Consider the following 112,343-nt stretch of genomic DNA (forward strand, 5'->3'; position numbering starts at 1 on the left):
GCCTGCCCAATAGAGGCTAAGTAGAGCAAAGCCATAACCCATAGCGGCGCCTGCAAGAACATCGCTAATGTAGTGGAGGCCGAGACCAACACGGGAAACGGCAATCAGCAGGGCCAGTGGCACCACCAAAGGAAGTAGCCACGGCGTATGAGCCGCCACCAGTACGCTAAACATTACGGCGTGCATGGTGTGGCCACTGGGGAAACTGTAACGATCACGCGCAGGCTCACCGCAATGCACGCCACCCAGGTAGGTAATAAAGGGCCGCTCGCGGCACAGGCGCGTTTTGATTAAGCGATAAGCCGCCATCGCCAGCAGTGCGATGCTGGTGTATTGCACCATACGCCAGATTCCATCCGGCTGTAGCCAAGGCTGAGCGGCTATCAGCAGTACCCAGATAGGCCAGTCACCTATTCGGCTGGCGGCTTGCAAGAGAATTCGCCACGGGCGAAACAGGTTGAGTCGTGTCACTCGCTGGCAGAGGCGCCACTCCAGTAAATCAAGACGATCGAATACGACAAGCGGGCGCGGACGCATGGTAATTCTCCTGGGCTTGCTGAAGGTACTGCATAAACTGGTCTGCAATGCCCGACCAGCTTTGCTCAAGTGCGCGAAGGCGCGCAACACGCCCTAGCCGTGCATAGTCGGCGGGGTGCTGGCAAAGCTCGACGGCCGCTTGCTGAAATGCGTCGCCATCATCAAGCGCTATCGTCATTCCGTTTTGATCATTTTCGATCAGTTCAGCGCTTGCTGCATATCGATAGGCCACAACAGCCAGACCACTGGCCATGGCTTCCGTAATCACATTGCCCCAGGTTTCTGACAGCGAAGGGAAGACAAAAATATCGGCGCTGGCATAGTGGCGGGCTAATTCATGTTTATCGACGAACCCGGTGAAGTGTGCATCAGGCAGCGCCTTTTCAAGCTGCGCACGCGCTGGGCCATCGCCCACAATGACCTGGGCCATATCCGGGCGCACTTCACGCATGGCTTGCAGTGTTTCCTGGAGTAGCGTGAGGTTTTTCTCAGCGGCTAAACGACCGACATAAATGGCCACGGGCTGATGGTCACTCACTCCCCATTGACGGCGTAACGCGCTATCCCGAAAAGCGGGTGAAAAGCGCTCTCCGTCGATTCCGCGCGACAGCACTTGAACGCCGTGGATACCCTGGCGGCGTAGCGTCTCGGCTTGTAAACGGGTGGGGACCAGCGTGGTGGTACAGCCATTATGAAAGTAGCGCAAATAGCGCCGCGTGGCGGAGGATAACCACGACACGCCGTAATCGTGGCAGTAGTGGTCAAAGTTGGTATGCCAGCCCGCCACCAGAGGAATATTGAGTTGCCTCGCCGCATGTCGTGCCGCCCAGCCAAGCGGGCCTTGGGTAGCAAGATAGATCGTATCAGGACGGTACTTACGCCAGAAACGGCGCAGCTTAGCGGGCGTTACCAAGCCTACCTGTACTTCCGCATAGCCAGGTAAAGCGACAGATTTAACCTGCATTTCCTGGGCAATATGCGTAGCGCTTCCGGGTACTTTGGGGCGTGGGCGAATCACATCGACCGTTACGCCCTGCTGGTGCAGTTCGTGGTTAATGCGGCTTAGCGTGTGCGCAACGCCATTGATATCGGGTGACCACGTTTCACTCACAATACATAGCCGCATAAACGATACGCCCCTTAATCATATTTTAACTTAGTGTGGTCGGTAACGATGACATTGCCAAGTCAGGAAAGTGAAAAACTAGTGACATAAATATCAATCGCCGTTTATTTAATTATTGATAGGCCTGCTTTTAACGACGTTATTATTAAGAGATTACAACCTGATAAAAGCGACTGAAAGAGGAATTTTATAATAAAAGATTCGTTGGTTATTTTTTTACCGCTGGGTGAGCTGCAGTGTTATTAGGACAATAGGATTTCATGGACAACTAAAAAGAGCCATGGCGCATGCCACTACGTTTTGTGATTTTGCTTGAGCATATTAGTAGTGCGTTGCTAAGAAGTGATATGTTTAATTAGGCTCTAATGACGTTTTAATAAAGAAGATTTGCCATGCCCGGATGGGTATTCAGGAATGAGCACTGGTTTACATAGCGATGAAGCTGGGCGAAATTGGCGGCGCCTGGAACAAGGAACGGAAACATGATGATCAGCGACTGGATAAATGCGGGGCTCTTGATAGCTTTTCTGACGGTCGCGCTGGCCTCCGGTTTTATCATGCGGAAAAGAAAGAGCTGGTCCCACAGCATCTCCGTTCACGTTGTTCTGTTCGCCGCGAATGCGGGTTTCCTGCTGACTCTGAACAAGACCATCAATCAGATACTGGTCGACAGAAAGGTCTCCGCCATAAAGCCGGATATCATTGACGACCTGACCTTGGTCGCTATTGGTCTGACCGCCATGCAGCAAACCTTCCTGCTGATTAACCGCCTGACGGCCGATCAGGTAACGAAGGGAAGCGATAAAACCTCGGCCACGAGCATCGCCCGCATCCTTAAACTTGCAATGGTGCTGGTGTTACTGCTTTTGTTCGGTGAACATCTGGGCCTGAGCTTTTCGGGCCTCTTGGCCTTTGGCGGCTTCGGCGGTATCGCCATCGGTATTGCCGGACGGGATGTTCTAAGCAATGTTTTCTCCGGCGTGATGCTCTATTTTGACCGCCCCTTCAAGTTTGGCGACTGGATTCGGTCTCCGGACCGTAATATTGAGGGTACCGTCGAGGAAATCGGTTGGAGAATGACGAAGATCATCACCTTCGATAACCGCCCGCTCTTTGTTCCTAACTCCGTTTTCTCAACGATCAGCGTCGAAAATCCGGGGCAGATGCGTAACAGGCGCATCAGTACTACGGTCGGCCTCAGGTACGAGGATGCCGACAAGGTTGCCGCCGTCGTCAACGATATTCGCGCGATGCTTCAGAAGCACGACGGCATTGATTTCACGCAGACTCTCCTCGTCTACTTCAACGAATTTGCGGATTCCTCACTAAATATTATGGTCTATGGTTTTACCAAGACCACGAAATGGGCGGAATGGCTGGCGATCCAACAAGATATCTACCTTAATATCATCACCATCGTGCATAGTCATGACGCCGATTTTGCCTTCCCCTCTCGGACTGTCTATCTTGAGAAGGATTAAACTCACGCCGTTAATAACCATACACAGATTTAAGCAATATGTTTAAGGCCCTTCGGTAGGCTTGCCGGTGAAATCCGTCACCGGTTTGTCTATGGGCTGGTCCAGCCGCTCGGAAAAAGCCCGCAGGCCTGCCAGAATCGGTTTAAGGGCATACCACAGCTCGTCATCTTTGAGCATGTGATACACCCCGGTGATGCCGGGGGCGCTGTCTTTTTCTTCTTTCTCTTTGTCTTGGCTTCGTGCTTGCTCCTTGTGCTTGGCCTTGTCCTCATGGCGATGGTTACCAACCTGCTCAATTCCCTCTTTAAGCGCAAACATCACTTGGTAAAACCGATCTGGCGGTAGCGTTGAAAGCGTCATTACGATGACCGATAAGTTTTGAATAGTGTTAAGCGAGCCGGGTTTATTTAACCCGTCTACCGCAATACGCATTAGCTCATGATTAGAGGCAACCATGTCATTGGCAAACCGCAGCAGACCGTGCTCATGGAGCGTTTGCACCAGCCTATCAAGTTCCTCCTGAGCATCCGGGCCGATAGTAGGCGGCGGCACGTCGTAGGAAATTCGTTCGGCCATCACATTTTCCTCGGATTGGTTTGCTGGGCAGGCGGAAGCTGGTAGTCATCCTTTGCCCATTTGACCTCGACCGCAACGCCCTTATTGGGCGTACGGTGGCCGTAGCGGTAGTTGTTACTGGGGAGCGGGAGGGCGGTGTGTTTGTCGAGCACTTCAAGCTTTACGGCAACTTCCTTATAGGCAGGTGTTTGCACATCGGGGTCATTATGTTCGCCGGTCAGCGAGTTAACCCCCAGTTTGCCGAAGTGAATGGGCATAAAAAGAGTTTTTCCTGCGGCACGCTCGGTGACAACAGCTGGAAACTCAATGCTATCCCGACGTGAAGCTATCTTGACCCATGTGCCGTCTTCGATCCCGCGCTCGGCGGCAAGCTCGGGGCTAACTTCAACAAACCCATGGGCTACCTGGTCACAAATACCCGGCGAGCGGCCAGTCTGATTGGTTCCCTGAAACTGTTCCAACAGACGACCGTTGTTCAACATCAGGTCGTACTCTTTATCCGAGGCCTCTGAAGGCTCTTTCCACTCCAGCGGAAACAGGCTAGCTTTGCCATCCTCCGTCGGAAATCCATCGGTATACAGCAGTGGCGTATCGGTGCCGTCCTCGGCAACCGGCCAGAGCAACGACTTCCAGCCTTCCAGGCGCTCGTAGCTGACCCCCGCGAACATGGGGGATATAGATGCGCACTCTGCCATGATCTCGGAGGGGTGGTTATAGCCCCAGTCGTGGCCCATTTGCGCGGCAAGGTCCGTTAAAATACGCCAGTCCGGGCGGCTATCGCCCAGTGGGTCAAGCACTTGGTAGAAGCGCTGAATACGCCGCTCGGTATTAACAAAGGAGCCGTCTTTCTCGACGCTGGGGCAGGCGGGCAGCACGACATCGGCAAACTCAGCGGTACGGCTTAAAAACATGTCCTGCACCACCATAAAGTCGAGGCTTTCAAATGCGGAATGGACGTTATGGGTATTGGAGTCGGAGAAGGCCGTTTCCTCGCCAATAATGTACATGGCTTTAAGCTTGTCCTCGGCGGCGGCTTGCACCATCAGGAAGTTGCCATAACCGATTTCACTGGAGAGCTGTTCAGGCTTAACGCCCCAACCTTTGGCCCACCGCTTACGGGCATCTTCGTCGGTGACCTTTTCATAGCCTGGGTACATGTTGCGCAAGCAGCCAAAGTCGCTGGCGCCTTGCACGTTATTATGACCGCGCATGGGATAACCGCCGGTACCCGGCTTGCCGTAGTTACCAGTGACCAGCAGCAAGTTGGAAAGCGCGGTGCTGGTATCCGAACCGTGGCTGTGTTGAGTAATTCCCATGGCCCATAGCAGGCAGACACGTTTTGCCCGGCCGATTAATTCAGCGGCCTCAATCAATTGCTGTTTGGGAATGCCGGTTTTCTGTTCCGCAAAATCAAGCGTAAACGGCGCCAGCGATTCACGATACTCATCGACGTTATTGACCCAGCGCCCGAGGAATTCATGGTCGGCCAGGTCGTTATCGAACATATAGCGTGATAGCGCCGACGCCCAGATTAAATCGGTGCTGACATTGGGGCGCATGAAAAGATTCGCCCGCTCGGCCATTTCATGTTGGCGCGGGTCGAACACCACCAGCTTTTGGCCGTGCAGCTTCTGTGAGGACTTGATGCGCGAGGCAATCACTGGGTGGTTTTCGGCGGTATTGCTGCCTACCAGCACCACTACTTCAGCCTGCTCTATGTCCTTGATGGTACCGGCGTCGCCACCGTAACCCACGGTGCGGAAAAGCCCTTTAGTCGCCGGGTTTTGGCAGTAGCGGGATGAGTTATCCACGCTGTTGGTGCCAATAATCAGCCGGGCAATTTTCTGCGTTAGGTAGGCCTCTTCGTTGCTGGCTTTACTGGAGCCAATAAAGCCCACGCTCTGTGGGCCGTGGGTGTCGCGCACGCTTATCAGTTGGCTCGCCACCAGATCCAGCGCTTCGTCCCAACTGGCTTCACGGAACTGACCCTTTTCCCGAATCAGCGGTGTCGTGAGGCGTTTTTCACTGTTTACAAAGTCCCAGGCAAATTTGCCCTTGATGCAGGTGGAGATACCGTTAGCCGGGGCATCTGGCGTGGGCTGAACCTTAAGAATGTTGCGATCACGGGTCCACATCTCAAACGCGCAGCCTACACCGCAGTAGGTGCATACCGTTTTTGTACGTTTGATGCCCGGCTCGCGCAAAGCGGCATCCAGTTCTGAAACACCGGTGATGGGTATGGCGCTGGTGGTGTTTTCGACTTCCTTGACTATTTCAATCATCGGCCGTTTAAGCGACCAGGGCAGTGCGGTCAGCGGGCCTGTCTGGCCGTACATGCTGTTTTCCTGCAGCGCATTACACGGACAAACCGTTACACAGTGGCCGCAATGTACGCAGCTTGAGTCGTTGATCTTTTCGCCACCATCCCAGAGTACGCGCGGGTCTTCGCTGGAAAAGTCGATGCTCAGCGTCTCATTAACTTCGACGTTTTGGCACGCTTCCACGCATTGGCCGCACAGAATGCACTGGTCCGGGTCGTAGGTATAGAAAGGGCTAGAAGTATCTTTTTCATGAGGCTTGGACGTGAATTCGTAGCGCTGGATGGGGATCTGCATTTCTACCAGCGCATTGTGCACCGTGCAGTCGCCATTGTTGTTCTCGCACACGGTGCAGTAAAGCTCGTGCTTGGCTAATAGACGATCCATTCCTTCATGGCGAGCGGCTTCGGCCTCTCTGTCTTGGCTGGAAACGTTAAGACCCTCTTCGGTACGCAGCGTACAGCCTCGTTTTATCTCGCCGTTAACATTAACCCAGCACGTATCGCAGGTTTCGATAGGCCCCAAGGAAGGGTGATAGCAGACGCTGGGTAAGTTAATGCCTTGGGCTTTTAGAAAGTCGATTAGCGGTTCATCGGCGTTGCCGGTTAATGTTTTATCATCAAACGTAATCGTGCACGGTCGGTTCATGTGGGCATTCCTCCATGGATCCCTTGTTTTTATCCTGGTATCAGTCCTCTTTAATGCGCAGATGTATTGGTCAAAAGGTAGTCAAGGGGGGAGGGTTGTAAAAGCGGGCGGCTCGGGATTGAACTTAAGTTAAAGCGTGAAAGGGGAATTTGAATGAGTATTCCGGAGACGCCGCGGCCTTCTGTATTAGCGCATTTATAGTGACAGCCAACGGCGATTTTAGATAAGTAAGCGCTTATATTTGATTGTTCGCTAAATCACTCGTTTCCGGATTTGTGAGGACAATTGTTCAAAGGCAATTACGACCACCAGAATGAATAGAATAATAGTCAGTGCGCGATCAAAATTGAAAAGCCGCATGGCAGCAGCTAACTCAACACCGATGCCGCCAGCCCCGACCAGGCCTAACGTAACTGCTGAGCGCAGGGCCTTTTCGACGCTATATAGGCTAGTCGCGGTCATGGAGGCCAACGTCTCCGGCAAAATTGCGCCGCCGATCACTGAAAGCTTACCCGCACCGGTAGCGCTAAGCGCTTCAGAAGGCCCCGGGTGGACTTCTTCGATACGCTCCGAGAAAAAGCGCGCTGCAAAACCAATGGTGTCCATGATGATCGCCAACACGCCGGCCATGGGGCCCAAGCCAACGGCCACCACGAAAATGAGCGCCCAAATCAGGTCCGGAATGGTGCGCATCGTCGAAACAATAAGCCGCGTTAGGGTGCGAACCCAGGAGGCGGGGGTGGTATTACGTGCCGACAGCAAGGCAAACGGTAGGCTAAGTATTACCCCAATCGTCACGCCCACAATGGCAATGTTTAGCGTTTCAAACATCGACCATGCCAATACATCCAGATTGCTGAGATCGGGGGGGAAGGCGCGACCCAAAAAATGGCTCAGATTGACGACCCCGCGCAGCAAGCGCTCAAGCGTGACATTGGTCGCCATAGCCCCTTGAATAAACAGGGCTAAAAACGCCAGGGCAATACCCCAGGTAAACAGTGACGGTCGCTTAAATCGGGGCGGCAACGCCGTCGCAAGCGGACGATTAGTAGGCATGGGCTGCTCTCGGCAGTTAGTGGGTAACGGGCGTTAAACGAGTAGGGGTCGAAAGCAGTGGTTGATCGACACGGGTCTCGCCTTGATACAGTTGCTGCATATCGTCTAATTCGACCTGTTGGCGTGGCGAGTCCAGAACAATTCTTCCTGCTTTCATCCCTACAATACGGTCGCCGTATTGCTGGGCGAGCTCTAGCTGATGCAACGTGCAGAGCACCGTCATGCCTCGCTCTGTCACGACATCCAGTAATAAATCCATGATTTCACGGCCGGCTTTAGGGTCGAGGCTGGCAACAGGCTCATCTGCAATAATAATTTCGGCATCCTGCATAAGTGTTCTGGCGATGGCCACGCGCTGCTGTTGGCCGCCTGAAAGTGCCCGACACTCAGCCTGTGCTTTATGCGCCAACCCTACTCGCTCAAGCGCCGCCATCGCCCGTTCGCGCAGCTCATCACTGGCGAAACAGGCAAGGCTGGTGAGAAGTCCTAAACGCTGCTGGCCAAGTGCACCGTATAAAACGTTTTGAAAAACACTCACGTTTTGCACCAGATTGAACTGCTGGAACACAACGCCTATTTTCTGGCGCAGCCTGCGCATTTGGGCTGTCGACAGGCGCGTTAGCGGCTCACCCAGGATGTGGATACTGCCTTGGTCGTGAGGTGCCAAACCATTGAGACAGCGCATCAGTGTCGATTTTCCGCATCCATTGGCGCCCAGCAAAATAACGCATTCGCCTTGGCGAACACTGAGATTTAAGCCGCGTAGTACGTGAAGCTTTGCGTAGTATTTATGCAAGTCAGTAATCGTGATCGCATTCATACAAAAACCTCCTGCGTTACTGCCAGGAGGGGGAGGTTATAGGCCATCATGTTGAAACCTTTAAACGGCACGTCCCTGTGCATGTTGGGTACCTAACCGTTAAAGGGGAATGCCCGCGGCTTCGTACGCTTGACGGACTACGTCGTAATCTTCATTGGTGCGGTCAAAGCCCAGTGATGAGTCTCGGTTTAAGAATTTGCCTTCGTTGCGCTCTGTGGCAATCAGTGCACTCCACAGCGTATCGGCATTGGCATTTAGCGTATCACGCAGTGCTGTTTTACAGGCATCATCTAAAGAGCCCCGCATAACCACCGGGTCGCCAGGCAGTACGTCGCTAGTGGCGATAACACGGTATTCGCCGTTAGGATCCATGGCTTGAATCTCATCAATGTCGCGATTGCCGCCGCCCATGGCATCGACATCGCCATTGACCAAGGCGGCAATACGCGCGTCGCCAGCCATGATGATTTCCAGGTCCCGGTTAATATCCAGCCCGGCATCCACCAGCATTTGGCTTGGGAAAATATGTCCACTGGTAGAGCCAACATCCTTCAGCGCTACGCGGTGACCCACTAAATCATCAAGAGACTCGATATCGCTATCGGCGGGCACATAGAAGCTGCTGCCATAGTGCGGGCGCTCAATGGCGAACAGGATTTCAATATCGCTTTCGCGATCGAACAGCACGAACTCCGAAGGACCGGCAAATACCAGATCCACATCGTCATACTGCAGCGCCGTACCCGCCGCCGTACGGTTGCTTAGGCTAAACATTTTAAGCTCAAGGCCGGTCGTTTCCTCAAATGCCTCAGCGAAGGGGCCAAACGCTTCTGCCAGTGGCCCCATGCCTTCAATCCCCGTGTCGGCCATACGCAGCGGATTAGGACAGATGTCGCTTAAATCTTCATTGGCGTAGGTGGTGGCGGTCGTTGCCAGCGTTGCGGCGGTGGAGAGTGCAAGCGCGAGGAGTGACTTGTGCATTGTGAGCTTCCCAAGAGAGGAGATATCAGAGGCAACGCAGCTGTAGCTTGCCTAGCATGGAGTGATGGCTCCATAGAGTGGCAGCTGTTGATGACACTTTGGTGTAGCGAAGATGACGGTCTTGTCTCTATCTCATGACATGGTGGTTTGAACAGTGAGGGCTATTTAGTCTGCCTGTTGCCGTGAGTGAAATGAGGTAAAAGGCTATTTTTGTATCACTTAAGCTAAAGTAAATGAGTGCGCTGAAATGACATGCATAAGGACCGTCACCAATTTGTCAGGCTTTTAGGGCACGCTATCGTTTTGCTATAACGCTTATATAAAAGGAACCATACTGATGCGTCTTATTCCTCACAGTATTGCGCTAGGGATAGCGGCGGGGCTGCTTACTACCTCGGCGTATGCTGCGCCCTATACGCTGACCATTTTTCATACCAATGACCTGCACGGACGTACCGACCACTACCCTCAGCTCATCACCACGCTGGACGAGGCGCGCGAGCGGTTCGGCGATGGCTTGCTGCTGGACGCTGGGGATATCTTTTCGGGTACGCTCTATTTCACCGAATACCAAGGGCAGGATGCCATTGAGTTCATGAATTTGATGGGCTATGACGCTTTCGTACCGGGCAACCATGAGTTCGACCTGGGTGATCCGGAAGAGGGTCATCAGGCCCTTGACGCTTTCTTTGCTGCCGCAGACTTTCCTATTGTGGGCGCGAATCTGGATTTCTCTACCTCGCCGGAGTTTGCCGAGCTACTCGGTGATTCGATCGGTGCCGAGCCCGAAAATAAGCCTAAGCCTGGTCACCTGTACGACGGCATTGTGGTAGAGCAAGGTGGCGAGCGAATCGGCATCTTCGGGCTAAGCACGCAAGGCAGTGAGACCGTCTCCAGCCCTGGGAAGGTAACCATTAGCGATTATAGGGCGGCCGCTGAAGCGATGGTGGAAGCGTTTGAAGCCCAAGGGGTCAACAAGATCGTCGCGCTTACTCACCTGGGTTACGACAGCGACCCGAGCCTGGGTAATGACCTGCTGCTCGCCCAGCATGTGGAAGGAGTGGACGTGATCATCGGCGGGCACAGCCATACTCACTTGCAAGCCCCTGTTATGCTAACCGAAAACGACCGGGGCGAGCCGATAGCGCCCACCGTGATTGGTCAGGCAGGCGAGTACGGTCAGTACCTGGGCGTCATGCAGGTAACGTTCGATGATAATGGCAACGTACTGGAGGCCAACGGGGAGCTGCTTGCCACCGCCGAGCGCGAGCCAGACGCCGAAGCTGCTGCCCTCTTGGCGCCGTATACCGCGAAAATTGAAGAAGTACGCGATACGCAGGTGGGCGCTCGGGTGGTTTCAGCCCTGCCTAATCCCCGCCACGGCAAGGGTGATGAACAAAGCGTGCGTGCCGATGAAACGGCGCTGGGCAATCTGATTGCCGATGGTCAGCTTGCTGCTGCCCGCCGGGTGAACCTGGAAACCGTGCTGGCCATTCAAAATAGCGGTGGTATTCGTGAGCCCATTGCCCTGGGTGATGTGAGTGTGGGTGAGCTGGTTGCCGTGCAGCCGTTTGGCAATCGCCTGGCGCTGGTGAGCGTGACGGGCGCGGAGCTTTTGGAAACGTTCGAGATCGGACTGACAAATGCCCCGGATGAAAGCGGTGGTTTTCTGCAAGTGTCCGAAGGTACCGAGTTGGTATATGACAGCCGCCAGCCCGTCGGTGAGCGCGTTGTAAGCTTGAAGGTGACGCAGAATGGCACGCTGCAGCCGGTAGACCCTGAAAGTACCTACACCATCGCCACCAACCATTTTACCGCAGCTGGTGGCGACAGCCATACCGCGTTAGAAGCCGCCTATGATGATGAGCGCAGCACCATTGTCGGCAATACCGACTGGGAGATGTTGCGTGACTATATGGTTTCGTTAGGTGACGTGGATTATCAGGTTGAAGGGCGCATCACTGACCAGGCTCGCCAACATTAAATATGGATGACGGGCCGTCCGGACGTTACGTAGAGGCGGCCCTTATTCAGAGTCATGAAAGCCACGCAGAAGCCTGGTCACTCATCTATAAGCGTGGCAAAACTACCGAATATCGCCCGCTTGCCATCAAACGGCATTGGATTGATATCCGGCTGTAAGCGCGGGTCCTTCATGACCTTGGGCATCGCCTCATCATGCACGGCGCGGGATGGCCATTCGATCCACGAAAAGATAATGGTTTCATTATCCTTGCGCTGAACAGCCATGGAGTAAGAGGTGATTTCCCCTTCGGGGACATCCTCGCCCCAGCACTCGACTACCCGCAGCGCGCCATGCTCTTTGAAAACTTCGGCAGCAACACGGGCGTGCTCGATGAATATTTCTTTATTAGCCGTGGGCACGGCCGCGACGAAACCATCAATATAGCGTTGAGTGGTGGTGCTCATGATGCTTCTCCAGTCTGGGCTTTGGGCGGGAGTTCTCGAATGGGGCGTACTTCAATGCTGCCGAGTCTCGCGGGTGGAATGCGGCTGGCTAGCTGTAGTGCCTCGTTTAAATCACGCGCTTCGAGCAGGTAAAAACCGGCCAGCTGTTCTTTGGTTTCCGCAAACGGGCCGTCGGTAATCACTGTCTCGCCATTGCGTACACGCACCGTGGTAGCAGTGTCTATTGGCTGCAGCGCTTCACCGGCTAGGTAATTTCCTTGAGCACTCAATCGCTCTACCCCCGCGATGCACTCCTGATTAAGGTCATGCCACGCCTGGTCGCTCATGGCACTAATAAGTTGTTCCTGGTAGTACACTAAGGCCGCATATTTCATGGCGTTTCTCCTTCAGTAGAAAGGCAACTATCCGCCGACACATTGATCATCCACTGCACGCCAAAGCGGTCAGTGGCCATGCCAAACCCTGCAGACCAGAATGTTGGTTCAAAAGGCATGATCACCTCTCCGCCTTCGGCAAGCCGTGTAAAGGTTAGGGAGGCTTGCTCGATCTCCTGATACTCCAGCTGAATCTGCACGCCTTGTGGTGGCATGTACTGTTCAGGCGCCATGTCGGCGCCCATCAAGCGACGACCGCGTAGGTTCAGCGAGGCGTGGATGATGCGGTCATGCAGTGAAGGGGGGACATGTTCCGCTGCTGGGGTTTCTGCGTAAGTCAGCAAGCACTCTATGTGGCCGCCGAGCACGTCGGCATAGAACTGCATGGCTTCCCGGCAGGTGCCAGGAAAGGCGACATACACATTCATGGCATCCGGTACGCGAGCATGGTCGTGATGCTTATCCAGGCCTGCGCCGGGCTCAAACTCCTCAAGTGTAAAGTAGCGCCTTAGCTCAAGGAGTACGTTGCCGTCGGCATCCAGCGTTGGCCACTGTTGTGCCCACTCCAAAGCGACGTCAAGTGAAGGTGTCTCCAGCACGCTATAACCAGCGATACGCTCACTGGCAGGAGCCAGAGGGCCGGGGAGGATAGTGGGAGTGCCGTTATTGAACTGGATCAGGCAGCCATCGCTTGTTGGATGTAAGCCGTTGCCGCTTACGAGTACACCGGCTTGCATCATGCGCTCGTTGTAATCAGCCATGGCGGCAAGCATTTCCTGGGATGGCATAACGCCATTTTCGGTGGCCGCATCGGCACGCCGTATCAGCATGAATTTCATTGAGAGTCTCTTTTATTGTGGTGGATACTCTCTAGACGTCTGGCGTGTTCGCAAATCGACAGGCCTGCAGATTATTTTTTTATAACGATGTTTTTATAGCGATGCTTAAAGTTCGGTCAATCTGTCGAGCAAAAAGCGTTTTTCTGGATACTGAGAGGTTAATGTCAGGGCCTTTTGGTAGGCATCGCGCGCGGCGTCATTGTTGCCCTGTCGACGTAGCAAATCCGCCTGTGCCGCATACAATAAATAGTAGCGAGAGAGTTGAGGATGATGAGATAGCTCATCAAGCAGGCTCAATCCGGTTGCTGGGGAATCATGCATGGCAACGGCCACCGCGCGATTCAAGGTCAGGACAGGCGATGGGTAATGGCGGCATAAAGCGTCATACAGCCGGACAACCCGTGCCCAGTCGGTTTGCCCAGGGTCATGGGCTTGGGCGTGTACGGCGGCAATTGAGGCTTGGAGGGTATAAAAACCAACAGGGGTAAGGGCGAGTGCCTGTTCGAGCCACTCAATACCTGTGTGAATTTCCTTCTGGTGCCATAAGCGCCTGTTTTGCGCTTCCAGTGTGACCAGGCCGCCTTGTTGATCCTGGCGGGCATCCCGGCGGGCGTTAGTAAGCAGCATGAGTGCCAGTAGCCCAAACACTTCACCCTGGGGTAGCAACGCTGCCAGTTCCTCGCCAAGACGTAGCGCCTCGCGGGTCAGGCTGATATCGACCACCGCCGTGCCGCTACTGCTTGAATAACCTTCATTGAAAACCAGGTAAATAATCTGGAGTACGTCCGGCAAACGCTCGGGCAATGCCTCCGGCGCAGGTACCGCATAGGGAATATGCGCATCGCGAATCTTGCGTTTTGCCCGTACGATGCGCTGTGCCACGGTTGAAGGTTTCATCAGTAGGGCACGGGCGACTTGTTCGGTGGTTAGCCCGCACATCTCTCGTAGTGTTAGCGCAAGGCGTGCTTCTATGCTTAAGCTTGGGTGGCAGCAGGTAAACAGCAGCCGCAGTGAGTCATCTGCGATAGCGACATCGTCGAATTCCCAGGTTTCTTCCATCGGTAATAGCAAATGTGCCCGGCGTCGTGCTGTACTGCGTCGACGAATTTGATCGATTCCGCAGTAATAGCCGGTGCGGATCAGCCACGCCTGAGGGTTATCGGGGGAGCCTTTGGCAGGCCACTGTTGAACCGCGGCTACAAAGGCATCTTGCATGGCTTCCTCAGCAAGCTCGAAATCGCCCAGCAGACGAATCAGGGTCGCCTGAACACGTCTGGCATGAGTACGATAAAGGGTGTCGAGTAAGGAGGGGGGAGCACGCATGGTAGAAGACCCATTCGCATCTATAAACGGGGGCGCTAAGCCCGAGAGGAATCAATGCTGCTTTTCAAACCTAGCCCATAGAACCCCTTTTTCGTACTGTTTTTATTTAGGGCCTTCGTAAAAGGTCGAATCAAACTTCTGCGCGCAGGCTAGTTTGTCTGTTTCTTGGGGGCTGCGCTTTGGAAGTAATGGGAAGGCCAGGTTAGGAGATTAGGGGCAGATTACGCCTCGTTGAGCAAGGCAAGAAGCTGTTGATGACTTTGGGAAGGGGCGATCAGTAGGCTCTGCCTTAAACAGGATGCCTCCGCCTGTCCCTGTATGTCGGTCACCCTCAAGCCAACTTCCTGTGCTATCAGAATGCCAGCGGCCACATCCCACCATTCAAGTTTAGCGCCTTGCGACCAGAAGGCATCAAAGCGGCCTAACGCGACGTAAGCAATTTCCAAAGCGGCAGAGCCCGGGCTTCGGATACCCGATACGTGCGGCATGATGGCAGCCTGTTGGCGTATGCTGAGGTCGCAATCGCCTTTCCCATGATAGGGCAGGCAGGTTGCAACCAGCATTTCTGTCAGTGGGCAGGCGCTTGGGCATATTAAACGGTGGTCATTTAAATAGGCACCCTGACCTTTTTCAGCCCAGATAAGCTCATCCAGCAACGGGTGGTAAACCGCTCCCATGATCAGTTCGTTGTTCTGTTCTACTGCAATGGAGACGGAGAAAAACGGCACGCCGTGGAGAAAATTGTTGGTGCCATCCAGCGGATCAATAATGACGGTCACATTGCTATTGTTAGCGGGCGAGGCGCCACTCTCTTCCCCCAAAAAGCCAACCGCAGGGAAATGCTGGCGTATGTGGTCAATAATTAACCGCTCTGCGGCTTGATCATGGTGCGTTACAAAATCCGAAGCGCCTTTGCGCTCGAAGACAATTCTATCAATGCCTGAGTAGCCTTCGGCCAACAGGGCGCCCGCTTCCCTCGCTGCCTGCTTGACGGTAGCTACTAATAAACGCGTGTTCTCATGCATCTGGATGGCCTTTGGAGAAGGTAGGTTAATGGGCCCGGATTACATAGCCATGCTTGCTCCTGAACGTAAAGAAGAAGGCGTTTGCCTACTCTGGCCGTGATGTGTGGCCTTGGTCACCTTCAATCCCCCGTGCGCAGGCCGGTCGCGCTATTAAACGGGTGCAGCGCTTTGCGGGTGACATAGAAACGTAGTGTTTCGCCTTCGTTGACCGGCGGCTGGCCGCTCACCCGAATCACAGTGGGCTGGTCGCTGTCGGCGAGCCGCACGTAAAGATGGCTCTCGGCGCCGGCGGCTTCAAAAAGCTCCAGCGTGGAGTCGACCACCAGGTGGGGTGCATCGGGTGGCGATAGGCGCATATCGTCCGGGCGAATGCCGACTGTGTCGGTATCGGCGGGAAGATCGTTTAGCAGGTCATGAGTGCCGCGCGTTTGCAGGTACTCAAGCGGTACCATATTCATCGCAGGCGAGCCGATAAAACCTGCTACAAACATCGACGCAGGGCGCGCATAGATTTCCATGGGCGTGCCTACCTGCTCGATTTTGCCAGCGCTAAGCACCACCAAACGGTCGCCCAGCGTCATCGCTTCTAACTGGTCGTGGGTTACGTAGAGGCTGGTGGTCTTCAAGCGGCGCTGAAGCTGCTTGATCTCCACACGCATCTGCACGCGCAGCTTGGCATCCAGGTTAGAGAGCGGCTCGTCGAACAGGAAAGCCGCGGGCTCGCGCACCAATGCCCGGCCCATGGCGACGCGCTGGCGCTGACCGCCGGAGAGCTTGCGCGGCTTGCGCGCAAGAAATTCCTCGATTTCGAGCATTTTGGCCGCTTTGCGCACCCGTTCTTCGATTTCAGGTTTTTTAAAACCGCGGTTTTTCAGCCCGTACGCGAGGTTGCTGTACACCGTCATGTGCGGGTAAAGCGCGTAGTTTTGAAATACCATGGCGATATCGCGCTCGGCGGGTTCAAGCTTATTGACCACCCGATCACCAATCTTAAGCGTACCGTCGGTAATCGTTTCAAGCCCGGCTACCATGCGTAACAGCGTGGATTTACCGCAGCCCGAAGGGCCCACCAGCACCACAAACTCACCGTCTTCAATCGCAAGATCGACGCCTTTCACTGCCTGAACATCGCCAGCGTAGGTCTTTCTAAGCCCTTCCAAGGTAATACTGGCCATCTTATTTCTCCGTCTCGGTCAGGCCTTTCACAAACAGTTTTTGCATAAACAGCACCACTAATACCGGCGGCAGCATGGCAAGCGTGACGGTCGCCATAATGAGGTTCCAGGCGGGTACGCGGTCGGACGAGGCCATCAGGCGCTTGATGCCCAGCACGATGGTGTAGAAGTCTTCGTCGGTGGTGACCAGCAGTGGCCACAGGTACTGCACCCAGCCGTAAATAAACATGATCACGAAGAGAGCGGCGATATTGGTGATCGATACCGGCAGCAGTATGTCCTTGAAGAACTTCATCGGCCCGGCGCCATCCACTCGGCTGGCCTCCATCAGCTCTTCCGGCACGGTCATGAAGAACTGGCGGAACAGGAAGGTCGCGGTAGCAGAGGCAATCAGTGGCAGGGTTAAGCCCGCATAGGAGTTCAGCATGCCGAGATCTGCCACAACGGCGTAGGTGGGGATGATGCGCACTTCGACCGGCAGCATCAGCGTGATAAAAATGATCCAGAACGCCAGCATGCGAAACGGAAAGCGGAAATAGACAATCGCAAAAGCGGAAAGAATCGAAATGGCGATCTTGCCGATCGCGATTGTCAGCGCCATGATCAGCGAGTTACCCAGCATCAGCCAGACCGGCGGCGTGCCGCCTACCTGCCAACCGGAACTGAGCATCTGCCGGTAGGATGCAAACATGTTGTCGCCGGGAAGCAGCGGCAACACCCCACGCACGAAGGCGCTGGATTCGTGGGTCGAGGCGATAAAGGCCACGTATACCGGGAACGCCACGACCAATACGCCTGCAATGAGCACCAGGTGGGTCAGAATATTTAGAAAGGGTCTGTTTTCAACCATGTTTACTTCCTTAACGCACTAGTAGTTGACCCGGCGTTCCACGTATCGGAACTGGATAAACGTCAAGATAATCACGATGCCCATCAGCATGACCGACTGGGCGGATGAGGAGCCTATATTCAGCCCCGCTACGCCATCGGTGTAGACCTTGTAGACCAGCGTCATGGTGGCCTGGCCTGGCCCGCCCGCGGTAGTGGCATCAATCACCCCGAAGGTATCGAACATCACGTAGTTGATGTTGATGATCAGCAGGAAGAAGGTGGTGGGCGATAGCAGCGGAAGCACGATGGTCCAGAAGCGCTTGAAGGGGCCCGCGCCATCTATGGCCGCTGCCTCCATGAGCGACTGCGGTACAGATTGAAGCCCAGCCAGGAAAAACAGGAAGTTATAGGAGATCTGTTTCCAAGCGGCGGCAATGGTGATCAGAATCATTGCTTGAGAGCCCGAAACGCGGTGATTCCAGCTGATACCGAACCAGTCGAGCAGATGCGGCAGGAGGCCGATGGTGGGGTTGAACAGAAACCACCACAACACACCTGCTACCACTGGGGCGACGGCGTAAGGCCATACCAGAAGCGTGGTGTAGAACTTGGCGCTCTTCAGCACACGGTTGACACAAACGGCCAGCAAGAGCGCAAGGCTCATGGAAAGCACCGTCACCGAGATGGAAAAAATCGCGGTGCGCCCCAGCGCATTTAGGTAGCTGGGGTCGGCCAGAACGCGTACATAGTTCTCCAGACCGACAAACGTTGTTTTAAAGCCGAACGCATCGGTGCGCTCGAAACTCGATTTAACCGCCTGGCTTGCCGGCCAGATAAAAAACACCAGCGTAATCGCCAACTGCGGCGCTAACAGTAAGAAAGGGAGCCACCGGTTTTGATAGGTGGAACGTTTGGTCTGCATGACACATCCTGTCGTACGGGCGTTGGTGCGGCTGGCCGCTGTGCTCAGCTGCTAGGAAGTAAGCCATCCCATAGGCCCCGGTGACTTGGGCGTACGGGATGGCTCCTATAGCAAACCCCGGCTATAAAAGCCGGGGTTTGTTGACAAGTAATGCGAAGCGCTTAGTTATTGGCTGCCTCAAAGTCGCGAAGAATTTGATTGCCGCGGCTTGCCGCATCATCCAGCGCTTGCTGACCGCTCTTGTCGCCGGCTAGTACGGCCTGAAACTCTTCGTCCAGAACCATGCGCACTTGGGGGTAGTTGCCAAAGCGCAGGCCTTTGGAGTTCTCTGTCGGCTCGTTTAAGTTGATCTGCTCGATGGCGATATCCGCACCTGGGTTTTCGTCGTAGTAACCCTGCTCCTGGCTCAGCTCATAAGCGGCGGTGGTAATCGGCAGGTAGCCGGTGCCCTGGTGCCACTCGGCCTGAATCTCAGGCAAGGAGAGGTACTCAAGGAATTCAGCAACGCCGGTGTACTCGTCGTCTTCGTGGCCAGAAAGCACCCAAAGAGTCGCGCCGCCGATGATCGAGTTTTGCGGTGCGCCGTCTACATCGTCGTAGTAGGGCAGCATGCCAAAACCTACGTCGAAGTCGGAGTTAGCCAACACATCGGCGCGTGACGCTGACGAGTTCATGTACATCGCGCAGTCGCTGGAATAGAACGAGGGTGCCGCGTCTGGGCCGTTTGCTGGGCCTGCGTAGCTGTAGACGCCGCTATCCGACCACTCTTTCAACTGATCCCAAAAGCGCGCCTGTACGTCGCCGTTAAAGGCAAACTCGGTGTCCAGACCGCCGAAGCCGTTTTCCTGGGTGCCGATGGACTGATTGTGCAGCGCTGAGAAGTTCTCAAGGCCGACCCAGTTAGCCGCATAGGCCATGGTGAAACCGCAAGAGGCCGCGCCTTCATCGACGATTTGCTGACCCATCTCGCCCATCTCAGCCCACGTAGTAGGCGGTGATTCAGGGTCGAGGCCAGCCGCTTCAAAAATGGCTTTGTTGTAGTAAAGAATCGGTGTGGACGAGTTGAACGGCATGGAGAGCATGTTGCCGTTGGTGTCGGTGTAGTAACCGGTTACCACGGGCAGATAATTAGCTGGGTCAAAGGTGTTGCCGTGCTCTTCCATCAGCTCAAACACCGGATAGATAGCGCCTTGGGCGGCCATCATGGTGCCGGTGCCTACTTCGTAAATTTGTACGATGTGGGGCTGCTCGCCTGCGCGGAAAGCGGCAATGGTGTTAACCATGGTTTGTTCGTATTCACCCCGGTAGGAGGGCGTAACACGGTACTCATCCTGGGTGGCATTGAAGTCTTCGGCAAGCGCGCTCAAGCGCTCGCCCAGCTCGCCGCCCATGGAGTGCCACCAGGTGATCTCGGTAGCGGCGTGGGCGGAAACACTCAGCGTAGCCGCGGTGATGCCGGTAGATAACGCGCGTAACATAAAACGAGACATGTGAGCTCCTTTTGGGCCTGGCGCGAGCCAGGTGGCACAATGCGTTTTTTAAGATTTGTGGGTGCACTGAACAATAATGAGTGTAGATGACATTTTGATGAATGCTAACTGGACCAGGGTCTTATAAAAGCTTTGGGTTTTATCCAAGGGCATTGGTAGTAGGCGCTCTGCGAGGGCGATGATAGGGTTGAGACAATGTGCATAACTAATGAGAGTCGTATGAGTGACGCAATAGCGCTATTAACCAAACTGGTCTCTTTCGATACTACCTCCCGTGGCTCTAACCTGGCGCTGATCGAATGTGTCGAAGCTTATCTTGAAGAGTACGGCGTCTCCTCCGAACGGGTGATGAGCCCCTGCGGCACCAAGGCGAACTTGATTGCCCGTATAGGCCCTGATGCGCCGGGTGGGGTGATGCTCTCCGGCCATACCGATGTGGTGCCGGTGGAAGGCCAGCCCTGGTCGACAGATCCTTTCGCCCTGCATGACGGCCAGGACGGTAAGCTTTATGGCCGTGGCACCTGTGATATGAAAGGCTTCATTGCCTGCGCTCTTGCCATGGTGCCCACGTGGGTGAAAACGCCTTTGCAGCAGCCGATCTATTTTGGTTTTTCCTATGACGAGGAGGTTGGCTGTGTCGGTGCGCCTGCGCTGATCAAACGGTTCTACGAGCACTACTCAACCACAGCGCACGTCATTGTCGGTGAGCCGACCAGCATGCAGCCCGTCGTGGCCCAGAAGGGCGCCACCAATCTGCGCACCACCGTCGTAGGGCGCGAAGCGCACAGCAGTCAGGTGAACCAGGGCACTTCGGCCATTCATGTGGCAGCGCGACTGGTCACCTTCATCGAAGACACCATGGCGGCGTTGGTGGAGGAGGGCAACGTGGATGAGGCGTTCAACGTGCCCCACACCAGCCTCCTCGTGGGCAAGATCAAGGGCGGTACGGCGATCAATATCATGGCGCGTGAGTGCCAGTTCGAGTGGGAAATACGCCACCTGCCCACCGAGACGTTTGAGGAGGTGTTCGCTCGTTTTGAAGCGTATGCCGACGCGTTAAGTGCCGAGCTAAGGGCGCGTGGCAAGGACGTACAGATTACGACCGAACCGCTGAATGTAACGGTGCCAGGCCTTGCCGACCGAGATAATCACGCCGTACTGCGCTTGGCCAAGGACCACCTGCCAGGTGAGTGCTGCAACCACGCAGTGGCCTACGCCACCGAGGCGGGGCAATTTCAAGGCCAAGGGTTACAAACGATTATTCTGGGTCCGGGCAGTATCGCTCAAGCGCATCAGCCGGATGAATATATTGAGAAAAGCGAACTTGAGGCGTGCCTGGCGTTTATGGGGCGTTTGGGAGACGCGCTACACCAACCCTATCACGCTGATTAGACAAGCACTTGGAAACGTCGTGGGGAAAGGTATCTGAGAACGTGTTTGAAAACGATGTGAATGGACGCATTTCAACCCACCCGCTCAACGGGTGGGAGCCTCCTCCACGTTAATGATGCTGGTGGTTCTGCTCGAAAAGCTCGGCTTTGGCATTGCGCATTACATCTTCACACGCCTGCTGGTGCGCCAGTTGGGTCAATAGCTGCTGGGTGACTTCAAACCCTTTGCCAAGGCAGGTATCCACTTCCTCCTGGCTGACCTGAGGAGAAACATGACAATTAACCTTCAGCGTCCGACCAACACCGTCCAAACGGTCGGCTATCGCCCGCAGTCGCCAGGCGGCTCGCTCTTTCCAGTTGGCTGATTCTTCTGCGCCTTCGTTTACGCTAAACGTGCACTGCCATTCGGGTTTATAAACCTTCATGAGAACCTCCGCTGCATTTGGAAAGAATATTGGGGTCGTGTTTCGTACTCCGTAAGTCAAAAAAATCTTGCTCAGTCACTATACGCTTAACATGGGGCCAAAATCGAACTAAAACATAGGCCATGTGTAGGACGGTTATAAGGATTATCGGTTAGGCTTAAGTGACCGTGATATATGAGTCTTTCTATGATGTCTCTAATTGAAAAAAGTTGCCCTTGCGGTACAGGATTGTCGACTGACGCGTGCTGTGGCCGTTACCACGATGGCGCGCCAGCCCCTACCCCGGAAGCGTTAATGCGCTCTCGCTACAGTGCCTTTGCGCTGAATCTATGCGACTACGTGCTTGCCACTTGGCACGTGAGCACTCGCCCTGAAGCGCTATCACCGGACCTTAACACCGAGTGGAAAGCTCTCACCATTGTTAAAGCAGCATCCGAAGAGACGCCCCCTGATGCTGATAAAGGTTGTGTTCATTTTCGCGCTTATTTCAAAGAGCGTGGCCGCTGGCACATGCTTGAAGAAAACTCGCGTTTCGTGTTTGAGCAGAGCCGGTGGTGGTACGTGGATGGTACGCCTGAGGTCGTGCGTCTCAAGCCGCGGCGTAACGATCCCTGCTTTTGTGGTAGCGGCCGAAAATTAAAGCTATGTTGCAAAGAGTAGCTATGCGTTAACTAATAAAAACGAGGGGTTGATGTCATGGCATATAGTGGCAGGGGACTCGCTCGTTATTGCATCATGTTAGGGTTTGTCAGTGGGTTGTTATTGTGCGGAACGACGTTCGCGTTTGCTGAAAATCGGTACCCGGATAGAGAAATTACCGTTGTCATTCCCTTTGGTTTAGGAGGGGCGACCGATGTGTTGTTTCGGGATATTTTTGACACGGCACAAATTTATCTAGACCAGCCTGTGCTTGTGGTTAATATGCCCGGTCGTGAAGCCATGCGGGGCGCTCAGTATGTCAAAAATGCCTCGCCCGACGGTTATACGTTGCTCGGCAGTCATCAAACGATTGATCTTTCGTACCTGGCGGGGCTCGCTTCGTTTTCCCATGCAGACTTTGCGCCGGTGTCACTGCTGGTTCGCACGATTAATATTCCCGCCACGTATGCAGGGCATGCGGCCCAACAAGCCAGCGATATTGGCGCGTTAGTGCAGACTTCCTCAACCCCGCTCAAGTTTGGCGTTATCGCTAACTCCACCGACCACTTGTTCTGGCTGCAGTTTTTTGAACAAAGCGGTATCTCGCTCTCGGATGTACAGTTGGTTCATTTTCCTGATACGGCCTCCGAGGTAGAAGCTTTGGTGGCTAGAGAAATTGATTTCGCCATGCTTAATCTGCCCTCGGCGGGCACTCTTTTTGTCTCGGGTGCCTTGGTGCCACTGGCCGTAGCGGGGAGTGAGCGACTCTCTGGGTTGCCGGACGTTCTTACGCTTCGTGAGCAGGGAATTGATCTGGTCCATACGAGCGACCGAGGAGTGTTTGCGCCTGCAGGAACACCATCGGGAGAGCTTGCCGTTTTGAACGATGCGTTAGCTTACGCGCTTGCCAGCGAGCCATTACGTCATCGGATTACACATGAGTATGGCTCATTAATTGATTATCGGTCGCTGAGCACTTATCGCGACTATTTGGATGAGCAATTTAATGAGCTGGTATCACTCACAGAACGGGTACACTTGGGACGGTGAAAGATATCAATGCCAAGGCCTGATGGGGCGTAGAACCATGCGGATAAATACGCGCCAATTGGCGTTGGAAACCCTGCTACTTATGATATCGGCAACCCTCGTTTGCATGGGAGTCGTCGGGGTGGTGGTCGGTCTCAGTGTGCCGACACGGCCATTTTTTGCAACGCTAGTGCCGGATGGAGCACTGGTCACTCTGCTGGTCGGCATTGCGCTGCTGGCGTCGCTTCAGGGGTGGAGAAAAACAAGAATTATCAGTATCTTATCTCTGTTTTTGGTTGTCACCTACACCTTGGTACATAATAGCCTGGAAGGCGGTCGAGGCGACTCATGGCTCAGCAATGGGCCGCGTATCACCAGCTTGTCGGCAGGCTTTTTTTTAATGATTGGGGTGTGCTTTTGGTTGGGGCTTTCTACCGCATGGCGGCGCTGGTTATGGATAGCCGGTGGGCTAAGCCTGTGGGGGCTTGCCCTTTTTGTGGTTGGAAAACTATGGCTTACGCTAAGCGGTGCATCTCCTCTGTTCTCATCGTCGCCCATGAGTGCATTGGTCATTACCTGCTTTTTAGGTACCGCCATGCTGGCAGCAGGCTTGCGGGGTAAACCGCAACGTCTAAATCCAGGCCGGGTGACCGTCGTCGCCTCGCTATGGGGCGTTACGATCAGTTGTTTTATCTGGTTATTGTTAAACGCTTATCAACAAACGTCGCTGCAACAGCAAGCCGCCTATCTATTAGATAACGTTCAACTCAATATCGAGCGAGCAACACAAGACCGCTTGCGATTAATGCAACGAATGGCAGAGCGGCTGAGCGCCATGGGCACAGACTGGGATGTGAACCTGCTGGATAATGACGCACAACACTACCTTCGGGACATCCCCAGTATTAGCGCCATTGCGATAGTTGATCAGCAGCAGTTGACCTGGGAGTGGGGAGTGGGGCGGACGGCTGAAATGGAACGATGGCTACATCAGCAGTTGGAGGAAGAGCAAACACGTGCCTGGATGCAAATTCCGCTCGGTCGTCCAAGGATGTTGATGACGGATACCAGCCGACCCCACGAAGCAATATTTGTTATCCCGGTTCCCGCTAACAATCATTACCTATTCGCCAGTTTTAACCTGGCCACCATGTTGGAAAACGAGTTGCGCCTTGAGGTGGGCCCTTTCCAGGTGAGCGTGAATCGTGATGACATGCCGCTGATGAAGTTACACCCCGCTGGTTTTGCTGCCGACCGTATGGAAACGCCAGAGCTTGCGCTGGCGTCACGCTATATAGGCTTGCCCGGCGGCATTAACCTGGTGCTTTATGCCTACCCAGGTAACCAGTACAACTGGTATCAATTGAACCTGCTGTCGTTTGCGGTTGCGTTAGGCAGCTTGCTGCTTAGTGGTTTGTTGGCTTTTAGTCTTGGCGTTGTGAGCGTCAGTGTTTCTCGTGCCCGCGAACTTGTTCAGACGCGTCAGTCACTGGAAGACCAGCAGGCGATTCAGCACATGATTGCCCAAGAGCAGCCCCTAAAGGAAACGCTGGAAAGTCTGTGTCTTATGTTGGAGCGCGAGTTACCTTCGGCAATCTGTTCTGTCATGTTGGCTAACGATACAGGTACTCACCTGGAGTTCATCGCGGGAGACCGACTGCCCGCCGCTTACCGCAGCGCGATACAACGCATTTTGATCAGCGCGAATAATGGCGCTTGTGGTAGTGCCGCCTACCAGGGGGCAACGGTGATATGCGCTAATATTGCCGAGGACGAGCGCTGGCGGGGCTATCATGGCGTTTCCAAACATGCCGGGCTTGCCTCCTGTTGGTCGAGCCCTGTCTACGGTGGCGAGGGCCAACTAGTAGGCACTATTGCGGTTTACTACCCAAAGCCCAGCACCCCAGACAGTGCCGATACGGCGCGAATTGAAAAAGCGGCGGGCTTGATGGCGCTGGCTGTTGAGCGTTTTCAGGTGCGGAGCTCGTTGGAGGAGAGCGAGCAGCGCTATCGCTCACTGTTTACCCATCATCCTGATGCGGTATTTACCCTGGATGAGGCGGGCTGCTTTGTAACGGCCAATGCCACCTGCGCGTCACTGACCGGTTACTCCGTTGAGGAAATGCTCGGCAAGCCGTTCACCTTCTTTATTGCTGAACAGGATGTGACGCGCGTAGAGGCCTATATCGAAACGGCCCTGCAAGGGGGGATTGACCGATATGAACTCAATCTGAAAGACCGAGCGGGTCGTTTGCATCAACTGGATATTATTCACCTGCCGATGGTGGTGCATAACACCGTACAAGGGGTGCATGCCATTGCTCAGGAGGTGACAGCTGCCCGTCAACAGGAGTCTCGCCTGCGTATCCTGGAGCGCAGTGTGGAAGCCAGCGTTAACGGCATTGTGATCGCCGATGCTGGACAGCCTGATTTGCCCATTGTTTATGCCAATAAAGCGTTTACGTTAATAACGGGGTATCGCCAGGAGGAAATCATCGGTAAAAACTGTCGCCTGCTGCAGGGGCCTGGCAGCGACCCGGCGGTTATCCAACGCATTCGTGCTTGTATTAATGAGCAGAAAGACGTCAACGTCACTATCTGCAATTACCGCAAAGATGGCACGCTATTCTGGAATGATCTGTATATAGCGCCGGTACGCGACCAGGACGATCAGGTAACGCACTTTGTCGGCGTGCAGCAAGATATTTCCGAGCATAAAGCATACGAGGCGCGTTTGGCTCACAATGCTTCACATGATGACCTGACCCGCCTGCCTAACCGTACATTCTTTGAGGAAATGCTGTTAAAGCAGTTTTCCAGGCTGGGTAAGGATAAAAAGCGCCTGGCCGTGCTGTTTGTGGATCTGGATGATTTCAAGCCCATTAACGACAATTTGGGGCATGCAGTGGGTGATCAGGTGTTGGTCGAAGTCGCCCGTAGGCTTATCAATGCGGTCAGGCCTGAGGATACGGTTGCCCGCATGGGCGGGGATGAGTTCGTTATTCTGCAAACGGCGATCAACGACGAGTCTGACGTTGTTGATTTGGTGGAGCGGTTGCTGCCTATGTTGGCGCGCCCTTACCGTATTGAATCCCAAGAGCTTTACCTGACCGCGAGTATCGGTATTGCGATGAGCCAGCCAGATACACTTCAGCCACAAACGCTGATTCAACAAGCCGATATGGCGATGTACAAGGCCAAGCAGCAAGGGCGTAATGCCTACGAGTGGTTTGCCCACGCGTTTACCGATACGGTTAGCGAGCGCATGGTGCTGCGTAATGATCTCCAGGAAGCCATTGAGCGCGAAGAGTTCGCGCTGCATTACCAGCCGTTAATGAATCGGGAAGGAAAGCTTGTTGGTGTGGAAGCGCTATTGCGTTGGGAGCATCCGGAAAAAGGCTTTATCTCTCCCGCACGGTTTATTCCGCTGGCAGAAACCACCGGGCAAATTATTCCGATCAGCGAGTGGGTACTCCAACGTGCTTGCCAGGATATGCAGTCACTGGCGCAACAAGGGCTGGGTAAAATACGTGTGGCGGTTAACCTTTCACCGCTCCAGTTCCAGCGCTCCAATTTTCTCGCCACGCTGCGCCAAACTCTGCTAACCACCGGCCTGCCGTCGGAACAGCTGAGTCTGGAACTGACCGAAGGTATTTTGACGGATAACGCCGAAGGCGCGATCGATACGCTGCATGCCCTGCGCAGTATGCACATTGGCGTGTCGATTGATGATTTTGGTACGGGCTATTCAAGCCTTAGTTATCTTAAGGACCTGCCTATTAGCACGGTGAAAATTGACCGCAGCTTTATTAATGAACTCACCAATAGCTACGATGATGCGGCGATTGTGCAGGGGATTATCTCCATGGCCCATCACTTGGGGCTCAAGGTCGTGGCTGAAGGAGTGGAGACTGAAGAGCAGTATCAGCGCCTGCTGGGCTATCAGTGTGATATTTTCCAGGGCTATTTACTGGCCAAGCCGATGCCAGTGGAAGCCCTGCAAGCCTTTATTGCCCATTTATCCCCCTAAGGAGCTGGGATGTCGTTACCCTCAACCCCTTGGTATGTTTACTTATTAGAGTGTCGACGCGGTACTTATGTGGGCATCACCAACAATATCGCCAAACGCTATCGCGCCCACTGTGCGGGCAAAGGGGCGCGTTATACCCGTGCTAACCCACCGGTTGCTCTACTGGGCGCCCAGCCGTTTGAAGATAGGGCCGCCGCCAGCCGGGCAGAGTATCAGTTGAAACAGCAAACCTCTGTTCAAAAACGTCATTGGGCAACGCGCTGGCCGCTTTCGATAGAAGTGGATTAAGCTAACGTAAAGCTAAAGCGCTCGTTTTGATACGAGCCTGCCCGCCTTTCCCGGTTATTCAGGAGCCAACATGCTGACGTTTTTCTCTGAGGATAGCCGTTTGCGCCAGGCGCGAACGGAGCTTCATGACGGGGCGCTTGTCAGCCCCTTTGAGTGCCCCGAGCGTGTTGACCTGGTGCTCGAACAACTGCGCCAGGCCGGTTTCGAAGTACGCGCTCCTGATGCCTATGGCCTAGAGCCGGCATGTGCGGTTCACGACGCCAGTTACGTCAGCTTCCTTAAAACCTGCTGGCAGGCATGGCAAGCAGCCGGGCATAGCGGTGAGGCGATCCCCAATATCTGGCCAGCGCGCACCCTGCGTCAGGATAAAATTCCGCACTCGGTGAGTGGTCAGCTTGGCTACTATGCGCTTGCGGCGGAAACCTCTATTTGTGAAGGCACCTTTGAAGCGGCCATGGCGAGTAAGGACGCTGCGTTGGGTGCTGTGGAACATACCTTGGCCACGGGAGAGCCCAGCTTTGGGTTGTGCCGCCCGCCGGGGCACCACGCTGCATTTGATCAGTTTGGTGGTTACTGCTTCTTTAACAATGCCGCGATAGCTGCCCAGCACGCGCTGGATGCAGGCCGACGCCGCGTGGTGGTGCTGGATGTCGACTTCCACCATGGTAACGGCACCCAACAGATTTTCTATGCGCGTAACGACGTTCTATTTGCTTCGCTACATGGCGACCCTGATGTGACCTTTCCCTACTATCTAGGCTACGCCGATGAAACCGGTACGGGCGAAGGGCAGGGCTTCAACCTCAACTACCCAATGGCGCCTGGCACCAGCGTAGCCACCTGGATGCAAGCGCTGGAGCAGGCGCTTATCGCCATCAAAACCCATGAGTGCGAGCTGTTGATCGTATCGCTCGGCGTGGATATCTTCGAAGGCGACCCTATTAGCGCGTTCACTTTCAAGCGCGATGACTTTATTGCCTTGGGCAAGCGTTTGGCAGAAGCCGGTCTACCCACCACCTTTTTAATGGAGGGAGGCTATGCGGTTGAAGAAATAGGTGTCAACGTCGTCAATGTGCTACAAGGGTTTGAGCAGATAAACTCGCGAGATAGATGACAGCTGGCCTTTATTAGGGCAGGCTAACGCCCCCACTAACGGGCAGGGAGCGCAGGCGTGGCAGTTTACGGCGGTATTCAGGGGCATGAATTGGAGCGTTGGCTTAATGCGTTAACCAACGCGGCCTATGACCGGCGCTGCCCGCTTTCCAAGGTGCATGGCGGCAATGCCCGTGCGCGCACCGCCCGGCAGGACCTGCTTTACTTAGCCCACGGCTTTCGCGGTGGCGAGCAGAGCCGTGACGTAGTGGCCGACGGCCTGGGTCGTTGGTGTCAGCACTATCTCACCGAAGCCGAATGGTACGTACTGGTAGGTGATAGTGCGAAGCCCCGCACCACCCGCCAATTCAGCATGTCTTCCAGCGCTTCCCATGATGAAGTGGATGACGCACTTGAGGTGTTAAGGCAGCACCGCGTGGGCTGAAATAGCCCATGACGCGGGGCAAATCGCGCTGATACAATGGATGCATGAACAGTGCTTCTGCCACTTCCGTTACTGCTTCGCTCGACGACCCCTTCTACTACCTGACGAACTTTCGCTTCGTGCTGGGGTGGGTGGGTGAGCGCCACGCTGACCTTCTAGATACCGACGAACTCACCTTTATAAGCCGCTTTGATACGCTGCCGCGCTCTTCCCAGGCGTTACTTACACGTATGGTAATGCGCAAGGGCGAGCTGTTCCGGCTTTACAAACTCAACTACCCGGAAATAGGCGACACAGCGGATGCCCTCGCACCTTTGGCCTCGCTTGGTTGGGTGGATGCTGCCCCGGTGCTGAGTGTGGATGAGCTGTTTCATCAACTGCGCTTGGCCGAGCTGCGCTCAGCCTTGGCAACGCCTATACGCGATGCGGGGCTGCCCGCGTCTGCTGGAAAAGCGGTACTCCAGGCCACGCTAACGCCCCAGCTCACCGAGATAAAACCGTTAACCGAGTGGTGGCCAAAAGCGTCGGACAGCATCGTGCGCCTTAACGTAATGGACGTGTGCGACCGGTTACGGCTGATGTTCTTTGGCAACCTTCGCCAGGACTGGGCCGAGTTCGTGCTAACGGAGCTGGGGCTTCAGCGGTTTGAAAAGGTACCGTTCACCGCCGCCTCGCGTGCCTTCCAGAAACGGGAAGAAGTGAATGCTTACTTCGACTTGCATAGGCTTAGGCAGCACCTTGATGAGGGCGAACTACTTGAACATCTACAGCGTGAGCTACCGCCCAAACCCGCTAACGCCTGGTTAGCGACTCGACACGCCCGCTTGCTGTTGCAGATGGGCCGCGAAGCGGAGCGCAGTGGCCAAACCGAGCAGGCCATTTTACTTTATGCACAAGCGGGTAGCAGCGAAGCCCGCGTTCGCCAGCTGCGCGTATTGGAGCGGTTGGGTAGGTATGAGGAGGCATTTGAGCTGGCGATGAATGCCCAGCGACTTACGCCTAATGAAACCGAAGCTCAGGCACTCGCTCGGTTGCTGCCTCGGCTGCGTAAAAAGTTGAAAATGGAGGCGCAGCCGCCGGTGCATGAGCCCGCCTACACGCGCTGGGAGTTAATGCTTCCCGGCCCTCAGCCGGTAGAGCGCGCTGTTGGACTACACGTCGGCACGCCTGAAGCGCCGGTGTACTATGCAGAAAACACGCTAATCACCGGCCTGTTTGGTCTGCTCTGCTGGCCTGCGATCTTTGCGCCGCTGCCTGGGGCGTTTTTTCATCCTTTTCATAGTGGGCCTGCGGACCTTTATCGAGAAGATTTCGTCGCCCGGCGGCGTGGGCTGTTTGATGAGTGCCTGGCACAGCTAGAGGATGGCAGCTACCGGCAGACGATTCACACCACCTGGCAGCAAAAACACGGCCTGGCATCCCCCTTTGTGCACTGGCCATTGCTGGACGAAACGCTTTTAGCGTTGGCGCTTGAGTGCCTGCCCGCCGCCCACTTGAAAGCCTGTTTTGAACGGCTTTTACAAGACATTAAAGCTAACCGGGCAGGGCTGCCTGATCTGGTCCAGTTTTTACCCAACGCACCACCGAATGAACCACGCTATCGGTTTATTGAGGTAAAAGGCCCCGGTGACCGACTTCAGGATAACCAGCGCCGCTGGCTGGCGTTTTTTCATCAGCATCACATTCCAGTCGCGGTGTGCTACGTGCAGTGGCTGGCTGACTCGCCTGCTGCGTTATGACTAGGGGCGCGATGAGTAGCGTCGCAGAGTACCGGATTGCCGTCCGTGCACTGTGTGATTTCACCGCCCGCGAGGGCGATCTGGATCACCGCTTTACCCCTTCGCCCAGTGCTCAGGAAGGCATGGCCGGGCATCGCCTGGTGGCCTGCCGCCGAGGCGATGACTATATTGCCGAAATGCCGCTTACCGGTAGCTACAAAAGCCTGGCCGTCACCGGACGCGCCGATGGGTACTATCCTGACGAAAACCGTTTGGAGGAGGTCAAGACCTACCGCGGTAGCCTTGAGCGCATGGCCGACAACCAGCGCGCGCTGCACTGGGCACAGGTAAAGATCTACGGCGCTCTGTTATGTAAAGCGCGCGAGTTGGAGGAGGTCACGCTCACGCTGGTGTATCTGGATATCGCCACTGAAAAAGAGACTTTGCTTAGCCAGAAAGCGCGAGCATCTGAGCTTGAGACGTTTTTTATCACCCAGTGCGAGCGCTTTATTGCCTGGGCCGAACAGGAAGCGGCGCATCGCAAGGCGCGTGATTTAGCGTTAACAACACTCAGCTTTCCCCATGCCACGTTTCGCCCCGGCCAGCGTGAGCTTGCCGAAGATGTTTACAAGGCTGCCAGCACCGGGCGCTGTCTGCTGGCCCAGGCGCCTACCGGGATCGGCAAAACGCTGGCCACGCTGTTTCCCATGCTCACCGCCATGCCTCGTCAGCAGCTTGATCGGATTGCTTTTCTGACCATGAAAACACCCGGGCGCCGCTTGGCGTTGGACGCCCTGGCTCAGCTTCGCTCTTCTGTACAATCCGCCGAACATTCTGATAACAGTACGCCGCGCGTGCTGGAACTCATTGCCCGTGAAAAAGCCTGCGAATACCCGGGAACCGCCTGCCATGGTGATGCCTGCCCGTTAGCGGCGGGCTTCTATGACCGCCTGCCCGCTGCACGCCAGGCCGCCGTGTCTGAAAGCGGGTGGGACCGAGAAACGCTGCGCAAGTTAGCGCTTACTCACAGCGTCTGCCCTTATTACCTGGGCCAGGAACTAGCGCGCTGGGCCGATGTGATTGTGGGCGACGTTAACCACTGGTTTGATCGCCATGCGTTGCTCCATGGCCTGGCACAAGCCAATGGTTGGCGAGTGGGATTATTGGTGGATGAAGCGCACAACCTGGTCGAGAGGGCACGTAGCATGTATAGCGCCGAGCTTGACCAGCAGCGTTTTAATCGCGTTAAGCGTAGCGCCCCGAAAGCCCTGAGCCGCTCATTGGCAGGCCTGGGTCGGCAGTGGCAGGCCGTGGTGAAAGACGTCGCCGAAAGTAAGCCGGATGATGCTGAGCGGGAAGGCTATCACCTGCTTGAGTCGCTACCCGATAAGCTGGTGGGCGCCCTTCAGAACGCTGCCGCCTCGATCACCAACCACCTGGGCGAGCACCCCGAAGATATCTCTTATGAGCTGCAGGAGCTGCTGTTTGAGGCGCTGGCATTTTGCCGCCTGGCAGAGAATTTCGGCGATCACTCGCTGTGTGATCTCACATTAAAAGGCCGAGGGAAGGCGCTGATGGGGCTGCGTAATCTGATACCGGCAGACTTTTTAGCGCCACGCTTCAACGCTGCGCATAGTGCCGTACTGTTCTCAGCCACCCTAACGCCTGCCCATTATTACCGTGATTTGCTGGGCCTGCCAGCGCACACGGTGTGGCGCGAAGTGTGCTCGCCCTTTGTGGCCCGCCAGCTTGAAGTGCGCATTCGCCGGGATATCTCGACCCGCTTTCGCGACCGGGAGGCGTCGCTTGCGCCGATGGTGGCCGAAATGGCCCAGCAGTACGAGCAGGCGCCGAGCCACTATCTGGCATTTTTTAGTAGTTTCACCTACCTCAATGCCGCGCTTAAGCTGTTTTGTGAACAGCACCCTGACATCCCTGCATTTGCCCAAACGCCGGGCATGCGTGAAGCCGAGTGCGAAGCGTTCTTGCAGCGTTTTACGCCGGGTGGGCAGGGCATCGGCTTTGCGGTGCTGGGCGGCGCCTTTGCTGAAGGCATCGACCTGCCCGGCGACCGACTGATTGGTGCGTTTATCGCAACGCTTGGGCTGCCGCCGTTTAATGCTTTCAACGAAGCCCTTAAAGCGCGCCTCACGGCAAGATTTGGCCAGGGCGATGACTACACCTACCGCATTCCGGGGATGATCAAGGTAGTACAAGCCGCCGGACGGGTGATCCGCAGCCCCTCTGATGAAGGGGTTGTGGTATTAATGGATGATCGTTTTGCCCACACCCGCGTGCAGGCGCTGTTACCCAGCTGGTGGGCGGTAGGCGGATCATCATTTTGATAACCAACGTGATAACCAGGGACGCAAGTGAATGGCGGATTTGTTGTGGTATCAGTATGCGTTGATCGGGCTGATTTTTGCCTGGAGCGGTTTTGTTAGAACCAGCCTGGGGTTTGGCGGCGCTGTATTGGCGTTGCCGTTTCTACTCTTGGTGGTTAACGATCCACTACTTTTCCTGCCAATTATCGCCATTCATCTGCTGATCTTCTCCAGCTGGATCGCTTGGCAGGGTAACCGCCAAATAAAGCGAGAGAGTGGCAACGCGTCGGCACAGAGCAATATTGATTGGGCCTATTTACGCAAGGCCCTGAAAATCATGATCATTCCCAAGCTGGTTGGCGTGGTGGGCCTGTTAACGCTGCCTGCCACTATCATGACCAGCATCATTTTCGGCATCGTGCTGGTCTACGCTATTGGCTATGTGCTCAATAAGCCGTTTCAAAGCAACAACAGGTACGTCGACTATGTGCTGCTGGCCTTGGGCGGCTATGTCAGCGGTACGTCGCTGATTGGTGCGCCACTGATTGTGGCGGTGTTTGCCTCACATGTCGCCAAGGAGCAGCTGCGCGATACCATGTTCGTGCTGTGGTTCATTCTGGTCGTGATCAAGATGATCTCGTTTGTGTTTGCCGGTGTGGACCTACAGCTGATCCATCAACTATGGCTATTGCCCTGCGCGTATGCCGGGCACCTGGTGGGTGAGCGAGCGCACCGCTATATCATCAAAGCCGATACGGGCGTGTTTTTCCGGGTGCTGGGCGCGGTGCTGATCTTTGTCAGCATCATTGGGTTGGTATTTTCGCCTTCTTGATGATCGGCTTGGCATGAAAACGTTGCTACCGCTTAAAGCGTGCTGTCGGCGCGTAGCAACGTCCTGCTCAGGATCACCAGTATCACCGCCAACACGCAGCAGAGCACGGCCATGCCGGTATAAACATTGCGTAGTGACTCAAGCCAGGTAACCGCAGGAGCGACCGCAATGGGCGAAATAAACTGACCAAGAAAGAAGGTGGCGGTAAAGCCACCAAACACGCGGCCACGCACTCGCTGTGGCGTAATACGCATTAGCCAGGCCGTGGTGTTGGGCATAAAAGCGCCTAGGCCAAGCCCGGAAATGGCCGCGCCGACAATCGCCATGGCATAACTCTGTGTAAGGCCCACCACCATAAAGCCCAGCGCGGCCAGTACAAAGCCCGCTATATAGATCGTCATGACCGACAAAAAGGGTTTGTAGTAGCCATAGCAGAACGACACGATGCTGGCGGTAAAGGCGGCGGTCGAGAGCGCAATGCCGATGGCTAAACCGCTGACCTCACCCTGCTCTGAAAGTAAAAAAGGCAGTTGCGCCGGAAACATGTAAAACATCATCATGCTCAGCATGCCCGCCAGATAGGCAATCCCGGTGCGCATATAGTCGACCTTGACTGGCGCGTTGACGCTGCCTGCCTGCGCATTGCTTTGAAGCTTAGGCGCCTTGAGCATCGCCCAGGCATAAGGCAGTAGAAACACCCCGGTTAGGTAAAGCAGAAAAGGCCCCCGCCAACTCCAGTCGGAGAGTAGCCCACCCAGATTAATAAACACCACCCCACCGAGCGCCATGCAGCTACTTTGCAGACCCAAAAAACGCACTCGCTCGGGGCCATCAAAATAGTCGCCAACTAGCGTAGTACTAATACTTAAAATACCGGCCACGGCGATGCCCATCAGCGCCCGTGATGCTAACAACAGGTCCACGCTATCAATCAAGAAGCCCGCTCCACCCGCCAAGCCATAAATGGACAGCATCATCAGGAGTAGAGGCTTGCGCCCAAACCGGTCGGCCAGATAGCCCATTAGCGGGCTGAACAGCGTAATCATCAGCGCAGGAAGCGTCAGGATCAGTTGAATCAACACCTGTGGCTGATCCGAAAAATGGCGGCTAATACCCGGCAAAGCAGGCGCAATAATCGCGCCCGACATCACCGTCATGGTGCTGGCAAACAGCAGTACGGCTTTGGTATGGGTTAAATGGTTGATGGTGAGCTTCCCTGGATAAACATCGAGATGGCAAAGGTACTGATGATAGCACTGTCGTTAGCAAGCTACTATTTTACGTCAGGAAGTAAGGGAGGGGGCGGCCCGCGTTGGCGAGTGTTAGTCGAGTTGCATAAAAGAGAGGTTGGGGAGACTGCGAATTTCAAGCGAACTTGCGTGTGCACAGAGGCTGATGGTCCAGCCTTGCTGCTGCCATTGCCAGGCATGAACATTGCCCCTAGGGGCTAGCCGCTCAAGACGGGTGCTCAATACATGGCTTGAAGGAGTGCCGGACAGGCTATCCAGCTTGAACAGCGCTTCGTGGAGTGTCCATGCGCGGTAAAAGGCGTCTAGAGGTACAGCGGACTGATGTATCTTGCGGCGTACGTCGGCCTCAGGCAGGCACGCCACCAGCTCGGGTAGGCGTTTTTTATGTCGCAGGCGAACATGCTCTATATCAATGCCCACAGGGACCGTGGCGATACCGGCAATCACGCGGTTGTCGCGGTGGGCGAGGCACGCTTTCCACGGAGGCGGAAGTGCTGGGTGCCACGGCGCACCGCCGCCTCTAGGCGACCACTCGCTAACAGGGCAGTGGTAGCCGCGAGCGTCGGCAAGCTGGGAGAGAAGCTCTCTGCCCAGCGCCGATAAACAAGCCCCGCTGCTGTGAGCGGGGGCTTGGGCCAACACAATGTCTAAATACGCGGTCATTAGTCGGCTAGCGTGACAACGTCACCTCGCAGCGCGACACCGGCCATAAGCGCCCCTGCATGGCACTCATACTCACTGGTCGAGGACATCGGCTGACGGTCATAAAAACTCTCAATGTTAACCACCGCATTACCGCCTTCCGCTTTGACGCGGTCTTGCAAGCTAAGAAGCGCCGAGAGCATGACCCACTCGCAGGCTTCTACATCAGACTTGTTGAAAGCATTGGTCTTTTTATTTGTGACGGCAGGACCATGCTCAGCGGTAATCTCGCCGTGCGGGGTGTCGCCAAAGATAAATTGAATATTGGAATCAAGCCGTGCTCTCGCATCGGGCGTGTTCATTGCGTCCTCAATAGAGAGCATGTGTGTCGTGTCGCGCGCATGGCTCGTCGTGCTTACTAGTAGAGCGCCTAGTAGCACCCCCATTAACATCATTCCTCGGCTCATTTAGCGTTCCTTCTTGCTGGGTTTAAGTACCTGAGAGCAGGTAGTGTGAGTGGCACTGAGTCGTAAGCGATATCAGGGCCAGCGGCGGAAGATCAACGAGGTGTTGATGCCTCCAAAAGCGAAGTTATTGCTCATGACATAGTCACAGTCAATGTTCCGTCCTGGGCCGTTCAAGTAGTCGAGTTCTGCACAGGCATCATCAAGGCGGTCAAGATTGGCGGTGCCGTGGAACCAGCCTTCCTGCATCATCTTGATGGCGACCCAGGCTTCCAGCGCACCGCAGGCGCCCAGCGTGTGGCCGGTGAAGCTTTTAAAAGCGCTAATGGGCAGGTTTGAGCCGAACACCGCGTGTGTCGCATGACTCTCGGCAATATCGCCCCGCTCGGTGGCCGTGCCGTGGGCGCTGACATAACCAATCTGCTCGGGCTGCAAATTTGCATCCTCCAGTGCCTGGCGAATCGCCTGCTCCATCATGCTGGCATCCGGTTGGGTAACGTGGCGGCCATCGCTGTTGGTACCAAAGCCCAAAAGCTCTGCGTGAATGGTGGCTCCCCGTGCCTGGGCGTGCTCCAGTTCCTCAAGGATCAGCGTGCCTGCCCCTTCTCCGATCACCAGACCGTCGCGCTCGGCGTCAAAGGGGCGCGGCGAGGTGTGCGGCGCGTCATTGTGCGTACTGGTCGCAAACAGCGTATCGAAGACGGCCGCCTCGGAAGCCGAAAGCTCCTCGCAACCACCGGCAATCATGGCGGTTTGGCGTCCAAAGCGAATGGCTTCATAAGCATAGCCAATGCCTTGGCTACCTGACGTGCAGGCACTTGAGGTGGTATAGATCCGCCCGCGTACCCCGAGAAAAACGCCGATATTGACCGGTGCGGTGTGGGCCATCATACGAATATAGGAGTTGGCGTTCAGGCCATCGGTCGACTTATTGATCAACATGTTGCCAAAGTCGGCAATGGCGTCGGGCTCCCCAGCGGAGGCGCCGTACGCGATCCCCATCTGGCCACTGCCTAAGAGCGGCGTATCCAGCAGGCCTGCATCTTCCAGCGCCAGCTCACTGGCACGCGTGGCCATCTGCGCGCCGCGGCCCATGCTGCGCAGCGCCCGGCGATGATAATGCGCAGGCAAGGTAACGTCGCGTACGGGCGCCCCAAGGCGCGTATTGAGGCCGTCATAACTTTCCCAGTCATCCATGTGGATAACGCCGTTTTGCAAACGCTCAAGGCGAGCCTTGATGCTTGGCCAGTCGTTGCCGATCGGCGAGAAACCGGCCATGCCGGTCACTACCACACGGCGCCCCAGCCCGTCCTGGCGTTGTACATTACTTGCCATCAGCACATCCCTCCGTTGACGGCGAATACTTGCCGAGTGATATAGCCGGCATCGGCTGAACATAAAAAGCCCACCGTGGCTGCGACTTCTTCGCTGGTACCGGTGCGTTGCATGGGAATCAACTTGAGCGCTTCCTCGGTAACCAGGTCATCGGTCATGTCGGTGTCGATCAAGCCTGGGGCAACGCAGTTGACCGTAATGCGGCGTTTCGCCAGTTCCACGGCCAAGGCTTTCATGGCACCGATCAGCCCGGCCTTGGCAGCGCTATAGTTGACCTGACCACGGTTGCCCATCATGCCTGAAACCGAGGACATCACGACGATGCGGCCGGGCGCCCGGCGGCGAATCATCGGCATGACGAGGGGCTTCACAACGTTATAGAAACCGTCGAGATTGGTGTGGATCACGCTGTCCCAATCCTCATCAGAGAGCGCGGGGAAGGCGGCGTCGGCGGTAATGCCCGCATTGCAAACAACACCGTAGTAGGCGCCATGCGCTTCGATATCGGCGTCCAGCGCCTGCTGCGCCGCGGCCCTGTCGGCAACATCAAAGCACAGCACGCGGGCGTTGCGGCCCATATCACGAATCTGGTTTGCGACGGCTTTTGCCTCTGCCTGACGCTGACGGCAATGTACGACGATATCGAAGCCATCCCGCGCCAGGCGTAAGGCGATGGCTTGGCCGATACCGCGGCTTGAACCGGTAACCAGGATGGTATTCGTCATTGAGTTTTTCCTTGTTGCATCATTTCCAGCGCCTGTTGCGTATCGGGCTGGAACACGTTGAGTGTGGCGTTAGCGATCAGCTGTTGCTGAGCATCTAGCAAGCGCCCCTGAAACGCGCCCAGGCCATTATCTGCCCGAAAATCGAGTTCCACTTCGATGCGTATCGGCTGGTCGAAGTGAAAAAACGGCTGTTGGCACTGATAACGGCGCGTGCCGAGTAGAAAGCCAATTTTCGGCGTATCGCCTGACGTCACGGACTGCACACCCGCCCACGCGGCAACGGCCTGGGCAAGCCACTCTAACCCGACCCAGCCGGGAATGCCGTCTGGTGTGGCAAACAGGTCGTCGGGCTGGGGTACGACGCGGGCATGTAGGTGTTCGTCACCCACGGCCAGTAGCGTATCCAGAAGGCACATGCCCAGGCGGTGCGGCACGTACGGCGCGATATCGCAGGGCAGGTCAAGCCGTGCGGGGATAAGTGAATCATTCATTGAAACGTTCCAGCAACAAGGCGATGTTATTACCCCCAAACGCGAAGGCATTGCTGATCGCGCGACGGCCGTGATGAGTCGTCGCCTTGGCGTAATTCAGTAACGGAAGTTCTGGGTCGACGTCACTATCGTGAACCTGGGGCGGCAGGCGTCCCTCATTGAGCGTCAGCCAGCAGAACGCCGCTTCGAGCGCGCCGCAGGCGCCTAGCGTATGCCCGGTCAGGGCCTTCGTTGAACTGCACGGTAGCGTATTGCCGAAAAGCGTTGCGACTGCCTTGGCTTCCATGCTGTCGTTCTGGCGCGTGGCGGTGCCGTGCAGGTTGAGATAATCAATGGCCGTGGCGGGCAGCTGCGCCATGGCAAGCGCGGCTTGCATCGCTTGAATGGCCCCCTGGCCATCTGGCCGAGGGGCGGAAATATGGTAAGCGTCGCTGCTTTCACCATAACCACTGAGCTGAATGCCGCCGGTTTCTGCCGTTACCAGAAACAGTGCGGCGGCTTCTCCAAGGTTGATACCGTCGCGCTCGGCTGAGAAGGGCTGAGAAGGACGGTCGCTAAGCGCCTCAAGCGAGGCAAACCCGTTGACGGTTAACCCACAAAGACTGTCAGCCCCACCGGCGATGACCGCATCGCACATACCGCTCGCCAGCAGGCGTTTGGCGCTTGCCAGGGCGCGCGCACTCGACGTACAGGCGGTAGAGAGCGTGTAGGTTGGTCCGTCCAGGCCGAGCCACTCGGCAACAAAGCGGGCTGGTGAGCCAATTTCATGGCGCTGGTAATGAAAGTCGTCGGGCCAGTGGCCTTCGTGCTGACGCTCAGCCAGCGCCGTTTCGGTTTCGCCGATGCCGGAGGTACTGGTGCCGAGCACCACGCCGATACGCGGCTGGGGGTGCCGCTTGCGAAAAGCCTCAAGCGTCGGTGCCAACTGCTCCAGGGCAGCGGCCAGCAGCTGGTTATTGCGCGAACGGTGTGCTGGCGGTAGCGCCTGGGCATCGGGCAGGGAGGTCGTGACTCGGCCTAACGGTAAAGGCCGGCCGGGGGTAAACACGTCGTCATACTCAAGCCCACGACGGCCAGTAAACAGGGCGTCGGCTATGGTGGCCAGGTCGTCACCGATCGAACAGACCAGGGCCGGTGGCAGGAGGCGACAAGGAGGCATCTGAGACGCTATCAAGGGGTTAAGCATGGGGCGGTTGTCTGGTCGGTGTCACTAAGGGGCATGATATACAGGCGGTAGCCTGCCTCAACGTCGTCAATTAACGTGCATGCCGAGTTACCGCTGATCCGCGCCACGATACGCTGTCGATAGCGCATCGTGCGGCCCGTCTCATCCTCCTGGATTGACCAGGCGTTGGCCCCAAAGGCTTGTTCAATAGCCGGTGCGGGCCACAGGTTCCAGCTCAAACGGCTGGCCAGCCACTCAGCGGTAAAGGGCGGCTCAAAGGCGGCATCCTGTAGAAAGCGGCTGCCGCTATCGTCGTGTATCAGAGTCAGCAGGCGCTGGCCTTGAGGGCTTAGTATGACCAGGCGCAACGTCTTGTCGTCGTGGCGCAGAACGCCAATCATCTCATGGCGCTGGTCATTATGTTCAAACGTCAGGCGCTGCCGCTGCGTTTCCATCGCCGGTAGTGTCGCGAGGCTGGGTACGGTCGCCACCGGCCGCCCGGCACAGCCGAACAGCAGAAGCAGGGCGCTGAGCAGTCCTGCCTGACATGCGAAGCGAAACAACGTGGTGGTCATTTTTCCTTCCCTGCGGTATCGCAGCGCATATCGGTACAGGCCTCTGCCAGACTGTCTAACCGCCGACGGCTGGCGGCAACGAACGGGTTTTCTTCATCCCAGGCGTAGCCGGCGAGCACTGAGCTGATCATGGTGCGTATGCGCGGTGTCTGTTGGTCATTGAAGATGATGCGCGGTAGGCGGCCATCGTACCAGGCCTCCACGAATTCACGGAAGGTGGCAACGCCGCGTCGTAGGGGCTGTTCAAACTGGCTATTCCAATCGACGTGCTCACCGGCGAGCTGGCGCTCGACCAGCGGGGCGGCACGCAGGGCCGAATCCAGGGCAATGGTGACCCCTGAAGAGAAGACCGGATCAAGAAATTCGCCCGCGTTACCCAGTAGGGCAAAACCGGGGCCGTGCAGTTGCTCGACATCTGCTGAATAACCCTCTAAGCGGCTAACCGCGCGAACGGCGTTCGCATTGACCAGTAGTTCGGCGAGCATCGGTTCGGCACGTATGAAGTGCCAGAGGCGCTCCTCATCATTGATACCTGCAGCTTCCAGTGTTGCCCGGTCACCTACTACGCCAACCGATGCCCGCCCATTCGTGAAGGGAATCAGCCAGTACCAGATGCCGGGATGCTCAGGGTGTAAACCGATCAGGATCTTCTCGCGGTCGTAACGCGAACAATCAATGTGATCGTCAATATGGGTAAACAGCGCGCAGCGTGATTCAAGCGTCGAGGGGCGGGCAAGGCCGGTGAGGCGCGCCAAGACGCGACCATAACCACTGGCGTCGAGCACAAAGCGTGCGTGTAACGAGCGCTGCTCACCGTTGGCATCGACCAGCGTAAGGCTGGGGCGTTCGGGATCGGCGACAAAGGCTTCAACGCGGGTGTCAAACTCAACCTGGGCGCCCAGCTGGCGCGCGCCTTCGATCAGGCGCTGGTCGAAGTCAGCGCGTTCGATCTGCCACGTGGTGCCTGGGCCTGGCGTGAACTTGTCGCGAAAATCGATGGCCGCATAGCGATCCCGCCAAGTGAAGGCCGCCCCGTTCTTGGTTTGAAATCCGCCTGCCTTGGCGGCATCCAGCAGGCCACAGGCTTCAAGATGGACCATGCACTGTGGCAGTAAACTTTCGCCGATGGAAAAGCGCGGAAAGCGGCTGCGCTCAATCACCCGCACGTCCAGACCCCGCTGGGCAAGCCAGGCCGCTGCAGCCGCTCCGGAAGGCCCGGCGCCGATGATGGCGACATCGGTGGTATCTTGGATATTCATGTGTTGCGTTGTTTCTATAGCCATCAGGGAGTGTCCTGTCGAGAAGATAAAGGCCTGGTGCCCGCCCTGGCAAACGGCACAAGTGCCCAAGCTGATGCAAGGCCAATGAGGCAAGTGAGCCCCAGGTAGTGAAGCGCCGGGGTGGCACTGAACGCCAGTAGGCCAAAGGCCAACAGGCTTGAGGCACACGACAGGCTAATGGCCAGCCAGGCAGCTGGGCTGTTGGGGTGTTCGGTGCTGAAGATACCCGCGTCGAGACCGATACCCAGTACCAGCAGCAATCCCAGCAGGTGGAAAAGCGTCAATCCGATATTAAAGGCGCTCAACAGCGCGATGGTTGACAGCAGTGCGCCCAGCGGGGGCAATAATACGCGCCAGGCCCGCCTGCGATAGCGAACGCCAAATATCACCGCAAGCCCCGCTACGGCGATGGCCAGGCACAGGGCGATCTGGTCGCGGAGCTGCGACAGGTGGCTGGATAACGTTGCCACGCGGTCCTGGTAGAGCACGTATTGCGGTGCAGCCAGGTGAGTAAATGCTTGCTGAGCAGTACTGTCGGCATCGCCTAGCGTTATTAGCGCCGCCATGTCTGTACGCTCGGCATCGGCGGTTGCGCCTAGCCAGAGCATGGCATCGGCTTGACCCGCCGGGGTGTTGAGCCACGCCGTGATCGTCAGCAGCGGCACGCTTTCAAGCGAGCGCTGCGCGGCTTCCTGCAACGTTGAGGGAAGGCCTGCTTGGGCGATCAGCTCGGGCAGGGCGTTACGGTAGGCCTGACGTACGCGCTCAAGGTTGGCGTCTTGTGTCGCTGGAGAGGGCACTGCTTGGGCCAAGTGGCGGTAGTGGGTCAAGTGCCCTTGCGCCTCTAAATCGGCAAGGTCCGCGTCCAGGGCTTCAAGGCGCTCCAATAGTTCGTCTTCCTGCTCGGCGGTGACAAGCAGGTAGCGGCTGGCGGTCGGGCTATCCAGCAGTATCTGTACGCGTTGCTGCTCGCTAATCAGCTCGGCCGGTGAAGGATTGAGCTGGCGAAGATCATCGTCAGCGGACAGCCGCGTGGCGATCATGACGACTGCGAGAACCCCAAGTAGAGCGAGTAGCCCCCAATACCTGGGCGCGTGAGGCGGTAAACGTAGACGGTTCAACTGAGTGGCAATACGCGTGGTGGCGGCATGAGGGCGTGGGGTGAACCACGGCAGCCAAAGCCGCACCGTTAGCCAGGCGCCAATTAGCCCCAGTGCCACGAACGTGGCCATCTGGCGCAGCCCCGGCAGCGGCGTGGCAAGCTGGACAAGATAGGCGACCAGGCTGGATATCAGGCCGAGTAATAGCCCCGGCCAAAGCCTGGCCAGCGGCTGTTCGGGCGCCAACTGGCGAGCACATTGAAAGTGCAGGGCGTAATCTATCGCAATGCCGATCAAGCTAGCGCCAAAGGCCAGCGTCAGCAGGTTGAGCGTACCAAAAAGTAGCCAGGTCAAGGGCAGTGCAAACAGAATGCCGCACGCCACCGGCAGCAACAGGCTGGCCAGTATCGAACCGCGCTGAAAGGTGATCCAGAGCAGCAAGGCGATACCCAGCAGCGAGCCAATGCCGATGGTCAAGGTTTCGCGCTTGGCCTGCTCGGCACCGGCGGCGGCGTGAAACACCAGCCCGCTTCGCAACAGCTCGGCTTCTGGATGAGCATCGCTAAACTCCGCCAGCGCTGTGACAAGGCGTTGCTGCATGGCCATATCATAGGGGCTGGCCGTGAGTTGACCGCTTACGATGAACCAGTTACCGCTCTCATCCCTGACGGCAGGCAGGCCGTCGATCAGGCGAATGGGGCCCGCCAGGCGTTGGTCCTGCCAGGCATCCAGCAGGCCAAAGGGGTCCTGGCGTGGGTCAGCGCTACTTCCCGGCGTGAACAGCTGGCGCAGGCCTCGTTGCACCCAAGCGTCGTTATCGGCAGCGGCCAACGAGGGCGATAGCAGCCGATAACGGTACGCTGATAAGTCGCTGTCGGGGGTGTGCAGAAGGTCATCGTCGAAGGCTGTGACGCTAGCCGATTGTTTAAGACGGGTCTTGAGATCCGCAACCAGCTGAGTCGGCGATTCGTCCCGCAACAGCAGCACGAAGCGGTCCTCGAAGGCCTGCGTTAGGCGCTGTTCGGCGTGTTCGAGCAGCGCTCCTTGCCGGGTGTCCGGCAACAGCGTGGTAATGCGCGTATCCAGTGCTGCGCCCCTGCTCAGCAGGCTCGCCAAGAGCAAGGCGCAGCCCAGCAGCAGCCCCGCCCAGCCGATAGCTGCCAGACGCTCCAGGCGGCCGGGACGCGTTGCTGCACTCACGATGTATGCTTATCGTCTTCAAGACGCTCGCAAGCCGCACCGCTCAAGGTAAGCTCAAGGCGGTCATCATTGGTGAACATGATCTCGACACGCTCTACCTGCTGGTTGCCGTGAACCAGTAACTGGTCAAGCCGTTGGGCGATGTTCGCTTCACTGGGCGTCAGCTTGGCCTGCCACTCTTCCTGGGTGCCGCTGAGTTCGATGGCGAAGTATCCCTCTAACGCCTGCCAGTCACCTGAAAGCAGGCCACCAAGCACCGGTGCGACCGCCTGAAAACCCATCGGTAGCTCATCGTTGTCCGCGCTCATCACCACGCGGTCATTAATGGGGGAGGTCGTTTGCCAGACAAGCCCTGCGTCTTGATGTTCAAAGGTTCCACGGCTTTCCAACTGACTGTCGAGATCGGCTAGCCAGCGTGTCTGCTCGAATCGCCCGCACTGCGGCGCATTGTCGGCCAAGCGTGCGGCGAGGTCGTCAGCGTCGGGAGCCGCCCAGGCGGCAGCGCTGGCGCTGATGGCTAGAAGGGTAAAGACAAAAAAAGCCGCTTGGTGAATAGCGCGCATCATTGATTGGCCTCCTGCCAGGCGAGCAGACGTTCCCGCAGAACGGGGGGCGATTCCAGGCGCATTTCGCGGTCTTCAATTCCGACGGCCACTTGTACGCTCCAGGCACGCGTCAGGCGTTTGCGGGTGTGTGCATCGCGAATGGTGTAGTCGATCTTGAGGCGGTTCTCCCACTCGCTCAGGCGCGCTTCGATTGCGATTCGCTGGGCGAATAGCGCTGGCGCCGCGTAGCGCAGGCGTAAATCGATCACCGGCCAGGCAAATCCTGAGGCCTGCATTTGGGGATAGTTGTAATCGAGCGCATCGAGCAGCGTGCAGCGGGCAATTTCCAGGTAGCGCACATAGTGGCCGTGCCAGGCCACCTGCATCATGTCGATATCGTGAAACGGTATCGTCAGTTCGGTCTCGTAGCGGGGCAGTTTGCCATCATCAAGCGTCATATAGGCTCCAGTGGCGTTGGCGAATCACGTCACACAGAGTGCGGAGTTCGTGTTCCAGGGCGCGGTCTTCGCCAAGTGCCGGAAAGATCTGGCGGCAGTCGGTCAGAAATTCAGCCAGGCGGTCGGGCAGCGGTGGCGCATCGCCTATCTGGCTGCGTAGCTCAACACCCTGACAGGCCGCATGCAGCGTGGCGGCCGCGACCTGTTCTACCAGGGTGAGCACACGCAGCGCATCGCGGGCGGCAATCGTGCCCATGCTGACCTTGTCCTGATTGTGGCATTCGGTGGAGCGCGAGAAAACGCTGGCGGGCATGGTCAGCTTCAGCGCCTCGGCGGTCCATGCGGACGCACCGATCTGCACGGCCTTGTAGCCATGGTTAAGGCTGGCTCGCTCGGGGGCGGCACCGCTTAAGTTGCTGGGCAAACCATGATTAAAACGAGCATCCACCAGCAGCGCCAGTTGGCGGTCGAGCAGATCCGCGAGGTTGGCGCAGGCCTGCTTGAGGCTATCCATGGCGAAGGCGACATGGCCGCCGTAAAAGTGGCCGCCGTGCATGACCTTGCCTTGTTCGGCGTCGATCAATGGATTGTCGTTGGCACTGTTGAGTTCGTTTTCGAGAAACTGGCGCCACCAGGGCAGGGCATCTTCCACTACGCCGATCACGTGCGGGGCGCAGCGCGTCGAGTAGCGATCCTGAAGGCGCGATGAGTTGCGCGGCGTGTCGGGCGCGTGGAGATCCTCGCGCAGGCGTTCGGCGACTTTGTTCTGCCCCGGATGCGGTTTGGCGGCGAAAAGCTCGGCATCAAAGTGGTAGGGGTTGCCGTTCAACGCATGCACGGAGAGCGCCGTGATGCGGGTGGTCAGGCGCGCCAGATAAGTGGTGCGGGCGAAGGCGAACACGCTCAGCGCTGTCATCACCGCGGTGCCGTTCATCAGCGCCAGGCCTTCCTTGGGCTTCAGGCGATAGGGGGTAAGCCCATGCTCGGTAAACACCTCCGCCGTAGGCCGCCGCTGGCCGTTATGAAATACGTCCCGCTCACCGCACAAGACGGCGGCCAGGTAAGATAGCGGCGTGAGATCCCCGCTGGCCCCGACAGAGCCTTCTTCAGGAATCACCGGTATCACGTTATGTTCAAGCAACCATGCCAAGCGCTCAAGCAGCTCGACGCTGACGCCGGATACGCCACGACAAAGCGAGACAAGGCGTACCATGATCACCGCCCGCGCGGCCTCAACCGTTAGCGCCTCGCCCAGCCCGCAGCCATGAAAGGTGTACAGCTGGCGGGGCAGTTGCTCCAGGTCGGAGGCGGAGACTTCGCGGGTGCAGGAGTCGCCGTAACCGGTGGTAACGCCGTAGACGACGCCCTCTTCCTCAAGCAGGCGCTCAAGAAAGGCATTGCCTTTGGCAATACGTTTACGAAAATCGGGTGCCGTCGACAGAATGACGCGACGGCGACCTTCGGCAACGGCCAGCACGTCTTCAAGGCTGACCATCGATCCATCCAGAATGAGCGGCGCGCTAGTAAGAGGCCCCGCCGTCGGGTCACGCAGTATCGTCATGAAGGTATCCAGTATCATTTATCCAGAAGGGATAAAAATTGAACCATTGCAGCGGGTGCCGCCGAACGCGTTCGGCCAAGTGGTCGGCATGCGCCTGCATGGTATCGGTAATCCACGTTTCACGCTGACGACGAGGCAGGTCCCGGGTGTCGCCAAGAAGCTCAAAGTCGATTCTGAAGTGGTCATCATCGCGCACGCAGGCCAGCGTATAGAGGGGGCAACGCAGCAAGGTGGCCAAGCAGAAAGGGCCTTCCGGGAAGCTTGCCTGGTCGCCGAGAAAATCAAACGACTGGGTTCGCTCTCCTGACAGGGGAAGGCGGTCGGCGGCGATGACCACATAGCCACCGGCGTTAATACGCTCGGCCAGCGTCTGGGCAGTGGCTGGGGTGACTTCGCTGACTTCGAGAATCTGTGGGCGCGGCTTGCCCGTGACGCGTTCAAGCAGAGCATTGAACTTGCGTGCATTGCGGGTGTGCATCATCACCGTCAGGTCGAGGTTGGTATGGCGTTCGGTCAGCGCATTCACTACGTCAAGATTGCCGTGGTGGGCGACAAGGATCAATCCGCCTTGACCGCCAGCGATCGCTTGAGTGAAGCGCTCGACCCCGCTACCCACCAGGCGTTCGTCGGCAATATGGCCGCTCCACGCTTCGACCTTGTCCATCAGCGTTTCGCCAAAGGCCAGAAAGTGGCGATAGCTGTGCCACCAACGGGCGACAGGCTGCTGCTTGAGCATGGGGTAAAGGCGTTGCAGAAAAGCCTGGGAAGCACGTCGCGCCGTGGTGTGGACGAGAAAATACCAGAGCATGACTGGCCATAGTGCCAGCCGAAAAGGCCAGCGGCCCAGGCGCCGCTGTATAGCCACCATCAGGGTCATCCCCAGCAGCGTGCCGCGTTCGCCGATCCGCGCCCAGTGGTAGTTCATGGGCTCGCCTCGCGGTGTGGCTGAAAGCGCCGGGCGAGCAAGCGTGGCAGGCGCCACAACATGCCGAAAAACAGGCGCGTATGCATCAGCGATATCTGCCGGTTATCACGCCATACGGCAAAATGGCTGATACCGTCGCGGGGGTAGTGCACGCGTACCGGCCGGTGCATCATGGCGCCTTGTTCCCAGTGCCAGCGCACCAGCACTTCGGTATCGAAGGTCATGCGATTGCCACAGGGGTGGCGGGCCAGCATTCGGTTGAGCGGTGCCACCGGGTAGAGCCTGACACCACACATCGAGTCGCGAATATCCAGCGATAAGGTATTTATCCACACCCAGATATGGGTGGCGTAGCGGCCATAGAAGCGCACTCGGGGCACGCTAGCGTCATATCGAGGATAACCCACTACCAGCGTGTGCTGGGCTACCGTTAGCGTGGCGAGAAACGCGGGCAGATCATCGACCCCGTGCTGGCCGTCGGCATCGACCTGAAGTGCATGGCTGAACCCCAACTGCTCGGCGTAGCGTAATCCGGCACGTACAGCCGCCCCCTTACCCTGGTTAGTCTCAAGGCGCAGCAGGTGATGGCCCTGTTCAGCCAAGCGATCCAAAACGGCGGCACACTGTTGATCACTGCCGTCATCGACCAGCAGCAGCGGTATCTCCAGCGCTGTTAGTTCCTCGCATAGCGGGGTGATTGTCGCTGGATGGTTATACACAGGGATAAGGATACAGGGCCTTGGCTCAGCCATGCTGATCTCCCTTGGGCGTTTGCAGGCGAACCTGCCCGGTGCAGTGGCGCCCTTCCTGGGAGTCAATGCTAAACGCGATGCCATCCTCGCGGCGGGTCAGCTGTAGGGTGAAACGAGTGCCAGGCAGTAGTGCGCGCGTAAACTTCAAGCGCTCGATACCCAGAAACAGGCCTCTGTGGCCAAAGATATCGTGGGCATAATGGATGGCCCACTGCACCATCACCACGCCCGGAACCAGCGGGTATTGATCAAAGTGGCCTTCCAGAAACACCAGCCGCTCCGGAACTTCCAAGGTGAGCAGGCGACTATTGGCATCAAGAGGGTGCTCTCCCAGCCAGCGCGGCACTTTCGGGTCGTCCAGGTCGGCAAACAGGCGGTTGATCAGTGTGCGGTCCAGCTTTCCCTGGGCATTGCTTGGCAGCGTTTCAACAAAGCGCCAATAGCGGGGCACGGCAATAGGCTCCAGGTGGTCGGAAAGGTTTTCGCGCATACGCTGGATCAAATGCTGCCGAGCATCACGCTGGTGCGGAATCGATGGTTTGTCCAGCACGATCACGGCGCCCAAGCGGCTGTCGGCGCGGTCAAGGTCGACACAGCGTACCTCGCTGACCGCTTCCACTGCCGTAAGAATGCGCTCGACATGGTCGAGCGAGATGCGCTTGCCGCCAATCTTGACCAGGCGATCCGCTCGGCCCAGCAGCGTGAAGCCGTCATCTGCCGGCGCCGCCTGGTCAGGCTGATGCCACCACTGTTGAGGCGTCTCCAGAAACGGCGACCGCAAACTCAGGCTACCGTTTTGAAACGATAACTCCACGCCGGGCAGCGGCTGCCAGCTGGAACGGCGTGTTTGGCGACGCTGGGCAATGCCGCCCGTTTCGGTACTGCCATAAATCTCGATGACCGGCGCCTGTAACAGGCGTTCAGCAAGCTGAGCATGTGCCAGCGCCAAGGGTGCACCCGATGAGAACACGCGGGCAGGCGGCGTAGCGGCGTGCCAGGGCAGGTGTTCAGGCAAGCGCGACAGCTGCGCAGGGGAGCTGACCACGACCGGGTGCAGGCCTGCTGTATCGGCTTCCTGCAAACGGGCCATTAGCGCTTCGGGATAACGGCTTTCACCACCGCAGAACGGCGCGCCCGCACATAAGGGGTGCAGTATGCCGGTGAACAGCCCGTAAATATGCTGGTGGCTGACCTGGGAAATAACCCCGCTGTCTACCAGTGGCCAAAGCCTGGCGTGGGCTGATAACTCTGCCTCCAACTGATCAAACCGCTTGGCTAACTGAACGGGGTTGCCGGTGGAGCCTGAGGTGGATAGCACAACGGCGGTAGCGCTCGGATCAAGAGGCGCAACGCGTGGGCATGTTTCAGCGCCCTGCGGGAGCCGCGGCTCAGGCATATCGGGCAGGGTGCCATCGACTTCGCTTGCCAGCCGGGAGAGCGTTTCGGGGCGATCATCGGCGGGTAGCACGGCGACCCGGCCGCTTTCCCATAAGGCGATCAGTGCGGCGCAGAACGCTAGCGGTTGCTGCTGGCACAGCAGCCAACGGCCGGCGGGTTTGTCCGCCAGCCAGTGGTGCCATGCATCAATATGCGCCGTAAGCGAAGCGCCACACACCCAGTGGCTGGGAAGTGACTCATGACGGGGAGCGGATCTACGCCAGGGTAACTGAGTAAGCGAGATAAAGGTCATGTCAGGCGGCTCCGCAGCTGATGACGTATTAACCATTCACCGGTAAACATGACGGCGATTAGGCCATAGCTGATGGCACCGTTGTACAGTGTCCATGTTGCCAAGCTTGCGTACAGCGCTGTCCAGCTTGCGATGGCACCGTTGAGTATGAAAAAGCCACACCATGCCCAAGTGACATTTCGGGTATAGCGTATGCCGGCGGCGGGCAGCTCGGGCTCGCGCAGGCGCGCCAAACGTTCGATGACCGGCACTCCTCGCCACAGGCTAGAGAGAAAAATAGCCAGCATGACCGCGTTTACGGCCACGGGGTATGCGCGCATGCCGAGTTCCGCGTGCCCCAGCCCGCCCAGGGCGACCAGCAGAACCGCCGCAGCGGCTGCCAGATAGCGCGCTTGAGGCATTCTCCAGGCGAGTAGTGCCGCACCGATGACCAGTAACGGCCAGCTGCCAACGTCATCATGCAAAAGCAGTACCAGTAGTGGCCACATCAACGCGCACGCCATGCTTGCGTATTTGGACATGGTTACTGCTGCATCAAGTGTTCGACGGCAGTGACAACATCGCTGATCGTGCGCACTGATTTGAAATCCTCAGGCTTGATGCGTCGTCCAGTGAATTGCTTTAGCTCGACGACAAGGTCCACCGCGTCGATGCTATCGATATCCAGGTCCTCATAGAGGCGGGCGTCGGGCTCTATTTCGCTGGCATTGAGGTCAAACAGATCAACCAGTGTCTTGCGAATATGGGCGAGTATTTCTTCGCGCTGGTGATCAGCGGTTTCAATTGACACGGCGGGCCTCCACGAGTGCTTGCAGCGCCGCGAGGCTTTCGAAATGGCGACGCGTCTCATCGGCCTCGGAATCAAGCTTGATACCGTACTGCTTTTGCAGTGCCAGCCCGAGTTCAAGCGCATCGATAGAGTCAAGTCCTAGCCCTTCGCCAAACAGGGGAGCGCTTGGGTCAATATCGGCAGGCGTAATATCTTCAAGCTCTAGCGCGTCAATGATGAGACGCTTGAGTTCAAGTTCCAGCGCCTGATTGCAGGTTTCTATCATGATGGAAGTGTTCCAGTTCTCTGTTGAAGTGGTCGCTCAGCCATTGAGTTAGTTGTCTAGCGAGCTGGCCGGTTGGTTGTTGGCTAGCGGAATCAACGTGCAGGTCGTCAAGCACGCTAAGCTCCATTAAAACCCTGGTAGCGGGGATGTGGTACCAGGGTTCGTGTTTTGTCAGTGTGGTCGGCGTGCAGCGTATCAGGACAGGGGTGAGCGCTGTACCGGTGCGTAGGGCGATATTTGCTCCCCCGCGACGAAATTTGATCGGGCGTTTCGGGCTAGTGCGGGTGCCTTCAGGAAATAGAATCAGTGAGTCACCTCGTTGCAGGCTCTGACGGGCAGCCTCCAGCACTGACTCGGGGTCATCGTTGGTGATATAGCCCGCAGCACGAATAGGGCCGCGGGTAATAAAATTGCGGGTCAGCCGACCCTTTACAATGCAGTTGGCATGAGACGTGTAAGCGATTAAAAAAATAACGTCGATGAGCGAGGGGTGATTGGCAATCACAAGCAATCCAGGGCGTTTGAGGCGCTCAGGGTTGTCAACGCGGTAATCAAGCACGCCAAGGCCTTTCATCAAATTGATGAATCCGAGAAAGCAGACGCGGATAAGGCGGCGCGCCAGGTAGCGGCGCCGCTCAGTATTACGCACGCAGAGATTCAACAGTGGCGCAATCACCAAGCCAATGAAAAGGCCACCGATCCCGAAGACGGTGAAGGAAATAGCCGTACCCAAGCCGCGATACAGTTGGTTGATACTCATTCCTGCTCCAGATGCCAGCGCTGTCGACCGTTTAGGAAAGCGGTCTCCCCACTAAGCCACTGCAGCACATTGACCGGTGTCGGAGAAGCGCTGTGGGCTGATGTAGATGCCGTGATGGCGCGACCTCGTTGCAGAGTTAAGCGCATGCCAATAACACAGGCTGTGCCTGGGTGCTGTGTTTCGCCCTGATAGGCCGCAGGAAGACAGCTTTCTGAAAATGCGGCAACTACGGTGGGGTAGCCCGCTTGTAAATACCCATACGACTCGTGAAGAAGCGCATCAAACTCATCACCACAAGCGCCTAACGCCTGCAAGGGACGGTGATGCGATTGCGCAATAGAGTGAACGCCCAGAATAGCGTTATGCACTGACATTGAGAAGCGGGTAGGGGAGATCGGGTCGCCCCGCTGCAGGCTCTCCAGCATCGCGAGCGTATGCGTCGTATCGCCATGCCGTGAAGCATGCACCAAGGGGGCGTTAGCCTGTGGGTCGAGTTCTCGCAGAATATCGCAAGTGGCGCGGCCCGTATCATCAAGCCGTCGCCGCAGCATAGCAGGCAGTTCGCTACTCAACTGGGCCGAAATAAGACGATTTGGCTTAACGGTTGCCATTGCCTCTTCAGGAAGCCAGCCCCGCCAGTCTTCGATAAATAGAGAAAAGGACACCACTTAGCAGCCTGCTCAAAAAAGGCGGCTACTTTAACTTAATTATAGGGTATGGAAAAGGAATGCGGCTCAAATGATGCGAAACGGTGAGGTGGTCTCAATAGGCAGATCGTTCAAGGCTTTAGGTAATAATGCTGGTTTTGTCTAAGTTGACATAGCCCCCTCCAGGGAGGAAGCTTTAACTCCTAGTAAATAACTTTATTAGATAAAAACTAATCAAAGGGGATAAGGCATTGAGACTTAACATATATTCAGGGGTAGTGGCGGTTTTTTGTCTGGCGTTGCTGTCAGGGTGTGCTACTAGCCGCAGCGAAATAGCGCTGACACTGCCAGAAGAAAATACGAGTCAATATATTAGTGCAGGGCAAGAAGTAATAATAGGCGAGGTGATAGATCGCAGGGTTTTTGAGGAGGCGCCAAGAGAGCCGAGTACTCCTTCTCTTGGAAAAGGAGGGGTAAGCAAAGCTTCTGATGAGACCAAGGCAAGAGCGGTTGGGCGAAAAAGGAACGGTTACGGTAAAGCGTTGGGGGACGTTCTGTTAGAGAATGGACAGACCGTTGATGAAGTCGTGCGTAGCAGCTTGACGCTCGCCTTGCGTGAGTCTGGTTATAATGTCCTCACTCATTCAACTGGCGTCGTCGCAGATACTCCCATAATCGATGTTTACATCGATGAGTTTTGGGCATGGTTCAACCCAGGGTTCTGGGCCATCACTTTGAATACCCGCATCGCAACTGTCTTGGAGCTTCGGTCTAGCGAAGCACAAGAAAATGTCTCTGTTCATACCCTTCAGCGGCGACAAGTCGCAACGGAAAGCGCTTGGATTGAAATCATTGAAAATGCACTGAATGACTATAGAAGCGAGGTTATCAGCGTCGCGCCTGACCTGCTCGAAGAATAGGCTAGCGGAAGTGTAGATTAAAAAAACGGCCACTTGCTGTGTAAGCTAAGTGGCCGTTTTTAATAGTGTTCTTGGTCGGAATAGCAGGATTCGAACCTACGACCTCTGCCTCCCGAAGGCGTTTATGGGGTAAATGAGTAGGAACAGGTATAAACAATAATGAATAAATATACCCTTTATATACAATAACTTGCTTTTGTTGTTTAGGTTCTTCCTTGTTCCTTGATGTGCCTAGATATATCCTCTAAGTGTCACCTATCTGTCACCTAGCAAATGAGGCGCATCATGGCAGGCACTGAAACCCGCATAAAGCTGACCTCCAAGAGCGTCGAAAAGCTGGCGCGAGAACAGCCATCCGCCGATGTGTGGGATACCGATCTTGCTGGCTTCCATGTACGGCCAAGCATGCGCGGCTTAACCTTTCGCCTCTACTACCGCACCAAGACGGGCAAACGCCGAATGATGACGCTGGGTACTTATGGTGCTTTGACACTTGCCCAAGCCCGTAGAGATGCTGCTGAGGCGCTGGCCATCGTTGCACAAGGAGGGGATCCCCGCGCCGTTATCGAAGAAGCTAAGGCCGAAAGCGAGCGCCAAGAACAATTAACGTTACGCGCCTACCTCTCTGGCCCTTATGCCGCTTACCAGGGTCGTCGTAAAGACGGTGCTGGTACGCTGCGGCGCATAGAAAAGGGTTTTGCTGACTGGCTAGATAAACCAATGGGCGATCTCACACAAGCAGACGTGGAGCGTTGGCAGGCTAAGCAGGAAAGCGCCGATAAACCGCTTGCCTTTAGTACCCTCGAACGCTCATTTGGTGCGCTTTGCTCGGTACTATCACACGCCGCTAAACGCGGTGTAATTCCCGTCAACCCGCTGGCGCGTATCAGCTTGCAGCGTCCCGCTCTCACTGATGAGGAAATGACCGAGCAAGCCTCACAGCGACGCTATCTTGAGCCGGAAGAAGTGAAAGCCTTGTTTGCTGGCCTAGACGCTTACCAAGAGGAGAGGCGCGAACAACGACGCAGTAGCCGCGCCCATGGGAAGCCCTACTTGCCCGATCTGGATAGCCTTGATTACGTCGATCATGTGAAGCCGTGGGTGCTCACCATGTATTACACGGGCTTTCGGCCTGGTGACATTACGGGCCTACGTTGGGAGCACGTGAACCTAACGTTCAAGACGATCCGTAAGACCATCGAGAAAACTGCGCACCATCACCCAGAGCCACAAACCTTCCCGCTTTCCAGCGCGGCCACAGCCGTTTTGAATACTTGGCACGAACAGCAGGGAAAGCCCAAGACAGGGCTTGTGTTTCCTAACCCGGAAACCGGTAAACGCTTTGACAGAACCGCAATGCAAAAGCCATGGGCCAAAGTGCGCAAGTTTGCCGAATTACCCAGCGACCTGGTGCTTTATACCCTTCGGCATAACTTCGCGTCCCAGTTGGTAATGGCCGGTGCTGACTTGCTGGCGGTATCCAAACTGATGGCCCATAGCGACATACAGACGACGATTCAGCACTACGCCCACCTTCGCCCTGACCATACGCGCGACATCGTAGAAGCGTTCGCCCAGCAGGTGCCGGGTGGCGACTCACTGACAAGCGAAAGTAATGAGCCCAACGCAACGCTTGCCGTTGTCTCAACCAACGCCTAAACTTATAAAAACTTATGACCTATCAAGTGCAATGGACGCTTAAAGCGGCCAAACAAGCCAAGAAGCTACATGCGTCTGACCGCGCCATGGTCATTGAACGGGTGGGCAGCCTAACCACTTGGCCAGAGTGTAAAGAGACCCACGACATCAAGCCCCTCACCCGCCACCAGTACCAATACCGCCTACGTGTAGGCCGCTATCGTGTGCTGTTCGATGTGGAAACGGGCCTTCAAGTGGTCTCTATCGAGGAGGTGAAAAAACGCGATGAACGCACTTATTGATTACCAAATTAGCGAGCAGGCAGGCCGCCGCTATGCCGTGCTGCCATTAGAGCAGTTTACTGCCCTGGTGGAGCGTGCTGGAGAGGTTGACGCGCTGACGCTGCCGCATGAGATCGTAAGCCGCCACCTAGTCGATGACGTGCCGCTAACACGCTGCTGGCGCGAGTACCTTGATATCACCCAGGCTGAGCTTGCGCGCCGCCTGAGCGTCTCCCAAGCGCAGGTAGCACAGTGGGAAAGCGCCAGCGCCAAGCCTCGCCATACCACCTTGAAGAAGCTGGCCACCGCCATGGGCATTCATATTCGCCAGCTCACGCTAGAAGATTAACGCGGCACATGCCGCCCGCTTTGGCTGGCTAGGGCCGATCACCTGAAAGCGCGGATAACTCCACCGTGTTAGCCAGCCAATCTACTTGGAGTGCGTTAGGAGTAGCGCAGGCATGATAGATACACGACGCCTTTACAGGAGCTTTAGCGCTGACCAATTCGCGCTTTACTTGGCAGAAGTAGACGACGGGCCACGAACAGTAGAGGAAGCCCTTAATGGTAACTGGATTGGAGCAAGGCAAGCCCAAGCAATACTGGATGCTGTGGTGCTTGACGCTAGAACTGGGCACTTACCCGTAGATGATGAAGACCCGGCTAACTGGGTAAGTTACGACTTGGGGCATAGGGCATCTATTAGCTTTGATACAACCTTTCGCCGTGAATCTTTAAGGCAATGGCTTGATGGCGCAGGCCAGCCCGTACCCGAATGGCTAAAACCAATAGGCGATGCACAAGAAACTGTAACGCCTGACCGGTCGCACCAGCCATCTAACCATGATGATGAACTAGCCGCCCTTCGCCAAGAGGTGGCTGAGCTACGCGCCAAAGTGGAGAAGCTAGAAACATCCGTGCCATTGCACCCCGGCCACTTAATGGCCAAAGCCATTGAAGCCCAACACAAGTATTGGCAAGACCCGGAGAAAAGGCCAAAAGCTGAAGGGATTGTCAGAGACTTAAGAAGTCAGCACCCCGAACTGTCCGAGGCTAAAGCTAAAGCAATAGAGGCAGTAGCTTGCCCTATCGAGCGGTAGCGGAAGGCAACAAACCAACTTTTACCCTCAGGGCAATTGATCCAGTAACAATGCGGCTTTCAGCCAGCCCTAAGGGTAAATGGCCCACTCTTAGGGCACTTACCCTGAACCCTAACAGTGTTGCTATAAGGGTTGTCGGCTATCTCACCATTGTCAGCGTCAACTAGGAACAGAGAGACGCTGCAATGACTGACAGAACGCAACCCCCTACCACCCTGCTAGAGGGTGCCCTAGAGCGCTATCGTGCAGGTTTCGACCCTGCATTGATCGAGCTACCCGAACGCGCTGTATTCCCCCACCTGATACCTGCTCAGCCGGGCACGGCACGCAAGAGCCGTATCACTGGCTTATTGCTTGGTCGCCCAGCACCCAAGTTTGTGCGCCGTGGCCGTCGCATCCGTTATCGCTTGGCTGATGTGCTGGAATGGCTGCGCGCTGGTGACGCCGTGGGCAGTATCGCTGAGGAAAACGTAAAGCGTCGGGAGGTGGCTTAATGTTGACCTCTGCTACCAACCCCGGCTATGCTTCATGTGCTGGCGCAAAATCGTCAGCCGGGCGTAGGAACCCGTTTATCTCTAGGCGCAACAGCGCCCCCATATCAGCAGGCGCTTTTTTTGTGCCCGCTGAACGTCATGGCGGCTGTGCGTGGGCAAGCTTCGGCTTGGCCGGTTTCCTAGAGTGCCGGTTTCCTACCCTGCGTACAGTCGCCACCCAATCCCGTAGGAAGGATCGTGGCGACTCCTCAACTCTAGGAGTGTCACCAATGACGGCATCAATCCGCCTATCCAGCCTGATTACCCGCAGCCTTAAAGGCCGCGCCGCTGCCCACCGTGCAATGGCCAAAAGCGCCTTGTTTGCCGATAGCAGCGCCAGCGTTCGCCTCCGCAAGTACAACTCCCACATTGAAAAAGCCCAACAGCTAGAAGCCCGTGCCCTGGAAGCCGACAAGTGCAGCACAGGGGGTTTGGCATGAGCCATCTTCAAGCTTACGATGAAGCTAGCCAGCACCTTCGTGTACTGCGTAACACTGTTGCTTTAGTGGAGATCGCTCTTAACGATGCTGTAGACGGTGAAAAAGAAGTTGCACCACATGTCTTGGCGGCTGTTTTGTATGGTACCCAGCACCACCTCGATACTTTAGAGCTGCTTACCACCCGCCTCTTTCAAACCACTGCACCCAAGCCCCAACCAATCCCCGACCCTGGCGCCAAGCTCACTGGCCTACTTCGCACGATGCGCGAAGAGGCAGCCGATGCCGAGAAAAAGGGCCACGAGATAATGCCTAGCGCGCTTACTCACTACGCGCACCTGTTTGAAGAAGCCCTTGCAGCCAGCCAGATGCAATCGGAGGTATCCCATGGATAAGGCAGCCATTCAGCACATTATGCTCGACGTCGAGATTGCAGAGATTCGCTTTGAGCACGCTAGCGCGCTGTTTGACGCCATCGCAAAGATGCTTGAAAGCGGTGAACACAAGACGGCGGCACGCCTAGCCAAACTTGGGCATGAAATCACCCGGGAAGGTGCTGACGATGTAAGTGAGCTAGGCGGTTCGATTGAGCAGGAAGGGGGCAAACAATGAGCATCTTCGACAACCCTCAGCATGCCCTTGTTGATCTAATGCTTAACGCCATTAGGGAAATTACCGACGAATTCGACGACTGTTTCTTGGGCTATCTGGTAAACGAACTGGCGCCAATGAATGGCTTCAGCCGAAAGATGGCCCGCAAAGAGTTGCGCCGCTTGGCAGGTAATGGCTTGATCGAATATCACTTGGTTGAAAGCGGAGTCTCTGTGCGTCTTGTGGGAGGTGAGTGATGCCTGCACCCACAAAGCAACAAACCCCGGCCCTCAATAGAGGAGCCGAGGCCCGTGCAAGCGTCCTGCCAACGCAAAACCAGTATAGCAGCATTGAGCAGGCGCTAGTCGATGCCTTAGCCGCTTATGGCGTTACCGGGCTGGCAATCCGCGCAGATGGTGCCCTGCACCGTTTTGATAGTGCCGACAAGCCTAAAGGCAACCGTAACGGCTGGTATGTGTGCCCTTCGCTGGAAGTGGGCGTTTATGGCTTCTGGCATACCGGAGAGCAGCACACTATCGGCATTGGCGGCGAGATTGACCCCACCGCCGCCGCTGAGGCGCGTCTAGCGGCACAGCATGCAAGGGAGCAACGCGAGGCCGAACGCCGTCAACAGCAAGACAAGACAGCCGAGCAAGCCCGCCGCTGGTGGGCTGCTGCTGGCGCTGCTGACTCTTATCACCCCTACCTAGCCAAGAAGCGCCTGGCACCGCATGGCCTACGCCAGCGTGATTCTATGCTGCTGGTACCGCTGTTCTATGACGGGGAACTAGCCAACATTGAGCGTATTTATCCGAATGGATTCAAAGCGGTGCTTAAGCATGGTCGCGTTAAAGGTGTAGCTGGGCTAGTAGGCAAGCTGGCTGGCGCTAACCGTGTACTTGTGGCTGAGGGCTGGGCAACCGCTGCGGCGCTCCATGAAGCCATGAGCGTGCCCGTGGTAGTGGCCCGTAATGCCGACAACTTGGAGGCCGTCGCACGTCGTGTACGCCAGCGTCTGCCGGATGAGGTGGCTATCACTATCGCTACCGATGATGACCGCTTCACTGAGGGCAACCCCGGCGTGTCCAAGGCACGTCTTGCAGCCCTGGCCATTGGGACCAAGATGTTGATGCCGACCTTCTGCGAAGGCTGTAAGCGCTGTACGGACTTTGCCGACGTGGCCCTATGCCGCAAGGAGCGTGGTCTATGAGTCGAGAAGTGGTAAGGCTGGCACCTCTGGGCTCAGAGACAGATCCGGTAGATATCAAAGCCGGGGAAAATGGCGCTCCAACTCAAAAAGCGCCCGATCCCAAGCCATTGCCTGCGAGTCTTAGCAATGTGCCACCATTTGATCCGGAGATGCTACCTGAGTCGCTACGCGGCTACGTTATTGATACATCCCAACGGTTACAGTGCCCACCCGAATACTGCGCCGTTACTGTGCTAGTGCTGCTCGCTGGCTTAATCGGCCATAAGGTTAGACTTAAGCCGAAACAACATGATGATTGGGAAATCGTGGTGACGTTATGGGCTGCACTGATTGGTGGCCCAAGCGCGATGAAAAGCCCAGCACTTAAGGCGATGCGCTTTCCTATCGATGCCATTGAGGCTGATGGCCGTCGCCAGTACGAAGAAGATGTGAGGCGCTATGAAACCGATAAGGAGCTAGAAGAGCTGGCGCGCGCTGAAGCCAAGAAGAAAGCCAAGGGTTTTGCAGCAAAAGGCGAGATGGATGCTGCTCGCACTGTACTTGAATCCGTTGAGGAAGCCGAGCCGCCACCTGCGCCAATGCGGCTAACGATCAACGATGCAACCGTAGAAAAGGCAGGTGAGCTGATGAATGCCGCGGAATATCACTTGACGATACTCCGTGATGAACTAGCAGGCTGGCTTTCAAAGATGCAGCAAGAAGAATACGCCAGCGATCGCGCATTTTACCTGGAGGCGTTCAACGGCGATGGCCGCTTTACCTACGATCGCATCGGCAGGGGTACCGTGGCTATTGAACGCTGTGCGCTCAATATCGTGGGTGGTATACAGCCTAGCAAGCTGGCTCCCATCGTCCGCAGCGCCACCAAAGGCACCACTAACGATGGCTTAATTCAGCGCTTTCAGCTAGCCGTCTGGCCGGATGCGATCCGCCATTGGAAATGGATTGATCGTACTCCCGCAACAGATGCTAAAGAGCAGTATCGCCAGACGTTCTACCGCCTTCACTCTCTAGAAGTGGGCACAGATGAGGAAGGCAACCCACCAAGCTGGCGCTTTACGCCAGATGCCCAAGCGATGTTTGTGGAATGGGCTACTGAAATCAATCTTGAATGCCGAGACGAGGAAATGCCCTCGCTGCTGGCAGAACACTTATTGAAGATGCCCAAGACAGTGGGGAGCCTGGCGCTGCTGTTTGCCGTGATAGATGGCGAGCAAGGAAGTGTAGGAGAAGCCTCCACCGCTCGTGCCTTGGAGTGGGCTGACTTTCTGCGTAGCCACGCCGAGCGGCTTTATAGCGCTGCACTTAACCGTGATGTGGAAGGTGCCAAGCTGATTATAAAGCGCCGTGAAAAACTGCCTTCACCCTTCAAGGCTAAGCAGTTGCAGCAACGCGGTTGGTCGGGTCTCGATACGTCCGAAACTGTTCAAGCCGCTTTGTCGATCTTGGTCGAACATGGCTATCTCAGCGAAGTGGAAACACCCACCACCGGACGCCCCAGCATTAGCTTCTGGTGGCATTCAGATTACCTACCTAACAGGGAGGCTGGCTAATGGGACGCTGGTTGAGTCGAGTGCAGGCGAGTAGCAACGATATTGCTAACACTTCACCCCAAGTAAAGAGCCAGAAAAGCGTAGGCCAGTACCCCCCGCAAACCCCTAAAAGCACTTTGCGGGGTTTAGGGGGGATGGCTCAGGGTGCTTTTTCAGAAAACAATGCTCTATCCCCACCTCAGCAAAAGAGCATTGAGCTCGCCACCTCGGCAGAGATTGCGGACATTATTGGTGGCCTTAAAGCGACTGGCCGCTCGCTCGGGCTAGTGGAAGCGCTGGCACGTGATGCCATGACCCAACTAACGCGGGAAGCTGCTGCCGAGTTGGCCGTGGTGTTGGATGATGCTTTTGTAGTTGCACCGGATAATGCTACTGCGCGCGCCTACTGTCGACGCCTGCTGAATGACCCGCAAGCGCTAGAAGCTGCCAAAGCCGTATGGCCTAACCTGCCCCCTGCCCTGGTACCCGTGACCCAGTCAGCCCCCAGCGCGCCAGTGGTCGATCATGCCCCGCAATGGCTGCGCCTCATTCGTGAGAATTGTCCGCTGGTGCCGGAAGATGAAAAGCTGCTCACCCGTTGTTTAGCGATGCAGCCATTACGGGAAGCCCTGGAAGCCGCTAAGCAGTACGTCATCACCTGGAAGCACGCGGCCAGTATCGAGCCACGAGAAGCCGCCCGTGACAATGCAGGTCGCCGCGCCGCTAACAATAAACTACGGGGAGGTAACCGCCATGTTAGATGAAGCCATCATCGAAGCCCGCCGCCTGGCGGCCAACCTTCACGGTATCGACCCAGACATTGCACACAGCGCCTACCTGGTGTGGATAGCGCTGGGATCAGACCACGATCACGAAACCCTAATGGGCTGCGCGGCCTCGCTGGAGACCATCGAGCAGCAACTACCAACCGGCACATTGGCCGCCCTGGTGCGTGTACGCCTTGCCCGCCTGCAAGGGCTGGTGAACGCCTTGCTTGATGACGATCTACCACCCAACGCTGCTTAGGCCACAGCGTTTAGCGATGTCTGAAAGCTGAATATTCGCACCCGGAAAAGCCTAAGTAAGATTAATCAAGCATGGTGAAAACTGGACGCTCAACCAACAGGAGCGTCCCCCATGCACCAGAAACATATCGATACTTCCGAGCAGTCAGAGCAAATAGCACTGCTCAATGACGTTGAAGGCATTCTCGAAGCCCTGGCCAATGAGCTGCACGACGTGGCCGCAGGTGAGCAGCTTACCCAGGGCCGCGCCATTCTCGGGTTGGCAGGTATTGACCTGGCCATTTCCTCCCTTCGCGAGTGCATCCTTCTCCAGTGCATGGATGCATCAGACGAAAAACCCGGCCCGGACGAAAGCTAATGGCTGGCGCACGTAGGCAAGCGCCAGCCAGCAACCTGAAGGGCGCGGCGGCTGAGGCGCGCAAGGTTCAGAGCGAACAGCTTAGCGAGCGCGCTAAGGCTGAGAACATCCTAAGCCCCGAGCAAATGCGATCGGGCAACGTGCCGGTCAATGCTGGCGGCTTGATGATGACCATGCTGGGTGGCGAACTTCGGCCCATGACGTCAGATGACCTGGCACAGCTTCGCCAAAAGGCCCGCGAGCTAGGTCGCCGCTTTGAAGGGGGGATCACAGCGCGCCAAGTGGTCGATATGTCCCTGTCTGAAGACCGGAAGCGGGCTCGCACTCAAATCAACACGATCATACCCGCTGGCGCACGTGCGCTGAAGGCAGGCGGCAAGGTGACTGCCCTGGAAGTGCGTTTCATGACCAACGCAGGGCCTGATAGCGATGTAAGCCGTCACCACATCATTGTGGAGTTTACCGGCTACGCCGAGCAGGTCATTGCAGGCGAGGACACCTCTCAGCGAGCAGCCGTGAAGCTGCGTAAGAAAGGCATCCGGTTTAACTGCGACTGTGGCCGCCATCGCTATTGGTACCGGTACTTAGCCACCGTAGGCGACTACAACGCAGGCCCGCGTGAAGACGGCTTTCCGAAGATTCGAAACCCCAACCTAGTGGGCGTGGCCTGCAAGCACGTATTGCGCGTGATGTCGGAGATTGACGCTGGCAACGCCGTGCAAATGTTCCTTGCCCGCGCTATCGAGAAAGGCCGTAAGAGCGGTGATGGCAGTGGCCACATACGCCAGCTTCAGAAAGAAGCCGATCGCATGGCTGACAAGCAGGCGGCACGGCCTACCGGTGGGCGCGCTGTGACGGGTGATAGGGAGTTTGACCGTTCCCGGGCATCGCTGCGCAAAAAGAGCCGAGCGACGAAGACTAAGCCGGACAAACTCGCCAACGGCAGTAAGAAACTGGAAGTGCTAGCGAAGATGAACACCGCCGATGGTGACGCCGCATTTAAGCGGATGGTTGGCGAAGTGGGCATTGATCGTGCCGAAGAGCTTATAGCAGGGATACGCAATGCCAAAAAATAACGCGCCTCTCACGCCACAGGAGCGCCAGCGGCTGGAAGATGCGCTTAGCCGCCGCGTTATCACCGGCGATCGTGCTGCCCACGGCCAGCTATGCGTATTGCGCCGTATTTGGGCGAGACAAGCCCAGCAATCAATCACCGCTGCCAAAGGGCAGCTTCAGCAACTCATCCAACACCGCTAATCGGAGATCGACACCATGGCTAAAAAGCCCACAGACCTCAAAACCGCCGCTGCTCAGCTTGATACGCTCGCAGACCCACGCCTGGCCGCCGAAGGCCAGCGCTTGCTGGCGCTGGTAGATAAGCTCAATGCGGATATAGCGCGAGCGCCACGAAAAGCCCGCATGGCGCTGCTGCTCAGTGAGCATAACTGGTCTATTGCCGATCTACTTCTGAGCCTGAAATTTCAGGTCGAAGACGCTGAGGCGCTTAGGGATGCCATAGGCAAAGAGGATGGCCGCCTGCAACGCCAAAAGAAAACCTTAGACGATGCGCTTCAGTCGGTCACGACAGCATTAATGAACCGAAGGAGCCGTTTCAAAGATGAAAAGACGGGCCTTGAACAACGCATAGAGCGTTTGAAAAGCCAGCAACTCAAGTCGATCCAGCAGTTAACCGAAGCTGGTTTAACGTTTGAAGAGGCAGAAAGTCGAGCAAAGCCGCCTCAGTCGGACATTCAAAAATTAACTTCAGAGCTTCGTTCACTGCCCTCAATTGAAGAGGAGGTTCAATGGCGCTTAGGTAGCTACGTTCATCGCCTACAGATGCATGAGCAAGCCAAATCGCCCCGGGAGCTAACCGCATGAGTATGAGCAACGTGACGCCTACCCCGGCAGAGATCCACGCCATCCTTGAAGAGCAAACCAAGGAGTTGCTGAGCGCGATAGAAACGTACCCGGCAGTGCAGCGCTTTCAGGCCGATAAGCGGTTATACGGTAACGATGAAAACGCTTTAAAGGCTGCCATGATGCGACTTCAGAATGCCCGCCTGCTGTTAAAAGCGGTTTATAAATGCGCTGAGGGAGAAGATTGATATGGCAACGCGGCTTTCTGATATGCGGGTTACCGCTGCCGCACCAGGTGGGGGCATTGGCCCCCACTGGGACGGTATCAATAAGCACCTAATCGCTAGTATCTACGAGGTGGGCCCTAACGGCGACCCGCTTTACGAGAACGGCAGCATCCTTCAGTGCTTGTTCGTGGATGATGCCAACCTAGAAGCAACGTTCGACTGGCGATCGCCGTTTGAAAACTCGGGCTCAGATTCACTTTCACCCAGTCTTAGCGCAATGCTCCAATCTGGGACGATTCAGCCAATTATTGAAACCGTGAGGGGGATGCTATCCAGCGAAGAGAGGGAGAAGTTCGACAAAGCCACGCCGGGTAGCTTCGCTGATAAAACGACCGCCGCCGTTGAGCATGCGCGAGGACGTACGGGCATTACCAAGCTAAACAGCACCCAGGTTTTCACTGGCATGACCCCTATCAAGTTGAACGTGACGATCATGCTTCGCGCCTGGCGTGACCCTCAGACAGAAGTAGAGGAAGCCGTCAATCTTCTAATGGATTGGGCGCTGCCGCGCTACTTAGCACCAGAGGGCACGCTACTCACGGCAGCACTAGATTGGGCGGGATCTGAAAACAGAACGGCAAAGTCTTTGGTTGAAGCCGCGTTGCCGTCTGAAGTCCCCGCACTGTTGGCCGTTCGCTACAAGCAACGTGTTTTTGCCCCGCTGGTTATCGAGAGCATTGGCCTACCACTTAACTCACCTTCTGATAAATACGGTCGTTTTGTACAAATGCAGATACCCGTGACGTTTGCGACGTTGACGGCATGGGATGGTCAAGGCTGGCAAGGGGCACAGCCTCAAAACGGCTTCTAAAAGACACAGACACGCTTAGCGCAGGTGATGATATGGCAGCGAAGATGACCACGAGGCAGTGGCAGAAAGCCCGTAAGCTGTGGGAGGCGGATTCCCGCGAGGGCTTCGCCTGGTTGGTTCGAGAGCTATCGCTACCTGTATCGCGGGTGGCTGTTAGCAGGCGTGCCAAAGCGGATGAATGGCAAAAGCGGGCACAGCCTACAGCCCCAGCCAGCGACACAGACGCAGAGGTTACGCATGGGGTTACGGTTACGCCCCAGGTTACGCAAGAGGTTACGCCCGTAACCAACGGTCGAGGCCGACCCAGTGAGTACCAGCCTGAGTATGCAGAGCAGGCTTACCGCTTGATGTTGCTGGGCATGACGCGCAGCCAAGTGGCGGAATTCTTTGAAGTGAGCGAAGCCACGATCTACAACTGGTGCCGTGAATACCCGGATTTTTTAGAGTCCATAAGGCGAGGGGCAGCGCTGGCCGATGCTGAGGTGGCCGAAGCGCTCTACAGGAGAGCTATCGGGGTGGTGCTCCCCGAGACTCATGTATCCAACTACCAAGGTGACGTGACGCTAACGGATCTACACCGGCATTACCCACCGGACACCCAAGCCGCGCGCCTGTGGCTGAAGAACCGGCAGCCTGAATTGTGGAAAGACAAGGTGGAGATCGAAGAGAAGCCCACTATTACTCCCATTGACCATGAAGCCATGCGAAAGAACATTGAGGCTGCGTTAGAGCATGCTGCTGAAGTCGAGCGGAATATGATTGGTAGGGCTAGGCGCCTTGGCTTACAGCATGACGATGGCACCTATCCTGGTGAAACCTATGAGAGCGACTACACGGAGCTAAGCGGGGATGATGCAGGGATGGAGCAATGAGGATACTCCCCGTTGGGGGTTATCGTCACACTGAAGGGCTGCGTTCGTCACGGCCCTTCTCTTGTTCTGGAGAGCTTAGAAAAGCCGAAATTTCAGACGGGTGTCACCTATATGTCACCTAGCGCCAGACCCAACGAAAAACGGCCACTTGCTGTGTAAGCTAAGTGGCCGTTTTTAATAATCTTTTTGGTCGGAATAGCAGGATTCGAACCTACGACCTCTGCCTCCCGAAGGCAGCGCTCTACCAAGCTGAGCTATATTCCGAAGGTTGTGAGCGGTGCTCAACAACGGGGCGTATCTTACACAAAGGGACGCTTTTTATCAAGCATCAGCACCCCTGTTGTGCGAATTTATGCTTGCCTGTCAACGGCCAAGCGGGCGAGTTGCGCCATGCTATCGCGATATGGGCTGGGTGAAAGTAACTCTAATTGCGCCAGTGCCTTATCGGCCATTTCATTGGCGCGTTTACGGGTGTACTCAAGCGCGCCCGTAGCGTGAACAATGGCGAGTACGTCATCCAACTGCTCAAGGCCGCCTTTGCGGATCACCTGGCGAATTAGCTTGGCCTGCTCAGGCGTGCCCTGCTCCATGGCGTGAATCAGCGGCAGGGTGGGCTTGCCTTCGGCCAGGTCATCGCCGACATTTTTACCCATGGCGTCGGCATCGCCCTGGTAATCCAACAGGTCATCAATCAACTGGAAGGCAAGGCCCAGGTAACGGCCATATAACTGTAGCGCCTGGGCTTGCTCTGGTGTGGCATCAGCAAGTACGGCACCGCTGTGGCTGGCAGCTTCAAACAGCATGGCGGTTTTACCTTGAATGGTTTCAAAGTAGTCCGCTTCAGAGACGCTGGGGTTGCCAATATTGGTCAGCTGTAGCACTTCGCCTTCGGCGATGGTGCAGGTGGCGCTGGAGAGAATCGCCATGATCTGCATCGACCCAACATCGACCATGAGCTGAAATGAGCGCGAATAGAGGAAGTCACCGACTAACACCGATGGTGCGTTACCCCAGGCATCGTTGGCGGTTTTTTTGCCGCGGCGCATGTGAGACTCATCCACCACATCGTCATGCAGAAGTGTGGATGTGTGCATGAACTCGATCAGCGTGGCCAGGGTAATGTGCTTGTCGCCCTGGTAGCCCAGTGAACGAGCTGCCAGCAGTACCAGCATGGGCCGCAAACGCTTGCCGCCGCTTTCAATAATGTATTGGCTAATGGTCTCGACGAGCGGGACTTTCGAGGTGAGCTGCTCAACAATCGTCCGGTTGACGGCTTCAAAGTCATCTGCCACCACGGCGTGCAGCGGTGAGGGCGTAGGGCTGGCAGTCGGGGTTGGGGAGACGTTGGCGGTCATGGGTTCCGTTCATCGCGGCAGGTGGAGGGGTACGCCCCTGAATTGAGGTCATGCTATGGGGCTACCGGGAAAGCGTCAAGGCGCGTGCAGGGTATCCATTCGACGTGCGACAATAATCATCAATTGACAACGGCCTGTCGTCTTGTGGTAGAAGGCGATTGTCGTTATAATCCGCGACCCACTCATCATGCTCCCTGTCAGATGGCTCCAAAAGGGGCGCCACTCGCAGCAGGTCAATAAGAGCGTCAGGCGATGAGCGCTGGTTATGCAACGCATAACGGCATTACCGACAAGTCCGGAGAGCGACATGTACGCAATTATCAAAAGCGGTGGCAAGCAGTACCGCGTTCAAGAAGGTCAGACCCTTAAACTCGAGAAAATCGAAGTCGCTACCGGCGAAACGATTGAGTTTGATGAAGTGCTGCTGGTTGCAGACGGCGACGACGTAAACATTGGTGCCCCGCTGTTGAGTGGCGCCAAGGTTTCCGCTGAAATCGTTTCCCACGGCCGCGGTGACAAGGTGACGATCATTAAATTCCGTCGCCGTAAGCACAGCATGAAGCGTCAGGGCCACCGTCAGTGGTTCACTGAAGTCAAAATTACCGGAATTTCCGCGTAAGCGGTTCATTCCCTGAAAGGAGAATTTTGCAATGGCACATAAAAAGGCAGCCGGCTCCACGCGTAACGGTCGCGATTCCGAATCCAAACGCCTCGGTGTTAAGCTTTTCGGTGGCCAAGCAGCGAACGCAGGTAGCATCATCGTTCGTCAGCGCGGCACGCGTTTCCACGCGGGTACTGGCGTTGGTCTAGGTCGTGATCACACTTTGTTCGCACTGAACGAAGGCTTTGTGAAGTTTGAGACCAAAGGCCCGAAAAACCGCAAATTCGTTAGCATCGTTTCTGAATAAGCAACTCTGGTTGCGTAGAACGTAGTTAATGAAAAAAAGCCCCGCTATGGCGGGGCTTTTTTGTCTGTTTAAACCCTCTTGCCCAATGAATGGAGGCAGGAGCGTTGCATATAGGGCGGCGGAAGCGGCCGGGAGAAACTATGCAGTTCGTCGATGAAGCCTCGATTATTGTTGAGGCGGGAAATGGCGGCAATGGCTGTCTGAGCTTTCGCCGCGAAAAATATGTGCCCAAGGGTGGCCCCGATGGTGGTGACGGTGGGCACGGCGGCAGCGTTTACCTGATTGGTGACGATGCGCTCAATACGCTGGTCGACTTCAAGTTTCAGCGTTTTTACAAGGCTGAGAACGGCCAGGGCGGCATGGGCCGCCAGATGAGCGGTAAAGCCGGTGAAGACCTGCACGTTAAGGTGCCGGTAGGCACCACCGTTGTGGATGTTGATACACTGGAAGTCATCGCGGATATTACCGAAATTGGCCAGGTGGTACTGGTCGCGGAAGGTGGTCGACGTGGTTTGGGTAACATCCACTTCAAGTCGTCCACTAACCGTGCACCGCGGCGCACCACGCCAGGTACCGAAGGTGACCGTCGCAATTTGCGTCTGGAAATGAAGGTGATGGCGGATGTTGGCCTGTTGGGCATGCCCAATGCTGGCAAATCCACCCTGATTCGCTCGGTATCGGCGGCCAAACCTAAAGTCGCCAACTACCCGTTTACCACACTGGTGCCTAACCTGGGGGTGGTGAAGCTGGGGATGCACGAGCACTTTGTGATGGCGGACGTGCCGGGGTTGATCGAAGGTGCCTCTGATGGTGCGGGCCTGGGGCAGCGCTTTCTTAAGCACCTGACCCGCACGCGACTGCTGTTTCATGTGGTCGATATAGCGCCCTTTGATGAGTCTGACCCAGTGGAAGCCGCTCAAGCGATTGTGCATGAGCTTGGTCAGTTCTCTCCGGCGCTTTCCGAGCGCCCGCGCTGGCTGGTGTTGAACAAGTTTGACCTGCTGCCGGAAGAGGAGCGCGAAGAGCGCGCCCAGGCGATCATTGATGCGCTTGGCTGGGAAGGCCCGGTGTTCCGTATCTCGGCGATTAGCAGTGAAGGCACGGACAAGCTGGTTCAGGCCGCGTACCGCTGGCTGACCGAGCAGCGTCGCCTTGAGAACGAAGACGAAGAGGCGCTGGCCCGCGAGCAGGAGATGCGCCGCCGCATGGAAGATGAGTCGGTAGCTCGTATCGAAGAGCGTCTGGGGCGTCGTCGCAAGCGGCCTGCTGAAGAAGCCGACGACGATGACTTCGATGATGATGATTACGACGTTGAGGTCGAGTACGCGCCCTAACGGCCGAAACCGGCAGGCTTGCTCAGCCTGCCAGTAATGGCCGACGTTGAATATTGTTGTCGAATACCATCGCTGAATATCGTTGCTGAATAGCGTTAACAATGTGCCTGATAAGGTAGAGACGGATGGAGAGTCATGAGCAGGGGATGGGCCGCGAAGCGCTAAGCTGTGCGCGCCGCGTGGTAGTGAAAATCGGTAGCGCACTGTTGACCAACGACGGCCGTGGCCTGGATGAAGCTGCTATTGGCGGCTGGGTTGATCAGATTGCCGAGCTTCATCAACAGGGTGTTGAAGTGGTGCTGGTCTCCTCCGGCGCCGTGGCAGCAGGCATGGTGCGGTTAGGCTGGCAAGCACGCCCGAGTGCGGTGCATGAGCTGCAGGCCGCCGCCGCCGTGGGCCAGAACGGCCTTACCCAGTGCTATGAGCAACATTTTGCTCGCCACGAAATGCTCACTGCGCAAATTCTGCTTACTCATGACGACCTTTCCAACCGCAAACGCTACCTTAATGCGTTATCGGCCCTGCGCACGCTGGTGGAGATGCGCGTGGTGCCGGTCATCAACGAAAACGATACGGTGGTGACCGACGAAATACGCTTTGGCGATAACGATACGCTGGGTGCGTTGGTAGCCAACCTGCTGGAAGCGGACGCGTTACTGCTGCTGACCGACCAGGAAGGCTTGTTCGATGCCGACCCACGCCATAACCCCAATGCCCAGATGATCGCCGAAGGGCGCGCAGATGACCCACGCTTGGCAGCGGTGGCGGGCAGCGGCGGAGCGCTGGGGCGGGGTGGCATGAGCACCAAGGTACGTGCTGCCAAACTTGCCGCGCGTTCAGGCGCCGTTACAGTGATTGCCAGTGGTCGCCAGCCAGATGTCATTACCCGGCTTATGAGTGGTGAAGCGTTGGGAACGCTACTGCATCCGGAGCAGGCACCGATGGCGGCGCGTAAGCGCTGGCTGGCGGGGCAACTTCAAGTGCGTGGCACGCTGACGCTGGATGCCGGGGCGGTAAAAGTCCTGCGCGAAAAAGGCTCCAGCCTGTTGCCGGTGGGGGTGCGGGGTGTAAAAGGCACGTTCAAGCGGGGCGATATGGTGGTGTGTGTCGATGAGCAGGGCATGCCGGTTGCCAAAGGGCTGGTCAATTACGGTGTGGATGAAGCGCGTCAGTTGTCGGGGCAGCCGAGTCACCAAATTGAGGCTATTTTGGGCTACGTAGAAGCCCATGAACTGATTCACCGCGATAACCTGGTCGTGATCTAGCGCTTGGTTTTTGCCCGGGTATTGGTTGAAATAGAACATCATCAAAACGCCGTTTGCTGTGATCAGTAAGCGGCTTTTTTATGAGTGCGCTACTTTGCCTTGGGGGCGATGGGCACTTGGCGGGGCCAGTCGTTGGGCACAATAAATACCCGCTCAATGCGCTGCTGGTGGGGCAGGTAGAGCATTATTTGCTGGGGCCCGTACTGTTCGATGAGTCGCTCAATGCCAGGTATCACGGCGGCCACTGGTTGAAAATCTTCCGCTCTGGGCGGCGCTAGCCAGTGCGGTTTTCGTAACCAGACTATGCGTAACGACGCACCCAGGCTATCGCGCAGCGCAGGCCAGTCACGCAAAAAACACCACCTGCCGCGGTGATGGCCCGGCGTAGCATGTTGGGGGGAAGGCAGCGCCGTATGCCACGGGTAAAACAAGACGCCCGGCATGGCGAGGCGATGAGTAAGAAGCTCTCCTACCGTGGACGAGCAGGTGGCGATGTCGCGGGGGGTTAGCCAGTGAGCCAGCGTGGCCAGTGCCCCGGGCGTTATGGAGCGCGGCAACTGGTGCTGGCATAAATGAGCGCATTTTAGCGCTAGGCTATCCAGCCCACCAGGACCGATCCAGCGGCTTGGGCTGTCGGCCGGGCCGGGGCCTTCAGGCAGGCCCAAATAAAACTTGATCGCCACTTCCAGATGCACGGGCGCCGGGTTATCGCGGGTGCGGTAAAGCATATCCAGCTCGCCAAGCGTCGTGCGCTTTTTAAAGATGCGCACATTTTTGGCGAGTAGCCGCGTATTAGGCGCGTTATCCAGCAGGAGATGCCACAGCCGCTCGTGGTAGTGCCCCATGCGGCCTGTCTGTTGGCGGTTAACGCCTGCGAGTAGCGGCGTTATTTGCTGTAGCCAGTCAGCAGTGCCTGCGGCCAGGCCCAACTCCTGACACGTCGGGCGGCCACCGTTTGGCATGGGCGGCGGGAGCGTGACCAGGTCGGGCGCTGTTATCAGCCACGCCAAATCATGCGCTATTTGGGCCACCCCCGGCGCTATCATCTCTTCGCTTTTCTCAGCACGATGCCTTCTTGCTTCCACGTTATCAGTTCCACGATGTTCTCCCCTTGGCATCACTGTCGCTAGGTAGTGGTAAAAACACAAGCGGGCCCCGTAGGGCCCGCACCGTGTGGTAACACTTAGCCAGTGATAGGGTGCTACCGCTAGCAGCCATTAATCACGGTCAATTTCAGTAATCTCGTAAGAGCCTTGACGCAGGCTTATTTCCAGCTCGCGGCCATTCTCATCCCGGCCTTCGATATCAATAATGCCGCCCTTATCGATGTCGATATCCTCAAACTCGCTCATACCCTCTTTTCGTGCTACTTCCAGCGCCTGGCGTACGTCCTCTTCGCTCATTCCCCACGCACCGGTAATTAAGCGTTTACGCTCTTCTTTCAGGGTTTCGCCGTTACCCAGAGAAAATTCAACGTCGGCGTACCACTCATCATCCAGCCAGCCTTCTACTTCTGCGCGTCCACGGCTTTTAATGCTGATCTCTTCATAATGGGTGAATCCATAATCGACGGCAGGTACCAGCACCTCGTCAACCCGATCCATGGACAGCGCGTCTGCTTGAGCGCTGCTTGCGGCGGCGGTAAGAAGCAGAGCAGAGGCGGGGATCAACAGCATTTTTTGCATGACGTTCATATCAAATTCCTTCTTTGCTTAATGAATGGCATTGCCTGATGAATGTGGTCTGATACAGATCACTCAGCGAATGCGACAGAGGATTTATAGCACTGCGGTTATTTCCCCAAGCTGAACAATCCATTCATCTAGCGTTCATGTTGCTTCTGGCATTCTAGTCCAATGAAGTCACTCCGCCATCGATTCAAGCACCGACTCTTTTATTGCTTCCTCTCCTCTGCCAAGTGGATGGGCGGGGCGCTGCTGGCTGCCATATTGATAGGCAGCGCTGTAGGTGACCAGCACTGGGAAACACTGCACAGTGAAGTGCGCCGTGGGGAGGTGGCGTCCTTGGAAACCATTTTAGACTGGCTGGAAGCGAACTATCTGGGAGACGTGCTGGAAGTGGAGGTAGAGCGCGAGCAGGGTCTGGTAGAGTATGAAATCAAGCTGCTGGGCCCACAAGGTCAAGTGGTTGAGTTTGAATTTGATGGTCACAATGGTCAGTTAATGAAAATAGAGGGTGTGCGTATCAATGAGATGCGCCGCCCACAAGGTATGACGCCATGAAGTGTTTGCTGGTAGAGGATGATCAGGCGATTGCCCGCGAGCTGAGCCAAGCGCTGCGTGACGGTGACTGGGTCGTTGAGCATGCCGAAAATGGCCAGGAGGCCGACTTTCTGGTACGTACCGAAACCTACGATACGGTAATACTTGATGTAGGTTTGCCCGACGGTGACGGCACGCGTTGGCTGGCTGCCTGGCGTGAAGACGGCATTGATCTGCCTGTGCTGATTCTGACCGCTCGAGAGCGTTGGGCGGATAAAGCGGCGGGCTTTACCGCAGGTGCTGATGACTACGTTACCAAGCCTTTCGAGCCGGGTGAGGTGTTGTTTCGGCTACGGGCACTGGTGCGGCGTACCCACGGCCATGCTCATCCGGTACTCAAAGTGGGCGAGCTTAGCCTCGATACCCATACCCAGCACGTTGCCTTGGCAGGCCGCCCGGTAAGTTTGACTGCCCAGGAGACACGCTTGCTTAGCTACCTGATGCACGCCGCGCCTCGGGTTGTCAGTCGAAGCGAGCTTTCTGAACACGTTTACGACCGCGACCATGAGCCCGACTCAAACGTGATTGATGTGCAAATCAGCCGACTACGTCGCAAGCTGGGGGCCTGGCGGTTTGCCACCCTGCGTGGGCAGGGTTACCGGCTCTTGGCCGAAGTGCCCGGCGGCGAATGAGCAAGGTAACGCCTACTTGGCGAACGCGCTGGGCAGGCCGCTCGATTAGCCTTCGCTTGCTGCTGGCCGTTTTAGTCATGATCGGGGTGGCCTTGCCGCTTGCTGGAATGCTGCTCTCGCATCATTACCGAAACGCGGCGACCGAGGCGTTTGATGAACGCCTTGAAGCAACGCTGAACGTGATTATTGCAGGCGTTTCCGTTGACCCGCTAAGTGAGCAGTTGCGCTATGACCGCGCTCTTGGGGACCCACTTTTTGACCAGGTCTTCTCGGGCTGGTACTGGCAAATTACCGATCAACAAACGCACACGATCACCTCGCGCTCGCTGTGGGATCAACGCCTGCCGGTCACCGATAATGAAGAGGTGAGCGCGCGCTCGTTGCCCGGCCCACGTGGGCAATCACTGCGTACCGTCGAGCGAGATATTTACCTGGCCCCTTTAGAAGCCCCTTTGCATATTAGCGTAGCGGCCCGCGATGATGAGCTGAAGGCCGATATACGCGAGTTCCAGCGCTTGCTCTGGCTGGGCCTGGTCAGTCTTGGAGTATTGCTGTTAGGCGTGCTGGGCCTACAGGTGCGCTGGGGGCTTGCGCCGCTGCGGCGTATGCAGGCCAACTTAAAAGACGTTGAGCAAGGGCGCGCAGCAGCGATGACAACAGACCTGCCTAATGAGCTTGCTACGCTTGCGGCTTCCATGAACGCCGTACTGGCCCGCGACCAGCGCTTGATTGAGCGTGGCCGTCATACAGCAGGTAATTTGGCCCATGCCCTGAAAACCCCCTTAAGCGTTATGCGCTTGCTGGTCCACCAGCTGCCAGACGCGCATCGCGCCGCCTGGGAAGCCGAGTTAACCCGAATGGACAGTGCCGTTCGCCATCACCTGGCACGGGCCTCTGCTGCGGGGGACGGTGGCCGCTTTGCACCGATTTCGCTGCACGATACGCTATCGCCGCTGCTCAGCGGGCTGGGTCGGCTGGCTCAGCGTCGCTCGCTTACCCTGCATCAAATCTGGGAAAATCACCCGCGTGTGCACTTGGATGCCCAGGATATTCAGGAGCTTATCGGCAACGTACTGGATAATGCGCTGCGCTGGGCAAGCCATGAAGTGACGTTTAGAGTGTGGGTTGTCGACCAGACACTTTGGTTGAGCGTCAGTGATGATGGCCCTGGAATGACGCAGCAAGAGAGCCAGGAGGCACTTGAGCGCGGCAAGCGCCTGGATGAACAGCGCTCCCAAAGTGGCTTGGGCCTTGCCATCGTAGCGGACCTGGTCACGCTCTATCATGGCCAAATGCGCCTTCAGCGCGCAGAGGCTGGGGGGCTTGAGGTTATTGTCGAACTACCGGTGGTGGCGCATGGCTAAAAGAGAGCAAATGCAATGACAATGGATGATGCGTTGCCGGATGTATTGGTCGGCCCGCTATTGCGCCGTATTAGCCCCACACGCCTGGTGTTGTGGTTAGTGGCAACGCGCCCGCTTGATATGTCGCTGGTGCTTTTCCCGGGCGGCAGCAATGAGCAGCGCTTCCACTTAAATGATCATCACCAGTGCCTGCCTATCGGTCGGCACGCGTTTATTCACTTGATTGACCTGCGCTTGCCGCACGCGCTACCCACTGATGAACGCATCGAATACGATCTGCGACTTCAAGCGGCGACGGGGGAGTGGCAGGCGCTGCCCGAGTGGGCGCCCTGGTTATGCCATGAAGGCGCTGCTTATCCTGCCTTTGTCATTGCCTCACGCCATCACCGGTTAATGCACGGTTCGTGCCGTAAGCCTCACCATGCGAGCGCCGATGGGTTAGTGCGCGGCGACAGCTGGCTGGCGGACAAGCAGCAAGCGCCGAAAGAGTGGCCAGCATGGTTATTAATGACCGGCGACCAGGTGTATGTGGATGATGTCGCAGGCCCCATGCTGCGTGCGGTGCATGCACTTATTGAACGCCTGGGGCTAGTCGATGAGCGGCTGGAAGGCGCCACGGTGGAGGATAGCCAGGCGCTTTATGCCTCGCCTGATAGCTATTACCAGCGCGAGTCGCTGCTGCCTGATGTCACCAGCAACGTGGCGCTGCGCGAGCGATTTTTCGGCGGCGTTAAAAAGCCGGTGTTTACCTCGGCGAACGCCTCCAATCATCTAATGACACTGGCGGAAATGCTCGCCATGTACTGTTTAGTGTGGTCACCGGTTGCTTGGCAAATGATTGCCCCGGAGATGCCTGCCCTTAACGATAAAGCAGCCCAACGTTATCGCCAGGAGCAGGCGGCTTTGGATGATTTTGTGGCCGGGTTACCGCAGTGCGCTCGGTTAATGGCGCATTTGCCCAGCTTGATGATCTTTGACGACCACGATGTTACCGACGACTGGAACCTGACCGCCGATTGGGAGCGCTGTGCGTATGGCCATCCGTTCTCAAAGCGCATTATTGGTAATGCGCTGGTGGCCTATTTGCTCTGCCAGGGGTGGGGCAATGCACCGGATAAGCTTAACCCGCTGGTCGAACAGGCGGCCGAATTGTTCCGTGAGCCAGCGCCGCTTTCGTGCGCCAGGCAGGATGCATTGATCGAACGGCTACTGCGTTTTCAAGGGTGGGAGTTTCAGGTGCCCGGTACGCCTGCGCTGATTGTTTTGGATACCCGTACCCGCCGCTGGCGTAGCGAGCGTAGCCCCAAACAGCCGTCCGGCTTAATGGATTGGGAAGCGCTGATGGAAATGCAGCAGGCGCTATTGGGTTGCAAAAGCGCTGTCATCGTCTCGCCAGCTCCCATGTTTGGGGTAAAGCTGATTGAAGGCGTTCAGAAGATGTTCACCTGGGCGGGCAAGCCGCTGGTGGTGGATGCCGAGAACTGGATGGCCCACCGTGGCGCCGCCAATACATTGCTGCAAATCTGGCGTCATTCCAAAACGCCGGGCAATTACGTGATTCTCTCTGGCGATGTGCACTACTCGTTTGCTTACGACATTATTGTGCGTCGCCAAAAGCGTGCGCCACATTTATGGCAGGTGACCTCCAGCGGCATCAAGAACACTTTCCCCGTGCAGTTGCTAAATACCTTTGATCGGCTTAACCGATGGCTCTACGCGCCCTGGTCGCCGCTTAACTGGTTTACCAAACGTCGCAAGCTGAGTATCCACCCGCGTGACCCCAGCGGGGCAAGCGCGGGCGAGCGGCTTTGGAACGCCAGCGGTATAGGCCTTGTAACGCTGGATATTGAGGGCCGCCCTGTGGATATTCGCCAGTTGGACGCCAACGGCAATGACGTTGTCTTTCCCCCGCCCGCTGACCTTCCCTTTATCTGATGACATGTATCTGACGTCAGTGCATGGCAAACAACAGGGCTGTTCGCTGGAATAGCGTGTAGCGCGGGCGGCGGCATAGACAGCCGCGAACCGCGCATGCCATAGTAAGCATGCTTAGGGGACGGCATGCACCAGGTGCATCGCCTCATCAAGATCGAACAAAAGTAAAAGGCCCTGTTGGGCACTATTTTGATAGGGGCAGATTTGATAGGGGCAGACTGCAATGAATAGGAGGCTCTGGTGCTGAGAGCAGGCGCCGCCAGGAAAGAACGGCTGCTGAAAAGAACCTTTCTGGCGATCCTTTTGTTGATGGCAGCCACTCCGGCCTTGTCAGCCGCTCCGGCTGTCGGCATGTTTGGTAGCTTCTTTCCTTACTGGCTAATCTCGCTGTTTATCGGTGTGGTGGCAACGATTTTTATCCGTGTCATTTTCGTGGTGACGAAGCTTGATGACATCATTCCGTGGCGTGTCTTGGTATATCTGTCTCTGACGCTGGCCATGACGCTGTTATCTTCTCATCTTTTTTTTGGACGCTGAATCATGAAAGGTCATGCTTCCAAGCGGGTAGCATCCATTGTCGGAGCCGTGATCGCCATTGCCATCATTGCGGGCGCTGCTGTTCTGGCTTACCACAGCTACGAGAATGCGCGCGCTAATCCGCTGTCAGATGATGCCACTCTGAGGGCCGATATTGTCCACATTGCTCCGTCGGTCGCGGGCCGCATCGTGGCCTTGCATGTTGAGGAAAACGACTTTGTCCGCAAGGGCGATCTGTTGCTGGAAATTGATGACACTGCCTATCGGCTGGCCCTGAAACAGACACAGGCCGACCTGGCCATGGCAACGGCGGCCAGTGGTGATCAGTCTCGCACTATCCGCGCGGAGCAGGCCAATGCAGAAATTGCCGAGGCCCAAATCAATCGAGCCACAACAAACCTGGCGCTGGCGAACCAGACCCTTGATCGCCTGCTGCCGATGGAGTCCAAGGGGTATGTTTCTCAGCAGCAGATCCACGACGCGCGCACTGTTAAACGCAATGCCGAAATCAGCTTGCAGGAAGCGATTCAGCAGCGTCAGGCCGCTGAGGCGCTGGTGGGTAATGATGAAGCAACCCTGGCGTTGATTGAAGCGCGCCGGGCCGCTCAGGACATTGCCCAGCATGAGCTGGACGGCACTCGGGTCTATGCGCCTGCCGACGGTCGGGTTGTCGGAGTGACCGTTTCTGTGGGTGACTACGCGCTGCCTGCCCAGTCCCAGTTCAATCTGGTCAAGACGGACACTTGGTATGCTTCGGCCAACTTCACCGAAACCATGCTGGGCAATATCGCTGTCGGTGACTGCGCCACGGTATATGCGCTGGCTAACCGCGACCGTGCCATTAAAGGCACGGTGGTGGGGATAGGTTGGGGCGTGGCCTCGAAGGACCTGATCGACCTGCCGTTATCGCTGCCGATTGTGCCGAAATCTCTTGATTGGGTGAGAGTTCAGCAGCGCTTTCCCGTCCGCATTCGACTGGATGACCCGCCGGCGGAATTGATGCGTGTTGGCGCATCGGCGGTGGCAACGGTTCACCACCACGATGGCTGCTGAATCTCCGTGGGGGAAAATCGCCCGCCAGGCGTGGGCGGATATCCAGCCCTTTCCCGGAAGGATGGGCCTGACTTGGCGCGTGGCGCTACTGTGTGCTCTGGTGTCTGCAACGGCCATGCTGCTGAAAATACCTGAGGCCGCGATTAGCTGCTATCTGATCATTTTTCTGTCCAAGCAGGATGCCGTCAAGAACTGCATTATGGCTTTGGGCGTCATTTTGATGGCGTCTACCGTGGTGGTGCTGATGATTCCGATCATCAACGTTAGCATCGACAGCCCTGCCATGCGCCTAGCGGTCATGTTTTTCGCCTCGTATATTTTCCTGTTCCTCAGCTCAGCGACTCCGCTGGGCGAGCAGGCGGCCATTGTTGGCTTGGTGATCGCCTTTATCATGACGCTGGTGACCATGGTGCCGGTTGGTGAGGTCGCTGACAAAGGCTTGCTGATGGCATGGAAAATGGCCTGCATGCCGATGTTTTTGATGATCCTTTTTAACCTGCTGTTCGGCACCCCTTCGCAAACACTGGTGCGTAACCGGATTGTCGAAAGACTGCGCTGTGCGGCAGACCGCATCGAGATACAGCAAGCATCCACAGCTTTTAACACCCTGGTGAGTGAAGGTAATGATGACTCGTTGCAGCAAATGCAGCTCGTCAAGTTACTGCACCTGATATCGACGGCACGCTCTCGCTGGCTCAGCGGAGCCACTGAGACAAGTTATCGCATCCTGATTATCGCGGAGGCCCTGCCTGAAAGCCTGAGTCGTGCAGCAAGGAGTGACCTGGCGGTTGAGTTACGCCAAGCGGCGGATGCTATCGCCAATGATACGTGCCCAGTGCTACAGGTGGCGCCGGAGGCGACAGAAACCGGCTTACAGCCGCTTTATATCGCCTTACAGGGTTTGTCACAGCCGGATGGAGGCGCTGCACAGCCACCGCGTCCGAGAAAAATACCTTTGCTGGCTGCCGATGCGTTTTCCAATCCGATACATCAGCGCTATGCGCTAAAGACATCCGCCGCGGCGGTGCTCTGCTATTTGATTTACACCGGCATGCAGTGGGATGGCATTCATACGGCGATGATCACCTGTTATGTGGCCGCGCTCGGCACTACAGGGGAAACACTGCGCAAGCTGACGTTGCGGATCGTCGGTTGTCTGATTGGCGCAGCGATGGGGATCTTTTCGTTAGCCTTCATCATGCCGCACCTGAGCTCCGTCGGTGGCCTGATGGGGCTGGTGTTCTTTGGCGTGCTGATCGGTGCCTGGGTGTCATCAGGTACTGAGCGGATCTATTATGCCGGCGTGCAGATCGCCTTGGCTTTCTTGCTGACCACTCTCAACGGGTTTGGCCCCAGCTTTGATATCTCCCAGGCCAGCAACCGTATCTACGGCATCCTGCTGGGTATTTTTGTCATCTATGTGATTTTTACCCAGTTCTGGCCGCGTAGCGTCATCAATCAAGTGGCACGGCAGCTCAACGATGCGTTGGATGCCTTGAGCGATCTCAGTACGCTTTCCAGGCAGGATCAACAGTTGCGCACCCAGGCGGCATCTACTGCATATTTTGCACTGGGCCAGGCCGAAGAGCTGCTCGATATGGTGCCTTTCGAGCCGTCGCGTCTGCGTGCCAGTGCTGATGAGCTGAAGCGCGTGGAGAGAATTGTTGAAGAGCTCAATGACCTCACCGGCCAGCTTTACATGGCAGAACAGGATGACGGCACTATCAAAGAGCGCCTGCAGCGACTCAAGTCACAGCTGGTCACTGAGCTTGAAAACCGACGTAACAGGGCGTCTTCGACTTACGAGGGCTCTCCCCTCGACGACGGCGCGTATAGTGATATAGAACGGCAACTCACTCGGATAGAGCGGATTGTGCATGTTGAGAAAAGCTAGCGTGTTCAGATTAGCCAAGCTCAGAACCTGTATTGCTCTGGGCGTTGTTCTTGGCACTATAGGGGGCCTGCAGGGCTGTGCAACGGATGCGCTGAAGAATACTTCCGCCTCCCCCAGCACACCCTGGGTGCCTCAAGGTCAGTCCGTGCTACCTGGCGATTTTTCCGTGTCAGGTTCAGCTGATATCGGCTTGCTGCCAGACCCGGTGTCACAGGATCTACAGTCGGACAAGGTTTATCAGTTACCCGAACTGATAGACTTTGCGCAACGCCATAACCCGTCAACCCGAATTGCCTGGGAACAGGCGCGCCAGCTGGCGCTGGCCTCTGGAATGGTTGAAGCCACGTTTCTGCCGATCCTGACCGCCAATGTGTTTGCGGGCAGGCAGCAGACCAGCATTCCTTATCGCGGATTGCTGGATGGTGACACTCACCATGTCGATACCACCGTCAGCGGTGTGGCGCCGAACCTTGCTTTGCAGTGGCTAGTGTTTGATTTTGGTCGGCGCGAGGCGCTCAGCGATGCCGCCCGACACAATGCCTATGCGGCCAACGTCAACTTCAATGGTGCCCACCAGGCGGTGATCTACAACGTGACGCGTAGCTATTACCAGTACGGTGCTGCCAAGGACAGGCTGGCGATTGCTGAGGAGGTGCTGGTCAACAACCGCTTGTTGCAGGATGCGGCTGAGTCCCGCTACGCCAATGGCACCGGTACCAGCATCGCTGTTGCTCAAGCCCGTCAGCTTGTCGCCCAATCCAACCTGCGGATGGTGCAGGCACAGAGTATGCTGCGCGATCAGTATCAGGAGTTGCTGAGTGCTCTCGGCGCTTCGCCGACGACCCAGATCGAGGTGGCCGGCGCGACGAATCGCCCGCTACCGGGTATTGACGAGTTGGCATCGGTGGATTCTGCGATTGAGGCGGCACTCAGCAAGCGGCCGGATGTGCTGGCCAGCTATGCTGAGCTGCAAGCTGCCAAAGCGACAGAGCGTGCCGCCGATGCCGACTTCATGCCCCGGGTATTTGTTGCCGCCGCCACGGGAACCAACAAGCAAAATCTGAGCATTGGTCATTTGCCCAGTATTGGCAACCAGACCACAGGCACCGGAGTGTTCCTTGGGGTGACAATGCCTATCTATGATGGCGGCCTTCTTGCCGCCAAACGCCAGCAGGCAGTCTCTGTCACGGCTTCAGCCGAAGCGGCATTCGAGAAAATTCGCAACACGGCGATGCGCGAGATGGTGGTTGCTGCTGATGCACTGCGCTCCTCACTGGCGGCTTTTGACGCCGCTGACGCGTTGACCGAAGCGGCTGCGGTGACTTACGACGCGGCCTTTGATGCTTATCGCAACGGGGTGGGCACTATCACTGAGGCTACTGCGGCGGAGTCCGGTCTTCTGGATGCAAGGTTGGCACGCTCCGAGGCACATGCGGCAAGCCTGATTGCAGCATCGACGCTTGCGTTCACGCTTGGCGCCATGACCTCAAGCACGTCCCCTTTAGAGGCTATTCCCTGACGCTTGTCCGCCCACTACCCTTCACACGTAAGCTATTTTAGCGCGCTAACTGTTGCGTCAGTGTCATAAAAAAAGTCGCACGCTTGCTAACTAGACAGTCCTCGTAAAAAGCCTTTGCAAACTGCCTCTAACACCGTCTCTAATACAAGAGGCATTCAGCCGTTGACCGCCCAGGAAGCTCAATGGCTTAACCGTGTTATTGAATCAGAAGATCTGCACGTGTTGTTTCAACCCATCGCGGATGCCAGCCAGCACTCTATTTACGGCTATGAAGGTCTGATACGTGGGCCTAAAACACCGCCGCTGCGCTTGTTTGATGTGGCCATGCAGGCAGGGCTATTGGTAGAGCTGCATTAAGTGTTTTGAAACCGTCATCAAGTGGTCACTTAAGTGTCGCGGTGTTGTCATCTAGCGTCGGCAGGATGGCGCTATCTTTGAACAACCTTCCAGGTGACGTATGCATGCTGTGACTCTTCCCCGTACTTTGATCAGCGCTGCTGTTGTCAGTGCCTTTGCTCTGGTTGCCGTTAATGCATCGGCAGACCTCTCTGCGCGCTATGTTGATAACGACGGCGACATGGTGGCGGATGCACCCACGGACGAGTCGCAGTGGGTCGACCCCGATACGTTGGTATTTGCTTATACACCGGTTGAAGACCCGGCTGTTTACGCGGATGTTTGGGCCGGTTTTTTGGACCATCTGAGTGAAGCCACAGGCAAAGACGTTCAGTTCTTCCCGGTGCAGTCCAACGCGGCACAGCAAGAAGCGCTGCGCGCTGGCCGCCTGCATGTAGCGGGCTTTAACACCGGTGGTGTTCCGGTTGCCGTGAACTGCGGTGGCTTCCGTCCGTTTGCCATTATGGCAGCAGACGACGGCAGCTATGGCTATGAAATGGAAATCATCACCTATCCAGGTAGCGGTATTGAGTCGGTTGAAGACCTCGAAGGCCGCCAATTGGCGTTTACTTCTGAGACCTCTAACTCAGGCTTCCGGGCACCTTCTGCGCTGCTGCGTTCTGAATATGGCATGGAAGCAGGGGAAGCCTTCGAGACAGCGTTCTCGGGTTCCCACGATAACTCCATTCTGGGCGTTGTGAATCAAGACTACGACGCAGCGGCCATTGCTAACTCCGTTGGCACGCGCATGATTGCCCGGGGCGTAGTTAATGAAGGCGATTACGACATTATCTACACCTCAGAAACCTTCCCCACCACAGCGTACGGTTTGGCGCATAACTTGAAGCCTGAACTGGCTGAACAGATCCAAGACGCGTTCTTCAGCTACGACTGGGAAGGGTCTGCGCTACAGGCTGAGTTTGCCAACTCGGGTGAAGCGCAATTTATGCCGATTACCTATGAAGAGCACTGGTCCGTTATCCGCACGATCGCCGATGCTAACGGTGTGACGTACGAATGTGACTAAGTAAGCCCTTAATTTTGCAGTTACTCGGCCAGAAGGTTAATCCCTTCTGGCCGTTACATTATGTAGATGAGGTAGAGCGATGTTGACACTCAGCGGCGTTACTAAGCGCTATCCAACCGGGGACCGTGCGCTTACCGATATCGAACTTACCCTGCCTAAAGGCCAGGTGATGGCGCTTATCGGCCCCTCTGGTGCGGGTAAAAGCACCCTGATTCGCTGTGTAAATCGCTTGGTAGAGCCTACGGCGGGCAGCATTTGCCTGGAAGGAACAGAGCTTACCAGGCTTTCGGGCAGTGGCCTGCGTAAGGCACGCCGCTCAATGGGCATGATTTTTCAGGAGTATGCGCTGGTTGACCGCCTGACAGTGATGGAAAACGTGCTTTCCGGACGGCTTGGCTACGTGGGCTTCTGGCGTAGCTTTTTGCGTCGCTATCCGCAGGATGCCGTCGCTGAAGCGTTTCGTCTGCTTGAGCGGGTAGGCCTGCCTCACGCTATTGATAAGCGCGCCGATGCGTTGTCCGGTGGCCAACGCCAGCGAGTGGGGATTGCCCGGGCATTGTTACAAAGCCCCAAGCTGTTACTGGTAGATGAGCCAACCGCCAGCCTGGATCCCAAAACCTCACGCCAGATTATGCGCCTGATTCGTGAACTGTGTGCTGAGCGCGAGTTGGCGACGATTATCAATATTCATGATGTCGCGCTCGCTCAGCAGTTTGCGGACCGTATTGTGGGCCTGCGGGCAGGCCAGATCGTGTTTGATGGCCGCCCGGATGAGCTAACCAGCGAAATTCTCACCACCATTTATGGCGAAGAGGATTGGGATACCTCTCCTGAGCCTGCCGATGAGCCTGACAGTGAAGCCGTTTCCTGTGAGCGTCGCTCTATCGCAGTTGAGATGGCTGGGGTAGCGCCATGAGTGAGCAGCGCTCTGCGTATTTTGAAGCCCGCCAACACGCGGCCCGCCAAGGGCATTGGCGTCGGTTACCTCTTGTGCATAGCCAGTGGTTGCGTTGGGCTATTGCCTTGGGTGTGGTGGCTTACCTGGTGTTGGCGCTGGCCTCTGTTGAGGTGAATTGGGCACGTGTGGCGGAAGGCACCAGCCGCGGCCTGCGTTTCATTAGTGCGTTTGCGCAGCCTGATTTTTTCAGCCGTGGTAACGATATTATCAATGGGCTGGTCGAGAGTTTGACCATGACGCTTACCTCCACGGTCATTGGGGTAGCGCTCGCGATTCCCGTGGGACTAGGCGCTGCACGCAACATTGCGCCGCTGCCGATTTATTTCGTGTGCCGTAGCATCATTGCTGTCTCACGTACCTTTCAAGAGATCATTATTGCGATCCTGTTTGTGGTGATGTTTGGCTTTGGCCCGCTGGCGGGGATGATTACGCTGGCGTTTGCGACTATCGGCTTTATGGCCAAGCTGTTGGCCGAAGATGTTGAAGACCTGGACTGGCGCCAGGTAGAGGCGGTGAGAGCGACCGGCGCCAGCTGGTGGCAAACCATGAATCACGCCATTCAGCCCCAGGTCATGCCGCGCTTAATTGGCCTTTCCATGTACCGTTTGGATATCAATTTCCGCGAATCGTCAGTAATCGGCATTGTTGGTGCAGGCGGAATAGGCGCCACGCTGAATACCTCGCTTAGCCGCTATGAGTACGACACGTCAGCCGCCATTCTGCTGATCATCATTGCTATTGTGCTGCTGTGTGAATACAGCTCAAGCCATGTCCGCCGTTGGACGCAGTAATCTCCGGAGAATCTATATGCCTGTTTCAACCTCCCGGCAAGGGATCCCGGTATGGCGGCTACGTACCACGCGTGCTCAGTGGCTGCAATTTAGTGCGTGGCTAGTAGGGATTAGCCTGTTCTTGTTCTGCTGGAAGGTGATTTCCGACAACACCATGTGGGTGTTTGTTGAGGATGCTGGACGCCAGGGCAGTGATCTTTTAAGCCGGATGATGCCCCCCAAATGGGAATACGCCAATGTGCTGTGGAAACCCATGTGGGATACGCTGAACATTGCCACGCTGGGCACCGCCTTGGGGATTGTGATGGCGTTTCCTGTGGCGTTTCTCGCCGCGCGTAACACCACGCCACATCCGCTAGTGCGAAGCCTGGCGTTGATGGTGATCGTGTCGTCACGCTCTATCAACTCGCTGATTTGGGCCATGCTATTGGTAACGATTTTGGGTCCAGGCGTCCTGGCGGGCATTATCGCCATTGCGCTGCGCTCTATTGGGTTTGTGGGCAAGCTTCTTTATGAGGCCATTGAGGAAATTCACCCGACGCCTGTCGAGGCCATTAGCGCAACCGGTGCCAGCCGTTTACAGGTCATGAACTACGGCGTTCTGCCTCAGATCATGCCAGCGTTTGCGGGTATCAGTGTTTACCGGTGGGATATCAATATTCGTGAATCCACCGTGCTTGGCCTGGTGGGCGCTGGGGGGATCGGTCTTCAGTTGAATGCCTCTATCAATATGCTCGCCTGGAATCAGGTCAGCGTTATTTTTGTCATGATCTTCGCCACGGTATTGGTCTCGGAATGGATATCCGCCCGTGTCCGCCACGCGATTATTTAACCCATGGATTGATAAATCGCCAAGCGAGGAGTTCTGAATGCGGTTTCCTGATGCTGATGTCACCACCATTGATTTACTGCGCCATGGCGAACCCGTTGGCGGGCGTATGCTGCGCGGTTCCACTGACCATCCGCTGAGTGAAACCGGCTGGCAGCAGGTAACGGATGCCATCATGCGCCATACCGTTGACGGCAGGCCGCCTTATGATGCGGTGCTTACCTCGCCGCTTATGCGCTGTCGTGAGTTTGCGTTGTGGTTAGGTGAAGAGTTTGAGTTGCCAGTACAGATTGAAGACGACCTCGCCGAATTACACTTGGGACGCTGGGAGGGCAAAACCCACGCTGAGGTGTTTAGCGAGGAGGGCCCCGCGCCGATGAGCGCTTTCTGGAACAGCCCTGAGACTGTATCACCACCGCAGGGCGAGGTGATGGATGTTTTTGATTCACGGCTTGCTGAAGTATGGCAAAACGTGCTGGCAAACCCGCCTGGTAAGCATGTGTTGGTAGTGGCGCATCTGTTTGTTTGCAATGGCCTGCTGCGCCAGGTGCTGGAGCAACCGTTAGGGCGTGTATTGGCGATGGATTTGCCTTACGCTGCGATGAGTCGTGTACGCCACGAACGCCATGCGTTAGGCGAAACCAGCTTTATTGAGTGGATTGGCCGTTAGTTGAACTTGGCGCTGCCCTCCCGTTTGCGCCATGATAAGGGCATTGCCACAAGGAGAGCTGCTAATGCCCATCACGCTGGGAAGGTTTACGTTCGCTTTGATGATGTTAATGTGGCTTTCGGGCTGTGCCAGCCGTGATGTCGCTATCGCACCCCCTTCATCGCCCGCCGAATCCCGCGAAGGGCTCTCCATGGAGCGCGTGCTGATCCTGGCCCATGCTCAGCAGGCCATTGGCACGCCTTACCGCTTTGGCGGCAATACGCCCGACGGCCTCGACTGCTCGGGGCTTGTTGAAATGGCGTATCGCGCGGCCGGTATGCGCGTACCACGCACCGCAGACGCACAGTTCCGTGCGCTACCTTCAGCCAGTACTCCCAAGCCTGGCGACCTGCTCTTCTTTGGAGAGCATAGCAAGGCCACGCATGTAGGCATTTATCGCGGCAACCAGCAGATGATCCATGCACCGGGAAGTGGTCGCGCCGTGGTCAGCGTTCCCTTGGATATCGACTACTGGCAGCAGCGCTTTTTAGGCGCCGCTGCACTTGCACCTTGATACCTTGCCTGCACCTTTAACGCACCTACTTACGTATTACATCCCACCTTATGGGACGTAAGGTCGCTTTTTAATGAGTTCTCTCCAGGCCGAAAAAAGTAGCCCTAATGCTTGGCTTTCGCGATGGCCGTCGCTTACACAACTTCCATAAGTGCTGCGGCTTCGGGGCAGCAGTTAAGCGGCTTGTCCCGAGTCGGCCGCTTCAGGCTCGTTCTGCTCAGGTTCTCTCTGCGCAGATCTTGTGGCGCTCTCTTGCTGGGAAGCCTCAAGGCGGGCTTCCAGCAAGTATTGGCGAGCCTGGGCGGCTACCTGCATGTCTTTTGGCGACGGGTCGGCTGGCGCCAGCGCGGCAGCAATTACCGTCTGCATTTTCTCGATAGTGGCCTGTGGGTCCCCCGGGATAGGGCCGTAATCGATAGGCACTTCACCCGCAACGGCGTACTTCTTTCCATCCGGGCCTATTTCATATTCGTAAGTGGCGCCGCCAGTATAGGCCCCGCCGGTAATCTGGTGAGCCATCTCATGCTGACGAACATTCCGGTCGGTCTGCTTTAACTGCTCAATCAGCTTGATTTCTTCAGGCGCTAGAGGTGTTCCATTGGGGCGCGTAGGGGCAGCCGCCTCATTATCTGTTTTGGCCGTTTCGTCTTCGGAGGTGGAAGGCGCTTTTAGCGTGTCCTCGGTGTCGTCAGTCGACGACCCACGATGGGAGGCCGTGGTATATGCTGCCCCAACCGGGGAAAAAGCACTGATGGTCGCATCCATAAGCAGTTACCGCCGTTTGAGTCATTACGTTATTGTACGGTTGCGTTACTATAGCGCATTCGTAAACCAATAGAAGCGTGCAAGGGCATGTCACTTGCTGGATAACCGTTTTTAACTGATACCGCTATGCCGTCCATTGATGTGATTCTCCATCTTAGCCCCGATGAATGCCTGGCCCATTATGAAGGGCGCGTTGCCAACGTGCGTACCCGCAGCGTGGATGGGCGTTGGGTGGTGTTTCCCTCCGACGCTATTCGACGTGTGGTAGGTAAAAACGGTGTTCATGGCGTTTTCCGGCTGGAGTTCTCAGCGCAAGGGCGCTTTACGAGCATCCATCCGCTCTCCTATCGTTAATGCATAGGCTGCACGCTTAGAGTGCGTAGCCGAAGGCGGAGTGCCAATACGAGCGCTTAAGATGGCTTAACGCCACCTGTTAAATAACCCACATGGCATTGCTATTGTCTATATAATTACGTCATCTCATAAGCGGTATCCCTCGCTTATGCCGTTAACGCGATCAGGCTTATCCGCCGGGTCGTTTACAACCTGCTTACCCAGCATTGGTTGTGGTTATATCAGGAGATATACCATGTCTGCCTCACCTGTCACATTGATGGTAGCTCGGCGCATTGCCAGTGGCCGTTACCATGATTTTAATCGATGGTTGAACGAAGGTCGCGAGCTAGCGGCTGATTTTCCAGGTTATCTGGGCTCAGGAGTGCTTGCGCCACCTGAGCATCACGATGAATATCAGATTATCTTCCGCTTTAGCAGCAGTGAAACGCTCCATGCATGGGAGCACTCGGCTTCACGGCATGCCTGGCTTGTGCGCGGTAAGGGGCTTTATGATGCGCCTCATGAGCACCGTGCCACGGGATTGGATGCCTGGTTTCAAACCGGCTCAGGCAGTGTGCCGCCTCGCTGGAAGCAGGCCGTGGCCGTTTGGTTGGCTTTTTTTCCTATCTCGTTACTCTTTCAGTGGGTATTTGGCGGTATGTTGGCCGATTGGGCACTGATCCCGCGCGTGTTAGTGAGCACTCTGATATTAACGCCAGTGATGGTGTTTGTGTTTATTCCACTCTCCACACGGTTACTGTCGCCTTGGCTGCAAGGGAAATGGTCACCAATGGATAGGTGGATACATGTGCGGCGCATTAATCGAACATAAGGCTTTTTTTACCTGGATATATGTACTCCATGAGGGGCAACGCTGCTACGCTAACTAAGCTTGCAGTAAAAGGACAACTGCTGCAGGCCTAGCGCCTGCGTATTACATCGCCTTCATGGAGTACTTTATGATTCACGTCCATCATTTGGAAAAGTCACGCTCACATAGAATTTTATGGCTTCTCGAAGTGCTTGCGTTGGACTATGACATCCATGTATATCAGCGTGATCGTAAAACTCAGCAGGCGCCTGAAGCACTAAAAAACATTCATCCTTTAGGTAAGTCCCCAGTCATTATGGATGGCGAGTTAGTGATTGCAGAGTCAGGGGCAATCATTGATTACTTAATACACACCTACGGCAACGAGCGCTTGCAACCCTCTGCCGATAATATCGCCGACTGGGTTGATTACCGCTATTGGCTACATTATGCCGAAGGCTCTTTAATGCCACTGCTGGTGATGCAACTGGTGTTTAAAAAGATACCCGCACAGTCTCCCTGGTTAATTAAACCGCTCGCTAAAGGCATTGGCGATAAGGTTAGTCAGCAATTTTTAGCGCCTCAGCTTAAGCAGCATCTGGGCTTTATCGAAGATCATTTAGCGCGTAAAGAGAACTTTGCAGGTGAGTGGCCAAGCGGGGCTGATATTCAAATGAGCTTTCCTCTTCAGGCCATAGCTGCCACCCAAACGCTGACAACGTATCCCGCCATTATGCGGTTTGTGGCGCGTATTGACGCTGACCCTGCCTGGCAGCGTGTGGTCGAGCGCGCAGGCCCGCTCACTATGCCAGGCGAGTAACAGGACGATGCAGGATAAGGCTGGATACGTTACTCACCCGCTGTGGTTGATGTCAGGACGACTGCTTGCTCGTACACGCAGAGGCGCTATTAAGGCCGCTGCGTTGCTGGGCCTCTGGAGTTTGGCTTTTTCAAGCATGGCCAGCGACACCTTATTGGTGGGCGTTTATAACAATCCGCCAAAAATATTTGTGGATGACCAGGGGCATTTGCGCGGCATTTTGGGTGAGCTGCTTGCAGCGATTGCACAAGAAGAGGGTTGGCAGCTTGAGAGTATTGCCTGCGAATTCCACCACTGTCTTACCCTGCTTGAACAGGGTGATATCGATATATTGCCCGGGACTGCCTGGGGTGAAGAGCGTGGTGAACGTATCGCGTTTCATCGTGAACCGATTATCCAAAGCTGGTCGCAGATTTATCAGCGCGAAAACGAGCGGGTCGAGGCGATTCTTGACCTTGAACAAAAACGCGTCGCCATTGTAGATGGCTCTATTCAACAGAACTACCTGAGCGCCGTGACAGAACGCTTTGGTGTTGCGGTCACCTGGTTGCCCGTTGATAGCTATGCGGATGCTTTTCAAGCCGTGGCTATGGGGGATGCGGACCTGGCGGTTACCGACCATATCTTCGGAGACTGGCGCGCGCAGGACTATGGGCTATATGAAACGCCCATCATCTTTCAACCTATCCGGCTGTTCTATGCCGGGTCGCCTACTTTGTCGGCAACCATATTGAACCGTATCGACGATGTGCTGCTTGGTTGGAAGCAAAATCCACGTTCAGCGTATTTTAGGATACTGCGCTCCTGGCGTGCCGAAACGCCACCCGATACGATCTCTAGCTGGTTATGGGGCGGGCTTGGCCTGTTAACGGCGCTACTTGCTGTGGCACTAGGCAGTGCATGGTGGCTTAAACGGCGTGTCACGCTAAATAGGGCACAGCTCGATGCTAATGAGGCCATGCTGGCCACTATTCTTAATAACGTGGACGCCTACATCTATATCAAAACACCCTCGTTACATTACCAGTTTGTCAACCAGCGGGTGGTTGAGCTCTTTGGGCTGCCGAAAGAGCAAATTCTGGGTAAGAGCGACGAGGCATTTTTTGATCGCACAACCGCGAATGAAATAGCCCAGATTGACCGCAGTGTGATGGAATCAGGCAAAAAAATAACGCTCGAAGAGAGTAACGTACTACGGCACAACGATAAGGTTCGCACGTTTGTTACTATTAAAATGCCGTTGTCCCTCTCCCCAGGCGAGCCCGCGAGTCTGTGCGGTATTTCCACTGAACTAACCGATTACCTTGAGCTGCAATCGCGTACCAATCATCTGGCGTTTTACGATGCGCTGACAGGCCTGCCTAATCGACGCTTATTGATGGAGTCGTTAAGCGGGAAAATTGAGCAGAAGAATACGCCCCATCTCTATAGCGCACTGCTGACCATTGATCTGGATAACTTTCATCTCGTTAACGATATTCAGGGCCATGAAAGTGGCGACCAGTTGTTAATTGATGTGGCCAAGCAGGTGCGGCCGTTGTTACCGGAAGGGGCTGTGTTGGCCCGCTTTAGTGGGGATGAGTTTGTTGCGCTCCTGGCAAAGCTGGGCGAGCACCAAGCGGATGCTGCGTTAAGCGCTGAACGCACAGCCAAGCAGCTGTTGGACACTATCGCCAAACTGCGTACGGGTCGTTCGCTGCCCGTCAGCGCCAGTATTGGTATTACGCTATTCGATGGCGCTGATCATAGTATGAACAGCGTGCTCCAACAGGCCGATTTGGCACTTCAGCAGGCGAAAGCAGCGGGTGGGAATACGCTGCGCTTTTTTAATCGCAGTATGCAAACACGCTTGATCGAGAGGGCCAACCTTGAGGCCGATTTACACCATGCGCTGGCACGTCATGAGCTGACGTTGCACTATCAAGCTCAGGTAAACCATCAAGGCATCACCACCGGTGTGGAGGCGCTTTTACGCTGGTATCACCCCCAGCGTGGCTGGGTGCCGCCCTCGACCTTTATTCCTCTAGCAGAAGAGAATGGGTTAATTATACCCATTGGTTATTGGGTGCTTCATTCTGCCTGCGAGCAGCTTGCCAAGTGGGCCAACCAGGCCCCTTATGCTGCGCTGACGATTTCCGTTAACGTGAGCTCGGTACAGTTTCAGCAGCCTGAGTTTGTACGCAATTTGGAAGGTCTTCTTGCTCAGACCCAAGCGCCACCTGGGCGGCTGGTGTTGGAAGTCACCGAAAGCCTGTTAATGCGTGATCCAACACGCGTGCGCAATACAATGCTCAAATTGCGTGCGCAAGGGGTTCGCTTTGCGATTGATGACTTTGGTACTGGCTACTCGTCGTTAAGCTATCTTAAACGACTGCCCTTGGATGAACTAAAGATTGACCAGTCGTTTATCCGCGAGCTTTTAACCGATAAAGCGGATGCAGCCATCGTCGATACCACCATTTTGTTGGCGGTGAGTCTTGGGTTAACGGTGGTAGCCGAAGGGGTCGAGAAGCAGGAGCAGTTGGATTGGCTAAAAGGTCATGGCTGTTATCGTTATCAGGGTTACCTGTTTGGCCGCCCGACATCCATTGATCGCTTGTTTGAAAGCTATTAAAAGTTAAACGATAACGCCCTGGATAAGGGCGTTATCTATTGTAGTGAGGACGTGTGTTAAAAAACAGCGTATCAATCTGTCTTAAGCGGCGGTAAAGCTTCCTGCATTAAGCCATAAATGAACGGCAATACTGGCGATGTAGCCCAATAGAATAACCGGTGCCCAGCGCAAGTGGCCCATAAAGGTATAAGCGCCGCGTGCTTGGCCCATAACCGCAACACCAGCTGCTGAACCAATAGAGAGCAGGCTGCCTCCAACACCGGCGGTTAGGGTGATCAACAGCCACTGCCCGTCAGACATTTCAGGCTGCATGGTAAGCACCGCAAACATCACGGGAATGTTATCCACCACAGCGGAGACCACGCCCAACACAATGTTCGCCCACGTAGCATCCCAGTTGGTATAAAGCGCATCGGACAGCAAGCCAAGGTAGCCCATAAAGCCAAGCCCACCTACGCACATCACCACGCCGTAGAAAAACAGCAGTGTGTCCCACTCGGCCCGCGCCACGCGGTTAAATACGTCAAACGGTACCACGCTACCTAACTGCGCCAGTTTCTTGTTATCCCCACGACGACTGTAGCGTTCACGCTTACGCTCCAGCGAACGAGGCAGGCTCTTGCGTAGGTAGAAGCCAAAGAACTGAAGATAACCAAGCCCTGTCATCATGCCGAGCACGGGCGGCAAGTGTAAGAAGGTGTGGCAGATGACGGCGGTTAAAATGGTCAGTAAGAAAAGCACGATAATCCGTCGTGCACCGCGTTTCAGTTGCACATCCTCATATACGCTACCGGGCTTTTGGTCCTTGATAAACAGGCTCATGATCATGGCCGGAATCAGGAAGTTAACCAACGAAGGGAGGAAAAGAGTAAAAAACTCCTGGAATTGAAGAATGCCTGCCTGCCATACCATCAGCGTGGTGATGTCTCCAAATGGGCTAAAGGCGCCCCCCGCGTTGGCGGCGACCACAATATTAATGCACGCCAGGTTAATAAAGCGCTTGTCACCTTCGGCCACCTTGGTGATGACGGCACACATTAGCAGCGCGGTGGTTAAGTTATCGGCAATCGGTGAAAGAATAAATGCCAAGCCGCCGGTCAGCCAGAAAAGCGTGCGATAGTTAAATCCTTTACGCAGCATCCAGGAGCGCAGAGCATCAAATACTCGACGCTCCTCCATGGCGTTGATATACGTCATGGCCACCAGCAGGAACAGCATCAGCTCGGTGAACTCTAAAAGGGTCATGCGAAACGCATATTCTGAGGTTTCTGACATGCCGTTTTGAACGTACACCCAGCCGATGAGGCTCCAAATAATACCTGCCGCTATTAGCACTGGCTTTGATTTACGCATATGAATCTTTTCTTCTGCCATCACCAAGGCATATGCCAAAACAAAAATGGCGACAGCAAAAAAACCGATAAAAGATGTCGTTAAATCAATCTCACCCGTCACAGCAAAGGTCGACACGCTATAGAAAAATAGTAAGGGGGCTAACAAAAAAAGCCAGCGACGAGAAAATCTCGGCTGGCCTGGGTCGCAATCCTGCGTCAACATGATGCGTTTATCCTTATTTAAAGGTGGTAGGAAGGGTTAATAAGCGGCGTTAAGTATAACAAATTGCCTGTTTTCTAAATAAAGAATAAAACCGAATAAAGATCGTTTATTAACTCGTCATGGCATCTTTTTTTAGCAAATTACCCATTTAGCTAATAGTAAGTTTGTTGATAAAGTGCGATACATTTTAACAGTGATTAATCTTTATGGTAATAAACCAAAGTTGCAAGCGATAAGCGATGCAGTAAGACGAACGATGAGTGCCATACTCTGTTTGCCATTATTGCCCGTCAGTGCTGCCTATGCATCGAATTCGGGCTGTCTTGGTCGGGCTACTCCGTTGAGGCACAGCGTTCCTGCTCGGCGTATTACATGCTAATGTTAGCGGCGCTAGGCGGGGCACTGTTCACGACCTGGCCCGCTGGCGTTTATTATTCTTTCAGCGCGACAAAAAAATCAGGCCGTTGAGGTCGCTGGATACCAGGAATTGACACATGCTCCCCTTTATACGCTCTGCTTTATGCACGCCCTTACTCGTAGCCACCACGCTTTCACTTAGCCTGGCTGCCCAAGCGGAAACCCGCGTTACCTATAAGTCGGCAACGGCGGGAACGGCTTATTATCAGATGGGCGTCGAGTTATCAGAAGCCATTCGCCAAGGCACGGATGACGCTATTATTCTTACCCTGGAAGAGAGCCAAGGCTCGGTGCAAAACGTGATGGAAGTCATGGCGCGCCAGGGTAACTATGTTTTTACCACGCCGCCTGCATTGGTTGACCAGGCCATGGCGGGTGAAGGGCCTTTTGCTGAACGTCAGAACCCACGTTTTCAGGAGATCCGCGGCCTGTTTCCCATTCCAGCGATTACCATGCACTTCATCCTGAGCGAGGATAAAGGTGTCGTGGGTATTGAGGAACTTGAAGATAAGCATATCCTGATTGGCCGGGGCACGTTCGGCGCACGTGAAGCCGCGCGTTACCTGGCGCTGTTTGGATTGGAAGAGAGCGTACAGGTCGCCGATGCTGCCTTGGGTAGCGGCCCCGACGCGTTAAAAAATGGGCAGATTGACGGCTTTGTAACCGCCAGCTCTTACCCAACGCCCAATATTATCGAAGTGGCTGCGGGCATGCCGATTGCGATGGTGAGTCTCACTGACGAGCAGATCGACATGACCGGCGCACCGCGTCAGGTAATTCCTGGCGGCACCTACCCAGGTATTGATGAGGACGTACAAACCACGTCGCTGCCGGTCATGGCGTATACCACATCACAAATGGATGACGAAACCGCGTACACGTTGACCAAAACCTTCTGGGAACGCCGTGACGCCATGGCTGAAGAGACCGCGTGGTGGGGCGGTATTACCCCGGACCAGCTCGACAATATGGCAGGTATGCTGCACCCCGGTGCTCTGCGCTATTACGAGGAAGCCGGCATCGACGTTCCCGAATCGCTGCGTTAATTCTCTCCCAGGCAGTGCCGACGCCACGAGGTCCGCTTCGTGGCGTCGCTATTTGTTGTTGACTCGTTTCTGATAGGCATAGGGCATGACACTTTTTTCAACTTCGACGCTAGACGACGAGGCGCCCGCTGCGCGTGGCTGGGTAGCGCTGGGCACCTTAAGCGTGGCTTTCCACGTGGGGCTTATCTTTTACGGGTTAACGCCTGCGTTAATTAGTCGACCGCTGCATATGGCATTACTGCTGCCCTGGGTGCTGATATTTATGGCCAAAACGCCTTGGCAGCGGGCGAGCGGCTGGGTGCTGACACTACTGGGTGTGGCGGCCTGTGGCTATATCGCCCTTAACGAAGCATCACTGGCCAACCAGTACGGTTTTATCGATAGCCATCTGCAGATGGGGATTGGGCTTTTTTTGATCGCTCTGGCGCTTGAAGCGGCGCGCCGTGCTATTGGCTGGCCCTTACCGTTGGTTGCGTTGCTCGCTTTGCTGTATGGCGCTTTTGGACAGTATGTGCCCGGCACGTTTGGTCACCCAGGTATTCCCCTGCCAAGCATGGTGGGCTCGCTGACCATTGCCGAAGGCGGGCTGTGGGGGTCGCTTACTGGTGTCAGTGTGGGCGTCGTCGCGATTTTCGTTATTTTTGGCGCGGTGCTTAACGCGGGCGAGGCAGGCCAAGGGTTTATGAATCTGGCAAGTGCTGTGGCGGGCCGATTAACCGGTGGCGCGGCGAAAGTCTCGGTGATCTCTTCGGCGCTGATGGGGTCCATTTCTGGGTCGGCCTCCGCCAATGTGGCGTCTACGGGGGCCATTACCATTCCTTCCATGGTGCGTTTGCGTTATCCGAAATCCCTGGCAGGGGCGGTGGAAGCCGTGGCCTCCTCGGGTGGACAAATCATGCCGCCCTTGATGGGAGCGGGGGCTTTCGTCATGGTGGAGCTCACTGGAACCCCCTACACACAGATTATGGCGGCGGCTGTTTTACCGGCGTTTCTTTACTTTCTAACGGTCTGGATGGGGATTAATGCTTACGCGACTCGGCATGATTTGCAGCCTTTGGATAAAAGCGATCAGCCCAGCCGTAAAGAGGTGCTGATTACCTCGCTATTTTTTGCGGTCCCGTTTGTGTTGCTGCTGGCGTGTATTTTTATCAGCGGATACACCCCTCAGTATGCGGCGAGCATTGCCATTTTCGCCAGTTTGGCCCTGCTGTTTTTTAACGTCACACTGCGTTTTTCTCTTTCCGGTTTTATAACCCGGTTTATGCTTGCCATGGTGACCGCTGGGCGGCAGATTGCGATGATTGGCGCGATTATTATTTGCGCCTCGCTGGTGATAGGCGTGCTTTCGCTGACCGGGCTTGGGGTGAAAATTACCTCCGGTATCCTGTCGCTTTCCAACGATATGCTGTGGCCTGCGCTGTTGTTGACGGCACTGGCGTGTTTGATTCTGGGCATGGAAGTCCCCACGACGGCCGCCTATGTCATCTGTGTCTCGGTGGCGGGACCTGCATTGACATCGCTGGGGCTTGAGCCGTTACTCGCGCACTTGTTTGTCTTCTGGTATGCGCTACTGTCGACGATTACACCGCCGGTGTGTGGTGGTGTCTTTATCGCGGCGGGCATGGTGGGAGAGAACTGGCTTAAGGTAGCGTTGAAGGCCATGGCGCTGGGCATCGGGCTTTATATTATTCCGTTAGCAATGGTCGCTAACCCTGACATGATTCGGCTTGCCTTTGACCCCGCTGGTGCGCTGTTCGATACCGCCAAGGTGGCCGTTGGCTTGGGGGCGATCTCCTTTGGCATCATTGCCCATAAAGCGCTCTGGCTGCGCTTGGCGCTTGTGGTGGTGGGCGCGCTGATTATCTTCGCACTCTAGCTTGCCGGGTTCGCCGCTGCCAATGCACGCTATAAATGCAGCGGCGAATCCTCATTCAGCGCTTCGGTGGCGTAGACAACCCAGCTATCAATGGCCGGTCCTAGCGAGCGTACCAAGGTTAGCGTATCAGGTGCCTGGGCCAGTGCTTCTTCTGCACAAATACCGGCCTGATAACGACCTTCAATCAATCCATTGGCGACGTCGACGGTTGTCGGTGCCTCAGTGATCGTCTTGAACGCGCTTAAATCAGTGTAGTAACGCGTGGCAGGCTGCAGCGCGATGTGCTCTGGTTCGGCAACATCACGGCGGGCGAGCAGTGCCAGCGGCTTACTGCCCGCAATAAACGTATCGACTGGAAAAGCGCGATGCATATAGCGACCTACGCAGTCGGCATGGCTGAAGTGGGCCGTACATTGCAGTACATGGGTTAGTTCTCCGGCCAGCAGTGCCTCGAAAGCCGCCTCAAACGTGTCGAAGAAAATGCATTGGCCGCCTTGCGGTGCCCGACGCTTGAGATAGTGCCCAGCAATCAACGCATGATTGTTGCCTTCAGGCCCCAGAGTACCAAGGATCATTGTGCTTCCTTATGCCGTTAATGCCGTTATGGTCGAGTGCAAGCCGTTGTCGTAAAAAGCCTAACTAATCACCGTAAAACTGGCCGCTAAATACGCTATATATCCTACCAGGAGCAATAACCCCTAAACGTAGGCCGGTATAGAGGAAAGCAATCAGCAGCGCAGAGGCGCCCAGCATTACCCACTGGTCAAAGGATGCCATGCGCTCAACAAGCGGTAGCGGCTGAAGAAAGGCGGAGATGCCGAGTATGCCGAGTAAATTAAAGATATTGCTGCCCAGAATGTTGCCTACTGCCACATCAGCATGACGCCGCAGCGCCGCGATCACCGATACCGCGAGTTCAGGTAGTGAGGTGCCGATAGCCACGATGGTAAGCCCGATAACCGCTTCTGAAATCCCCAGCGCCTGAGCAATGCCGACGGCGCCATAAAGCAGCAATTGGGAGCCGCCGATCAGTAGAGCCAACCCGCCGATTAAAGTCACCACGATAAACAGCGTGCTGCTGGGCAATTGGGTCACTGCCTCTGCCTCGGCCGTGTGTAGCTCGGCAGAAGGGGAGTGCTGGCCGCTTTCGCTGCGGTAGGCCCATACCAGATAAGCCGCCAGGCTTGCGAGTAGCACCGTTGCATCGAAACGCCCCAGGCTGCCGTTAAATGCTAAAAGAATAATCAGCCCAGTGGCGAGCATCATTACCAACCCATCGCGCTTAAGCGCTTGGGGCTGGGTGGTCAGTGGGCAGATAAGCGCACAAAGGCCCAGAATCAACAAGATATTACCGATATTGCTGCCGACCACATTGCCAATCGCAATGTCGGGCTGCTGGTTCATGGCGGCATGGATCGAGACCACCAGTTCAGGCGATGAGGTACCAAAGCTGACAATCACCAGTCCGGTAAATAGCGGTGATACGCCCAGCCGTTTGGCCCCGGCGACGGCGCCGCGAATCAATCCTTCGCCACCTAGCGTTAAAAGCACGATGCCGGCTAATAAACTCAGTCCATAAAGCAGCATAAAGGGCCTCCACCATGTAGCCTAAGCGCTTATTGTTAGTGACTATAAGCATAAACTCGGTGCGTGGCGAGACACATTATTTTTCAGCCATAGGGGGTTCAAATATTCGCTAAGGGCCAGCTAGTGAAGGGGCGTGTCGGACGTTACTTGCTTGAGCCAACGCTGCTTGGCATGGTTTCTAAGGTTCTGAATTTTATCCGTTTCATCCACAATATCCTGACCCAAGATCGTTTCGATAACGTCCTCAAGGGTAATAATGCCAAGCCATGTCCCATGTTCATCATGGATCACACGCATATGGTGACGGCTGGTTAGCATGTCCGTAAATACCTGCTCAACGCTTGCGCTATCGGCGATGCTCCCCATCGGGTGCATCAACGTTTGCATGGTTTGGCCAGGCTCGGCGTGATAAACATCAAGCTTATGTACATAGCCTAACGCCTGCTCGTTTTCGTCCATCACAGGGTAGCGCGTAAAAGAGAGCTTGCCAAAGCGCTCATCGAAAGCGCTCACTGTCATTTCTGGGGTGACCGTTTCACTGACGGCGCGTGGTGTCATCGCCTTGGTCACCGGAATCTCATGCAGATTAAGGATATTAGTGATCGTGCGTGTTTCATCATTATCCATCACTTTTTCTTCCAGGCCTGCGCGCGCTAATACTTTTATTTCACTGCGCACATTGATGCCTTCATCTGCCTCGCCCAGCCGTTGAGTAATCATTTTTGATAGCCAGATAAAGGGCATTAACACCACCATTAAGGTATTTAAAATAGGAGGCAGAAAAGGAGCCAAACGGCGCCAGTAGTTGGCACCTAGCGTTTTAGGGATAATTTCTGAAAATACCAGAATGAGAATGGTCATAACTGCCGAGGCAACAGCGACATACACATCCCCAAATACAGCGGCTACCTGAGCGCCTATCCCCGTCGCGCCCGCCGTATTAGCGATAGTGTTAAGCGTTAAAATGGCCGCAAGCGGGCGGTCGATGTTGGCTTTTAATGTATCAAGTGCTTTATGTAATTTAGGGCGCTCTTCTTTAAGCTGAGCAATATAGCTTGGTGTAATCGACAGCAATGAGGCTTCAAGTATCGAACAAAGGAAAGAAGCTGAAATAGTTAAAATAACAATGATTGTTAAGAGCACCATATATAATGTCTCGCCAGATAAAGAGAGCGTTAAGCTCTTTATAGTTAAGCTATTTTGACTGTCAATAAAATGGCGCCGACTTCTAATTTATGTTGTTTTAATAAAAGCTATATAATGTATAACTTCTTCGAAAATAATTTCTACTTCGACCAAGTTTGGCGACTGATTGGCTAGTGATAATGGCTCCGTTGTGCTTGTTGGATCTGACATGGCCGGTACGATGATGGTCGATCCGCTTGCCGCCAAGAAGCGTTAGGCGCTTTAACGTTTCAGGCCAACATGCTTTGTTTGATTGGTGTTATGTTATAATGTATCTTTTGTGTTGATTTAAAAACCATTCATTCTCTGAAAAAGGAAGTCTGAAAAATGCCATTACTTTCATCAAAAGCACTCAGCGCATTATCCATCAGCTTGCTGGCAGTGGCGGGTATTCAGCCGGTGGTTGCAGATGACAAGCATGAACACCACGACCATGATCACTCCCATGGTCATTCACACGACCACTCCCATGACCATTCGCACGACCACAGTAGTGATATTTATTCCGGGCATTTCAGTGATGACCAGGTAGCGGACCGTTCACTTTCCGACTGGGAAGGTGATTGGCAGTCCGTTTATCCCTATCTAGAGGATGGCACGCTGGATGAGGTGTTTGCTCATAAAGCCGAGCATGGCGATAAAACGGCTGAAGAGTACAAGGAGTACTACGACACCGGTTACCAAACAGCGGTTGACCGTATTGTTATTGAAGGCAATAACGTTACCTTCTACGAAGACGGCGAAGAGAGCACGGGCGAGTATCAATACGACGGCTACGAGATTTTAACCTACGACGCAGGCAATCGTGGCGTGCGGTTTATTTTCGAGTTAGAGGGTGAGAGCGCTGAAAATCTTCCTCAGTACATTCAATTCAGCGACCACGCTATCTACCCAACCGACGCGCATCACTTTCACCTTTACTGGGGCAATGATCGCGAAGCACTGCTGGAAGAAGTCTCTCACTGGCCGACCTACTACCCGTCCGATTTAGACGGTAATGAAATCGCTGAAGAAATGACCGCTCATTAAGGTCGAGCCACCTTTTTTATAGCTAGTCGATGGGCGCCAGCAGAAATGCTGGCGTTTTGCCGTAATGGGCGCATGAAAAAGAGGCTAACCTGTAAGGCAGGTAGCGTTCTTGTTACCACGTTGGCTTTATCCACCAGAATAGGTACGACGATGCGACTACTTTCACGATGGGCAGGCATGGGGATTTTGATCTTCAGCGGCTTGGTAAGTGCTAATGAAGAGTGTGTTAGCCCTGAAACCCAAGCGGAAATGACGCAGTGTTCAGCGAAAACGTATCAAGCGGCCGATGATGCGCTTAATGAGGCTTATCAGGCATTGATTGGAAGGCTTGATAGTAATGCTTTATCGCTTGAGAAGCTCAGAGTGGCCCAGCGCAAGTGGATTGATTTTCGTGACGCCGAATGTGCGTTCGAGAGTAGCGCGGTCGAAGGGGGAAGCGCCCAGCCCATGGTACGTAATGGCTGCCTTGAAGCGCTCACCAAAGCACGTACGCAAAGCCTGCAAGAGCATGCCAGCTGCGAAGAGGGCGACCTTAGCTGTGTAAGGTAAGTAAGTGCCAAGGCGGTTGTTCGATACGGAAAAGCACCTCGGCTGAGGGGGGGTAAATAGCGGTTGTTGAGGTATATCGTTCTCTGCGACAGCCTACTCCTCTCCTTATTGTGTACGCCCTCGCGCCGCTTCGGGTACATTGTGCTGGCTTGCTTAGGTAAGCAGGGATATGCGTCACGTTGAATAAACAACTGCTTAGGGGAATATCATGGGGCTGGTTTTAATATTACTCATAGTGGTGGGGCTCATTGTACTTGCCACCAGCAAGTGGAAAATACATCCCTTCCTGGCGCTGCTGGGCGCGGCCTTTATCGCTGCCTTTGCGTATCGGTTACCCATAGATACGGTCGTCAGTACGATCACCTCAGGATTTGGCGGAATTCTGGGCTATATAGGCCTCGTAATCGTGTTGGGAACTATCATCGGAGTGATTCTGGAGAAAAGTGGGGCGGCTATTACCATGGCCGATTTCATTATTGCCCGGCTAGGGGACCGCTTTCCTACGCTTACGATGTCGATAATTGGCTATATTGTCTCGATCCCGGTCTTTTGCGATTCCGGATTTATCATTCTCAATTCGCTCAAGGAGTCGCTGGCTAAAAAGCTGCATACCTCGTCGATTACGATGAGCGTAGCGCTGGCTACCGGCCTTTATGCCACGCACACCTTTGTGCCTCCAACGCCGGGTCCTATTGCAGCGGCAGGCAACTTGGGACTTGAGTCTAACCTTGGATTAGTCATTGCTGCGGGTATTCCCATTGCTGCGGTCGCCGCCATTGCGGGTATGTTTTGGGCGAAGCGCTTTGCGCATACGGCTCCTGACCTGCACGACATGTCTCAGAAGCCAGATGAGCAGTGGCAAGACTGGGAAACGCTTAAAGCCAGTTATGGCCGCTTGCCCAAGCCTATGGCAGCGTTTGCCCCTATCGCCGTGCCTATTTTACTCATTTGTATCGGAACGATTGCCCGCCTACCGGCAGCACCGGTTGGCGAAGGTACGGCAATGGAAGTACTCAGCCTGCTTGGCCAACCGTTAACGGCTTTGCTGATTGGTCTACTGCTTTCCTGCGCGCTGTTAAAAAGCGATGACAAGGTCGCGGAGTTCAGCGAGCGTATTAGCGAAGGTATCCTGGCAGCGGCGCCGATTTTGCTGATTACCGGTGCCGGTGGTGCCTTTGGTGCCGTGCTCAGCGCTTCGCCGCTGGGCGATTACTTGGGCAGTACGCTATCAACGCTGGGTATCGGTATTTTGATGCCGTTTATCGTCGCGGCCGGGCTGAAAACAGCCCAGGGCTCTTCAACCGTTGCGCTCGTGACGACATCTGCATTAGTAGCCCCAATGCTCGACTCGCTAGGCTTGGGGAGCGATATCGGCCGTACACTCACGGTGATGGCCATCGGGGCAGGCGCCATGACGGTCTCGCATGCCAATGATAGTTTCTTCTGGGTCGTCTCGCGCTTTAGCCGTATGAGCGTAGGGTTAGCCTACCGGGCACAGACGATGGCGACGCTCGTTCAGGGTGTTACTGCAATGCTCCTGGTTTACGGACTATCGTTGATACTGTTGTAAGTAGCAGCGACTGTTTTATATCTGCGTTGCCCTTGGCTACACGTAACCTTGTGGTCAGGGGCTAATGTCGATACGAGGTGATTGGGCAGCTACGTCTAACACGTGTTAAATATTTATTGGGAGTTTTTGTATATTCCAGATACAAAAAAAGCACCGCTAGGTGCTTGATTTGTAGGGGTGTCTGGTGGAGGCGGCGGGAATTGAACCCGCGTCCGCCAGCACGCGCCTATTGGCTCTACATGCTTAGATTTCGTCATTTGTTTTAACGCCACTGACTCCGACGATCAGGATTCAGCAACGCGAGCCTTCTAAAGTTTAACGCTTGGCGAGAAGACACCACCAAACGCGGTCCTATCAGCTTTAGCTCGTATCCCCTCAATGATGAATAGGCACATCACCTTGGGGCCAGACAAGAAGCTAACAGTTTAAGCTGCTAGCGCGCCTTGAGCGTAGTTTTCGTCATTTGCGACTATTTTTTCGTGATGTGGGATTTACGAGATACATCACGCTCTCGGCATGCACCGCAAGGGTTGTCACCGGCGTCGAAACCATGTCGCCCCCTTCTTTCAGATGAGCATTCTAACGTGCTCACACCTGATTGACCAGTTAAGCCTTGTTATGTTCCCGCATAATTCGTCCTTTTTGACGGCTCCAGTCACGATCTTTTTCTGTCGCCCGCTTGTCATGCAGCTGTTTACCGGTCACTAGCGCCAATTCGCACTTCACTTTATTGCGCTTCCAGTAAAGCTTGAGCGGCACACAGGTGTGGCCCTTGTCTTGGGTGATCGAAAAGATTTTGGCGATTTCTTTTCGATGCAGCAGTAGTTTGCGCGTGCGCGTAGGGTCGGCAATTTCATGAGTGCTGGCTGTATTAAGCGGCATGATGTGGCTGCCAAGCAGGAAGGCCTCGCCGTTACGCACCAGAATGTAGGTGTCGGTAAGCTGAGCTTTACCCGCACGCAGGCTTTTGACTTCCCAGCCGGCGAGTGCCAACCCTGCTTCAAAGGTCTCATCGATATGGTATTCGAATCTTGCCTTCTTGTTCTGGGCAATAACGCTGCTGCCGGGGCCCTTGCTGTTACCTTTCTTAGTGGCCATGAAACCTCATCTATAATCTGTCGGTGGCACCCCCTTCGTTATATGGGGAGGCGTGATACCATTCAAGGTCTGAATAAATGTTTCCCATGATACGCTTTGGGCACTGTGAAGTCAGCGGAGAGGTCAATGCCAACCGTCAATCGTTCCGCCCTGGTGCGGCACACCCCCCAGCAAATGTTCGATCTGGTCAACGATTTCGAACACTACCCCGAGTTTTTACCAGGCTGCCGTCAGGCGCGTCTGGTAGAGCGTGACGCCACCCATTTAATTGGGGAAATGACGCTGGGCCGTGCGGGGATAGAGCAAACGATCACTACACGTAACGACCTGTTTGCCCCCGAGCAAATCGAGATGTCGCTGGTAAAAGGGCCATTTAAGCGCTTGAAAGGCCACTGGCGGTTCACTCCGATGGGAGATGATGCTTGCAAGGTGAGTCTGGAAATGGAGTTTGAGTTTGCCAGCCGCCTGCTCAGCATGGCCTTTGGTCGATTGTTCCAGCAAATCGCCGGTCAATTGGTCGATGCCTTCACTAAGCGTGCTGATGAGCTGTATGGGCGGTGATCGCCTTCAAGTAGAGGTTGCCTTTGCGTTGCCTGCCAAACAGCGCTTGGTGGCGCTGGAAGTGCCTGAGGGCACCACTGCCCGGCAGGCGGTAGCACTTGCCAACCTGCCTCAACTATTTCCGGAGTTGCCCGAAGACACGTTCAGCAAGGCGCCGCTGGGTATTTTTGGCAAAGCGCTACGCAACCCCGAGACGCACACATTGCGCACCGGGGATCGTGTCGAAGTCTATCGCCCGCTTGAGATCGACCCTAAAGCCGCCCGTCTGGAACGTGCCAAACGCCAAGCAAGCGGCCAGTAACGCTGTTACTCAGCGCGCAATACGGGCTGAGGCGCGGGTGCTGTCTCCGGTGTTTGCGTGCTTACATTCTCCTGGGGAAGCGCATTCAGCGGGTCAGCGCCTTCAACGGCAGGCCCCAGGCTGGTGTCGGTGCTTAGCGGAAGATCGGTGGAAAAATCGCCCTGCTGCTGAACATTGGCTAAGCGGCCCATCGGGTCAAAGGTAAGAGTGACGCGTCGCTGTACAACGCCACCGTACGCTTCGTCCAATCGATAGACGTAATCCCACTGGTTTGAATCAAACGGGGCTTCCAACAAAGGGCGGCCCATAACGTAGGTGACCTGCTCCTGCGTCATGCCCGGCTGAAGCTGGCTAACCATTTCTTCGGTTACCAGATTGCCTTGAGGGATGTCACGTTTGTAAACACCGACGTAACTACAGCCACTTACAACAGTAAGGGCAACGGAAAGCGTAATGATGCGAGTCAATTTTTGCATTTGGACCTGTTCTTCACTATCGTGGTTTCGGTCGATCATACCCGACCTAACCTGTTACTGCGAAGAGCAACCATGGCCGATCAGAACCATGAACTGCGCAAAGCCGGGCTGAAAGTGACCCTGCCGCGCGTCAAGATCCTTCAGATTCTCGAAAATGCTTCGGGTCAACACCACCTTAGCGCAGAAGAAGTGTATAAAACACTGATTGATGCGGGCGAGGATGTTGGCTTGGCAACCGTTTACCGCGTGCTGACGCAATTTGAATCAGCAGGTTTGGTAATTCGTCATAATTTTGACGGTGGCCACGCAGTCTTTGAGATGACGCAAGAAGACCATCACGACCATATGGTGTGTTTAGAAAGTGGTGAAATCATCGAGTTTCTTGATGACATCATTGAACGGCGCCAGCAAGAAATTGCAGAAGAGCACGGCTACGAGCTTGTCGATCACGCTCTGGTACTTTACGTACGCCCTCGCGGGTCGGACGTAACGCGCCAGGTTAACGTGCCGATCAATAAAAAATAGGGTTTCCCGCAAAACCTGTTTTGGCCGTGATGCAAACCCTCATGCCGCTCCTTGTTACTACAGGGAGCAGCATGGGGGTATTTTGCGTGGTAGCCGTTAATTAAACCGTGATTTGAGAAAGCTCTTAATGAGGCGGGCGCTGGCTGGCATGCAGCATTTCCTGGGCATGAGCCAGTGTTTGGTCAGAGAGCGTGACTCCGCCTAGCATGCGCGCAAGCTCGCTGATGCGGCCTCGCTCGTCCAGCAAGGCCATATAGGTACGCGTAGTATCCCGCTTGGCACGCTTTTCAATATGCAGGTGCTGATGCGCCTGCGCGGCCACCTGGGGCAGGTGCGTCACGGTCATTACCTGGCCGTTCTCACCTAGCTTGCGCAGTAACTGGCCGACAATTTCCGCCGTGGCACCTGAAATACCCACATCCACCTCGTCAAACACCAGGCTTGGAATCGTCGAGTGCGAGGCGGCCACCACCTGAATCGCCAAGCTGATACGTGAAAGCTCACCCCCAGAGGCAACTTTGGCGAGCGGGCGAGCAGGCTGGCCTGGGTTGGCGCTGATCAAAAACTGTACGCTATCCAGCCCTTCAGGCGTAGGCGTTTCACGCGAAGCAACGGCCACTTCAAAGCGGGCCTTACCCATGGCCAAAAAGGCCAGCTGCTGCTGAACTTCTTTACCCAGCCGCAGGGCAGCTTTTTGACGGGTATCGCTGATTTTCTTGGCTTCGCTGCGGTAGCGCTCACGATACTCAGCGACTTGCCCACTCAGCGCTTCAAGGTCCTCATCGCTGGCTTCCAACTGAGCCACTTCACGTTGAAGGGTGCTATGCAGGGCGTAAATTTCTTCAGGGGCGACGTGATGCTTGCGCGCAATGCGGTGTATATCCGTCAAGCGCTCCTCCACCCACATCAGGCGCTCTGGGTCGAGCTCGGTGCTGCTGGCAAAGCGCTGCAACTCGCTTGAGGCCTCTTCCACCTGAATGCGCGCATCGCTGAGCATGGCGAGCGTATTGGCAAGTGTGCCCTTATCGCTGCCCGGTAGGGCGCTTAAGTGTGCATAAGCTTGATTAAGAAGCGACAGCGCGCCGCCGTCATCGCTGGCGCAGCAGTCGGCAGCCAACTGGGTTTCACGCAGCGTCTCTTCGGCATGCGCAAGGGTCAATTGCTCCTCTTCAAGCGTCTGTAGTTCGCCTTCGCCCAGGCCCAGCTGGTCCAGCTCTTCAACCTGGTAGCGTAGCAGTTGGCGCTTGGCTTCTACTTCACTGCCTTCTTCACTGAGCTTTTTAAGCCGTCGTCGCGCATTGCGCCATTCGTGGAAGGTTTCTGCCAGTTGCTGGCGAGCCTCCCGTAGCCCGGCATAGTCATCCAGCAGGGCCAAGTGCACCTCTTCACGCATTAACGCTTGATGGGCATGCTGGCCATGAATTTGAATGAGCTGCTCGCCAAGCGATTTTAAGTCCGAAATGGTCGCTGGCTGGCCGTTAATCCACGCTTTTGAACGTCCACTGGCGGTCACTACACGGCGCAGTAGGCATTCGTCGGTGGGGAGCTCACGGGCCGTTAGCCACTCGGCGGCGGCGGGCAGGTGTTGAATGTCGAAACGCGCCGATAGGTCGGTGCGCTCGCAGCCGTGGCGCACGCTGCCAGCATCGGCACGCTCACCAAGGCACAGGCCCAGTGCGCCTAGAAGAATGGATTTGCCTGCACCTGTTTCCCCCGTGATGGCCGTCATGCCGTGGGTCAGGTCAAGCTCAAGGCGGTCGACAATGGCGTAATCTTGAATCGCTAGCTGAGTAAGCATGATGCCTCCTGAGGCGGTGCGACACAGAAGCTGGATACTTATCCAATAAATGTTGTTTTATACAGTAGTCGATAACTGACTTCAATGCTCCTCTTGAGATGGCTTTTATGGCCCCCATATAGCCTCTATACGTGTTTAAGGCTGTTTTAAAACTGATTTATTGATTACTTTTTATGAGCAGTGTTGGGCAGAAAAAGCCCGAACCCTTTTGAGGAGCATGGCATGGCAAAAGAACCGCAAACTCCATTAGATGACGAACTCGCTCGCCAACAGCGTGAGGCCGACATGGACCAAGAGTCTGAAGAGCGCTTGATTGATGGGGAGCTGGAAGGCCTGATTAACGACGAGGCGCCGCTTGAAGGCAGCTTCGCCGACCCGGAGGCCGATGTACTCGCCGCTCAGGTAAATGAGCTGGAGCAAAACCTGGCAGAAGCCAAGGACCAGGCGTTGCGCGCCGCCGCTGAAGTGCAGAATGTTCGCCGCCGTGCCGAACAGGAAGCAGACAAGGCGCGTAAGTTTGCCTTGGAAAAATTTGTAAAAGAGCTGCTGCCTGTGGTGGATAGCCTGGAAAAAGCGCTTGAATCCATGCAGGACGACGCCTCTGAGGCGCACCGCGAGGGCGTTTCCATGACGCTCAACATGCAGCTAGGGGTGCTCAATAAGTTTGGTGTTGAAAGCGTTGAGCCCCAGGGCGAGCCCTTTGACCCCCAGGTGCACGAAGCCATGGCGATGGTGCCGAACCCCGAACTTGAGCCCAACACCGTAATGGAAGTGATGCAGAAAGGTTACTTGCTCAATGGTCGTTTGGTTCGCCCAGCGATGGTCGTGGTCAGTCAGAAGGCAAATTAAGCCGATTTAGTGACGTAAAGCGTAAAAAAGCCCTTGAAAAGTCACTGGCGGCCCCCAGATAAAGGTCAACCCCGCGGGGAAATCCCGCACACGTTTTAAGTATTGAGACAACTGAATTCGAGGTTTTTGCTATGGGACGCATTATTGGTATTGACCTGGGTACTACCAACTCTTGTGTGGCAGTACTTGATGGCGACAGTGCTAAAGTTATCGAGAATGCTGAAGGTGGCCGTACCACGCCTTCGATCATCGCTTACACCGATGACGGCGAAACTCTGGTAGGCCAGGCAGCCAAGCGCCAAGCCGTTACCAACCCGGAAAACACGCTTTACGCCATCAAGCGTCTGATCGGCCGTCGCTTTAAAGACGACGTTGTTCAGAAAGACATCAAGATGGTGCCCTACAAAATCGCTGAAGCAGACAATGGCGATGCATGGGTAGAAGTAAAAGGTAAAAAAATGGCGCCGCCACAAGTAAGTGCGGAAGTGCTGAAGAAAATGAAGAAAACCGCCGAAGATTACCTCGGCGAAGCGGTAACGGAAGCGGTTATCACCGTACCGGCTTACTTCAACGACAGCCAGCGTCAGGCCACTAAAGATGCAGGCCGCATCGCGGGTCTGGACGTTAAGCGTATTATCAACGAGCCGACCGCAGCCGCACTCGCCTACGGTATGGACAAGTCACGCGGTGATAAAACCATCGCCGTTTATGACTTGGGTGGCGGTACGTTCGATATCTCGATCATCGAAATTGCCGACGTGGAAGGCGAAACCCAGTTTGAAGTACTCGCCACCAATGGCGACACCTTCCTGGGTGGTGAAGATTTCGATCTGGCGCTGATCAACTACCTGGTCGACCAGTTCAAGTCTGACAGCGGTATTGACCTATCAGGTGACAACCTGGCCATGCAGCGTCTGAAAGAAGCCGCTGAAAAAGCCAAAATTGAACTTTCAAGCGCCCAGCAGACCGACGTTAACCTGCCCTACATCACGGCTGACAACACTGGCCCGAAACACCTTAACGTTAAGGTGACTCGTGCCAAGCTGGAATCGCTGGTAGAAGAGCTGGTTCAGCGTTCACTTGAGCCCTGCAAAATGGCGCTGAAAGATGCGGGTCTGTCTGCGTCTGAAATCGACGAAGTGATCCTGGTCGGTGGCCAGACACGTATGCCGATGGTGCAGCAGAAAGCCGCTGATTTCTTCGGTAAAGAAGCGCGTAAAGACGTTAACCCTGACGAAGCGGTTGCCGTAGGTGCAGCGATTCAAGGTGGCGTTCTGGGCGGCGACGTGAAAGACGTACTGCTGTTGGACGTTACCCCGCTGACTCTGGGTATCGAAACGATGGGTGGCGTGATGACGCCGTTGATCGACAAGAACACCACCATCCCGACGAAGAAGACGCAAACCTTCTCCACGGCGGATGACAACCAGACGGCCGTGACCATTCACGTCGTTCAGGGTGAGCGTAAGCAAGTGACGCAGAACAAGTCGCTCGGTCGTTTCGACTTGTCTGATATTCCGCCTGCGCCGCGCGGTGTTCCGCAGATCGAAGTGGCGTTTGACCTGGATGCCAACGGTATTCTGAACGTTTCTGCCAAAGACAAAGCGACCGGTAAAGAGCAGTCGATTGTCATTAAAGCGTCCAGCGGTCTGACGGATGAAGAGATCGATCAAATGGTACGCGACGCTGAAGCCCACGCTGACGAAGATAAAAAATTCGAAGCGTTGGTACAGCTGCGTAACCAGGCCGACGGCATGATCCACGCAACGCGCAAAACCGTTCAAGAAGCGGGCGACAAAGCGACGGATGATGAGAAACAGGCCATCGAAACCGCCATCAGCGAGCTGGAAGAAGCCGTCAAGACTGACGACACGGACAACATCCAGAAGAAACTGGATGCACTGACCGAAGCGTCTGGTCAGCTGGCGCAGAAGATGTACGCCGAACAGGCGGAAGCTGCTCAGCAGGCGGATGAAGGTGCTGAGGATGCCAGCACCAAGCAGGAAGATGACGTGGTTGACGCCGAGTACGAAGAAGTCAACGACGACAAAAAACAGTCGTAACATCCTCTTTCTACCAAGGAAGAAGGTAACGCGGGAGGAGACTCCCGCGTTGCTGTTTCCGCGGTCAAGACGCCTAATCAAGAGCATAGTTAACCAGGAGGCGTAGGACCCATGTCCAAACGCGATTATTACGAAGTCCTGGGTGTCGATAAAGGGGCCGATCAGAAAGAGATCAAAAAGGCCTACCGCCGCCTGGCGCAAAAATTCCACCCTGATCGAAACCCGGACGATGATACTGCCTCGGAAAAATTCCGCGAAGTGTCAGAAGCTTACGAAGTGCTTAGCGATGGCGAAAAACGTGCGGCGTACGACCAGTTTGGTCATGCCGGTGTTGATGGCCAGGGCGGTGGCTTTGGCGGCGGCGGTTTCGGTGGCGGTGGCGCGGGTGACTTTAGCGACATCTTCGGCGATGTGTTTGGTGATATTTTCGGTGGCGCGGGCGGCGGCCGCCGTCGTGGTCCTAATGCGCCCGCACGTGGCTCCGACCTTCGCTACAACCTGGAGTTGGACCTTGAGAGTGCGGTAGCCGGTACCACTGTCGACATCCGTGTGCCACGCCACATTGAGTGTGACCGCTGTGATGGCGACGGCGCTGAGCCAGGCTCTTCCAAGGAAACCTGCCCCACGTGTCATGGCCACGGCCAAGTGCGTATGCAGCAGGGCTTTTTCGCAGTACAGCAAACCTGCCCGACCTGTCACGGTAGCGGCCAGCACATCAAAGTGCCGTGCCACAAATGTAACGGCGAAGGCCGTGTGCGTGAAACGCGTACGCTCTCTGTGAAGATTCCACCGGGTGTTGATACCGGTGATCGCATTCGTCTGAACGGCGAAGGCGAAAGCGGCGTTAATGGTGGCCCAGCGGGCGACCTTTACGTTCAGGTTTCTATCAAAGCGCACCATATCTTCCAGCGCGATGGTAAAAACCTGCACTGCGACGTACCGATCAACTTTGTTGATGCAGCCCTGGG

The 112,343-nt window shown here is 55.8% G+C and carries 115 protein-coding genes, 1 tRNA gene, 1 other RNA gene and 1 pseudogene (1 of these 118 running past the window's edge); 67 read left to right on the top strand and 51 right to left on the bottom strand.

Annotated features, from left to right (window positions below; all coding sequences use genetic code 11):
- A partial coding sequence (locus ACT3T7_RS05880; RefSeq protein WP_172117678.1) for a phosphatase PAP2 family protein occupies positions 1–537 on the bottom strand: 537 nt, incomplete at its 3' end.
- Positions 500–1,663, bottom strand: a complete 1,164-nt coding sequence (locus tag ACT3T7_RS05885) for a glycosyltransferase family 4 protein (protein WP_172117677.1) — start codon at positions 1,661–1,663, stop codon at positions 500–502. The genes ACT3T7_RS05880 and ACT3T7_RS05885, both read right to left, overlap by 38 nt.
- A 482-nt stretch (positions 1,664–2,145) precedes the next feature.
- On the opposite strand from ACT3T7_RS05885, the gene ACT3T7_RS05890 reads away from it, so the two are divergent.
- Complete coding sequence (locus tag ACT3T7_RS05890) at positions 2,146–3,144, top strand: mechanosensitive ion channel family protein (RefSeq protein ID WP_444630344.1); 999 nt, start codon at positions 2,146–2,148, stop codon at positions 3,142–3,144.
- 42 nt (positions 3,145–3,186) lie between these two features.
- Here ACT3T7_RS05890 and ACT3T7_RS05895 read toward each other — a convergent pair whose 3' ends face one another.
- From ACT3T7_RS05895 to phnD (ACT3T7_RS05915), 5 genes are all read right to left on the bottom strand, one after another.
- A complete protein-coding gene (locus ACT3T7_RS05895; protein WP_444627984.1) occupies positions 3,187–3,720 on the bottom strand; it encodes a DUF1641 domain-containing protein in 534 nt (177 codons plus the stop codon).
- Complete coding sequence (gene fdhF, locus ACT3T7_RS05900) at positions 3,720–6,686, bottom strand: formate dehydrogenase subunit alpha (RefSeq protein WP_444630345.1); 2,967 nt, start codon at positions 6,684–6,686, stop codon at positions 3,720–3,722. The genes ACT3T7_RS05895 and fdhF overlap by 1 nt, the downstream gene beginning before the upstream one ends.
- 252 nt (positions 6,687–6,938) lie before the next feature.
- A complete protein-coding gene (phnE, locus tag ACT3T7_RS05905; RefSeq protein ID WP_444630346.1) occupies positions 6,939–7,742 on the bottom strand; it encodes a phosphonate ABC transporter, permease protein PhnE in 804 nt (267 codons plus the stop codon).
- 16 nt (positions 7,743–7,758) lie between these two features.
- Positions 7,759–8,562 carry a phosphonate ABC transporter ATP-binding protein gene (gene phnC, locus ACT3T7_RS05910; protein WP_444630347.1) on the bottom strand — a complete coding sequence of 268 codons (804 nt, stop codon included), beginning with the start codon at positions 8,560–8,562 and terminating at the stop codon, positions 7,759–7,761.
- Between the two features lie 99 nt (positions 8,563–8,661).
- The gene (gene phnD / locus ACT3T7_RS05915) at positions 8,662–9,543 is read right to left on the bottom strand and encodes a phosphate/phosphite/phosphonate ABC transporter substrate-binding protein (protein ID WP_444630348.1); all 882 of its coding nucleotides are present in this window, start codon (positions 9,541–9,543) and stop codon (positions 8,662–8,664) included.
- Positions 9,544–9,880: 337 nt separating this feature from the next.
- On the opposite strand from phnD (ACT3T7_RS05915), the gene ACT3T7_RS05920 reads away from it, so the two are divergent.
- Positions 9,881–11,527 carry a bifunctional metallophosphatase/5'-nucleotidase gene (locus tag ACT3T7_RS05920; protein WP_444630349.1) on the top strand — a complete coding sequence of 549 codons (1,647 nt, stop codon included), beginning with the start codon at positions 9,881–9,883 and terminating at the stop codon, positions 11,525–11,527.
- A gap of 77 nt (positions 11,528–11,604) precedes the next feature.
- On the opposite strand, the gene ACT3T7_RS05925 is transcribed toward ACT3T7_RS05920, so the two are convergent.
- The 9 genes from ACT3T7_RS05925 to ugpB all read right to left on the bottom strand — a co-directional run bounded on the left by ACT3T7_RS05925 (position 11,605) and on the right by ugpB (position 19,952).
- Complete coding sequence (locus ACT3T7_RS05925) at positions 11,605–11,973, bottom strand: DUF1428 domain-containing protein (protein WP_193053616.1); 369 nt, start codon at positions 11,971–11,973, stop codon at positions 11,605–11,607.
- Positions 11,970–12,347 (bottom strand): YciI family protein, encoded by a 378-nt coding sequence (locus ACT3T7_RS05930; RefSeq protein ID WP_193056565.1) that lies wholly within the window; start codon positions 12,345–12,347, stop codon positions 11,970–11,972. Before ACT3T7_RS05930 ends, ACT3T7_RS05925 begins: the two co-directional genes overlap by 4 nt.
- On the bottom strand, positions 12,344–13,186 hold the full coding sequence (locus ACT3T7_RS05935) for a YciI family protein (protein ID WP_193056564.1): 843 nt from the start codon (positions 13,184–13,186) through the stop codon (positions 12,344–12,346). Before ACT3T7_RS05935 ends, ACT3T7_RS05930 begins: the two co-directional genes overlap by 4 nt.
- Before the next feature lie 105 nt (positions 13,187–13,291).
- Positions 13,292–14,509 (bottom strand): RNA polymerase sigma factor, encoded by a 1,218-nt coding sequence (locus ACT3T7_RS05940; RefSeq protein WP_444630350.1) that lies wholly within the window; start codon positions 14,507–14,509, stop codon positions 13,292–13,294.
- A 221-nt stretch (positions 14,510–14,730) separates the two neighbouring features.
- Positions 14,731–15,534 (bottom strand): inositol monophosphatase family protein, encoded by an 804-nt coding sequence (locus tag ACT3T7_RS05945; RefSeq protein WP_444630351.1) that lies wholly within the window; start codon positions 15,532–15,534, stop codon positions 14,731–14,733.
- A gap of 119 nt (positions 15,535–15,653) precedes the next feature.
- Positions 15,654–16,709 (bottom strand): sn-glycerol-3-phosphate import ATP-binding protein UgpC, encoded by a 1,056-nt coding sequence (locus ACT3T7_RS05950; RefSeq protein WP_444630352.1) that lies wholly within the window; start codon positions 16,707–16,709, stop codon positions 15,654–15,656.
- A gap of 1 nt (position 16,710) precedes the next feature.
- The gene (gene ugpE / locus ACT3T7_RS05955; protein WP_193053613.1) at positions 16,711–17,559 is read right to left on the bottom strand and encodes a sn-glycerol-3-phosphate ABC transporter permease UgpE; all 849 of its coding nucleotides are present in this window, start codon (positions 17,557–17,559) and stop codon (positions 16,711–16,713) included.
- Positions 17,560–17,577: 18 nt separating this feature from the next.
- Complete coding sequence (gene ugpA / locus ACT3T7_RS05960; RefSeq protein ID WP_444630353.1) at positions 17,578–18,462, bottom strand: sn-glycerol-3-phosphate ABC transporter permease UgpA; 885 nt, start codon at positions 18,460–18,462, stop codon at positions 17,578–17,580.
- A gap of 161 nt (positions 18,463–18,623) precedes the next feature.
- The gene (gene ugpB / locus ACT3T7_RS05965) at positions 18,624–19,952 is read right to left on the bottom strand and encodes a sn-glycerol-3-phosphate ABC transporter substrate-binding protein UgpB (protein WP_444630354.1); all 1,329 of its coding nucleotides are present in this window, start codon (positions 19,950–19,952) and stop codon (positions 18,624–18,626) included.
- Between the two features lie 219 nt (positions 19,953–20,171).
- Here ugpB and argE point away from each other — a divergent pair, with 219 nt between their 5' ends.
- Complete coding sequence (gene argE, locus ACT3T7_RS05970) at positions 20,172–21,344, top strand: acetylornithine deacetylase (protein ID WP_444630355.1); 1,173 nt, start codon at positions 20,172–20,174, stop codon at positions 21,342–21,344.
- Between the two features lie 109 nt (positions 21,345–21,453).
- Here the strand turns inward: argE and ACT3T7_RS05975 are convergent, their stop codons facing one another.
- Entirely contained in the window at positions 21,454–21,768 is a 315-nt protein-coding gene (locus ACT3T7_RS05975) for a hypothetical protein (protein WP_444630356.1), read from the bottom strand.
- A 186-nt stretch (positions 21,769–21,954) separates the two neighbouring features.
- Here ACT3T7_RS05975 and ACT3T7_RS05980 point away from each other — a divergent pair, with 186 nt between their 5' ends.
- The 9 genes from ACT3T7_RS05980 to ACT3T7_RS06020 all read left to right on the top strand — a co-directional run bounded on the left by ACT3T7_RS05980 (position 21,955) and on the right by ACT3T7_RS06020 (position 34,165).
- Positions 21,955–22,428: a YchJ family protein gene (locus tag ACT3T7_RS05980; protein ID WP_444630357.1), complete on the top strand. Its 474-nt coding sequence runs from the start codon at positions 21,955–21,957 to the stop codon at positions 22,426–22,428.
- Positions 22,429–22,464: 36 nt separating this feature from the next.
- The gene (locus ACT3T7_RS05985) at positions 22,465–23,457 is read left to right on the top strand and encodes a tripartite tricarboxylate transporter substrate binding protein (RefSeq protein ID WP_444630358.1); all 993 of its coding nucleotides are present in this window, start codon (positions 22,465–22,467) and stop codon (positions 23,455–23,457) included.
- A 37-nt stretch (positions 23,458–23,494) separates the two neighbouring features.
- Entirely contained in the window at positions 23,495–27,466 is a 3,972-nt protein-coding gene (locus tag ACT3T7_RS05990; protein ID WP_444630359.1) for an EAL domain-containing protein, read from the top strand.
- 9 nt (positions 27,467–27,475) lie between these two features.
- Positions 27,476–27,754: a GIY-YIG nuclease family protein gene (locus ACT3T7_RS05995; RefSeq protein WP_087108829.1), complete on the top strand. Its 279-nt coding sequence runs from the start codon at positions 27,476–27,478 to the stop codon at positions 27,752–27,754.
- Positions 27,755–27,824: 70 nt separating this feature from the next.
- Positions 27,825–28,868, top strand: a complete 1,044-nt coding sequence (locus ACT3T7_RS06000; RefSeq protein ID WP_444630360.1) for a histone deacetylase family protein — start codon at positions 27,825–27,827, stop codon at positions 28,866–28,868.
- Positions 28,869–28,925: 57 nt separating this feature from the next.
- Complete coding sequence (locus tag ACT3T7_RS06005) at positions 28,926–29,291, top strand: hypothetical protein (protein ID WP_444630361.1); 366 nt, start codon at positions 28,926–28,928, stop codon at positions 29,289–29,291.
- 44 nt (positions 29,292–29,335) lie between these two features.
- Positions 29,336–31,030 carry a VRR-NUC domain-containing protein gene (locus tag ACT3T7_RS06010; protein WP_444630362.1) on the top strand — a complete coding sequence of 565 codons (1,695 nt, stop codon included), beginning with the start codon at positions 29,336–29,338 and terminating at the stop codon, positions 31,028–31,030.
- 11 nt (positions 31,031–31,041) lie between these two features.
- Positions 31,042–33,354 carry an ATP-dependent DNA helicase gene (locus ACT3T7_RS06015; protein ID WP_444630363.1) on the top strand — a complete coding sequence of 771 codons (2,313 nt, stop codon included), beginning with the start codon at positions 31,042–31,044 and terminating at the stop codon, positions 33,352–33,354.
- A gap of 31 nt (positions 33,355–33,385) precedes the next feature.
- Positions 33,386–34,165 (top strand): sulfite exporter TauE/SafE family protein, encoded by a 780-nt coding sequence (locus tag ACT3T7_RS06020; RefSeq protein WP_172117654.1) that lies wholly within the window; start codon positions 33,386–33,388, stop codon positions 34,163–34,165.
- A 32-nt stretch (positions 34,166–34,197) separates the two neighbouring features.
- On the opposite strand, the gene ACT3T7_RS06025 is transcribed toward ACT3T7_RS06020, so the two are convergent.
- From ACT3T7_RS06025 to ACT3T7_RS06125, 21 genes are all read right to left on the bottom strand, one after another.
- Entirely contained in the window at positions 34,198–35,370 is a 1,173-nt protein-coding gene (locus tag ACT3T7_RS06025) for an MFS transporter (RefSeq protein WP_444630428.1), read from the bottom strand.
- Between the two features lie 117 nt (positions 35,371–35,487).
- Positions 35,488–36,078, bottom strand: a complete 591-nt coding sequence (locus ACT3T7_RS06030) for a 4'-phosphopantetheinyl transferase superfamily protein (RefSeq protein WP_444630364.1) — start codon at positions 36,076–36,078, stop codon at positions 35,488–35,490.
- Positions 36,078–36,524 (bottom strand): excinuclease ATPase subunit, encoded by a 447-nt coding sequence (locus tag ACT3T7_RS06035; RefSeq protein ID WP_226912060.1) that lies wholly within the window; start codon positions 36,522–36,524, stop codon positions 36,078–36,080. Before ACT3T7_RS06035 ends, ACT3T7_RS06030 begins: the two co-directional genes overlap by 1 nt.
- Before the next feature lie 72 nt (positions 36,525–36,596).
- A complete protein-coding gene (locus tag ACT3T7_RS06040) occupies positions 36,597–37,856 on the bottom strand; it encodes a beta-ketoacyl-ACP synthase (protein WP_444630365.1) in 1,260 nt (419 codons plus the stop codon).
- Positions 37,856–38,581 (bottom strand): 3-oxoacyl-ACP reductase FabG, encoded by a 726-nt coding sequence (fabG, locus tag ACT3T7_RS06045; protein WP_193056557.1) that lies wholly within the window; start codon positions 38,579–38,581, stop codon positions 37,856–37,858. The genes ACT3T7_RS06040 and fabG overlap by 1 nt, the downstream gene beginning before the upstream one ends.
- Positions 38,578–39,072, bottom strand: coding sequence for an ApeP family dehydratase (locus ACT3T7_RS06050; protein ID WP_193084796.1), 495 nt, complete (start codon positions 39,070–39,072; stop codon positions 38,578–38,580). The genes fabG and ACT3T7_RS06050 overlap by 4 nt, the downstream gene beginning before the upstream one ends.
- Positions 39,065–40,231 (bottom strand): beta-ketoacyl-ACP synthase, encoded by a 1,167-nt coding sequence (locus ACT3T7_RS06055; RefSeq protein ID WP_444630366.1) that lies wholly within the window; start codon positions 40,229–40,231, stop codon positions 39,065–39,067. Before ACT3T7_RS06055 ends, ACT3T7_RS06050 begins: the two co-directional genes overlap by 8 nt.
- Positions 40,232–40,242: 11 nt before the next feature.
- Positions 40,243–40,812, bottom strand: coding sequence for a DUF3261 domain-containing protein (locus ACT3T7_RS06060; protein ID WP_444630367.1), 570 nt, complete (start codon positions 40,810–40,812; stop codon positions 40,243–40,245).
- A complete protein-coding gene (locus ACT3T7_RS06065) occupies positions 40,809–42,071 on the bottom strand; it encodes an NAD(P)/FAD-dependent oxidoreductase (RefSeq protein WP_444630368.1) in 1,263 nt (420 codons plus the stop codon). The genes ACT3T7_RS06060 and ACT3T7_RS06065 overlap by 4 nt, the downstream gene beginning before the upstream one ends.
- Positions 42,072–42,094: 23 nt before the next feature.
- Positions 42,095–44,392 (bottom strand): MMPL family transporter, encoded by a 2,298-nt coding sequence (locus ACT3T7_RS06070; RefSeq protein WP_444630369.1) that lies wholly within the window; start codon positions 44,390–44,392, stop codon positions 42,095–42,097.
- The gene (locus ACT3T7_RS06075; protein WP_444630370.1) at positions 44,389–44,958 is read right to left on the bottom strand and encodes a LolA-related protein; all 570 of its coding nucleotides are present in this window, start codon (positions 44,956–44,958) and stop codon (positions 44,389–44,391) included. Before ACT3T7_RS06075 ends, ACT3T7_RS06070 begins: the two co-directional genes overlap by 4 nt.
- On the bottom strand, positions 44,955–45,395 hold the full coding sequence (locus ACT3T7_RS06080; protein WP_193084792.1) for an acyl-CoA thioesterase: 441 nt from the start codon (positions 45,393–45,395) through the stop codon (positions 44,955–44,957). The genes ACT3T7_RS06075 and ACT3T7_RS06080 overlap by 4 nt, the downstream gene beginning before the upstream one ends.
- Positions 45,385–46,956 (bottom strand): HAL/PAL/TAL family ammonia-lyase, encoded by a 1,572-nt coding sequence (locus ACT3T7_RS06085; protein ID WP_444630371.1) that lies wholly within the window; start codon positions 46,954–46,956, stop codon positions 45,385–45,387. Before ACT3T7_RS06085 ends, ACT3T7_RS06080 begins: the two co-directional genes overlap by 11 nt.
- Positions 46,940–47,881, bottom strand: coding sequence for an LpxL/LpxP family acyltransferase (locus tag ACT3T7_RS06090; RefSeq protein WP_444630372.1), 942 nt, complete (start codon positions 47,879–47,881; stop codon positions 46,940–46,942). Before ACT3T7_RS06090 ends, ACT3T7_RS06085 begins: the two co-directional genes overlap by 17 nt.
- On the bottom strand, positions 47,878–48,633 hold the full coding sequence (locus ACT3T7_RS06095; RefSeq protein WP_193084790.1) for a glycosyltransferase family 2 protein: 756 nt from the start codon (positions 48,631–48,633) through the stop codon (positions 47,878–47,880). The genes ACT3T7_RS06090 and ACT3T7_RS06095 overlap by 4 nt, the downstream gene beginning before the upstream one ends.
- Positions 48,626–50,323, bottom strand: coding sequence for an AMP-binding protein (locus tag ACT3T7_RS06100; protein WP_444630373.1), 1,698 nt, complete (start codon positions 50,321–50,323; stop codon positions 48,626–48,628). The genes ACT3T7_RS06095 and ACT3T7_RS06100 overlap by 8 nt, the downstream gene beginning before the upstream one ends.
- Positions 50,320–50,844, bottom strand: a complete 525-nt coding sequence (locus ACT3T7_RS06105) for a hypothetical protein (protein ID WP_226930563.1) — start codon at positions 50,842–50,844, stop codon at positions 50,320–50,322. The genes ACT3T7_RS06100 and ACT3T7_RS06105 overlap by 4 nt, the downstream gene beginning before the upstream one ends.
- A gap of 2 nt (positions 50,845–50,846) precedes the next feature.
- A complete protein-coding gene (locus ACT3T7_RS06110; RefSeq protein WP_319022683.1) occupies positions 50,847–51,113 on the bottom strand; it encodes an acyl carrier protein in 267 nt (88 codons plus the stop codon).
- A complete protein-coding gene (locus ACT3T7_RS06115; protein ID WP_172117640.1) occupies positions 51,103–51,378 on the bottom strand; it encodes a phosphopantetheine-binding protein in 276 nt (91 codons plus the stop codon). The genes ACT3T7_RS06110 and ACT3T7_RS06115 overlap by 11 nt, the downstream gene beginning before the upstream one ends.
- On the bottom strand, positions 51,344–52,138 hold the full coding sequence (locus tag ACT3T7_RS06120; protein ID WP_193056544.1) for a lysophospholipid acyltransferase family protein: 795 nt from the start codon (positions 52,136–52,138) through the stop codon (positions 51,344–51,346). The genes ACT3T7_RS06115 and ACT3T7_RS06120 overlap by 35 nt, the downstream gene beginning before the upstream one ends.
- The gene (locus ACT3T7_RS06125) at positions 52,135–52,803 is read right to left on the bottom strand and encodes a beta-ketoacyl synthase chain length factor (RefSeq protein ID WP_444627955.1); all 669 of its coding nucleotides are present in this window, start codon (positions 52,801–52,803) and stop codon (positions 52,135–52,137) included. Before ACT3T7_RS06125 ends, ACT3T7_RS06120 begins: the two co-directional genes overlap by 4 nt.
- A 233-nt stretch (positions 52,804–53,036) precedes the next feature.
- Between ACT3T7_RS06125 and ACT3T7_RS06130 the strand changes: the two genes are divergently transcribed.
- The 21 genes from ACT3T7_RS06130 to ACT3T7_RS06230 all read left to right on the top strand — a co-directional run bounded on the left by ACT3T7_RS06130 (position 53,037) and on the right by ACT3T7_RS06230 (position 66,240).
- On the top strand, positions 53,037–53,705 hold the full coding sequence (locus ACT3T7_RS06130) for a hypothetical protein (protein WP_444630374.1): 669 nt from the start codon (positions 53,037–53,039) through the stop codon (positions 53,703–53,705).
- 285 nt (positions 53,706–53,990) lie between these two features.
- A complete protein-coding gene (locus ACT3T7_RS06135; RefSeq protein WP_444630375.1) occupies positions 53,991–55,364 on the top strand; it encodes a tyrosine-type recombinase/integrase in 1,374 nt (457 codons plus the stop codon).
- A gap of 14 nt (positions 55,365–55,378) precedes the next feature.
- Positions 55,379–55,645: a type II toxin-antitoxin system RelE family toxin gene (locus tag ACT3T7_RS06140; protein ID WP_058578206.1), complete on the top strand. Its 267-nt coding sequence runs from the start codon at positions 55,379–55,381 to the stop codon at positions 55,643–55,645.
- Positions 55,629–55,973 carry a helix-turn-helix domain-containing protein gene (locus ACT3T7_RS06145; RefSeq protein WP_058578205.1) on the top strand — a complete coding sequence of 115 codons (345 nt, stop codon included), beginning with the start codon at positions 55,629–55,631 and terminating at the stop codon, positions 55,971–55,973. Before ACT3T7_RS06140 ends, ACT3T7_RS06145 begins: the two co-directional genes overlap by 17 nt.
- Positions 55,974–56,085: 112 nt before the next feature.
- Complete coding sequence (locus ACT3T7_RS06150; RefSeq protein WP_444630376.1) at positions 56,086–56,724, top strand: hypothetical protein; 639 nt, start codon at positions 56,086–56,088, stop codon at positions 56,722–56,724.
- Between the two features lie 185 nt (positions 56,725–56,909).
- Positions 56,910–57,218, top strand: a complete 309-nt coding sequence (locus ACT3T7_RS06155; RefSeq protein ID WP_444630377.1) for a hypothetical protein — start codon at positions 56,910–56,912, stop codon at positions 57,216–57,218.
- 269 nt (positions 57,219–57,487) lie between these two features.
- The gene (locus ACT3T7_RS06160; RefSeq protein WP_444630431.1) at positions 57,488–57,697 is read left to right on the top strand and encodes a hypothetical protein; all 210 of its coding nucleotides are present in this window, start codon (positions 57,488–57,490) and stop codon (positions 57,695–57,697) included.
- Positions 57,694–58,089, top strand: a complete 396-nt coding sequence (locus ACT3T7_RS06165; protein ID WP_444630378.1) for a hypothetical protein — start codon at positions 57,694–57,696, stop codon at positions 58,087–58,089. Before ACT3T7_RS06160 ends, ACT3T7_RS06165 begins: the two co-directional genes overlap by 4 nt.
- Entirely contained in the window at positions 58,082–58,306 is a 225-nt protein-coding gene (locus ACT3T7_RS06170) for a hypothetical protein (RefSeq protein WP_058578199.1), read from the top strand. The genes ACT3T7_RS06165 and ACT3T7_RS06170 overlap by 8 nt, the downstream gene beginning before the upstream one ends.
- The gene (locus tag ACT3T7_RS06175) at positions 58,303–58,542 is read left to right on the top strand and encodes a hypothetical protein (protein WP_336274705.1); all 240 of its coding nucleotides are present in this window, start codon (positions 58,303–58,305) and stop codon (positions 58,540–58,542) included. Before ACT3T7_RS06170 ends, ACT3T7_RS06175 begins: the two co-directional genes overlap by 4 nt.
- Complete coding sequence (locus tag ACT3T7_RS06180) at positions 58,542–59,495, top strand: toprim domain-containing protein (protein WP_444630379.1); 954 nt, start codon at positions 58,542–58,544, stop codon at positions 59,493–59,495. The genes ACT3T7_RS06175 and ACT3T7_RS06180 overlap by 1 nt, the downstream gene beginning before the upstream one ends.
- Positions 59,492–61,048, top strand: coding sequence for a YfjI family protein (locus tag ACT3T7_RS06185; RefSeq protein ID WP_444630380.1), 1,557 nt, complete (start codon positions 59,492–59,494; stop codon positions 61,046–61,048). The genes ACT3T7_RS06180 and ACT3T7_RS06185 overlap by 4 nt, the downstream gene beginning before the upstream one ends.
- Positions 61,048–61,791 (top strand): hypothetical protein, encoded by a 744-nt coding sequence (locus tag ACT3T7_RS06190; protein ID WP_444630381.1) that lies wholly within the window; start codon positions 61,048–61,050, stop codon positions 61,789–61,791. The genes ACT3T7_RS06185 and ACT3T7_RS06190 overlap by 1 nt, the downstream gene beginning before the upstream one ends.
- Positions 61,781–62,053 (top strand): hypothetical protein, encoded by a 273-nt coding sequence (locus ACT3T7_RS06195; protein ID WP_444630382.1) that lies wholly within the window; start codon positions 61,781–61,783, stop codon positions 62,051–62,053. The genes ACT3T7_RS06190 and ACT3T7_RS06195 overlap by 11 nt, the downstream gene beginning before the upstream one ends.
- 111 nt (positions 62,054–62,164) lie before the next feature.
- The gene (locus ACT3T7_RS06200; protein WP_444630383.1) at positions 62,165–62,410 is read left to right on the top strand and encodes a hypothetical protein; all 246 of its coding nucleotides are present in this window, start codon (positions 62,165–62,167) and stop codon (positions 62,408–62,410) included.
- Positions 62,410–63,486, top strand: coding sequence for a hypothetical protein (locus tag ACT3T7_RS06205; protein WP_444630384.1), 1,077 nt, complete (start codon positions 62,410–62,412; stop codon positions 63,484–63,486). Before ACT3T7_RS06200 ends, ACT3T7_RS06205 begins: the two co-directional genes overlap by 1 nt.
- Positions 63,473–63,667 carry a hypothetical protein gene (locus ACT3T7_RS06210; protein ID WP_444630385.1) on the top strand — a complete coding sequence of 65 codons (195 nt, stop codon included), beginning with the start codon at positions 63,473–63,475 and terminating at the stop codon, positions 63,665–63,667. The genes ACT3T7_RS06205 and ACT3T7_RS06210 overlap by 14 nt, the downstream gene beginning before the upstream one ends.
- A gap of 15 nt (positions 63,668–63,682) precedes the next feature.
- Positions 63,683–64,291, top strand: coding sequence for a hypothetical protein (locus ACT3T7_RS06215; RefSeq protein ID WP_444630386.1), 609 nt, complete (start codon positions 63,683–63,685; stop codon positions 64,289–64,291).
- Positions 64,288–64,518 (top strand): hypothetical protein, encoded by a 231-nt coding sequence (locus ACT3T7_RS06220; RefSeq protein WP_444630387.1) that lies wholly within the window; start codon positions 64,288–64,290, stop codon positions 64,516–64,518. Before ACT3T7_RS06215 ends, ACT3T7_RS06220 begins: the two co-directional genes overlap by 4 nt.
- A gap of 1 nt (position 64,519) precedes the next feature.
- Entirely contained in the window at positions 64,520–65,368 is an 849-nt protein-coding gene (locus ACT3T7_RS06225) for a hypothetical protein (RefSeq protein WP_444630388.1), read from the top strand.
- Between the two features lie 32 nt (positions 65,369–65,400).
- Positions 65,401–66,240 (top strand): helix-turn-helix domain-containing protein, encoded by an 840-nt coding sequence (locus ACT3T7_RS06230; protein WP_444630389.1) that lies wholly within the window; start codon positions 65,401–65,403, stop codon positions 66,238–66,240.
- A 187-nt stretch (positions 66,241–66,427) separates the two neighbouring features.
- Here ACT3T7_RS06230 and ACT3T7_RS06235 read toward each other — a convergent pair.
- Both ACT3T7_RS06235 and ispB read right to left on the bottom strand, forming a co-directional pair.
- Positions 66,428–66,504: transfer RNA gene (locus tag ACT3T7_RS06235), tRNA-Pro, on the bottom strand.
- Positions 66,505–66,590: 86 nt separating this feature from the next.
- Complete coding sequence (gene ispB / locus ACT3T7_RS06240; RefSeq protein ID WP_444627953.1) at positions 66,591–67,595, bottom strand: octaprenyl diphosphate synthase; 1,005 nt, start codon at positions 67,593–67,595, stop codon at positions 66,591–66,593.
- Positions 67,596–67,902: 307 nt separating this feature from the next.
- On the opposite strand from ispB, the gene rplU reads away from it, so the two are divergent.
- The 4 genes from rplU (at position 67,903) to proB (ending at position 71,102) form a co-directional block, all read left to right on the top strand.
- On the top strand, positions 67,903–68,214 hold the full coding sequence (gene rplU / locus ACT3T7_RS06245) for a 50S ribosomal protein L21 (protein ID WP_087108812.1): 312 nt from the start codon (positions 67,903–67,905) through the stop codon (positions 68,212–68,214).
- 31 nt (positions 68,215–68,245) lie between these two features.
- Positions 68,246–68,503 (top strand): 50S ribosomal protein L27, encoded by a 258-nt coding sequence (gene rpmA / locus ACT3T7_RS06250; RefSeq protein ID WP_018917617.1) that lies wholly within the window; start codon positions 68,246–68,248, stop codon positions 68,501–68,503.
- Between the two features lie 140 nt (positions 68,504–68,643).
- Entirely contained in the window at positions 68,644–69,837 is a 1,194-nt protein-coding gene (cgtA, locus tag ACT3T7_RS06255; protein WP_441678169.1) for an Obg family GTPase CgtA, read from the top strand.
- Between the two features lie 125 nt (positions 69,838–69,962).
- A complete protein-coding gene (proB, locus tag ACT3T7_RS06260; protein ID WP_444630390.1) occupies positions 69,963–71,102 on the top strand; it encodes a glutamate 5-kinase in 1,140 nt (379 codons plus the stop codon).
- 89 nt (positions 71,103–71,191) lie between these two features.
- Here the strand turns inward: proB and ACT3T7_RS06265 are convergent, their stop codons facing one another.
- Positions 71,192–72,148, bottom strand: a complete 957-nt coding sequence (locus tag ACT3T7_RS06265) for a DUF1853 family protein (RefSeq protein WP_444630429.1) — start codon at positions 72,146–72,148, stop codon at positions 71,192–71,194.
- Between the two features lie 171 nt (positions 72,149–72,319).
- Positions 72,320–72,796: a PepSY domain-containing protein gene (locus ACT3T7_RS06270; protein ID WP_444630391.1), complete on the bottom strand. Its 477-nt coding sequence runs from the start codon at positions 72,794–72,796 to the stop codon at positions 72,320–72,322.
- Between the two features lie 228 nt (positions 72,797–73,024).
- On the opposite strand from ACT3T7_RS06270, the gene ACT3T7_RS06275 reads away from it, so the two are divergent.
- From ACT3T7_RS06275 to ACT3T7_RS06345, 15 genes are all read left to right on the top strand, one after another.
- Positions 73,025–73,345, top strand: a complete 321-nt coding sequence (locus tag ACT3T7_RS06275; RefSeq protein ID WP_444630430.1) for a PepSY domain-containing protein — start codon at positions 73,025–73,027, stop codon at positions 73,343–73,345.
- The gene (locus ACT3T7_RS06280; protein WP_444630392.1) at positions 73,342–74,016 is read left to right on the top strand and encodes a response regulator transcription factor; all 675 of its coding nucleotides are present in this window, start codon (positions 73,342–73,344) and stop codon (positions 74,014–74,016) included. Before ACT3T7_RS06275 ends, ACT3T7_RS06280 begins: the two co-directional genes overlap by 4 nt.
- Entirely contained in the window at positions 74,013–75,380 is a 1,368-nt protein-coding gene (locus ACT3T7_RS06285) for a sensor histidine kinase (RefSeq protein WP_444630393.1), read from the top strand. Before ACT3T7_RS06280 ends, ACT3T7_RS06285 begins: the two co-directional genes overlap by 4 nt.
- A 15-nt stretch (positions 75,381–75,395) precedes the next feature.
- The gene (locus ACT3T7_RS06290) at positions 75,396–77,315 is read left to right on the top strand and encodes an alkaline phosphatase D family protein (protein WP_444630394.1); all 1,920 of its coding nucleotides are present in this window, start codon (positions 75,396–75,398) and stop codon (positions 77,313–77,315) included.
- A 240-nt stretch (positions 77,316–77,555) separates the two neighbouring features.
- Entirely contained in the window at positions 77,556–77,852 is a 297-nt protein-coding gene (locus ACT3T7_RS06295; RefSeq protein ID WP_319643844.1) for a YtcA family lipoprotein, read from the top strand.
- 3 nt (positions 77,853–77,855) lie between these two features.
- Positions 77,856–78,905 (top strand): multidrug transporter subunit MdtN, encoded by a 1,050-nt coding sequence (gene mdtN / locus ACT3T7_RS06300; protein WP_441678180.1) that lies wholly within the window; start codon positions 77,856–77,858, stop codon positions 78,903–78,905.
- The gene (locus tag ACT3T7_RS06305; RefSeq protein WP_441678182.1) at positions 78,895–80,799 is read left to right on the top strand and encodes an FUSC family protein; all 1,905 of its coding nucleotides are present in this window, start codon (positions 78,895–78,897) and stop codon (positions 80,797–80,799) included. Before mdtN ends, ACT3T7_RS06305 begins: the two co-directional genes overlap by 11 nt.
- 166 nt (positions 80,800–80,965) lie before the next feature.
- A complete protein-coding gene (locus tag ACT3T7_RS06310) occupies positions 80,966–82,318 on the top strand; it encodes a TolC family protein (RefSeq protein WP_444630395.1) in 1,353 nt (450 codons plus the stop codon).
- A gap of 162 nt (positions 82,319–82,480) precedes the next feature.
- A complete protein-coding gene (locus tag ACT3T7_RS06315) occupies positions 82,481–82,675 on the top strand; it encodes a hypothetical protein (RefSeq protein WP_253927011.1) in 195 nt (64 codons plus the stop codon).
- A 100-nt stretch (positions 82,676–82,775) separates the two neighbouring features.
- Positions 82,776–83,741 (top strand): phosphate/phosphite/phosphonate ABC transporter substrate-binding protein, encoded by a 966-nt coding sequence (gene phnD / locus ACT3T7_RS06320; protein WP_172117627.1) that lies wholly within the window; start codon positions 82,776–82,778, stop codon positions 83,739–83,741.
- 79 nt (positions 83,742–83,820) lie between these two features.
- A complete protein-coding gene (gene phnC / locus ACT3T7_RS06325) occupies positions 83,821–84,657 on the top strand; it encodes a phosphonate ABC transporter ATP-binding protein (RefSeq protein WP_444627946.1) in 837 nt (278 codons plus the stop codon).
- The gene (phnE, locus tag ACT3T7_RS06330) at positions 84,654–85,490 is read left to right on the top strand and encodes a phosphonate ABC transporter, permease protein PhnE (protein WP_172117625.1); all 837 of its coding nucleotides are present in this window, start codon (positions 84,654–84,656) and stop codon (positions 85,488–85,490) included. The genes phnC (ACT3T7_RS06325) and phnE (ACT3T7_RS06330) overlap by 4 nt, the downstream gene beginning before the upstream one ends.
- Positions 85,491–85,506: 16 nt before the next feature.
- Positions 85,507–86,322, top strand: coding sequence for a phosphonate ABC transporter, permease protein PhnE (gene phnE, locus ACT3T7_RS06335; RefSeq protein ID WP_444630396.1), 816 nt, complete (start codon positions 85,507–85,509; stop codon positions 86,320–86,322).
- Between the two features lie 37 nt (positions 86,323–86,359).
- On the top strand, positions 86,360–86,989 hold the full coding sequence (locus ACT3T7_RS06340) for a histidine phosphatase family protein (protein ID WP_444630397.1): 630 nt from the start codon (positions 86,360–86,362) through the stop codon (positions 86,987–86,989).
- Positions 86,990–87,053: 64 nt separating this feature from the next.
- Complete coding sequence (locus ACT3T7_RS06345; protein ID WP_444630398.1) at positions 87,054–87,542, top strand: C40 family peptidase; 489 nt, start codon at positions 87,054–87,056, stop codon at positions 87,540–87,542.
- 174 nt (positions 87,543–87,716) lie between these two features.
- On the opposite strand, the gene ACT3T7_RS06350 is transcribed toward ACT3T7_RS06345, so the two are convergent.
- Positions 87,717–88,307, bottom strand: a complete 591-nt coding sequence (locus ACT3T7_RS06350) for a putative metalloprotease CJM1_0395 family protein (RefSeq protein ID WP_444630399.1) — start codon at positions 88,305–88,307, stop codon at positions 87,717–87,719.
- A gap of 126 nt (positions 88,308–88,433) precedes the next feature.
- Between ACT3T7_RS06350 and ACT3T7_RS06355 the strand changes: the two genes are divergently transcribed.
- The 4 genes from ACT3T7_RS06355 to ACT3T7_RS06370 all read left to right on the top strand — a co-directional run bounded on the left by ACT3T7_RS06355 (position 88,434) and on the right by ACT3T7_RS06370 (position 92,888).
- Positions 88,434–88,661 (top strand): DUF2835 family protein, encoded by a 228-nt coding sequence (locus ACT3T7_RS06355; protein WP_087108764.1) that lies wholly within the window; start codon positions 88,434–88,436, stop codon positions 88,659–88,661.
- Positions 88,662–88,896: 235 nt separating this feature from the next.
- Entirely contained in the window at positions 88,897–89,475 is a 579-nt protein-coding gene (locus ACT3T7_RS06360; protein ID WP_172117621.1) for an antibiotic biosynthesis monooxygenase, read from the top strand.
- A gap of 127 nt (positions 89,476–89,602) precedes the next feature.
- Complete coding sequence (locus ACT3T7_RS06365) at positions 89,603–90,274, top strand: glutathione S-transferase (RefSeq protein WP_444630400.1); 672 nt, start codon at positions 89,603–89,605, stop codon at positions 90,272–90,274.
- Positions 90,275–90,281: 7 nt separating this feature from the next.
- A complete protein-coding gene (locus ACT3T7_RS06370; protein WP_444630401.1) occupies positions 90,282–92,888 on the top strand; it encodes an EAL domain-containing protein in 2,607 nt (868 codons plus the stop codon).
- 81 nt (positions 92,889–92,969) lie between these two features.
- On the opposite strand, the gene nhaD is transcribed toward ACT3T7_RS06370, so the two are convergent.
- Positions 92,970–94,445 carry a sodium:proton antiporter NhaD gene (nhaD, locus tag ACT3T7_RS06375; RefSeq protein ID WP_172117619.1) on the bottom strand — a complete coding sequence of 492 codons (1,476 nt, stop codon included), beginning with the start codon at positions 94,443–94,445 and terminating at the stop codon, positions 92,970–92,972.
- 494 nt (positions 94,446–94,939) lie between these two features.
- On the opposite strand from nhaD, the gene ACT3T7_RS06380 reads away from it, so the two are divergent.
- Positions 94,940–95,908: a TAXI family TRAP transporter solute-binding subunit gene (locus tag ACT3T7_RS06380; RefSeq protein ID WP_444630402.1), complete on the top strand. Its 969-nt coding sequence runs from the start codon at positions 94,940–94,942 to the stop codon at positions 95,906–95,908.
- A gap of 85 nt (positions 95,909–95,993) precedes the next feature.
- Complete coding sequence (locus ACT3T7_RS06385) at positions 95,994–97,784, top strand: TRAP transporter permease (RefSeq protein ID WP_444630403.1); 1,791 nt, start codon at positions 95,994–95,996, stop codon at positions 97,782–97,784.
- A gap of 29 nt (positions 97,785–97,813) precedes the next feature.
- On the opposite strand, the gene ACT3T7_RS06390 is transcribed toward ACT3T7_RS06385, so the two are convergent.
- The 3 genes and pseudogenes from ACT3T7_RS06390 to ACT3T7_RS06400 all read right to left on the bottom strand — a co-directional run bounded on the left by ACT3T7_RS06390 (position 97,814) and on the right by ACT3T7_RS06400 (position 100,517).
- Positions 97,814–98,359 (bottom strand): hypothetical protein, encoded by a 546-nt coding sequence (locus tag ACT3T7_RS06390; protein ID WP_444630404.1) that lies wholly within the window; start codon positions 98,357–98,359, stop codon positions 97,814–97,816.
- 60 nt (positions 98,360–98,419) lie between these two features.
- A pseudogene (locus tag ACT3T7_RS06395) lies at positions 98,420–99,368 on the bottom strand (calcium/sodium antiporter).
- A 123-nt stretch (positions 99,369–99,491) separates the two neighbouring features.
- Entirely contained in the window at positions 99,492–100,517 is a 1,026-nt protein-coding gene (locus ACT3T7_RS06400; protein WP_444630405.1) for a CNNM domain-containing protein, read from the bottom strand.
- A 366-nt stretch (positions 100,518–100,883) separates the two neighbouring features.
- Between ACT3T7_RS06400 and ACT3T7_RS06405 the strand changes: the two genes are divergently transcribed.
- The 3 genes from ACT3T7_RS06405 (at position 100,884) to ACT3T7_RS06415 (ending at position 103,704) form a co-directional block, all read left to right on the top strand.
- Positions 100,884–101,585 carry a ZinT family metal-binding protein gene (locus tag ACT3T7_RS06405; RefSeq protein ID WP_444630406.1) on the top strand — a complete coding sequence of 234 codons (702 nt, stop codon included), beginning with the start codon at positions 100,884–100,886 and terminating at the stop codon, positions 101,583–101,585.
- A 150-nt stretch (positions 101,586–101,735) separates the two neighbouring features.
- On the top strand, positions 101,736–102,134 hold the full coding sequence (locus tag ACT3T7_RS06410) for a lysozyme inhibitor LprI family protein (RefSeq protein ID WP_444630407.1): 399 nt from the start codon (positions 101,736–101,738) through the stop codon (positions 102,132–102,134).
- 208 nt (positions 102,135–102,342) lie between these two features.
- Positions 102,343–103,704: a GntP family permease gene (locus ACT3T7_RS06415; protein ID WP_444630408.1), complete on the top strand. Its 1,362-nt coding sequence runs from the start codon at positions 102,343–102,345 to the stop codon at positions 103,702–103,704.
- 182 nt (positions 103,705–103,886) lie between these two features.
- Here the strand turns inward: ACT3T7_RS06415 and ssrA are convergent.
- Both ssrA and smpB read right to left on the bottom strand, forming a co-directional pair.
- Positions 103,887–104,265, bottom strand: a transfer-messenger RNA (tmRNA) gene (gene ssrA / locus ACT3T7_RS06420).
- Between the two features lie 45 nt (positions 104,266–104,310).
- Positions 104,311–104,802, bottom strand: a complete 492-nt coding sequence (smpB, locus tag ACT3T7_RS06425; protein ID WP_087108742.1) for an SsrA-binding protein SmpB — start codon at positions 104,800–104,802, stop codon at positions 104,311–104,313.
- A 126-nt stretch (positions 104,803–104,928) separates the two neighbouring features.
- Between smpB and ACT3T7_RS06430 the strand changes: the two genes are divergently transcribed.
- Both ACT3T7_RS06430 and ACT3T7_RS06435 read left to right on the top strand, forming a co-directional pair.
- Positions 104,929–105,363: a type II toxin-antitoxin system RatA family toxin gene (locus tag ACT3T7_RS06430; RefSeq protein ID WP_087108740.1), complete on the top strand. Its 435-nt coding sequence runs from the start codon at positions 104,929–104,931 to the stop codon at positions 105,361–105,363.
- The gene (locus ACT3T7_RS06435; protein ID WP_172117612.1) at positions 105,353–105,664 is read left to right on the top strand and encodes an RnfH family protein; all 312 of its coding nucleotides are present in this window, start codon (positions 105,353–105,355) and stop codon (positions 105,662–105,664) included. Before ACT3T7_RS06430 ends, ACT3T7_RS06435 begins: the two co-directional genes overlap by 11 nt.
- Before the next feature lie 5 nt (positions 105,665–105,669).
- Here ACT3T7_RS06435 and ACT3T7_RS06440 read toward each other — a convergent pair whose 3' ends face one another.
- On the bottom strand, positions 105,670–106,140 hold the full coding sequence (locus ACT3T7_RS06440; protein ID WP_193053239.1) for an outer membrane protein assembly factor BamE: 471 nt from the start codon (positions 106,138–106,140) through the stop codon (positions 105,670–105,672).
- Positions 106,141–106,212: 72 nt separating this feature from the next.
- Between ACT3T7_RS06440 and fur the strand changes: the two genes are divergently transcribed.
- The gene (gene fur / locus ACT3T7_RS06445; RefSeq protein WP_172117611.1) at positions 106,213–106,665 is read left to right on the top strand and encodes a ferric iron uptake transcriptional regulator; all 453 of its coding nucleotides are present in this window, start codon (positions 106,213–106,215) and stop codon (positions 106,663–106,665) included.
- Positions 106,666–106,789: 124 nt separating this feature from the next.
- Here the strand turns inward: fur and recN are convergent, their stop codons facing one another.
- Positions 106,790–108,463, bottom strand: a complete 1,674-nt coding sequence (gene recN, locus ACT3T7_RS06450) for a DNA repair protein RecN (RefSeq protein WP_172117610.1) — start codon at positions 108,461–108,463, stop codon at positions 106,790–106,792.
- Between the two features lie 222 nt (positions 108,464–108,685).
- Here recN and grpE point away from each other — a divergent pair, with 222 nt between their 5' ends.
- The 3 genes from grpE to dnaJ all read left to right on the top strand — a co-directional run.
- Positions 108,686–109,312 carry a nucleotide exchange factor GrpE gene (gene grpE / locus ACT3T7_RS06455; RefSeq protein ID WP_444630409.1) on the top strand — a complete coding sequence of 209 codons (627 nt, stop codon included), beginning with the start codon at positions 108,686–108,688 and terminating at the stop codon, positions 109,310–109,312.
- Positions 109,313–109,443: 131 nt separating this feature from the next.
- Positions 109,444–111,375: a molecular chaperone DnaK gene (gene dnaK / locus ACT3T7_RS06460; protein ID WP_172117608.1), complete on the top strand. Its 1,932-nt coding sequence runs from the start codon at positions 109,444–109,446 to the stop codon at positions 111,373–111,375.
- Positions 111,376–111,486: 111 nt separating this feature from the next.
- Positions 111,487–112,343, top strand: partial view of a molecular chaperone DnaJ gene (gene dnaJ, locus ACT3T7_RS06465; RefSeq protein WP_172117607.1) — the 5' portion only. It continues 295 nt past the right edge of the window; the window shows 857 of its 1,152 coding nt (coding positions 1–857); the start codon lies at positions 111,487–111,489; its stop codon lies off the right edge, out of view.

It is taken from the genome of Halomonas sp. 111, assembly GCF_052379685.1.
GTDB lineage: Bacteria > Pseudomonadota > Gammaproteobacteria > Pseudomonadales > Halomonadaceae > Vreelandella > Vreelandella citrativorans.

Bases quoted from the DNA above. Each gene is read 5' to 3' on its own strand.
- ACT3T7_RS05990 (WP_444630359.1), top strand. From the start codon at position 23,495: ATGCGGATAAATACGCGCCAATTGGCGTTGGAAACCCTGCTACTTATG.
- ACT3T7_RS06430 (WP_087108740.1), top strand. From the start codon at position 104,929: ATGCCAACCGTCAATCGTTCCGCCCTGGTGCGGCACACCCCCCAGCAA.
- ACT3T7_RS06090 (WP_444630372.1), bottom strand. From the start codon at position 47,881: ATGAACTACCACTGGGCGCGGATCGGCGAACGCGGCACGCTGCTGGGG.
- ACT3T7_RS06190 (WP_444630381.1), top strand. From the start codon at position 61,048: ATGGGACGCTGGTTGAGTCGAGTGCAGGCGAGTAGCAACGATATTGCT.
- ACT3T7_RS06265 (WP_444630429.1), bottom strand. From the start codon at position 72,148: ATGATAGCGCCGGGGGTGGCCCAAATAGCGCATGATTTGGCGTGGCTG.
- ACT3T7_RS06075 (WP_444630370.1), bottom strand. From the start codon at position 44,958: ATGATGCGCGCTATTCACCAAGCGGCTTTTTTTGTCTTTACCCTTCTA.
- ACT3T7_RS06185 (WP_444630380.1), top strand. From the start codon at position 59,492: ATGAGTCGAGAAGTGGTAAGGCTGGCACCTCTGGGCTCAGAGACAGAT.
- ACT3T7_RS06415 (WP_444630408.1), top strand. From the start codon at position 102,343: ATGGGGCTGGTTTTAATATTACTCATAGTGGTGGGGCTCATTGTACTT.
- ACT3T7_RS06220 (WP_444630387.1), top strand. From the start codon at position 64,288: ATGAGTATGAGCAACGTGACGCCTACCCCGGCAGAGATCCACGCCATC.
- ACT3T7_RS05945 (WP_444630351.1), bottom strand. From the start codon at position 15,534: ATGCATGAGAACACGCGTTTATTAGTAGCTACCGTCAAGCAGGCAGCG.
- ACT3T7_RS06385 (WP_444630403.1), top strand. From the start codon at position 95,994: ATGACACTTTTTTCAACTTCGACGCTAGACGACGAGGCGCCCGCTGCG.
- phnD (WP_444630348.1), bottom strand. From the start codon at position 9,543: ATGCACAAGTCACTCCTCGCGCTTGCACTCTCCACCGCCGCAACGCTG.
- phnE (WP_444630346.1), bottom strand. From the start codon at position 7,742: ATGCCTACTAATCGTCCGCTTGCGACGGCGTTGCCGCCCCGATTTAAG.
- ACT3T7_RS06120 (WP_193056544.1), bottom strand. From the start codon at position 52,138: ATGAGTATCAACCAACTGTATCGCGGCTTGGGTACGGCTATTTCCTTC.
- smpB (WP_087108742.1), bottom strand. From the start codon at position 104,802: ATGGCCACTAAGAAAGGTAACAGCAAGGGCCCCGGCAGCAGCGTTATT.
- ACT3T7_RS06410 (WP_444630407.1), top strand. From the start codon at position 101,736: ATGCGACTACTTTCACGATGGGCAGGCATGGGGATTTTGATCTTCAGC.
- ACT3T7_RS06195 (WP_444630382.1), top strand. From the start codon at position 61,781: ATGTTAGATGAAGCCATCATCGAAGCCCGCCGCCTGGCGGCCAACCTT.
- ACT3T7_RS06305 (WP_441678182.1), top strand. From the start codon at position 78,895: ATGGCTGCTGAATCTCCGTGGGGGAAAATCGCCCGCCAGGCGTGGGCG.
- ACT3T7_RS06400 (WP_444630405.1), bottom strand. From the start codon at position 100,517: ATGGTGCTCTTAACAATCATTGTTATTTTAACTATTTCAGCTTCTTTC.
- ACT3T7_RS05920 (WP_444630349.1), top strand. From the start codon at position 9,881: ATGCGTCTTATTCCTCACAGTATTGCGCTAGGGATAGCGGCGGGGCTG.
- ACT3T7_RS06010 (WP_444630362.1), top strand. From the start codon at position 29,336: ATGAACAGTGCTTCTGCCACTTCCGTTACTGCTTCGCTCGACGACCCC.
- ACT3T7_RS06115 (WP_172117640.1), bottom strand. From the start codon at position 51,378: ATGATAGAAACCTGCAATCAGGCGCTGGAACTTGAACTCAAGCGTCTC.
- ACT3T7_RS06105 (WP_226930563.1), bottom strand. From the start codon at position 50,844: ATGTCCAAATACGCAAGCATGGCGTGCGCGTTGATGTGGCCACTACTG.
- ACT3T7_RS06165 (WP_444630378.1), top strand. From the start codon at position 57,694: ATGAGCCATCTTCAAGCTTACGATGAAGCTAGCCAGCACCTTCGTGTA.
- ACT3T7_RS06140 (WP_058578206.1), top strand. From the start codon at position 55,379: ATGACCTATCAAGTGCAATGGACGCTTAAAGCGGCCAAACAAGCCAAG.
- ACT3T7_RS06215 (WP_444630386.1), top strand. From the start codon at position 63,683: ATGGCTAAAAAGCCCACAGACCTCAAAACCGCCGCTGCTCAGCTTGAT.
- ACT3T7_RS05950 (WP_444630352.1), bottom strand. From the start codon at position 16,709: ATGGCCAGTATTACCTTGGAAGGGCTTAGAAAGACCTACGCTGGCGAT.
- ACT3T7_RS06210 (WP_444630385.1), top strand. From the start codon at position 63,473: ATGCCAAAAAATAACGCGCCTCTCACGCCACAGGAGCGCCAGCGGCTG.
- ACT3T7_RS06050 (WP_193084796.1), bottom strand. From the start codon at position 39,072: ATGAATGATTCACTTATCCCCGCACGGCTTGACCTGCCCTGCGATATC.
- ACT3T7_RS06380 (WP_444630402.1), top strand. From the start codon at position 94,940: ATGCTCCCCTTTATACGCTCTGCTTTATGCACGCCCTTACTCGTAGCC.
- ACT3T7_RS05930 (WP_193056565.1), bottom strand. From the start codon at position 12,347: ATGAAATATGCGGCCTTAGTGTACTACCAGGAACAACTTATTAGTGCC.
- ACT3T7_RS06350 (WP_444630399.1), bottom strand. From the start codon at position 88,307: ATGGATGCGACCATCAGTGCTTTTTCCCCGGTTGGGGCAGCATATACC.
- ACT3T7_RS06020 (WP_172117654.1), top strand. From the start codon at position 33,386: ATGGCGGATTTGTTGTGGTATCAGTATGCGTTGATCGGGCTGATTTTT.
- rplU (WP_087108812.1), top strand. From the start codon at position 67,903: ATGTACGCAATTATCAAAAGCGGTGGCAAGCAGTACCGCGTTCAAGAA.
- ACT3T7_RS06440 (WP_193053239.1), bottom strand. From the start codon at position 106,140: ATGCAAAAATTGACTCGCATCATTACGCTTTCCGTTGCCCTTACTGTT.
- ACT3T7_RS05925 (WP_193053616.1), bottom strand. From the start codon at position 11,973: ATGAGCACCACCACTCAACGCTATATTGATGGTTTCGTCGCGGCCGTG.
- nhaD (WP_172117619.1), bottom strand. From the start codon at position 94,445: ATGTTGACGCAGGATTGCGACCCAGGCCAGCCGAGATTTTCTCGTCGC.
- ACT3T7_RS06390 (WP_444630404.1), bottom strand. From the start codon at position 98,359: ATGATCCTTGGTACTCTGGGGCCTGAAGGCAACAATCATGCGTTGATT.
- ACT3T7_RS06280 (WP_444630392.1), top strand. From the start codon at position 73,342: ATGAAGTGTTTGCTGGTAGAGGATGATCAGGCGATTGCCCGCGAGCTG.
- ACT3T7_RS06225 (WP_444630388.1), top strand. From the start codon at position 64,520: ATGGCAACGCGGCTTTCTGATATGCGGGTTACCGCTGCCGCACCAGGT.
- ACT3T7_RS06340 (WP_444630397.1), top strand. From the start codon at position 86,360: ATGCGGTTTCCTGATGCTGATGTCACCACCATTGATTTACTGCGCCAT.
- ACT3T7_RS05935 (WP_193056564.1), bottom strand. From the start codon at position 13,186: ATGAAATTCATGCTGATACGGCGTGCCGATGCGGCCACCGAAAATGGC.
- ACT3T7_RS06205 (WP_444630384.1), top strand. From the start codon at position 62,410: ATGGCTGGCGCACGTAGGCAAGCGCCAGCCAGCAACCTGAAGGGCGCG.
- fur (WP_172117611.1), top strand. From the start codon at position 106,213: ATGGCCGATCAGAACCATGAACTGCGCAAAGCCGGGCTGAAAGTGACC.
- ACT3T7_RS05980 (WP_444630357.1), top strand. From the start codon at position 21,955: ATGATGTCTCTAATTGAAAAAAGTTGCCCTTGCGGTACAGGATTGTCG.
- ACT3T7_RS06085 (WP_444630371.1), bottom strand. From the start codon at position 46,956: ATGACGATACTGCGTGACCCGACGGCGGGGCCTCTTACTAGCGCGCCG.
- fdhF (WP_444630345.1), bottom strand. From the start codon at position 6,686: ATGAACCGACCGTGCACGATTACGTTTGATGATAAAACATTAACCGGC.
- ACT3T7_RS05890 (WP_444630344.1), top strand. From the start codon at position 2,146: ATGATGATCAGCGACTGGATAAATGCGGGGCTCTTGATAGCTTTTCTG.
- ACT3T7_RS06230 (WP_444630389.1), top strand. From the start codon at position 65,401: ATGGCAGCGAAGATGACCACGAGGCAGTGGCAGAAAGCCCGTAAGCTG.
- fabG (WP_193056557.1), bottom strand. From the start codon at position 38,581: ATGACGAATACCATCCTGGTTACCGGTTCAAGCCGCGGTATCGGCCAA.
- ACT3T7_RS06080 (WP_193084792.1), bottom strand. From the start codon at position 45,395: ATGACGCTTGATGATGGCAAACTGCCCCGCTACGAGACCGAACTGACG.
- ACT3T7_RS06015 (WP_444630363.1), top strand. From the start codon at position 31,042: ATGAGTAGCGTCGCAGAGTACCGGATTGCCGTCCGTGCACTGTGTGAT.
- ACT3T7_RS06270 (WP_444630391.1), bottom strand. From the start codon at position 72,796: ATGAACGTCATGCAAAAAATGCTGTTGATCCCCGCCTCTGCTCTGCTT.
- grpE (WP_444630409.1), top strand. From the start codon at position 108,686: ATGGCAAAAGAACCGCAAACTCCATTAGATGACGAACTCGCTCGCCAA.
- ACT3T7_RS06030 (WP_444630364.1), bottom strand. From the start codon at position 36,078: ATGACCGCGTATTTAGACATTGTGTTGGCCCAAGCCCCCGCTCACAGC.
- ACT3T7_RS06275 (WP_444630430.1), top strand. From the start codon at position 73,025: ATGGGCGGGGCGCTGCTGGCTGCCATATTGATAGGCAGCGCTGTAGGT.
- ACT3T7_RS05885 (WP_172117677.1), bottom strand. From the start codon at position 1,663: ATGCGGCTATGTATTGTGAGTGAAACGTGGTCACCCGATATCAATGGC.
- ACT3T7_RS06035 (WP_226912060.1), bottom strand. From the start codon at position 36,524: ATGAGCCGAGGAATGATGTTAATGGGGGTGCTACTAGGCGCTCTACTA.
- ugpB (WP_444630354.1), bottom strand. From the start codon at position 19,952: ATGTCTCGTTTTATGTTACGCGCGTTATCTACCGGCATCACCGCGGCT.
- ACT3T7_RS06170 (WP_058578199.1), top strand. From the start codon at position 58,082: ATGGATAAGGCAGCCATTCAGCACATTATGCTCGACGTCGAGATTGCA.
- ACT3T7_RS06160 (WP_444630431.1), top strand. From the start codon at position 57,488: ATGACGGCATCAATCCGCCTATCCAGCCTGATTACCCGCAGCCTTAAA.
- ACT3T7_RS06135 (WP_444630375.1), top strand. From the start codon at position 53,991: ATGGCAGGCACTGAAACCCGCATAAAGCTGACCTCCAAGAGCGTCGAA.
- ACT3T7_RS06435 (WP_172117612.1), top strand. From the start codon at position 105,353: ATGGGCGGTGATCGCCTTCAAGTAGAGGTTGCCTTTGCGTTGCCTGCC.
- ACT3T7_RS05975 (WP_444630356.1), bottom strand. From the start codon at position 21,768: ATGAAGGTTTATAAACCCGAATGGCAGTGCACGTTTAGCGTAAACGAA.
- dnaK (WP_172117608.1), top strand. From the start codon at position 109,444: ATGGGACGCATTATTGGTATTGACCTGGGTACTACCAACTCTTGTGTG.
- ACT3T7_RS05940 (WP_444630350.1), bottom strand. From the start codon at position 14,509: ATGCGTGCTCCCCCCTCCTTACTCGACACCCTTTATCGTACTCATGCC.
- ACT3T7_RS06290 (WP_444630394.1), top strand. From the start codon at position 75,396: ATGACAATGGATGATGCGTTGCCGGATGTATTGGTCGGCCCGCTATTG.
- ACT3T7_RS05895 (WP_444627984.1), bottom strand. From the start codon at position 3,720: ATGGCCGAACGAATTTCCTACGACGTGCCGCCGCCTACTATCGGCCCG.
- ispB (WP_444627953.1), bottom strand. From the start codon at position 67,595: ATGACCGCCAACGTCTCCCCAACCCCGACTGCCAGCCCTACGCCCTCA.
- cgtA (WP_441678169.1), top strand. From the start codon at position 68,644: ATGCAGTTCGTCGATGAAGCCTCGATTATTGTTGAGGCGGGAAATGGC.
- phnC (WP_444630347.1), bottom strand. From the start codon at position 8,562: ATGAATGCGATCACGATTACTGACTTGCATAAATACTACGCAAAGCTT.
- ACT3T7_RS06370 (WP_444630401.1), top strand. From the start codon at position 90,282: ATGCAGGATAAGGCTGGATACGTTACTCACCCGCTGTGGTTGATGTCA.
- ACT3T7_RS06155 (WP_444630377.1), top strand. From the start codon at position 56,910: ATGACTGACAGAACGCAACCCCCTACCACCCTGCTAGAGGGTGCCCTA.
- phnC (WP_444627946.1), top strand. From the start codon at position 83,821: ATGTTGACACTCAGCGGCGTTACTAAGCGCTATCCAACCGGGGACCGT.
- ACT3T7_RS06145 (WP_058578205.1), top strand. From the start codon at position 55,629: ATGAACGCACTTATTGATTACCAAATTAGCGAGCAGGCAGGCCGCCGC.
- ugpA (WP_444630353.1), bottom strand. From the start codon at position 18,462: ATGCAGACCAAACGTTCCACCTATCAAAACCGGTGGCTCCCTTTCTTA.
- ACT3T7_RS06055 (WP_444630366.1), bottom strand. From the start codon at position 40,231: ATGCCTCCTTGTCGCCTCCTGCCACCGGCCCTGGTCTGTTCGATCGGT.
- ACT3T7_RS06355 (WP_087108764.1), top strand. From the start codon at position 88,434: ATGCCGTCCATTGATGTGATTCTCCATCTTAGCCCCGATGAATGCCTG.
- mdtN (WP_441678180.1), top strand. From the start codon at position 77,856: ATGAAAGGTCATGCTTCCAAGCGGGTAGCATCCATTGTCGGAGCCGTG.
- ACT3T7_RS06405 (WP_444630406.1), top strand. From the start codon at position 100,884: ATGCCATTACTTTCATCAAAAGCACTCAGCGCATTATCCATCAGCTTG.
- ACT3T7_RS06060 (WP_444630367.1), bottom strand. From the start codon at position 40,812: ATGACCACCACGTTGTTTCGCTTCGCATGTCAGGCAGGACTGCTCAGC.
- ACT3T7_RS06095 (WP_193084790.1), bottom strand. From the start codon at position 48,633: ATGGCTGAGCCAAGGCCCTGTATCCTTATCCCTGTGTATAACCATCCA.
- ACT3T7_RS06200 (WP_444630383.1), top strand. From the start codon at position 62,165: ATGCACCAGAAACATATCGATACTTCCGAGCAGTCAGAGCAAATAGCA.
- ACT3T7_RS06040 (WP_444630365.1), bottom strand. From the start codon at position 37,856: ATGGCAAGTAATGTACAACGCCAGGACGGGCTGGGGCGCCGTGTGGTA.
- recN (WP_172117610.1), bottom strand. From the start codon at position 108,463: ATGCTTACTCAGCTAGCGATTCAAGATTACGCCATTGTCGACCGCCTT.
- ACT3T7_RS06180 (WP_444630379.1), top strand. From the start codon at position 58,542: ATGCCTGCACCCACAAAGCAACAAACCCCGGCCCTCAATAGAGGAGCC.
- proB (WP_444630390.1), top strand. From the start codon at position 69,963: ATGGAGAGTCATGAGCAGGGGATGGGCCGCGAAGCGCTAAGCTGTGCG.
- ACT3T7_RS06345 (WP_444630398.1), top strand. From the start codon at position 87,054: ATGCCCATCACGCTGGGAAGGTTTACGTTCGCTTTGATGATGTTAATG.
- phnE (WP_444630396.1), top strand. From the start codon at position 85,507: ATGCCTGTTTCAACCTCCCGGCAAGGGATCCCGGTATGGCGGCTACGT.
- rpmA (WP_018917617.1), top strand. From the start codon at position 68,246: ATGGCACATAAAAAGGCAGCCGGCTCCACGCGTAACGGTCGCGATTCC.
- argE (WP_444630355.1), top strand. From the start codon at position 20,172: ATGAGTGACGCAATAGCGCTATTAACCAAACTGGTCTCTTTCGATACT.
- ACT3T7_RS06365 (WP_444630400.1), top strand. From the start codon at position 89,603: ATGATTCACGTCCATCATTTGGAAAAGTCACGCTCACATAGAATTTTA.
- ACT3T7_RS06150 (WP_444630376.1), top strand. From the start codon at position 56,086: ATGATAGATACACGACGCCTTTACAGGAGCTTTAGCGCTGACCAATTC.
- ACT3T7_RS06100 (WP_444630373.1), bottom strand. From the start codon at position 50,323: ATGACCTTTATCTCGCTTACTCAGTTACCCTGGCGTAGATCCGCTCCC.
- phnE (WP_172117625.1), top strand. From the start codon at position 84,654: ATGAGTGAGCAGCGCTCTGCGTATTTTGAAGCCCGCCAACACGCGGCC.
- ACT3T7_RS06285 (WP_444630393.1), top strand. From the start codon at position 74,013: ATGAGCAAGGTAACGCCTACTTGGCGAACGCGCTGGGCAGGCCGCTCG.
- ACT3T7_RS06360 (WP_172117621.1), top strand. From the start codon at position 88,897: ATGTCTGCCTCACCTGTCACATTGATGGTAGCTCGGCGCATTGCCAGT.
- ACT3T7_RS05985 (WP_444630358.1), top strand. From the start codon at position 22,465: ATGGCATATAGTGGCAGGGGACTCGCTCGTTATTGCATCATGTTAGGG.
- ACT3T7_RS06175 (WP_336274705.1), top strand. From the start codon at position 58,303: ATGAGCATCTTCGACAACCCTCAGCATGCCCTTGTTGATCTAATGCTT.
- ACT3T7_RS06000 (WP_444630360.1), top strand. From the start codon at position 27,825: ATGCTGACGTTTTTCTCTGAGGATAGCCGTTTGCGCCAGGCGCGAACG.
- ACT3T7_RS05995 (WP_087108829.1), top strand. From the start codon at position 27,476: ATGTCGTTACCCTCAACCCCTTGGTATGTTTACTTATTAGAGTGTCGA.
- ugpE (WP_193053613.1), bottom strand. From the start codon at position 17,559: ATGGTTGAAAACAGACCCTTTCTAAATATTCTGACCCACCTGGTGCTC.
- phnD (WP_172117627.1), top strand. From the start codon at position 82,776: ATGCATGCTGTGACTCTTCCCCGTACTTTGATCAGCGCTGCTGTTGTC.
- ACT3T7_RS06065 (WP_444630368.1), bottom strand. From the start codon at position 42,071: ATGAATATCCAAGATACCACCGATGTCGCCATCATCGGCGCCGGGCCT.